Raw genomic sequence first — 114,055 nt, 5'->3', positions numbered from 1 at the left:
GCGGACGGCTCGTCGGATGTCGGCCAGGTGAGGACGATGCCAGAGGCGCCGGAATCGACCACGTCGATCTCCCGCTGCGTCAGTCTCGCAGACAAGCCGACTTCTCCACGCTCGTGGACGCGCCCGAGCGCGCGTGATAAGGGGCCCTCGCAGGAGCGTCAAGGGGCTTCCTCGATTTGATCCGGGTAGGGCATCTCGTTACCGTCGAGTGCGGGCTTCGGCCCTCGACGACCAGTCCGCGGCCATTCGGCCCGACTCTCTGAGCATCGGCGACGAGTGGACGTATGGTCGACGGTCTGGGCTGGTGCACCCGATGTGCGCCGCTGGAGCGCCGCGCTCGATGTGTTCCCGAACGCTCGCGCAGCGCCTGTGACCGTCACCCGGGCGTAACCGATGCGGACGCGTGCGCCCGCCGAGGTGAGCACGTGACCACACCCGCTGTTGAAGCGAAGAATCTGTTCAAAGTATTCGGACGGAACCCGGCCGGGGCCGTCAAGCGACTCAGATCCGGTGAATCCCGCACCGATGTCGCGGATGCCGGAACCGCCGCCGTGATCGACGCGAGCTTCTCGGTCGAGCGGGGCGAGATCTTCGTGATCATGGGCCTTTCGGGCTCCGGCAAATCGACGATCATCCGCATGCTGAACGGCCTCCACGACGCCACCGGCGGATCGATCCTCGTGCAGGGCGATCCCATCACCGGCATCCCGGCCGCCAAGCTCCGCGGCATCCGCCGGGAACGCCTGGCCATGGTGTTCCAGCACTTCGCCCTCCTGCCGCACCGGACGGTCGCCGCGAACGTGGCCTACCCGCTCGAACTGCGCGGCGTCGGCAAGGCCGAGCGTCTCGCCAAGGCCGAGGAGATCCTCGCGCTCGTCGGGCTCGAGGGCTGGGGCGAGAAGCTCCCCTCGGCGCTGTCGGGCGGAATGCAGCAGCGCGTCGGCATCGCCCGCGCGCTCGCCGCCGACACCGACATTCTCCTGATGGACGAGGCGTTCAGCGCCCTCGACCCGCTCATCCGGCGCGAGATGCAGGAGCAGCTGCTCGAGCTGCAGCAGAAGCTGCAGAAGACGATCGTCTTCATCACGCACGATCTCAACGAGGCGATGTTCCTCGGAGACCGCATCGCGGTGATGCGCGACGGGCGCATCGTGCAGATCGGCACACCCGAGGACATCCTCACCGACCCGGCCAACGACTACGTCGAGCAGTTCGTGCAGGACGTCGACCGCGCCCGCGTGCTCACCGCCTCGAACGTGATGGAGCGCCCGAGCCCGGTCGTTCCCGACACGGCCGGCCCGCGCACCGCGCTCCGCACGATGCGCGACGCCCGGATGGCGGCGGTCTACGTGACCGATCGCGGTCGGCGGCTGCTCGGCATCGTGTCCGACCGCGACGCCCTCAAGCTGGTCCGCCGCGGCGAGACCTCGCTCGCGTCCGCGATCCGCCCCGTGCCGCAGGCCGTCAGCAAGGACGACGTGCTCATGGACCTCTTCGTGCCCGCTGCGGAGTCGCCGCTCGCCCTCGCCGTGACCGACGCGGAGAACCGGCTCGTCGGCGTCATCCCGCGCATCACGCTGCTGACCGCCCTCGGACCGCAGACCACCGAGACGACGGAGATCCCCGTGATCCTCGATCCCGTGCCCGAAGCGGTCATCGACGAAGCACTGGCGGTCGCCGCCACCGAAGACCTCGCCGGCGAGAAAGAGGGGGTCCGCTGATGGATGGGTTCCGCATCCCGGTCGGCGAATGGGCCGACGTCGCGGTCGACTGGATCCGCGACAATCTCGGCTGGCTCCTCGGCGGCATCGCCGCCGTGGTCGGCTGGCTCGTCGACTCGCTCGCCGATCTGCTCCTGAACGCGCCGATCGCCGTCGTCATCGTCCTGCTCGCCGCGGTCGGCTGGGCGCTCCGCTCCTGGCAGTTCGCGCTGGGCACGGTCATCACCTTCACGCTGATCCTCGGCATGGGGCAGTGGGTCACCTCGATGCAGACCCTCGCGCTCGTCCTCGTCGCCGCGGTCATCGCGGTCGCCATCGCGGTTCCCGTGGGCATCGCCGCGGCGCGCAACGATCGGCTGAGCGCCGCCGTCCGCCCGATCCTCGACCTCATGCAGAGCATGCCGGGCTTCGTCTATCTGATCCCCGCGATCGTGTTCTTCAGCATCGGCGTGGTGCCGGGTGTCGTCGCCACCGTCATCTTCGCGCTGCCCCCGGGCGTGCGTCTGACCGAGCTCGGCATCCGCGGTGTCGATTCCGAGACGGTCGAAGCGGGCCACGCGTTCGGCGCGACGCCCGCTCAGATCCTCCGAGGCGTCCAGCTCCCGCTGGCCATGCCGAGCATCATGGCGGGCATCAACCAGCTCATCATGCTGGCACTGTCGATGGCCGTCATCGCCGGCATCGCGGGCGCCGACGGTCTCGGCAAGGAGATCGTCCAGGCGATGTCCACCGTCAACATCGCGAAGGGTGTCGAGGCCGGCCTCAGCGTCGTCATCCTCGCCGTCTACCTCGACCGGCTCACCGCCGCGCTCGGAAACCTCCGCGGGCAGCGTTCGTCGCTGCTCGGGGAGATCGCACGTCGTCGCGCAGGCGCCGGCGCGGCCGCCCCGCGCGGCCTCGCACAGGTGTCCTGAGCACGATCCCCGCGGCGCGGCGACAGCTCGGTGCGCCGCGGGTCAGCACGATGCACCACCCCTTCATACGGAACCGACCAAGAGATACGGAAGTCACATGAACAAGCGCCACCTGACCACGATGATCGCCCTCGGGGCAGCAGCATCCCTCACCCTCGCCGGCTGCGCGAGCGGCAACCAGGCCGCCGGCGGATCGGGAGAGGGCGACGGCGACCTCGGCACCATCACGCTCGGCTACCTCCCCTCCTGGACCGACGGTCTGAGCACCGCGTACCTGCTCGAGGACCAGCTCGAGAAGATCGGCTACACGGTCGAGCTCGAGGAGCTCACCGAGGCCGGCCCGCTGTACACCGGACTCGCCCAGGGCGACGTCGACGTGTACCCGTCCGCCTGGCCCGAGCTCACCCACAAGTCCTACATGGACGAGTACGGCGACAAGATCGAGGACCTCGGCGCCTATTACGACAACGCCAAGCTGACGATCGCCGTCCCCGACTACGTCGACATCGACTCCATCGAGGACCTCGCCGCGAACGCCGACCGTTTCGGCGGCAAGATCTACGGCATCGAGCCGGGCGCCGGACTCACCAAGCAGACGCAGGAGTCGATGATCCCCGAGTACGAGCTCGGCGACTCGTACGAGCTCGTCACCTCGTCGACCGCCGCGATGCTCACCGAGCTCGACAGCGCGATCAGCGCGAAGAAGGACATGGTCGTCACCTCGTGGCGTCCGTTCTGGGCGAACGAGGCCTACGGCCTGAAGGACCTCGAAGACCCCCGTGGCGCCATGGGCGAGGCGGAGGCCCTGCACTTCCTGGGCACCGACGGCTTCGCGGCGGAGTTCCCCGAGGCGGCTGAGTTCATCAAGGGCATCAAGCTCGACGACGAGCAGTACGCGACCCTCGAGGACATGGTCGTGAACGAGTACGGCGAGGGCAAGGAAGCCGAGGCGGTCGACGCGTGGATCGAGGCCAACCCCGAGGCGTTCGACACCCTGATCACCGAGTAAGAACGGCGAACGGACGACGGGGGCTCGGCATCATGCCGGGCCCCCGTTCTCGTGCGCAGCGTCAGGTCCCGCGCGGGCTCACGCGTCAGGCGGAGTGAGCGGGTCGCGACGCGGGGCCGATGCGGGAAGCTCGCGCGCGACCTGCTTCTCGAGCAGCTCGACGGCGTCGTCGGAGAGCGCGATGAGACCGTCGATCTCCTCGCGCACCCGCTCGTAGGCGAGGTGGCGTTCGGCGGGGGTGGCGGCGGTGTCGGTGGCGACGGCGAGCAGACGGGATGCCGTCGCGAGACGTTTGCGCTCGGCGGTGCTGAAGCCGCTGTCCCGCACCCGGCGCGCGTCGCGCTCGGCGAGGTCGAATGCGACCTCGAAGTCGGTGACGGCGGCGCGGTAGTCGGCGATCTGCTCGGCGGTGGGTGCCTCGCCGTCGGCGGGACGGGCGCGGTCGGCGACCTTCTTCGCGCGGAGGAACGCCGCCGTCAGCGGTTCGCGGCCGTCGCTCATGGACGGGAAGGCGATGAGCTTGGCGACGTCGAGTTCATAGTCGAGCCAGCGCTTGGTGACGTCGTCGTGAACCGTCCGGAGGTCGTCGGCCTGCGTGCTGAACGAGCGCGCCGGCGCCCCGGCGGCCTCGACGGCAGCCGACGCGCCGATCCCGTGTTTCGCGGCCGAACGGGCGGCGGCGAGCTCGGCTTTCGCCTTCATCACCTCGAGGCGCTGCTTGTGCCGCCGCTTCGATGCGCTCGCCCACGAGCCGCTCCCGGCGGAGAGCAGACCGAACGCGGGGAAGATCAGCCACCAGTAGTTGCCCGCGAAGGCCCAGAATCCGTCCACGCGTCCACACTAGGGCCGGGCGTCGTCGTCGCGATGCTCGGTGCGCGAGGGCACAGGCCAGATCGGCCGGCGCGGCGCGGCATCCTGGCCCGCATCGCCCGTGCGCCGGCGTCCGCCGCGATGGGAATCGAGAGCGGATGCCGCCGACTCGGCCGCACGCGCGAGACCGTCGGCCGAGCGGGTGATCGCCTCGGTCGCGGCGATCGTCCACCGCTGGCCGATCGACGGCGGGGGCGGCGGCGCGTCGTCGGGTCGGTGTCCGGCCAGCCGCCAGGCCTCCTGCTCGGCGGCCTCGAACGCCCGTCGGGCGTCGTCGACGGCCGCGCGGTACGCCGCGAACTCCGCGGGCGTGACGCGAGCGGTCGCCGTCGCCGGACGACGCTCGCGCGCGACGGCTTCGAGGCGGAGGAACTCGGCGGTCGCGGGCACGCGCACATCGCTCATCGCGGGAAAGGCGAGGTGGCGGGCGGCATCCGTCTCGTACGCCATCCAGCGGGCGGCGTTCGCGTCGTGCGCGGCCATGAGCCTGGCGAGCGGGAGGTGGGCGGTGTCGGTGCCGCGCGCGGGCACCGTGGCCCGCTCGGCGCCGATGCGCGCACGCGCGACCCGGATGGTCGCGGTGCTCGCGGCACGCGTGCGCTGGGCGGCGTCGAGCGCGCGCCGCGCGGTGCGGACGTCTTCGGCGCTCGCCCTGCCGGCGGCGCGCTCCGCTTCGGCGCGGCTCACCTCGGCCTGTGCGACCCGGGCGGCGGCACGCGCTCCCTGGCTCTCGGCGCGGGCCTGTTGCAGTTCGAGGCGGGCCGAGGCGACGCCGAGCCGCCGGGCGCGCGTCGACCGGCTGCGGCGGACGCCGAGGAGACCCGCCGCGCCGGCCCCCGCTGCGGCGGGTGCGACCCACCAGAACTCCGCCACCGCGGCTCCGATCGCGACGACCCAGAGCTGCATGCCGCCCATGCTAGCCGCCGTGACCGTGGACGCTCACGGGAACGGTGCGATCAGGCATCCGTCTCAGCCGATCGCGCGCGACGCCGAGAACCGCGTCACGAACCCCGGATGCCGCGGCGGCATCGCCAAGACAGAGTCGGGCGCCCGCTCGGCGAGGCCGGGGAACCCCGCCTCCGCCACGAGGTCGTCATCGAGCGCATCGAGCTGCGCGTCGTGCAGCGGCCACGGCTCGTGCTCGTTCGCCGCCCAGATCGTGCGCCCCAGATGACGCTCGTGGAATCCCCACCGGGCCGTGAGGAAGCGGCTGAGCGGCGTATCGACCGGCTCGGTGCCCACCGTGACCCGCAGGGCCGTCGAGCGCCTCGATCGGCCGTGCCGCCGAGAGGCGAACGAGACCGCGTCGCCGTCGACCTCTCGGGTGGCCCGCGCCCAGCGGTAGGGCAGGCCGAACAGCGCGCGGGCGCCGAGCACCGGGAGGAGGTGCTCGGCCTCGAGCGTGCGGAAGACGACGCCGCGCCGGCCGTCGGCGTCGACGGCGTAGGTGCGCACGTTGATCTCGACGAAGGAGCCGACGAGCGGAACAGGCCGGAGCGGGAGGAACCGGAACTCGCTCAGCACGAACGGCACGAGCCCGATCCACGCCGATCCGTCGAACTCGTCGGGACGGGTTCCTGCGGGGAGGAGCGGGGCCACGAGCGCGGGGTCGACGCGCCAGTGCACGAAGCAGGCGCTGCTCCAGCGCTGCGAGATCACCGCGCGCCCGGGCAGGGACGGCGCGGTGGGCTCCATGCGGCTCCTCGTCCTCAGCCGAAGAGGAGGGTGAGCACAGTGGCCCCGCCGCCGACGAGGACCATCGAGATGATGACGACCCACGCGATCACGCGGGTACGGGCACGCCGCCGTCCGGCGAAGTCGGCGTATTCCGGATCGTCGGTCACGCGCGCACCTCGTCGATGACGGGCCCGAACGCGGCGGGGAGCGTCGCCTTCGAGATGCCGCGCATCTCGGGGACCGTGAGGGTGAACACGTCCTGCACCTCGAGCGCAGCGGCCTCGCCCTCGGCAGCCGGATCCGTGACGCCGATGCGGAGCACCGGGTAGCCGCGGCCTTCGCAGAGACCGCGGAACTTCACGTCCTCCTCGCGGGGGACCGAGACGATGATGCGGCCGGTCGACTCGCTGAACAGTGCCGTGGCGGCATCCACTCCGTCGCGTTCCATGATCTCGCGCAGCCACACCCGCGCGCCGATGCCGAAGCGGGTGACCGATTCGGCGAGGGCCTGGCCCAGGCCGCCCGCGGAGAGGTCGTGCGCGCTCGAGACGAGGCCCTGCTGCGCCGCCGACTGGATCAGCTCGGCGAGCGTGCGCTCGGCGGCCAGGTCCACTTTGGGGGGACGACCACCCAGGTGGTCGTGGATCGTGCCCGCCCACGCCGACCCGTCGAGCTCGAGGGCGGTCGTGCCGAGCAGGTAGATGTTCTCGCCCGCGTCCTGCCAGCCGCTCGGGATGCGGCGGGCGACGTCATCGATGATGCCGAGCACACCGACGACAGGGGTCGGGAAGATGGGCTGGTCACCGGTCTGGTTGTAGAAGCTGACGTTGCCGCCCGTGACGGGAACGCCGAGCGCGAGGCATCCGTCGGCGAGACCGTCGACAGCCTGACCGAACTGCCACATGACCTCGGGGTTCTCGGGGCTGCCGAAGTTGAGGCAGTCCGTGACGGCCGTGGGCACGGCGCCCGTGACGGCGACGTTGCGGTAGGCCTCGGCGAGGGCGAGCTGTGCACCCGCGTAGGGGTCGAGCTGGCAGTAGCGGCCGTTGCAGTCGGTGGCGATCGCGAAGCCGAGGCCCGACTCCTCGTCGACGCGGATCATGCCGGCGTCGTCGGGGAAGCTCAGGGCGGTGTTGCCCATGACGTAGTAGTCGTACTGGTTCGTGATCCACGACGGGTCGGCGAGGTTCGCGCTGCCGAGGAGCTGCACGAACTGGTCGCGGAGCACGGCCGGGTCGTCGCTGCGCTCGAGGCGCGCGGCGGAGTCGGCGTTGAGGGCGTCGATCCAGGTCGGGTAGGCGACGGGGCGCTCGTACACCGGGCCGTCGACCGCGACGGTCGAGGGGTCGACGTCGACGATCTGCTCGCCGTGCCAGAAGATCTGCAGGCGGCCGTCGCCGGTCACCTCGCCGAGCACGCTGGTCTCGACGTCCCACTTGCCGACGACCTCGAGGAAGGCGTCGAGCTTCTCGGGAGCGACGATGGCCATCATCCGCTCCTGGCTCTCGCTCATGAGGATCTCTTCGGGCGTGAGCGACGGGTCGCGGAGGAGGACGTTCTCCAGGTCGACGCGCATGCCCGAGCCGCCGTTGGCGGCCAGCTCGCTCGTCGCGCACGAGATGCCGGCGGCGCCGAGGTCCTGGATCGCCTCGACCAGCTCGCCCTTATAGAGCTCGAGGCAGCACTCGATGAGCACCTTCTCGGCGAAGGGGTCGCCGACCTGGACGGCCGGGCGCTTCGTCGGGCCGCCGTCGGCGAAGGTGTCGGAGGCGAGGATCGACGCGCCGCCGATGCCGTCACCACCGGTGCGCGCCCCGAACAGGACGACCTTGTTGCCGGCGCCGGTCGCGTTCGCGAGCTTGATGTCCTCGTGGCGCATGACGCCGACAGCGAGCGCGTTGACGAGCGGGTTGCCCTGGTAGACCGAGTCGAAGACGGTCTCACCGCCGATGTTCGGCAGGCCGAGGCAGTTGCCGTAGAAGCTGATGCCGCTCACGACGCCGTGCACGACGCGCGCCGTGTCGGGGTGGTCGATGGCGCCGAAGCGGAGCTGGTCCATGACGGCGACGGGGCGGGCGCCCATCGAGATGATGTCGCGGACGATGCCGCCGACGCCGGTCGCGGCGCCCTGGAAGGGCTCGATGTAGCTCGGGTGGTTGTGCGACTCGACCTTGAAGGTCACCGCCCAGCCCTCGCCGACGTCGACGACACCGGCGTTCTGGCCCATGCCGACCATGAGGCGCTCGCGCATCTCGTCGCTGACCTTGTCGCCGAAGCGGCGCAGGTAGATCTTCGACGACTTGTACGAGCAGTGCTCGCTCCACATGACGGAGTACATGGCCAGTTCGCCCGACGTGGGGCGGCGGCCGAGGATCTCGCGGATCCGGTCGTACTCGTCTGCCTTGAGACCGAGCGCCGCGTACGGCTGCTCCCTCTCCGGCGTGGCGACGGCGTTCTCGACGGAATCTGCGACAGAAGAGGGGGTGCTCACGCGGCTGGGCTCCAAGACTCGGGATGCCGGGGGTCGCCCCCATCCTACCGACGGGCCCGATGCGCGACGGTCAGCCGCGAGCCCGGTGCGCTACGCCTCCTGAGGTTCGTCGTCCGTAGAGACCGTCTCGGACTCGACGATGCCGATGCCGACGGCGTGGTGGCTGGGCTCCTCGTCCTTCTTCTCAGGTGCCTTGGGCTCCTCGCCCGGCTCCTTCGCGACGCTGGGCTCTTCGAGCTCCTCGGTGTCGGGCATCTCTTCGGGGTCGTGCTGCTGCTCGTTCTCAGCCATGGTGGCTCCTTCCGTTGGACTCCACCCTCGCTCGCCGAAGGCGGGGCGGCCACGGTCTTGACGCCGGCCCGCGGCGCCGGTACCGCGCCTACGATGGGGCCGTGGCGGAGGTGGACCCGGTCGAGCAGCTCGAGCGTCGACAGCGCGAACTCGCCGGAATGCTCGGCCGTCTCGACGCCGACGACGCGTCACTGCGCGCCGATCGGGCCGATGCGACCGCCGACGACGAGCACGACCCGGAGGGGTCGACCCTGTCGGGGGAGTGGCAGCGGGTGTCGGCGGTCCAGGCATCCACCCGCCGTGAGCTCCGCGAGGTGCAGGACGCGCTCGCTCGCGTGGCGGCCGGAACCTACGGTGTCTGCGCGGGCTGCGGCCGCGCGATCCCCGCAGGCCGGCTCGAGGCGCGGCCGCAGTCGACCCTCTGTGTGGAGTGCGCCTCGCGGCTCTGATCAGGGCCCTAGGCTGAGGCCCATCCTCCGGCAGAAAGAAGCCCTCATGTCGAGCTCCGCACAGATCGCCGCCACTCTGACCACCCCCGAAGGCTTCCTCGCGGCCACGGACCAGCCGCGCGTCTTCGGGGCGAAGAAGCAAGCCCGAGTCGCCTTCGACCTCTGGGAACGAGCCGACGAACGCTACGTCGGCGCGTATCGAGGGTTCCCGGCGCCAGGAGGAAAGGGCACCGGGTTCGTCATCCGCGTCTTCTGGGACCCGGCGAAGACGACGCCGGACCTCGATGCCATCCAACTCGCGATCGACACCGCGCTCCCGGTCGATCTCATACAGGCCGATGAGAAAGCCACCTACCGGGATCGGGACAAGAAGCAGACCGTGTTCTTCTGCTGGCAGGGCATGAGCTCGCGCCCTCTCTCGCAGTGGTTCCTGGAGCGCTTCGGGGTGAGCGCCTGCGCGACGCAGCTCTTCGACCGCTCCGACCTCACACAGAACGTGGCGGTCGTGGCGATCGAGAACGGCACCGATCACCTCTGGACGCTCACCGGCGGTGAGTGACTCGCCCGCCGGGGGAGGGGATTCCCCACCGGCCGGCCACCGCGCGAGACGCGCGCTTCTCGGCATGCTCTCGTGGCTGGCCACCGGCGTGGCGGTCCTCGCCATCGTCGTCGTGCTCGCCGAGCCGGCGGGTGCGCTGTCGGATGCGGCGCGACTGGCCCTCGGCCTGTGTCTCGGCGTCGGAACGCTCGTCCTGGTGGTGACGCCGGTGGTCTACGTGATCGCGCGTGCCCGGAATCGCCGGTCGACGACCGCCGGCGGTCCGCTCCCCGACGCGCCCCGCAGCCGTGCCGTGCAACGTGCCGCCGGGTCTCTGCTCGCCCGAGGGGGTGCCTTCGCGCCGCCGGATGACACGGTGCGCCGCATCGTGCTGACGGACCGGGTTCAGCTCACCGCCGCGGCGCTCGCCGACATCGACGACCGGCGCGATGCGCTCTCCTTCATCTGGGCCGTTCGCCCCTCGCAGCCGAGCGGATTCGGCGACTCGGCACAGTTCCGCACTCTGCCGCCCTGGGCTCAGGATGCCGTGATCCTCCTCGACCTCCGGAGGGACATCCAGGTGCGCGGAGCGGATGCGGCGTTCCGTTCCGCGCCCGGTTTCTACGCTCAGCCCTTCGACCGCATCGTGGACGCCGCCCGCCGCACCGCGAACACCGAGCTCGAGGGCGCGCTCGAGCGAGCCCGGCAGGCGGTGGTCGCGCCGGCAGGCACCACGACGACCGGCCCGCACGACGCGACCATCGCCGTTCAGCGCGTCCGTGATCTTCTCGACGACGAGGACGTCTGGGCACGGGTGCTCGCGGGCGCGAACTGAACGCCCGAAGGTCTTGACGCGGCGACCCCCCGGGTCTAACGTGCAACCAAATGGTTGTACAAAGATCCTCCCCGCAGAACGGCCTCACCGATGAGCAGATCGACCGCGTCTTCCACGCTCTCGCCGCCGCCACCCGACGAGACATCCTCCGCCGCACGCTCGACCGCGAGCAGTCCGTCTCCGCGCTCGCCGCGGACTACGACATGTCGTTCGCAGCCGTGCAGAAGCACGTCGCCGTGCTCGAGGCGGCCGAGCTCATCGTCAAGCGTGCCGAGGGCCGTGAGCGGCTCGTGCGGGCGGACCCGGCGATGATCGCTAGGGCCCGGGCCCTGCTCGCCCGGTACGAAGACCTCTGGCGGGCGCGCGTCGACCGCCTCGACGACCTGCTCGCCTCGCCCGAAGGCTGACTCCCACCCCGCACATCGACGACGCACACCACCTGGACCCACGAAGGAGAACGACATGCCTGTGACCGACATCACCACCGACGCCGAGACGCTCACCATGACCCTCACCGCGGAGGTCGACGCGCCCGTCGACCGGCTGTGGCGCGCGTTCACGACACCGAGCCAGCTCGAGCGCTTCTGGGGCCCTCCCGGCTGGCCGGCCGTCTTCACCGCCTTCGATTTCACCGTCGGCGGCGAGGCGCACTATGCGATGACCAGCCCGCAGGGCGAGACGTCGCGCGGACGCTGGGAGTTCCTCGCGATCGACGACGGCGTGAGCTTCGAAGTCCTCGACGCCTTCGCCGATGAGAACGGCGAGCCGATGGCCGAGTTTCCGGCCATGCGCATGGTGTTCACATTCGCGGCGACCGAGACCGGCTCGCGCATGTCGAACATCACCTTCTTCACCTCGGCCGAAGCCCTCGAGCAGGTCGTCGCGATGGGGGCCGTCGAAGGCTCGCGCATGGCGATGGCGCAGCTCGACGCCGTGCTCCGCGACCTCCGCGACTACTCGCGGGGAGCGGGCACCCAGGTCGAACTCCTCGACGACACGCACGTGCGCATCACGCGCCTCATCGACGGCCCCCGCGACCTGGTGTGGCAGGCGCACCACGACGCGGAGCTGATGAAGAAGTGGATGCTGGGCCCCGACGGCTGGTCGATGACGACGGTCGAACCCGCGACCGAAGCGGGTCAGTCGTACCGGTACGCGTGGGAGCAGGACGGCAACCCCGACACGGCGTTCGGGTTCGAGGGCGAGTCCCTCCAGGTCGATGCGCCTCGACGGTCGGTGAGCACCGAGAAGATGTCGGGCACCGACGGTCCGTCGACGATCAACGACCTGCAGCTCTACGAGGAGGACGGCATGACGCTGTTGACCCTGCTCATCGAGTACCCCGACAAGGAGACGCGCGACATGATCCTCGCCACCGGGATGACCGACGGCATGGAGACGTCCTACGCACGGCTCGAACAGGAAGTGCTCGCCGCCGCGTGAGCCTGCGGCGGGCGGCTCGGCGCCGCTCGCCACACCTCGCGGTCGCCGCTCAGGCGCGGGCGAGCGCGTCTTCGAGCGCGACCCAGGCGAGCATGGCGCACTTCACGCGCGCCGAGAACTTCGAGACGCCCGAGAGCGCTGCAGCGTCGGCGTAGGTCTCCTCGTCGAGCGGAATCGTCCCGCGTGAGCGCAGCGCCTCGCGGAAGCCGTCGATGAGGTGCGTCGCGTCGGCACGGGCGAGGCCGGTGTCGCCGCCGTCCTCCTCGATGAGCGCCGCGAGCATCGACGCGGACGCCTGCGAGATCGAGCATCCCGAGCCCTCCCAGGAGAGGTCGACGATCCGTTCGCCGGCGTCGTCGACACGCACCCGCAGGGTGATGTCGTCGCCGCACATCGGGTTGTGCTGGTGCGAGCTCGCGCTCCGCCCCTCCTCGGGCGACAGGCCCTGACCGTGGGGGTGCTTGGAGTGGTCGAGGATCAGGTCTTGGTACAGCGAATCGAGGCCGCTCATGCGTTCACTCCGAAGTAGGACCGGATGCCGCTGACGGCATCGAGGAAGGTGTCGATGTCGGCATCCGTCGTGTAGAGCGCAGCCGATGCCCGGACGGATGCCGTCATGCCGAAGCGCGTGTGGAGAGGCGCCGCGCAGTGGTGACCGACGCGGACCGCCACGCCCTGCGCGTCGAGGAACTGTCCGGCGTCGTGCGCGTGCACGCCGTCGACGTCGAACGCCCAGACCCCGACCCGCTCGGCGCCGGGCGCGTCGCCCAGGAGGCGGATGCCGGGGATCTCGACGAGCCCTTCGCGCATGCGCGCGGCGAGCCGGGCCTCGTGGGCGTGGATCGCCTCGAGCCCGACTCCCTCGAGGTACTGCACGGCGGCGGCGAGACCGACGGCCGGGCCGACGGGCTGCGTGCCCGCCTCGAACCGCTGCGGCGGCGGCAGGTAGCCCGCCTCGTGGAGGGTGACCGTCGTGATCATCGATCCGCCCGTCAAGAACGGGGGCAGCGCCTCGAGCACCTCGCGGCGGCCGTAGAGGCCGCCGACGCCGTAGGGGCCGAGCATCTTGTGTCCGCTGAAGACGGCGAGGTCGACCCCGAGCGCCGGCAGGTCGAGTCGCATGTGCGGCGCGGACTGGCACGCGTCGAGCACGGTCAGGGCGCCGACCGCCTGGGCGAGGGCGACGATCTCCCGCACCGGGTTCACGATGCCGAGGACGTTCGACACGTGCGAGAACGCGACGATGCGGGTGCGCTCGCCGATGAGTGCCGCCGCGGCATCCATGTCGAACGTGCCGTCGTCGTGCACGGGGATGTGGCGCAGCACGGCGCCGGTGCGCGCCGCGAGCTCCTGCCACGGGATCAGGTTGGCGTGGTGCTCGATCTCAGTCGTGACGATCTCATCACCCGGTGTCAGCGCGAACCGAGCGGATGCCGGTGCCCCCCGGCCTATCGACGCGTTGCCGATCGCGTAGGCGACCAGGTTGAGGCCCTGGGTCGCTCCGCTCGTCCAGACGAGGTCGTCGGGCCGGGCGCCCACGAAGCGCGCGACGGCGGCCCGAGCGTCCTCGAACGCGTCGGTCGCCTCAGCCGCGAGGGTGTGCGCGCCACGATGCACGGCCGCGTTGCTGCGGGTGAGGAAGTCGTACTCGGCCTGCAGCACCTGGCGCGGCTTCTGGCTCGTGGCGGCGGAGTCGAGGTAGACGAGCGGGTGCCCGTTCACCTCCTGCTGAAGGATGGGGAAATCCGCTCGGATCGCGGCCGCGTCGAGAGTCGCAGGGAGAGCAGGAGAAGTCATCCTCCTAGGCTACGCCGGTGCGGGAACCCGAGGTCGGTCAGAGCTCCGAGTAAGGCCGGTAGGTGATCGTGGTGACCTCCTCGGTCCCGGGGTCGGTGTCTACCCAGGCCGAGTACTCGTAGGCCAGATCGTCGGCGGGGCGCTGCCGTTCGGTGGCGAAGAAGAAGCGCGGACCGTTGCTCGCGGTGGGCTCGTTCTCTTCATCGGGGCCGAGCGCGCGCACCTCGTCGGCGCTCAGCCCGATCGCCAGATCGAACTCAGGGGTCACCGTGACCGCGCCCGTCGAGTTGCTCGTCAGGATGACGTACGAGGGCACGAAGTACTCCGCCCGCGCCTTGCCCCCCTCGCTCGGGATCATGTCGAGGAACTGGAACCCGCCCCAGCTGTAAGACGAGTAGTCGGGGAAGTGCGTCCCGTCGCCCTCCACCACGCCCTCCTCCGGCGCGTCGCCGAACGCGGCCGTCAGCGCCTCGACCGCGGGCGCCGCGTCGTCGGGCCACTCGTACGCGAAGATCGTCGACCCGTCATCGGCCACGATGTCGAAGCCGAGGGCGTCCACCGTGACGTTGCTCGCCGCGGCGGCTCCCGTTGAAGACGGGGTGGGCGTCGGTGTGGGTGTGGAACTCGGAGTGGCGGCCGGTGACGAGGGCGCGGCTGACGGGGTCGGAGACGTCGGAGCGGCGGCCGGACCGCCCGGCCGCCCGAGGAGCATGATGCCCGCGACGATGGCCGCGATCACCAGAACCGCGGCCACGATCAGCAGGGGGATCAGGGCTTTCGGGCGTTCGGAGGCAGGCATGGCGCCATTGTGCCAGAGCGACGGACCCCGCTCGACCGTCAGTTCTCGGAGTGTTCGACGAGACCGAAACTCGGCTGCGGACGCCCGGCGCGGTCGTCGCCCGGGAGGGGGCGGGAGCGTCGGCCATAGATGACCTCCGACGAATCCAGCAGCCACGGAACGAGCGTCACGGTGACGCCGTGCACGAGCATCAGCTGGTGCGCGATGCGACGCGCGCGCCGGTTGTGCAGCGGCGCCTCCCACCAGTGCCCCACGATGTACTGCGGCAGGTAGACCGTGACCACGGCGGGGCCGTGCTTCTCGCGGTATTTCTCGATGAAGCCGGTCAGCGGGGCGGCGTAGTGCCGGTACGGCGAGTCGACGACGATCAGGGGCACCGGCATCCGATGCACGTCCCAGTCGGCCTGCAGCTCGGCGATGTCATCGGTGGTCACCGCGATGTGCACGGCGAGGGTCTTGTCGTGCTTGGCGGCGAGGGCGTAGTCGATCGCCTTCGCGACGGGCTTCTGGAGCTTCCCGACGAGGATGATCGCCAGGTCGCCCGTCGAGCCGTAGCGCACGGTGTCGTCCATCGAGATCTCGTGCTCGACGTCGCGGTAGTAGCGGTTCACGCCGATCATCAGAAAGGACAGGACGGGGATCGCGAGGAACACCAGCCACGCACCGTGGGTGAACTTGGTCACGGTCACCACGAGCAGCACCGCGATCGTGAAGGCCGCCCCGATGCCGTTGATCACCAGTCCGACACGCGCCTCCCGACGCGCCGCGGCGTCGTTCTTGCAGTACCGGAGCTCGCGGCGCCAGTGGCGCACCATTCCGAGCTGCCCGAGCGAGAACGACACGAAGACGCCGATGATGTAGAGCTGGATCAGGGTGGTGAGGTTCGCCTGGAAGACGATCAGCACCCCGATGGCCGCGGCGCCGAGGATCAGCATCCCGTTCGAGAAGACGAGGCGGTCGCCGCGCGAGTTCAGTCCCTTGGGGGCGTAGCCGTCGCGGGCGAGGACGGCGCCCAGCAGCGGGAACCCGTTGAACGCGGTGTTCGCGGCGAGGAGCAGCACGCAGGCCGTCGCCGCCTGCACGAGGAAGAACAGCGGCGACGTCGCCCCGAACGTCGCGGCGGCGACCTGCGCCATGAGGCTCGGCTGCGGCCCGGCAGCGCAGTCGAAGCCGATCAGCGCGCACGGATCTTCGGCGTAGTGCACCCCTGCGACGAGAGCGAGCGCGGTGAGCCCGGCGAAGAGCATGATCGCGATCGTGCCCATCAGCACGAGGGTGGTCTGCGCGTTCTTGACCTTCGGGGCGCGGAAGGCGGGCACGCCGTTGCTGACCGCCTCGACGCCGGTGAGGGCGGAGCAGCCGCTCGAGAACGCCCGCAGGAGCAGCAGGATGACCGCGACCTGCGACAGGTTCTCGGCGTCGACCGCGTAGCCGGCGCTTGCCGCCACGGGTGCGTCGCCGATGGCCCAGCGGAAGAGGCCGGTGCCGATCATGAGCGCGACCGAGCCGATGAACACGTAGGTCGGGATCGCGAAGGCGTGGGATGCCTCGCGGACACCGCGCAGGTTCACGATGACGATGAGGATGACGAAGCCGATCGCGAGCTCGACCCGCCACGGGTCGAGTCCGGGAACGGCGGAGATGATGTTGTCGACGCCCGAGGACACCGAGACGGCCACCGTCAGCACGTAGTCGACGAGGAGCGCCGAGCCCACCACGACGCCCGAGTTCTCGCCGAGGTTCGTGCGGGCGACCTCGTAGTCGCCACCGCCCGACGGATAGGCCTTGATGAGCTGCCGGTAGCTGAGGACGACGACCACGAGCAGGACGATGACGGCGGCCGCGACGGGCGGGGTGAAGGCGAGGAAGGCGGTGCCGCCCACGAGCAGGATCATGAGGAGTTCCTGCGGCGCGTAGGCCACCGATGACAGTGCGTCCGACGCGAAGATCGGGAGGGCCCGCTTCTTGGGGAGGAGCTGCTCGTCGAGCTTCTCGGAGGTGAGGGGATCGCCGATCAGGATGCGTTTGGCGATGGGGGATGCGGCCGGTTCCGGCTCGCGACTGTCAGGAGCCACGGCGGGCGACACTACGCCTGCCGGGCCCCCCGCGCAATGCGGCGCCTCTAGGGTGGCCATCATGTCGTCACAGGTGTTTCCCGCAGTCGCCGCCGTCGTGCTCGGGCTGCTCGTCGGATTCGTCCTGTTCGTGCCGCTCGTGGCGGTCAGCTATCGCCGCCGCGGCACCCTCACCCCGGCGCGATTCGCGCTGTGGGCGGCCGCGCTCGTCTACTTCCTGGCGCTGTGGACGTACACGCTCCTGCCCCTTCCGGCATCGGATTCCTACGCGTGCGCGCCGGCCGTGCTCTCGCTGGCCCCGACGATCGACGACGTGGCCGCCGCATTCGCCCACGGCCGCCCCTGGACGGACGTGCGCCTGCTCCAGGTCGTCTTCAATGTGGCGCTGTTCGTTCCGGCGGGGATCTTCGTGCGTCTGCTGGCCCGGCGTGGCGTGGTCACTGCGCTGCTCGTGGGCGGCGCCGTCTCGCTCCTCATCGAGCTCACCCAGGTGACCGGGGTGTGGGGCGTCTTCCCCTGCGCCTATCGGATGTTCGACGTCGGCGACCTGGTCACCAACACCTCCGGCGCGGTGATCGGGGCCGCGGTCGCCCTGCTGATCCCGGGCCGAGCCGGTGGGGTCGAGCGGCTTCCGGGCGCCGATGAGCCCCGCCCCGTCACGCGCGGTCGTCGCCTTCTCGCGATGCTCTGCGACGTGCTCGCCGCGAGCGTGGTCGCCGCGCTCGCGGGCACGGCGGTGCAGGTGTGGCTGCAGTACGTCGCCCGCGACCGCGACGCGGTGCTCGACGGCGTAATCGCCGGTCTCGCGAACACCGCGACGCCCATCGCGGTGACGCTGGTGCTGACGCTCGCGACGGGACGGAGCATCGGCGACCTGGCGGTGCAGCTCCGCTATCGCGGCGACGTGCTCCCGGCACCGCTCGCGCGGCTCCTCCGATGGGCGGGCGGTATCGGCGGCATCCTCGTCGCGAACACCCTTCCGAGCCCGTTCTCGCTCGTCGGTGGACTGCTCGTGCTGCTCGGGGTCGTGCTCGTCTTCACGACGGATCGAGGCCGAGGGCTTCCGGGTGTCGTCAGCGCACAGCGCCTCGAGGACGCCCGCTCGCGCTACTGACCCCGCGCGCGGAACGTGTAGGTGATGGAGGCCACGCTCGAGCCGCCGGCATCGGACACCACGAAGGCGCTGAAGGTGCGGTCGCCGTTCGAGTAGAACGTGCCGCGGCCTTCGCCGAGGACGAGCCGGACGCCGCCGCTCGAAAGCTGCACCTCGTCGACGGGATCCTTCGACCGGACCTCGTCGATCGAATCACCGATCTCGACGCCGAACTCGTCGACGATGCTCACCGATTCGGGTGCGCCGCCCGTGATCATCGCGAACGTGGGCGCCGGCACCTCCGACCGGGAGCGGCCGCCGTCGCCGAGGAACACGTCGTAGAGGCGGAAGCCCGACCAGTTGTAGATGTCGTAGGCCCAGTTCTCGGCGTCGCCGTTCTGGAAGTCCTCGGTCGGGGCTTCGCCGAACACCTCGGTGAGCGCCTCGATGGCGGGCGCGGCGTCGTCGGCCCAGGCGTGGGTGAAGGTCGAACCGTCGGCATCCGTCACCGTGAAGCCGGTTCCCGTCACGGACACGGATGCCGCAGCCTCCGGCTCGGCCGGCGCCGGCTCGCCGCCGGTCTCGCCGCCCGTCGTGCCGTCGCTGCCCGGAGCGGTCGTCGACCCGGCCGGTGCGGCCGGAGCCGGACCACCCTGCCCGCGCTGGAAGAGTGCGCCGAGGGCGACCACCACCGCGATCAGGAGGACGACCGCGACGACGCCGAGGAGGATCGGCGTGCGGCGGTTCGGGGCGTCGTGCACACCGCTCACGCGAGGAACTCCCGGGCTGCAACGGTCAGAGCGTCGACGCCGCGCGCGATGGTCGGGTGGAGGACGGGTGCGAAGAACGGCGAGTGGTTCGTCGGGATGTCGCGCGCGACGGAGCCTGCGGCCACGGCATCCGCGTACTGCGCCGGCTCGACGCCGCCCCAGAACCAGTAGACGAGCGGCACGCCGGCCTCGCGGGCGAACCACGAGACGTCCTCGCTCCCGGTGAACATGCCGGGATCGACGACCGCCCCCTCGCCGAACGCCCGCTCGAACGCACCCGTGAGGCGCGCCGTGGCGGCGTGGTCGTTGATCGTCGGGGGCAGGCTGTGCTGCGTCGAGATGATGGGCTCCTGCTCGGCACCGGAGGCCGCCGCCTCGGCGCGGACGATGCGCTCGACGCGGGCCATCACATCGGCGCGGGAGGCTTCGTCGGGGTAGCGGAGACTGAGCTCGAGCCGGGCTTCGGCGGGGATGATGTTGTTCTTGAGTCCCGCGTGGATCGATCCGACGGTCACGACCGCCATCTCGCGGGGATCGATCTCGCGCGACACGATCGTCTGCAGGCGCATCACGGTCGCCGCGGCCATCACGACCGGGTCGATGGTCGAGTGCGGCCGGGAGCCGTGCCCGCCGCGTCCCAGCAGCGTCACCGTCAGACCGTCAGAGGCGGCCATCTGGGTGCCGGGGCGTACGCCGATGACGCCTGCCGGAAGCGGGGTGAGGTGCTGGCCGAGCACGATGTCGGGCTTCGGGTAGCGGTCGAGCACGCCGTCGGCGATCATCGCCTGCGCGCCGGCGCCGTATTCCTCGGCGGGCTGGAAGACGGCGACGACGGTGCCCGACCAGGCGTCCTTCGAGGAGGAGAGCTTCTCGAGGGCGCCGAGGAGCGCGGTGACGTGCATGTCGTGACCGCACGCGTGCATCACCGGCACGTCGGTGCCCGCCGGGTCGACGCCGCGGGCCGTGCTCGCGTAGGCGAGGCCGGTCTGCTCCTCGACGGGGAGGCCGTCCATGTCGGCGCGGAGCCACACCACGGGGCCGTCCCCGTTGCGGATGCTCGTCACGACGCCGGTGCGGCCGACACCCTCTTCGGCGTCGAGGCCGAGAGCGGCCAGTTCGCGAACGATGACCCCGGCGGTGCGGGTCTCCTGGAACGAGAGCTCGGGGTGGCGATGCAGGTCGGTGTAGATCGCTTCGAGGTCGAGGGTCATGCCGTCGAGCCTACGGGGGACACCTCTGCATCCGCTGCGGGAGCCGCTGTGGAGCTGCGGACGACGAGCTCGAACGGGAGCTCCCGGTCGGCCGGCTCCGCGCCCTCCTCGATCGAGCGGAGCACGGCGTCGCCCGCCCGCTCGCCCTGCCCGTGCGGGAACTGCGCGACGGTCGTGAGGCCGAAGAAGCCGCTCATCTCGTGACCGTCGACCCCGACGACCGACAGGTCGCGCGGGACCTCCAGCCCGCGCTCGCGAGCGGCGAACAGCGCCCCGAACGCCATCTCGTCGGATGCCGCGAAGATCGCCGTCGGCGGGGTGCCGCCGTCGAGCAGCCGAGCCGCCGCCCGGTGGCCCTCCTCGATCGTGAACAGGGCCGGTGCGTATGCGGGCTCGGGGACACCGGCATCCGCCATCGTCGCCGCGAACCCGTGGCGCCGGAGCGAGGGGATGTCGAACCCCGGGTCGCCGTCCTTGCTGTAGCCGATGTGCGCGATCCGGCGGTGCCCGAGATCGAGCAGATGCTGGGTCGCCAGGCGCGCGACCGCGGCGTCGTCGACCCGGAGGACGGGCAGGCGGGCGCTCATCGCACCGAGCCCGACGACCGGCAGATCGAGCGCCAGCAGGCGGTCGATCTCGTCTTCGGCGAGGTCGACGGAGAGCACGACGAGCCCGTCGACACGACCCCGGCGCAGCGAGACGTCGAGCACATTGGCGCGCTGCGCGGGGTCGTCGCTCATGTTGTAGAGCGTCATGTCGTAGCCGCGCGGCGCGAGCCGGCTGGCGATGCCGTCGAGGACGTTCGCGAAGAACCACCGGTCGAGGAGCGGCACCACGACCCCGACGTTCGAGGTGCGGCCGGTCGCCAGCGTGGAGGCCGCGGCCGACACGACGTACCCGAGGTCATCGGCTGCCGTGCGGACGCGGGCACGGGTCGCATCGGAGATGCGCCCGCGCCCGCTGAGCGCGCGTGAGACGGTCGCCGCCGACACGCCCGCGGCGCGGGCGACGTCGTCGATGCCGGGCATGGTCAGTCCGCGGCGATCCAGACCGTCGTGTCCGCGGGCAGCTCGCCACCCTCGAACGCGGAGCTCGCCACCAGCAGGGTGCCCTTCGGCAGCGCGACCGGCGACGTGCCGATGTTCGCGATGACCGTCACGTCTCCGTTGCGCACCGCGATGACGTCGTCGCCGTAGCCGTCCAGCCACTCGAGCGATCCAGCGCCGAGCCCGTGCGCACGACGCGTCGCGAGCAGGCTGCGGTAGAGCCACAGGGTCGACTCGGGATCGTTCTCCTCGACGTCGCGGGAGTATGCGGTCCAGTCGGTGGGCTGGGGCAGCCAGCTCTCTCCCGAGGGGCTGAAGCCGAACGCCGGGGCGGTCGAGTCCCAGGGCAGCGGCACGCGGCATCCGTCACGGCCGTAGCGCTCGCCGTTCGTGCGGAACCAGGTCGGGTCCTCGCGGACGTCGTCGGGCAGCTCCATCGCCTCGGGAAGGCCGAGCTCCTCGCCCTGGTAGACGTACGACGAGCCGGGAAGCGACAGCATGAGGGCCGTGGCGGCGCGGGCGCGGCGGAGTCCCATCGCGGGGTCGGGCTTGCCGGGGGTCTCGGGTCCGACGCCGTGGCCCTGCGGGTGTCCGGGCATCGCGAGGCGGGTCGCGTGGCGGATCACGTCGTGGTTCGAGAGGACCCACGTCGCCGGGGCGCCGACGGCGGGGAAGGCGCGCAGCGACTCGCTGATGACCTCGCGCAGCTGCGCGGCGTCCCAGTCGCTCATCGCGTACGGGAAGTTGAACGCCTGGTGCATCTCGTCGGAGCGCACCCACTTCGCGGTCTCGTCGACGGTCGGGAGCCACGCCTCGGCGCAGAGCGCGCGGTCGCCCTCGTACTCGTCCATGACGCGGTGCCAGTCGCGCCACACCTCGTGGACGCCCTCCTGACCCCAGTACGGGACGGGCTCTTCGCCGCCCATGGAGTCGGCCTCGGCGGGCGGGGTGTAGTCGGGAAGGCCGTCGGCCTTGATCAGGCCGTGCGCGACGTCGACGCGGAAGCCGTCGACGCCCCGGTCGAGCCAGAACCGGAGGGTGCCGCGGAACTCCTCGCGGACCTCCTCGTTGGTCCAGTCGAAGTCGGGCTGCGAGGTGTCGAAGAGGTGCAGGTACCACTGACCGTCGTCGACGCGCGTCCATGCCGGACCGCCGAAGACGGACTCCCAGTTGTTGGGGGGCAGCTCGCCGTTCTCGCCCGTGCCGTCGCGGAACATGTAGCGCGCGCGCTCGGGGCTGCCGGGCGCGGCGGCGAGAGCGGCCTGGAACCAGACGTGCTGATCGGACGAGTGATTCGGGACGAGATCGATGATGACGCGGATGCCTCGGGCGTGCGCGGCCTCGAGCATGTCGTCGAAGTCGCCGAGCGTGCCGAACAGCGGGTCGACGTCGCGGTAGTCGGCGACGTCGTAGCCCGCGTCCTTCTGCGGCGAGGTGAAGAACGGGCTCAGCCAGACGGCGTCGACGCCGAGCGAGGCCAGGTCGTCGAGACGCGACGTGATGCCGGGCAGGTCGCCGATGCCGTCGCCCGAGGCGTCGGCGAAGGAGCGGGGGTAGATCTGGTAGATCACAGCGGTGCGCCACCACTCGGCGCCGGGGCGGCTCTCGCCGATGGGGGCCAGCGTCGACGGGTGCGTCGCGGGGGAGATCGAAGTCATGCGCGTCAGCCTAGCGCAAGCGCTTGCGCACGGGAGGGTGCGGGACGCGTGAGGACGAGCGGCCCGAGTAGCCTGGGTCGGTGCCCTCCGAAGCCCTCACCCGCGCCGAGTCGCTGATCGCGACGATCCCCGACTTCCCCGAGCCGGGCATCCTGTTCCGCGACATCTCCCCGCTCCTGGCGGATGCCGCGGGGCTCCGCGCCGTCGTCGACGCGATGGTGCAGCCCTTCGAGGGCCGTTTCGACGTGGTCGCCGGCGTCGAGGCGCGCGGCTTCCTCCTCGCCGGCGCGGTCGCGACGGCCGCGGGAGTGGGGCTCGCCCCGATCCGCAAGGCCGGCAAGCTGCCGCGGCCGGCCGGAGCGGTGAGCTACGCCCTCGAGTACGGCACTGCGACGATCGAGATGGCCGACGACCTGCCGCGCGGCACCCGCGTGCTCCTGGTCGACGACGTGCTGGCCACCGGCGGCACGCTGCGCGCCGGCCAGGAGCTCCTCGCCGAGCTCGGCTACGAGCTGGCGGGCACGGCGGTGCTCATGGAGCTCGCCGCGCTGGACGGGAAGAAGGTCTGCGGCCCGGTGCACAGCGTCTTCACCGTCTGAGCTGCGGGTTCGCCCGCCCGGCTCAGGTGCGGATCACGACGTTCTCCGGCTCTTCGCCCGCGAGCAGGTGACCGATCTGCCGGCGGATGAGCCGCTCGATCCGCGGGTGCATCGCGGCGGTCGCGCCGCCGATGTGCGGCGAGATGACCACGCCGTCGAGCGTCCACAGCGCGTGGTCGGCCGGGAGCGGCTCGGGGTCGGTCACGTCGAGACCCGCGCGGATGCCGCGTCGCCGGACGTGGTCGATGAGAGCGTCGGTGTCGATGAGCGAGCCGCGTCCGACGTTCACGACGAGGGCGCCCTCCGGCAGCGCCGCGAGGAACGCATCGTCGACGATGTGCCGGGTCTGGTCGCCGCCGGGCAGCGTCACGACGACGATGTCGACCTCGGGAAGGAGCGCCGGCAGCTCATCGACGCCGTGCACGTGGACGCCGCCTTCGTCGCGCGCGCGGGAGGCGACAGCCACGAGGTCGATCTCGAACGGCTCGAGCCGCGCGGCGACGGCCTTGCCGACGCCGCCGTAGCCGAGCACCATGACGCGGCGATCGGCGAGGCCTGTCGCCGAGAACGGCGACCATTCCCGCGCGTCCTGCGACCGCACGAAGCGGTCGACCTGGCGTTGCGCGGTGAGGGTGAGGGCGAGGGCGAGCTCGGCGGTCGACGCCTCGTGGACGGTCGCGGCGTTCGCGAAGACGGATCCGGCGGGGAGGAGGTCTTCGACACCCTCGTACCCGATCGACTGGCCCTGCACGAGCCCGACCTCCACGCCCTCCAGCCAGGGGAGCGGGCTCCCCGTGCCCATGTAGGGCGGGACGACGATGTCGATCCGCGGTCGCGGTGACGCGGCATCCATCTCCCAGACGAACACGTCGGCGCCGTCGATGTCGGCGAGCTCCTCGGCGAGGCGGGCGGACGGGACGCTGACGCTGATCTGAGCCATGCGTTCGAGGCTAGCCCCCGTCGCGGCCGGCGCGCCCGAACGGTGATCGCCCTGCGCGCGAACCCGGCCCGCGCGCACCGGGCCCCGCATAGGCTGGCCCGATGCCCGAAAACCCCCGCGGAGCCCCCGACGCCTTCGTCCGCGTGCGCGGAGCGAACGAGAACAACCTCCGGAACATCGATGTCGACGTGCCGCGCGACGCGATCGTCGCCTTCACCGGGGTGTCGGGATCGGGCAAGTCGTCCCTCGCCTTCGGAACGATCTTCACCGAGGCGCAGCGCCGCTATCTCGAGTCCGTCGCGCCGTACGCGCGCCGCCTGATCCAGCAGGGGCACGACCCGCACGTCGACTCGATCACCGGGCTTCCCCCGGCGGTCGCCCTCCAGCAGCGGAGGGGCGCGCCGAGCTCGCGCTCGAGTGTCGGAACCGTGACGACCCTCTCCAACTCGCTGCGGATGCTGTTCTCCCGCGCCGGGACCTTCCCCGACGGCTTCACGACCCGCCTCGACTCCGATGCGTTCTCGCCCAACACGGCGGCGGGCGCCTGCCCCGAATGCCACGGCGTCGGCGTCGCGCACACCGTCACCGAGGACACACTCGTGCCCGACCCGTCGCTCAGCATCCGGGGCGGCGCGATCGCGGCGTGGCCGGGAGCCTGGCAGGCCAAGAACCTGCGGGACATCACCATCGAGCTCGGCTACGACGTCGACCGCCCGTGGCGCGAGCTCGACCGCGCCGACCGCGACTGGCTCCTCTTCACCGACGAGCAGCCGGTCGTGCAGATCACTCCCCAGCGCGACCGGGTCGCCAAGCCCTACAACGGCATGTTCTGGAGCGCCAAGAAGTACGTCTTCCACACGCTCTCCGACTCGAAGAGCGCGTCGATGCGCGCGCGCGTCCTCGCGTTCGTCCGCACCGGTGTGTGCCCGCTCTGCTCCGGCACGGGCCTTCGGCGAGAGGCCCTCGCCGTGACGTTCGCGGGGCGCACGATCGCCGAACTGAACGCCCTGCCGCTGCGCGAGCTCGCCGAGATCATCCGCCCCACGACGCTGATCGAGGATGCCGCGCCGGCGCTGCCGACCACGGAGTCGGGGGAGCGCACCGATGTCGCCGTGGCCATCACGACCGATCTGCTGGCCCGCATCCAGGTGCTCCTCGAGCTCGGGCTCGGCTACCTCGGGCTCGGCCGCGTCACCACGACGCTGTCGCCCGGGGAGATGCAGCGACTGCGCCTGGCCACGCAGCTGCGTTCGGGCCTGTTCGGCGTCGTCTACGTCCTCGACGAGCCGTCGGCCGGTCTGCATCCGGCCGATGCGGCGCCGCTGCTCGACGTCCTCGAGCAGCTCCGGTCGTCGGGCAACTCGGTCTACGTGGTCGAGCACAACATGGACGTCGTCCGTCGCGCCGACTGGATCGTCGACGTGGGCCCCGGCGCGGGCGAGGCGGGCGGCGACGTCCTCTACTCCGGCACCGTCGACGGACTCGAGAAGGTCGAGGCGTCGGCGACGCGCCCGTTCCTGTTCCCGGGGCGCGGCGGCGCCCCCGAGCCGGCGCGTCCGCGCCGGACCCCCACCGGCTGGCTCCGCCTGGGCGGCATCTCGCTGCACAACCTCTCGGGCCTCGACGCCGAGATTCCGCTGGGCGCGCTCGTCGCCGTGACCGGCGTCTCGGGCTCGGGCAAGTCCACCCTGGTGAGCCGGGTGCTGCGGGAGGTCGTCGACCGTCACCTCCGGGGCGGATCGACGGGCGATGCGGATGCCGACGGCGCGACCGACGAGCCAGGCGAGGCCGAGGGGCTCGCCGACGCCGCGCTGCCGGCGACCTCCGCCGACACGCTCCGGGTCGATGAGGTGTCGGGTCTGGAGTTCGTCGACCGGCTCGTGAGGGTCGACCAGAAGCCGATCGGGCGCACGCCGCGGTCGAACCTCGCGACCTACACCGGCCTGTTCGACGCCGTCCGCTCGGTGTTCGCCGGCACCGACATCGCCCGGGCCCGCGGGTACACCGCCGGACGCTTCTCGTTCAACGTCGCCGGCGGACGCTGCGAGACCTGCCTCGGCGAGGGGTACGTGTCGGTCGAGCTGCTCTTCCTCCCCGGCAGCTACGGGCGCTGTCCCACGTGCCACGGCGCCCGCTACAACGCGGAGACCCTCGAGGTCACGTACGAGGGCAGGACCGTCGCCGACGTCCTCGCGATGACCGTCGACGAGGCGGCGACGTTCCTGGCCGCTGTCCCCGTGGCATCCCGGAGCCTCCGCACCCTCCAGGACGTGGGTCTCGGCTATCTCCGTCTCGGCCAGCCCGCGACGGAGCTGTCGGGAGGCGAGGCGCAGCGCATCAAGCTCGCGACGGAGTTGCAGCGCGCCCGTCGCGGCCACACGCTCTACCTGCTCGACGAGCCCACGACCGGACTCCACCCGGCCGACGTGCGCCTGCTCCTCGAGCAGCTGCACGCGCTCGTCGACTCGGGCGACACGGTCGTCGTCGTCGAGCACGACATGGACGTCGTCGCCGCGGCCGACTGGGTCATCGATCTCGGACCCTCGGGCGGCGACGCGGGCGGCCGGATCGTCGCGGCGGGAACTCCGGATGCCGTGGCCGCCGCGCCCGACAGCCGCACCGCCCCGTACCTCGCCCGGCGCCTCGCTCCACGCGAAGCCTGAGCTCCGGTCAGTCGAGGGTCGCGGTGCGTCGTTTCGCCTGTGCGGCGATACCTCGTCAGGCCACGGAGTGGACGACGGCGGCGATCGCCGAGGTGAAGAACTTGAGTCCGTCGACGCCCGATCGCATCGCGACGGTCGTGTCGGGGCCGAAGCCCGGCTCGATCGCGTGCTCGGGGTGCGGCATGAGGCCGACGACGTTGCCGCTCTCGTTGGTGAGCCCCGCGATGTCCTCGATCGACCCGTTGGGGTTGACGCCGGCGTAGCGGAACGCGACGAGGTTCTCGCCGTTGACCCGGGCGAGCGTCTCGGCATCGGCCGTGTAGCCGCCGTCCGCGTTCTTCAGCGGGATGACGATCTCCTCACCGGTGCGGAAGTCGCTCGTCCATGCGGTGTCGTTGTTCTCGACGATCAGGCGCTGGTCACGGCGGATGAACTGCTGGTGCGCGTTGCGGATGAGGCCACCCGGCAGCAGGTGGGCTTCGACGAGCATCTGGAACCCGTTGCAGATGCCGAGGATCGGCATCCCCTTCGCCGCGGCGTCCTTCACCTCGGACATGATGGGCGCGAGCGCCGCGATCGCGCCGGCGCGCAGGTAGTCGCCGTAGCTGAAGCCACCGGGCAGGACGAGCGCGTCGACGCCGTCGAGGTCGTGCGAGCCGTGCCACAGCGCGACGGGCTCGCCGCCGGCGAGGCGGATCGCGCGCTGCGCGTCACGGTCGTCGAGCGACCCGGGGAACGTGATGACGCCGACGCGGGCGGTCACTCGACGACCTCGATGCCGACCACGTCTTCGATCACGGAGTTGGAGAAGATCTCGTCGGCGAGCTCGCGCACGGCGGCGAGGGTCTCGTCGTCGGCGCGCTCGACGGTGAGCTCGAATCGCTTGCCGATGCGGACATCGGAGAAGCCGCTGTGGCCCAGGCGCTGGAGTGCGCCGGCGACGGCCTTTCCCTGCGGGTCCAGCAGCTCGGCCTTGGGCATGACGTCAACGACGATGGTGGGCATTCGAGGCTCCGGGATGTCGCGGGCAGGGGGTGTGCCCAGTCTATGGCCCCGGACGCGTGACCAAACCGTGACCGAGGTGGCATCCCGAGCTGCTTGACACTCGTGGGAGCGATCCCATAGCGTCGAGCCAGATCGATGAGAGCGCTCCCACCACGGGGGACCCGCACCTCGCTCTCGCCCACACCACAAAGGAGTGTCCTGTGAATTCACGCGCCCTGCGACGCGTCGGCCTCATCGCCGGTGTCGCCACCACCTCGGCCCTGATGCTGGCCGCCTGCTCGAACGGCGGCACCACGCCCGCCGCCGAGGGGACGACCGGTGAAGAGGACGTCACGCTGACCATCGCGACGTTCAACAACTTCGGCTACACCGACGAGTTCCTGCAGAAGTACGAGGACGAGAACCCGAACGTCACGATCGTCCACAACAAGGCGGCCGAGTCGGGCGACGCCCGCAAGAACTTCTTCCAGAAGCTCGGCAAGGAAGGCCTCGCCGACATCGAGGCCGTCGAGGTCGACTGGCTGTCCGAGGCCATGCAGTACTCCGACCTGCTGGCTCCCGTGCCCGCAGACCTGAAGGGCCGCTGGCTCGACTGGAAGGAAGCCGCCGCGACCGACCCCGAGGGCAACCTCATCGGATACGGCACCGACATCGGCCCGCAGGCGATCTGCTACCGCTCCGACCTCTTCGAGGCAGCCGGTCTGCCCACCGAGCCCGCCGAGGTCGAAGCCCTCTTCGACGGCGACTGGAACACCTACTTCGACGTCGCCGACCAGTACAAGGAAGCCTCCGGCAAGGCGATGATCGACTCCGCCAACTCCGTGCTCCAGGGCATCGTGAACCAGATGGAGCTCACCTACGACGAGCCCGACGGCAACGTCATCGCGACCTCGAACCCCGAGATCGCCGAGGCCTACAAGAGCGTCACCGAGCGCGCCGTCCCGAACTCGGCCTACTCGGCTCAGTGGGGCGACGACTGGATCGCCGCGTTCAAGACCGACGAGTTCGCCACGGTGCTGTGCCCCGGCTGGATGCAGGGCATCATCGCCGGCTACGCACCCGACCAGGCCAACTGGAAGATCGCGAACACCTTCCCGAACGGCGGCGGCAACTGGGGTGGCTCGTACCTGACCATCCCCGCCAACGGCAAGAACATCGCCGAGGCGCAGAAGCTCGCCGACTGGCTGTCCGCTCCCGAGCAGCAGGTCGAGGCGTTCGTCAACGTCGGCGCCTTCCCGAGCCAGAGCGAGGCGTACGAGAACCCCGACCTGACCGGCTACGTCAACGAGTACTTCAACGACGCCAAGACCGGTGAGATCGGCGCCTCGCGCGCCGAGGCCGTGACCGTCCAGCCGTACAAGAGCGCCGACTACTTCAAGTACCACGACGCTCTCCAGAACGCCGTGAACCGCGTGTTCGACGGCACCGAGAACGAGCAGGCCGCCTGGGACACCTGGGTCGCCGAGGTCGAGAAGTTCTGACCCATCTCTGACGGGATGCCGGCCGCGCTCCGCCCGCGGACGCGGCCGGCATCCCCTCTCCTCCTGCCATCCTTCGACCGACGCTGACGACGGAGAACCTCGTGACCGTGACCGAAACCCGCACCACGAGCCCGCTGGACGACCCGCCGTCCGCGGAGCGCGCCCCCCGGGTGCTCTCGTTCAGCCAGCGGTTGAGCCGGTGGGACCTCAAGCTCTCGCCGTACCTCTACATCTCGCCCTTCTTCATCCTCTTCGCGATCGTCGGGCTCTTCCCGATCGGCTTCACCGCCGTGATCTCGTTCCAGGAGTGGGACCTGATCCGCAACGAGGGAACCTTCGTCGGATTCGAGCAGTACGCCTGGATCCTCAACGACCCGAAGTTCTGGTCGGCCCTCCGCAACACCTTCAGCATCTTCCTGTTGTCGACGGTGCCGCAGCTGATCCTCGCGATCTTCATCGCTGCCATGCTCGACCGCAACATCCGCGCCAAGACCTTCTGGCGCATGAGCGTGCTCCTGCCCTTCGTGATGGCGCCGGTCGCCGTGGCCCTGATCTTCAGCAACATGTTCGGCGACGTCCACGGACTCGTGAACAACACGCTCACCGACCTCGGCCTCGACCCGATCGGCTGGCACAAGGACCCGTTCTGGAGCCACGTCGCCATCTCCACGATGGTCAACTTCCGCTGGACCGGCTACAACGCGCTCATCCTGCTCGCCGCGATGCAGGCCGTCCCCCGCGAGTACTACGAGGCAGCGACCGTCGACGGTGCGGGCATCTTCCGCCAGTTCGTGAGCATCACGCTCCCCTCGCTCCGCCCGACGCTGATCTTCGTGATCATCACGTCGACCATCGGCGGCCTGCAGATCTTCGACGAGCCGCGCATGTTCGACAACACGGGTGAGGGTGGCGCCGCGCAGCAGTGGCTCACGATCACGCTGTACCTCTACAACATCGGCTGGGGCGACTTCAACTTCGGTCGCGCCGCCGCGCTCGCCTGGATCCTCTTCATCATCATCGTGGTGATCGGCCTCATCAACCTGCTCATCACCCGTCGCCTCGTCCGCGACGAAGGCGGTCGCGGCGTCACCGCACCGCGCCGTGCCCGCCGTGCCGCGAAGGAGTCCCTGCGATGACTGCGATCAACGAACCGCCCCTCGCGATCGTCGAGAAGAACATCCCGGATGCCGGGCGTCGCCGCCGCGGTGAGCGCACCACGAAGATCCGCGGCATCCGTGCCGGCTTCTGGGTCTACATCGGGCTCGGCGTGGTCGCCGTGTCGGCGATCTTCCCCTACTACTGGTCGTTCCTGATCGGCTCGGGCGACTCGGCCACGATCAACGACCCCAACATGTCGTGGATCCCGGGAGCGAACTTCGTCGCCAACGCGATGTCGGTGATGAACGACCCGGCCGTGAACTTCTGGCTCGCGCTGTGGAACTCGATCTTCAGCTCGACCGTGATCGCGGCATCCGTCGTCGTGTTCTCGACGCTCGCAGGATGGGCCTTCGCCAAGCTGCGGTTCCGCGGCAGCAAGGGACTCCTCGCCTTCGTCGTCGCGACGATGGCGGTGCCGACGCAGCTCGGTGTCGTCCCGCTCTACATCCTGTTCGCCGACCTCGGCTGGACGGGTCAGATCGGCGCGATCATCATCCCGGCGCTCACGAGCGCCTTCGGGGTGTTCTGGATGACGCAGTACATCGGCCAGGCGGTTCCCGACGAGCTCATCGAGGCCGCCCGCGTCGACGGTGCGACGCAGATCCGCACCTTCTGGACCGTCGGTGTCGTCGCTGCCCGCCCTGCCGCAGCCATGCTCTTCCTCTTCACCTTCGTCGGCGCGTGGAACCAGTTCTTCTGGCCCTTCATCGTGCTCGACCGGCAGAGCCCGACGCTGCCCGTCGCGCTCTCGCTGCTGCAGGCGAACTACTTCGTCGACTACTCGATCGTGCTCGCCGGCGTGCTGATCGCGACCATCCCGCTCATCCTGCTCTTCGTCGTCGCCGGCAAGCAGCTCGTCAGCGGCATCATGGCCGGCGCGGTCAAGGGCTGACGGTTCATCGCATGAGCATCGTCTCGGCGGGATACCCTGCGACCGTGACCACCGCATCCGCCCGTCCGTTCCCCACCGACTTCCGCTTCGGCGCCGCGACCGCCGCGTACCAGATCGAGGGGGCCGCGTTCGAGGACGGACGCACGGCATCCATCTGGGACGCGTTCGCCCGCGTGCCCGGCGCCGTGATCCGCGGGGAGAACGGCGACGTCGCCTGCGACCACTACCACCGGTACCGCGGCGACGTGGCGCTGATGCGCGAGCTGGGCCTCGACTCGTACCGCTTCTCGACGTCGTGGTCGCGCGTGCGTCCCGACGGCGGTCCCGTCAACCAGAAGGGGCTCGACTTCTACAAGCGCCTCGTCGACGAGCTCAGCGACGCGGGCATCGCCCCGCTGCTCACCCTGTACCACTGGGACATGCCGCAGGCGCTCGAGGACCGCGGCGGCTGGACCGTGCGCGAGACGAGCGACCGGTTCACCGAGTACGCCCTGTCGGTGCACGACGCCCTCGGCGACCGGGTCACCGCATGGACCACGCTGAACGAGCCGTGGTGCGCGTCGTTCCTCAGCTACACGGCGGGCATCCACGCCCCGGGGCGGTACAGCATCCGCGACGGCCTGCTCGCCTCGCACCACCTTCTGCTGGCCCACGGTCAGACCATCCGCGAGCTGCGCTCGCGCGACGCGTCTCTCGACCTCGGCATCACGCTCAACCTCACGGTGGCTGAGCCCGCCGATCCGTCGAAGCCCGAGGACGTGACGGCCGCGCGACTGATCGACGGTCACTTCAACCGGTGGTTCCTCGATCCGGTGTTCGGTCGCGGCTACCCGGCCGACATCGTCGAGGACGTCCGGGCCGTCGACGCCGACGCGGTCGCCGCTTTCGAGGACTCGGTGCGCCCGGGCGACCTCGAGACGATCGCGCAGCCGATCTCGGCCCTGGGCGTCAACTACTACCACGGCGAGTTCGTCGGAGGCACGCCGCCCGTCGACCCGCCGGCCGCCGGAGACGCCCCGACCGAGCGCCTCGCCGGGTCGCCGTGGCCCGCCGGAGAGCACGTCTACTGGTACGACCGGGGCCTGCCGCGCACGTCGATGAACTGGGAGGTGCAGCCCGAGGGGCTCACGACCCTGCTCACGCGGGTGTGGGAGGAGTACGCACAGGCCGCCTGCACGTCGCTCTACGTCACCGAGAACGGAGCCGCGTTCGACGACGTCGCCGTCGACGAAGACGGTGAGACGCGGGTGCACGACGCGGATCGCGTGTCGTTCCTGCGCGGTCACCTCGGCGCGATCCTGGATGCCGCTGACGCGGGCGTCGACGTGCGCGGCTACTTCTACTGGTCGCTGATGGACAACTTCGAGTGGGCGTGGGGCTACGAGAAGCGGTTCGGCATCGTCCGGGTCGACTACGAGACCCAGGAGCGTTCCTTCAAAGACAGCGCGCTGGAGTATCGTCGCATCATCGCTGCCCGAGCGATCGACATCCCGCCTTCTCAGAGGTAGCCCCGCCGTGACCGACATCCTCCGCACCCCGGTGACCATCGAAGAGGTGGCGGCGGCTGCCGGCGTCTCCCGCTCGACCGTCTCCCGCGTGGTGAACGGCTCGACCGCTGTCAGTCCGACGGCGCTCGAATCCGTCCGCCGCGCGATCGACGCGCTCAACTACGTGCCCAACCGGGCCGCGCGCTCGCTCGCGAGTCGGGCGACGATGGCCATCGCCCTCGTGGTGCCGGAGGACACGACGCGGTTCTTCGGCGACCCGTTCTTCGCGGCGATCGTGAGCGGGATCAACTCCCGGATGAGCCGGTCGGACTACGTCCTGAACCTCATCATCGCCAACGACGACCCCGACGACAAAGCGACCGCGTACCTCCGCAGCGGCGCCGTCGACGGGGCGATCATCGTCTCGCACCACACGAGCGACACCTTCATCGACCGCATCGCGGCGGCCGTTCCGGTTGTCTACGGCGGGCGACCCGTCCGCGACCGCGAGAGCGACTACTACGTCGACGTCGACAACGTCGCGGGCGGCCGGCTCGCCACCGACCACCTCGTGTCGAGGGGTCACACGCGCATCGCGACGATCACCGGTCCGCCGACCATGCCCGGGGGCATCGACCGGCTCGCCGGGTTCCGGGCATCGCTCGCCGAGGCGGGGCTCGAGCCCGTCGCGATCGAGGACGGCAACTTCACCGCCGACGGCGGCGCGGCAGCGATGCGCCGCATCCTCGACTCCGGCGCCCCGTTCGACGCCCTCTTCATCGCGAGCGATCTGATGGCGCGGGGCGCGTTCGCGGTGCTCGCCCGCGCCGGCATCCGGGTTCCCGAAGACGTCGCCGTCGTCGGCTACGACGACTCGCCCGTGGCGACCACCGTGTCGCCGGCGCTCACGACCGTGCGGCAGCCGTCGTTCCAGCAGGGCGAGATCATGGCCGACACCCTCCTGAGCCGCCTCGCCGGCGGCTCGTCGCCTTACGTGACCCTGCTCGACACCGCGCTCGTGGTGCGGGAGTCGGCCTAGGCGACGACCGCCGTCAGGGCGTTCTCCCACGGGTCGGCGAAGCTGACCGTGCGGCCGTCGTCGGCGAGGGGGATGCCGCGGCGGCGGAGCCGTTCGCCGAGTTCGCCGAGGGAGTCGGCGTGCGGCAGGACCAGGTCGACCCGCCCGAGCCCGAGCGACGGCATCCGGGGTCCGGCGCCGCGGGAGTTCCACACGTTCATCGCCATGTGGTGGTGGTATGCGCCGGCGCTCACGAACAGCGCCGAGCCGGCGATCGACGCGGTCGCCTGGAATCCGAGCGTGTCGACGTAGAAGGTGCGCGCGGTGGCCACGTCGCCGACGGAGAGGTGCACGTGGCCGATCGTGGCGGGCTCGGATGCCGCGCCGCCGTCGGCGGCCTCGGGGGTGAGATGCTCGGCCAGGAACGCGTTCGGGTCGAGGAAGAGGGTCGCCATCTCGACCTGGCCGTGCGTCCACGACCACTCCGAGCGCGCCCGGTCCCAGTAGAGCTCGATCCCGTTTCCCTCGGGGTCGGTGGCGTAGAACGCCTGGCTCACGAGGTGGTCGGCGCTGCCCGTGAACGTGTGCGGGGCGTGCAGAGCCAGCGACGCGAGGGCGCCGGCGAGGGCCGCCTGCGTCTCGAACAGGATCGCCGTGTGGAACAGGCCCGCAGACCCGTGAGTGGCGTGCCGGAGCGCCGGCTCGGAGCGGAGGACGATGAGGCCCGTGCCCGCGCGGCCGAGCGTCACGGAGTCGCGGTCGGACGAGATCACCTCGAGCGTGACGACGTCGCGGTAGAACCGCGTCATCGCGTCGAGGTCGCCGACGAGCAGGGTGACCGCACCCATCGTGGTGTCGGCCGCGAGAAGACCGGATGCCGCGGAGGATTCATTCATGCGAATGAGAACCCCCGCGGCATCCGGGCTATTCCGGTCAGTTCTCGGGGTCGCCGCCGAGCGGGCCGACAGCCGGGATCGGTCCGCCGTCGTCTGCGCCGGTCTGGCGCGCCCGGGCGATCGCGTTGCCCACGTGGTAGATCACCAGGGCGGCGAAGGTGCCGAGGACGATGCCGCCGAACTGGAAGCTGCCGGCGGTCATGGTGAAGTTCGCCATCGCGATGACGAAGGCGACGGCCGCGGTGAGCTGGTTGACCGGACGCGAGAAGTCGACGCGGTTGTCCACCCAGATCTTGATGCCGATGATGCCGATGAGGCCGTAGAGCGCGGTCGTCACGCCGCCGATGACGCCGGCGGGGACCGTGTCGATGACGGCGGCGACGAGCGGCGAGAACGCGAACAGGATCGCGACTCCGCCGGCCACCCAGTAAGCGGCGGTGGAGTAGACGCGGGTCGCGGCCATCACACCGATGTTCTCGCCGTAGGTCGTGGTCGCCGAGCCGCCGAACGCTCCGGCGAGCGTGGTCGCCAGGCCGTCGGCGAACAGCGCGTTGCCGGTCTGCCGGTTCAGGGACGGATCGTTCGCCATCGATGCGACGCCGCGCACATGGCCGATGTTCTCGGCGATCAGCACGAGGACGACCGGCAGGAACATCGGCAGGAAGCCCCACGATGCGGGGTCGCCGAAGGCGGGGAGGTGGAACTGCGGCAGTCCGATCCACTTGCCGAAGATGTCGCCGAACGAATCGACCTGGGCGAGCTCGGCGACGCGCGCGAACTTGGCGGACTGCACCTCTCCCTCGCGTCCGACCCATTCCTGAAGGAAGAGGGATGCCACGTAGCCGACGACCACGCCGAGGAAGATCGAGATGCGCCCGAGGAATCCTCGGAACAGCACCGCGAACAGCACGAGGGCCGACAGCGTGATGGTCGCGGTGATGGGCTCGAGGGTGAAGTTGTTCCACGCGGCCGGAGCCAGGTTGAAGCCGATGAGGGCCACGATGGCCCCGGCGACGACGGGCGGCAGGAGGCGTTCGATCCAGGCCGACCCGACGCGCTGCACGATGAAGCCGATGAGGGCGAGCAGGACGCCCGCGAAGAAGACGCCGACGAGGGCCTGACCGTACTGCGCGGGGGTCTCGAGGCGGTTGCCGCCGTTCACCGCGGTGATCGGCGCGAGGAAGGCGAACGACGAGCCGAGGTAGCTCGGGAGCTTGTTGCGGGTCAGGAGGAGGAACAGCAGCGTGCCGAGACCGGAGAACAGCAGCGTCGTGGCGACGGGGAAGCCGGTGATGATCGGCACCAGGAACGTCGCGCCGAACATCGCCACCACGTGCTGCGCGCCGATGGCGATCGTGCCGCCCCACGCGAGGCGCTCCGACGGGGTGACGACGGCGCCGGGGGCGATGCGCCGGCCGTCGCCGTGCAGGGTCCAGATGGGCATGGGTGCTCCTCGAGATGCGGGTGAAGCGACAGGGGGTCAGGCGGTGAGGCGGTCGAGCAGTTCGCGATACTTCGCGGCGGTGCGCGAGACGATGTCGGCGGGAAGCTCCGGCGGCGTGCCCGTCTTGTCCCAGTGCGCCGCGAGCCAGTCGCGGACGATCTGCTTGTCGAAGCTGGCCATGCGCGCGGCGGGCGTCTCGCCCTCGTGCCACGCCGCGGCGTCCCAGTACCGGGAGGAATCGCTGGTCAGGACCTCGTCCGCGAGGGTGAGCACGCCATCGGCGTCGGTGCCGAACTCGAACTTCGTGTCGGCGAGGATCAGCCCTCTGCGCTCGGCGATCGCGGCGGCACGGCGGTAGATCTCGATCGAGGTGTCGCGCAGATCGGCGGCACGCTCCGCGCCGACCAGCTCGACCGTCTGCGCGAACGAGATGTTCTCGTCGTGCTCGCCGAGGGGCGCCTTGTATGCGGGTGTGAAGATCGGCTCGGGAAGACGGTCGCCGTTGCCGAGGCCCCCCGGGAGCGCGATGCCGCACACGGTTCCCGCGGCCTCGTACTCGGCCCAGCCCGTGCCGGTGAGGTAGCCGCGGACGACGCATTCCACCGGCAGCATGGTCAGGGAGGCGACGACCATGCCGCGGCCGGCGGTCGCGGCAGGCGGCTCGATCCCGTCGACGAGGTGGTTCGGGATCGCCCGGCCGCCGTCGCCGCCGCTGAGCTGTGCGAACCACCAGAGGCTGAGCTCAGTGAGCAGCGCGCCCTTGTCGGGGATCGCCGGCTCGAGCACCGCGTCGAACGCGCTCACCCGGTCGCTCGCCACCACCAGCAGGACGTCGCGGGCGTCGTCGGGGCCGCCGGATGCGGGCCGGTACAGATCACGGACCTTGCCCGAATAGGTGTGGGTCCATCCGGGCAGGGAGGTCGCGGCATCCGTCACGCCTTCATTATGGCGGTCCGGGCCGCTTCCTCACGGCTCTGTGGCGTGCGCCCGCTCCGCGCCATCGCGCGGGAGATCGAGCGTGAAGGTGGTCTGCGCCCCGGGGGTGCTCTCCACGCGGGTGTGACCGCCGTGGGCCACCGCGATCGCCCGCACGTTCGTGAGGCCGAGACCGAAGCCCTGGATCGCCTCCGCCCGTGCGTACGGTGCGCGGTAGAACCGGTCGAAGATCCGCCGCTCCTCCGCGTGCGTGAGGCCGTGACCGACGTTCGTGACGGCGATCCGGACGCGGTCCCCCACGGCGCCGTACTCGAGGGCGACCGTCGCCGACGGTGCTCCGAACTTCACCGCGTTCGTCAGCAGCTCGATGATCGCCGCCGTGAGGTGTGCGCCGTCACCGTGGAGGGCGAGAGCGTCGGGTCCGCGCACCTCGATGCGCACGCCGCGGGATGCGGCCAGCTCGCCGACCTGCGCGGCCGCGTGGCGGGAGAGCGCCGCGACATCGAGGTCCGCGGTGTCGAGGGTCTTCACCGCGTCGTTCGCTGCCAGCAGGTCGCTCACGCGGTCGAGTAGATCGTTCGTCTTGCGGGTGACGATCTCGATGTAGCGCCGGATCTCGGTGTCCGCCGGATCGACGGCGTCCTCGATGAGCTCGAGGAACCCGGTGATGCTCGTGATGGGGGTGCGCAGCTCGTGGGAGACGGTGCGGAGGAATTGCTCCCGCACATCGATGGCATCGGCCAGCTCGGTGACGTCGTAGGCGACGATCACCGTTCCGAGCAGCTCGCCGTCCTCCCGGAGCACGCGACGCGTCGAGGCGATGATCGCCATCTGAGCGTCGGGCGGGCCGAGCCACTCGACGTGATCTTCGAACATGTCGCCGCGCAGTGCGCGGGGGATGATCTGGTCCTCGTAGGGGATGGTGCTCTTGCGATCGGCGGCGAGCACGTTGTCGCCGGCGTACGGCGGCCGGTCGAGGTGGAAGCCGACCAGCTCGGTCATCTGCCGGGCGTGATCGTTCGCGACGTCGAGCCGACCGTCTTTGTCGTAGAAGGCGACGGCCGCGTTGACGGTGTTGAGGATGCTGAGGGCGAGGATCTCGGTGTCCTGCGCGACGCGCAGTGCGGCGGCCTGGGTGAGGTGGGCGTCGGCGAGCCGCCGGCCGTTGCTGCGCAGATGCCGCGCGGCGATGAAGACGATCACCGCGACGCCGACCATGAAGGTCGGGAGGGTGATGACGTTCGCCCACTCGAGTGCGGTGTCTGGCCAGGCGCTCACATAGGCGAACCGGAACGAGGTGATGAAACCGGCCCCGAAGACCGCGAGCACCATGCCGTACCAGGAGAAGCCGTAGGCGAGCCAGAGGATGGGGAAGACCGCGAGCACGGTGATCGAGGGGAGCACCGGCAGCAGCTCGGCGCGCAGCAGCGCCACCGCGAGGATGTCGAGACCCGCGATGGAGGTGAGCCACCACGAGGGGAATTTCTCCCAGGGGATTACGACGGCTGCGACGGTCGCGACGGCCGTGACGGCGAACCCGCCGAGCATCGCCCAGCTCGAGAGGACGACCGGATGGGCGATGAGCACCATGATCGCGATGTAGACGACCGCGAGCGTGAAGGGCAGCTGCGCCCGAAGGAAGACCCGTATCCGACCGCGCGGGCTTCGCTCCACCTCGAACAGCGGCATCGGCGTCCCCCTTCGAGAACGCTCTCATACGCGCCCCTCAGGGAGAAAGTACTGTACGGAAGGCCTCGACATAGGCTGAGATGATGACATTCCGCGCATCGCTTCTGTCCATGCCGCGTCGTCTCACCGTCGTGGCGGCCGTCGCCGGCCTCTCCGCCGTCACTCTCACCGGGTGCATCTCGACGACGGAGGTCCAGCCGGAAGGCTCGCCGTCCGCGGCGCCCTCCGCCTCGGCGGCGCCCACGCCGTCTCCCACCTGGGAGGGTGTGGCCGCTCCGTTCGAGGTTCCCGCGGAGTCCGAGGGCGAGATCTCCCGCGTCGTCTTCACGGCCGACGGGCCGGACGGCGTTCCGACATCGGAGGTGCAGATCTTCGAGGCGGTGCAGCCCGGAGTCACCTACACCCTCGAATACGACTGTCGCCCGACCGGGATGCCGGTTCCGTTCATGATCTCGTGGTCCACGGTGACGCCCGAAGGATCGACGCCGAACGCCGAACCCGCCGGTCGGCACGCGGCGGAGTGCGCCGGACCGGCCGAGGTGACCGGGCTCACGCTCGAGCCCGGTGCGCCACTGCAGCTCTCGGCATTCGAACTCGACGCGGTCGAGACCGCCTGGGCCCGCCTGACCCCCGACGGCAGCTGACCTCGGACGGCAGCTGACCCCCGACGGCAGCTGACCTCCGCGCCTGCGGTCAGTCCGCGACGCGGGCGGCGATGTCGCTGCGGAAGTGGGAGCCTTCGAGGCCGATCTCCGCGAGCGCGGCGTAGGCCCGCTCGCGCGCCGCGCCGAAATCGGATGCCGTCGCGACGACGCTGAGCACGCGTCCGCCGGTGGCGACCATGTCGGCGCCGCCCGCGCGCGTCGCGGCGTGGGCGAGATGCACTCCCTCGACGGATGCCGCGGCATCCAGCCCCGTCACGATGCGACCCGTCAGGGGCGCATCGGGATAGCCCTCGCTCGCGAGCACGACCGTCACGGCGACGTCGTCGGCGAACGTCGGCTCCGGCTCGGACTCGAGAGTGCCGGCCGCAGCGGCGAGGAGCAGGCGCGAGAGCGGGCTCCGCAGCCGCGCCAGGACGACCTGGGTCTCGGGGTCGCCGAAGCGGGCGTTGAACTCGATGACCTTGATGCCGTCGTCGGTCAGGATCAGGCCGGCGTAGAGCAGACCGATGAAGGGGGTCCCCTCGGCATCCAGCTCTCGGATGACCGGCTCGGCGACGTCCCGCGTCACCTCGGCGACGAACGCGGCCTCGCTGCCGAAGCGCTCGGCGAGCCAGGGAAGGGGGGAGTAGGCGCCCATGCCGCCCGTGTTCGGGCCCGCGTCGCCGTCGAAGGCCCGTTTGAAGTCCTGCGCCGGCGACAGCGCGCGCACGGTGTCGCCGTCGGACACGAAGAACAGAGACACCTCAGGGCCGGCGAGGAACTCCTCGATGAGGACGTCGCCGGTGGGGAGGAAGCCGTCGGCGTGGGCGAGGGCCGCAGCGCGGTCGTCGGTCACGATGACGCCCTTGCCGGCAGCCAACCCGTCGGCCTTGACGACGTACGGTGCGCCGAACTCGTCGAGGGCGGCGACGACCTCGTCGGCCGTGCGTGCTCGTGCGGCGCGGCCGGTGGGCACCTTGGCGGCATCCATGATCCGCTTGGCGAACGCCTTCGACCCCTCGAGCTGCGCGGCGGCGCGGCCCGGGCCGAAGACGGGGATCCCCCGCTCGCGAAGGGCGTCGGCGACACCCGCGACGAGGGGCGCTTCGGGGCCGATCACGACGAGGTCGACCGCCTGCTCCTTGGCGTAGTTGGTGACCGCGGTCGGGTCGACGGGATCGATGCCCACGAGCGTCGCGTCGGCCGCGATGCCCGCGTTGCCGGGGGCGGCGAGCAGCTCGTGGCCGGCGTTCTCGGAGCGCAGGGCGAGGATGATGGCGTGCTCGCGGGCACCGGAACCGAGGACGAGGATCTTCACGCGGTCAGCCTAGCGGCGGCGCACTCGGGCCACCGGGTCGAGGACTACCGTGGGCTCATGCCCCGCAAGATCCTGACGGCCGAGGGCCGTGACGCCCTTGACGCCGTCCGCGCGGGCAGCACCGCACGCGGCGACCTGGGGACGGCGGTTCGCTACCTCCTTCAGCTTCTCGCCGAGAAGGCCCCCGGCAACTCGGTGGAGGTGCGCGTGCCGCCGTACGGCGCCGTGCAGGTCGTCGAAGGACCGCGGCACACTCGCGGCACACCGCCGAACGTGATCGAGACGGATGCCGCGACCTGGATCGCTCTCGCCACGGGCCAGACCGCGTGGGCCGATGCCGTCACCGCCGGCCGGGTGCAGGCGTCCGGCACCCGCGCCGACCTCATCGCGCTCCTCCCGCTCCGCCCCTGATTCCTGCGACCCGGCGGAATTCCTGCGACCCGGCGCGTCCCGGCGCGGCAGCGAGACGGCGGACGCACGCCCCTCCGCTGACGGATACGATCTCCTCCGGAGAGGAGCGTCATGCCGAATCGGCAGCGCACGACCACCGCGATCGCGGCGGTGGTCCTGGTGGTCGGAGGACTCGCCGCAGTCGGCGCGGCGTCGCCCGCCCTCGCGGCCGACACCACGGCGTGCACCGTCTCCGTCGCAGAGCTCGCCTGGCACGCCGACGCGGCCGACGTGGAGGTCTCCGGCGGCGCGGAGGCGGACGCGGACGGCATCCGTCTCACGGGCGGCGTGGGCATCCTCGATCCCGTCGCCCCCGTCGGAAGCGCCTCGTTCGAGGCGACCCTCACCTTCGCCGATGAGGAGGGGGTCGACACGGTGCTCAGCAACCCCACCCTCGTGATCGAGGAGGGCGACGGCGAGCTGCTCTTCGACGTCCAGGTGGGCGACGAAGCGCTTCGCGCACAGACCGCCCTCGGGGCCATCGACCTGCGCGCCGCGACCGTCTCGGAGGACCGCGAGGTCGTGACGTTCCGCGCGCTCGAGGCCGCCACCGAATGGACGGCCGGAGCGCCGGCGTCGTGGGCGGCGGCCACCGACACGCTCGACCTCGACCTCACCGCCGACTGCCCGGCATCCGAGACGACGCCGTCGCCGGGCGCGACCGGTGACGCCGCGTCGGACGGAGGCGACGGGATCGGCATCCCGATCGCCGTCGTGTCGGTCGCGGTGGTCGTCGTCGCCCTGCTGGCCTTCGGATCGATCGCCCGCCGCCGCCGCAACACCGCGTCGGTGGACGACCACCCCTCCCTCTGAGGGCACACGGGCGAGCCTTCTCGGAGAGGCCCCACTTCTGTCATCGCGGGTGGACAATGGACACATGGCCGAGCACACCGAATCGCACGTCGAATCCGCGGAACTGCGCCGCAGCCCCCGCTTCGGCGTCTTCTTCGCGCTCGGCGCGGCGCTGGGCGTGCTGCTCGCGCTGATCCTCACCTTCTCCTTCGACTCATCGGGAGCGGTGTCGAGCTCGGGCGCGACCTACTCGACCACCCAGGTGTTCGGATTCCTGCTGCTGTTCTGCATCCCGATCTGCGTCGCCATCTCGGCGGGCGTCGCGCTCCTGTTCGACCGTGCGTCGAGCCGTCACACCCGCACGGTGCGCATCGAGCGGGAGACCGTCGACACCGACGACTGACCCCCAGCATCCGCTCCGGTTCAGGCCAGCTCGGCGATGATCGGCTGGATCGCAGGGTCGAACGACGCCACATCGCCGCGCAGGCCATCGGTCACCGCGACCGTCAGAGAGCCGATCCACCACACCCCGCGCTGGGTGAGCGGCAGAACCTGGACGTTGAGCTCGAACGAGTGCGCCCGGCGACCGACGCGGCGCTCGTGCTCGGCGATCGCGCTGGCGTAGGCGCGGTAGCTGCTCGACGATCCGGTGCGCGCCTGCAGGGCGTATCGCTCGCTCGCGCGGCGCGCGTAGGTCACCGCCTCGGCGGCGAACGGGGTGATGGCCGACCGCAGCTCGTCGAAGCCGTCGACCGGCAGCACGGCGAGGGTCTCGAAGCCGTCGACGAGCTCGAGCGGCACCGGAGACGGGTGCGCCTGCGGTTCGACCGACAGCGCCCAGTAGGCGAGCCACTGCCGCTGGAGCAGCTGGGCGGCGTCGTCATCGGCCGAGGCGGCCGCCGGAGCGCCGCGGAGGTGCGGGAGCTCCTCGGGAGCGCGGATGCCGAGCGCCTGGCGCAGGTAGAGCGCGACGAGCACGCCCGCGCTCGCATCCTCTCGGACGACCCATTCGGGCCGTTCAGCCCCACTCATGGCGCCATCCTAGGACCCCGCCGCGCGTCGGTGTCGGATCAGCCGGGCTGCGCAGCCGGTACGCTGATCCCGTGGCATCCTCTCCCCACAACAATCCCTACTCCGCTGCCGGCGTCGACACCGCTGCGGGCGACCTCGCCGTCGAGCTGATGAAGTCGGCCGTTCGCCGCACCCAGGGCCCTGAGGTCCTCGGCGGTGTGGGCGGATTCGCCGGCCTCTTCGACGCCTCCGCCCTGCTCGGCTACTCGAAGCCCCTGCTCGCGACCTCGACCGACGGCGTCGGCACGAAGGTCGCGATCGCCCAGGCGATCGACAAGCACGACACGATCGGCCAGGACCTCGTGGGCATGGTCGTCGACGACATCGTCGTCGTGGGCGCCAAGCCCCTGTTCATGACCGACTACATCGCCACCGGCAAGGTCATCCCGGAGCGCGTCGCCGACATCGTGCGCGGCATCGCCGACGGCTGCACCGCGACGGGCACCGCCCTCGTGGGCGGCGAGACGGCGGAGCACCCCGGCCTGCTGGGCCCCAACGACTACGACGTCGCCGGCGCGGCGACGGGTGTCGTCGAGGCCGACGGCGTGCTCGGCGCCGAGCGCGTGCAGTCGGGCGACGTCGTGCTGGCGCTCGCCTCGAGCGGCCCCCACTCCAACGGCTACTCGCTGATCCGGCACATCGTCGCGAACGCCGGCATCGGGTACGGCGACCACGCCGCCGACTTCGGGCGCACCTGGGGCGAGGAGCTCCTCGAGCCCACCCGGCTCTACACGTCGCCCCTGCTCCGCGCGATCGACGCCCACTCCGGCGGCATCCACTCGCTGAGCCATGTCACGGGCGGCGGCATCGCGGCCAACCTCGCCCGCGTCCTCCCGCGCGGCACCTGGGTCGACGTCGACCGCTCCACTTGGTCGCCGTCGGCGGTCTTCCGCGTCCTCGCCGAGCTGGGCGAGCTGTCACTCGAGCAGACCGAGGGCACCTGGAACCTGGGCATCGGCTTCCTCGCCGTCGTCTCCGCCGATCAGGCGGATGCCGCGACGGCCACCCTCACTTCCGAAGGCATCCGCACCTGGCAGGTCGGAACCGTCTCGGACTCGGCACTTCCCACCGGTGACTACGAGCAGGGCGCGAAGGGGGTCGATGGCGGCGCGGTGCGCCTGGTCGGCTCCTACGCAGAAACGGACTGAGCTACCTCAATGTGCGGAATCGTCGGCGTGGTCGCTCAGGGGCCCGCCAACCAAGAGGTCTACGACGCCCTCCTGCTGCTGCAGCACCGCGGCCAGGACTCGACCGGCATCGCCACCGCCGAAGCGAGCGGCATCTTCCACATCGCGAAGAACCGCGGCATGGTGCGCGAGGCGTTCCGCACGCGTGACATGCGCTCGCTCCTCGGCACGATCGGCCTCGGCCACGTCCGGTACGCGACCAAGGGCACGGCGTCGAACGAAGAAGAGGCGCAGCCGTTCTACGTCAACGCGCCCTACGGCATCGTCCTCGTCCACAACGGCAATCTCACCAACACGCGTGAGCTCACCGAGGAGCTGTTCCGCACCGACCGTCGCCACCTCAACACGAGCTCCGACACCGAGCTGCTCGTCAACGTGCTGGCGAACGAGCTGCAGACCGTGATCTCGGGCCTCGAGCTCGACCACGAGCAGGTCTTCGAGGCCGTCACCCGGGTGCACGAGCGGGTCGAGGGATCGTACGCGTCGATCGCCCTCATCGCGGGCTACGGCCTCCTCGCCTTCCGTGATCCCTTCGGCATCCGCCCTCTGATCCTCGGCACCCGCCGCGCCGAGAACGGGCGGTACGAATGGACCGTCGCGTCGGAATCGCTCGTGCTCGAGAACGGCGGCTTCGAGGTCGTCCGCGACGTCGAGCCCGGTGAGGCCGTCTTCATCGACCTCGACGGCAACCTGTTCACGAAGCAGTGCGCCCCGAAGGCGCAGCTCGTGCCGTGCTCGTTCGAGTACGTGTACCTCGCGCGTCCTGACTCGGTCATGAACGGCATCTCGGTCTACGAGGCGCGGCTGCGGATGGGCGAACGCCTCGCCGACACGATCGCGAAGTACACGCCCACGGGGTCGATCGACGTCGTGATGCCGATCCCCGACTCGTCGCGTCCCGCGGCGATGCAGGTGGCCCGCAAGCTCGGCATCGAATACCGCGAGGGCTTCTACAAGAACCGCTACATCGGCCGGACCTTCATCATGCCCGGCCAGGCGATCCGAAAGAAGAGTGTCCGGCAGAAGCTCAACGCGATGTCGACCGAGTTCGCCGGCAAGAACGTGCTCCTCATCGACGACTCGATCGTGCGCGGCACGACGTCGAAGGAGATCATCCAGATGGCGCGGGATGCCGGTGCGAAATCGGTCACGTTCGCCTCGGCGGCGCCGCCCATCCGGTTCCCGCACGTCTACGGCATCAACATGCCCTCGCGCCACGAGCTCGTCGCCTACAACCGCACGATCCCCGAGATCGCGGAGGAGCTGGGCTGCGACTACCTGGTCTACCAGGAGGTCGACGACCTGAAGGCGGCGATCCTCGAGGGCTCGGCCGACGTCGAGGACCTCGACATGAGCTGCTTCGACGGCCGGTACGTCACCGGGACCGTGAGCGACGAGTACCTCGCCTGGGTAGAAGGCACGCAGGAATCCTGACGTGACCTCCTCCGTATGACCGTCGCCACGTCGCGCCCGCTGTGGCAGGGCCGGGCGCTCGCGCTCGTCGGGATCGTGCTGATGGCGTTCTCGCTCCGCTCTGCGGTGGCGTCGCTGTCGCCGCTCTACGACCACATCGCCCGCGACTTCGCGCTGCCCGCGGCCGTCATCGGCCTGATCGGCACGGTGCCACCGCTCTGCTTTGCGGTCTTCGGGCTCACGGCGGCGTCGCTCGAGCGACGTTTCGGTCTCGAGCGCACGACGATCACGTCGCTCGGCGTGATCACCGCGGGCCTGGTGATCCGGGCGTTCGCCGCCGACGCGTGGGGTCTGCTCGCGGCATCCGCTGTCATTTTCGCGGGTGTGGGCCTCGGCAACGTGCTGCTGCCGGCGCTGGTCAAGAAGTACATGCCCGACCGCATCGGGCTCATGACGACGCTGTACACGACCATGATGGCGATGTCGACGTTCACGCCGCCCCTGGTCGCCGTGCCGCTGGCGGACGCCGCGGGGTGGCGGGTCTCCCTCGGCGTGTGGGCGGTGTTCGCCTTCGCGGCGCTCATCCCCTGGCTGGTGCTGACGATCCGCTCGCGCGGGGGAGAAGCGGAGGTTGACCTCGCCGGGGTGAGCCCTCGCGTCTTCGGACGGATGTGGCGCCTCCCCACCCCGTGGGCGATGGTGGCGGCCTTCTTCGCGTCGAGCACGATCGCCTACACGTCGTTCGCCTGGCTGCCGAAGATCCTCGTCGACATCTCCGGCGTCACGCCGCAGGCCGCCGGCGTACTGCTCTCGCTGTTCGCCCTGATGGGGCTGCCGGCGTCGCTCGTCGTCCCGGTTCTCGTGGCACGCAAGGGTGTCGTGATGCCGCTGTTCCTCGTGGCATCCGGCGCCGGCCTCGCCGGTGTGATCGGGCTGCTGCTCGTTCCGACCTGGGCGCCGTGGCTGTGGGTCGCTCTGCTCGGAACCGCGCCGATGCTCTTCCCGATCGTGCTCGTGCTCATCGGCCTGCGCACGCGCAGCCACGAGGCGACCGTCGCGCTGAGCTCGTTCACGCAGAGCCTCGGCTACGGAGCGACGATGATCATGCCGCTCAGCGTGGGCCTGCTCCACGACGCGACCGATTCGTGGACGGGCGCGCTGATCCTGCTCGGCGCGATGGCCGTGCTCGCGATTCCGGCCGGCATCGTCGTCTCGCGACGTCGCACGGTGGAGGAGGAGTGGGAGGCGCGCTACGGCACCTGGTGACGGGAGCGGGCGTCAGGCCTTCTCGAGTGAGGGAGACGCGGATTCCGCGGAATCGTCGTCGTCGTCCTCGCCCTCTTCCTCGTCGGCGTACTGGTCGGCCCACTTGTCTTCGTATTGCTCATCGTGAGGCGCGCCGAGTTCACGCTCCAGCGCAGACAGATTCACATTGAATGTGTCGTACTTGAGTTCACGGGCGATTTTCGTGTGTTTCGCCTTCTGACGGCCACGCCCCATGCGTAACCCCCTCATCTCACGATTTTCGGGCATGTCCGGCTGCCCGACGCAGTCATAGTCCGGCAGAGGCCGGGAAGAGTAGCATTCAGGATATCACGGAGCCTTCATGCCGCCCTTGTGGCGAAGGCCCGCCGGGATGAACGAAAGGCTTGATCGACATGACCGATGCCGCGCCCTTCGAACAGAGCGTACGCCGCCCGCACCGTCCCGTCATCGTCGGGGTCGTTCCCGGGCAGTCCGCGCGTGTCGTCAGAGAAGCGGCGACCTACGCCCGTCTGCACCGCTGCGCGCTGCTGGTCGTGCACGTCGACATCACCCGCTTCGTCTCGTATGAGGACCCCGACGGCTTCGTCCACACGGCTCCCATCAATCTCGATGCGGCGCCGAGCGACGCCCTCGAGGCGCAGCTGCGCCACGAGATCGGCCGCGCTCTCGAGGGCATCGAGGTCTCGTGGACGCTCGATCTGCTCATCGGCGACCCGGCGATCGCCCTCAAGGACGTCGCGGACAAGACCGAGGCACGCCTCATCGTGGTGGGCACCCGCAAGCGCGGCATCGGCGAATCGATCCGTGAGTTCTTCACCGGGTCGGTGGCCGCGCGCCTCGCGCACCGGCAGCCGCGCCCGATCCTCGTCGTCCCGCTGGGAGAACCCGCGACGGACGACGAGGACCTGTGGCCCGACGCCGGGAGCTGATCCTCAGCCGCGCGTCGCCCGGCGGACCGCTGCGGCGGCCTCGTCGAGGGCAGCGGCCAGATCGTCGATGACGGATGCCGCCAGCGCGCCGCCCTTGGCCACGTGGGTGCGCAGGTCGGTGCGGAGATCGTTCCGGAACTCGGTCAGCAGCTCGTCGGCGCGGCGGACCTGATCGCGCGCGTCCGTCCGGGCGTCGTTCGGGGGCCCGGACGGCGCCGCCGCCGGCGGCGGCGGTGAGGAGGAGGCTGCGGCCAGATCGGCGCGGAGGCTCTTCATCGCCTCGCGGACTCCGGCGCGGACGCCGTCGGCGATGAGCCGCACGCTGTCGGTGAGGCCTGCTTCGATGCCCGCGAGATCGCCCGAGCGGGCCGCCACCTCGGCGCGACCGGCATCCGTGATCTCGTAGACCGTCTTGCGGCCGTCGACGGTCTTCGTGACGAGTCCGTCGTCCTCGAGTTTGGACAGCCGCGGGTACACGGTGCCGGCGCTGGGCGTATAGGTTCCGCCGGTGCGATCCGACAGCGCCTGCATGAGGTCGTACCCGTGCCGCGGACCCTCGTCGAGGAGGTTCAGGATGTAGAGGCGCAGGTCGCCGTGGGAGAAGACGGGGGTCATGTCACCACTCCTCGGGGGTCGGGGCGTCGCCGTCGGCGGCGGTCAGCGCGGCGCGGCGGACGACGGTCACGTCGCCCGACACGGTGTTCGCCCGGATGTCGGCGAACGAGCCGCTGAGCTCGCCGACCGATCCGCTGTAGGTCGACCCGATGCTGCGCTCGGCGCGGTCGACGCCGTCGACGCGCAGAGCGCCGCTGACCGTGCGGAGGGCGAACTTGGTGGGCAGGTGGTCGTCGAGCCGAACGGTGACGCCGCCGCCGACCGTGTTGAACGAGACGCTCTGGACGGGACCGGTGGAGTCGATGAGCGCTGCTCCGCCGACGGTGTCGATCGACGCGGTGCGGATCGTGCCGGTGGCGGTGATGTCGCCCGAGACGGAGTTCGCGCCGACGGTGCCGGTCAGGGCGCGGATCTGCACATCGCCCGACACGGTGTGGGCGGTGACGTCACCCGTGAGGCCGTCGACAATGACGTCGCCGGAGACGGTGTTGAGCTTCGCGTCGGCTTCGAGCCCGGCCACGAGGGCGCTCGCGCTCACGACACCGAGGGTGAGGGCGACCGATCGGGGCACCGCGATGCTGATCTCGGCCTGCGGGCCGCCGGAGCCGAAGTTGCGGAAGACGTCGAGGAAGTTGTCCCAGCGCAGCTGCGCATGGTTGATCTCGATGGCGCCGTCGTTTGCTTCGATCCGGAGTTCTTTCGCGGTCACGGCGTGCACTTCGATGCGGACGCCGGGCTCGTCGTGCCCGACGACGTCGATCTGTCCGCCGACGAGGCCCACCTTCAGCTTGTGGATGCCGTCGAGGTCGATGACCCGGGTCTCACCGGGCTGAACGAGCCATTTCTCGAGAGTCATGTCGTCTCCTTGGGGTCGTCGCGAGTCGAGATATATCGCGTTGGTGGACGATAACACGATATATCTCGATGCGGAAGACGCACCGGGAGCCCGGGACGAGAAAGAGCCCCCTCGCGCCGACGTTGTCGGGAGGGGGCTCTGTCCGTGCTCCGCGCGACCCGTGGTCGCAGCGCGAGCGCTCAGCCTGAGATCAGGTCAGCTCTTGTTGCTGCGGAGGACCCGGAGCAAGAAGGCGATCAGGGCGATGATGCCGACGACGATCGCGACCCAGAGAAGGAACTCGAGTCCCGTTCCGAGGCCGCTGACGATCGCCAGGACGATGGCCACGACGATGATGATGATGAGTGCGATGTTCACGGGAACTCCTTGATGTGTGTTCCGCTTCCGCCGCCAAGCGGAGGTGCGGCGCGGGTATGCGTCCCGTCATTACTATCAGCGTTCTCCCAGCCAACGGGGGGCCTTGACAGGCCCGGCGGTGGGTGCCATACCGTTACCCGACGCGGGCCGAACGGGGCCCGAACAGAACGGAAGCGGGTGACACCATGCCGGCAGGACGTGGGTCGAACAGTCTGAAAAATCCGGAGCTCTACGAGGAGCTGCGAGACGACGGCGCATCGAAGGAGAAGGCCGCGCGCATCTCCAACGCCGCCGCCCGAGACGGCCGCGGGGCCGTGGGCGCGCGCGGGGGCAAGGCGGGCGATTACGACGACTGGACCGTCGCCGACCTTCGCGGCCGCGCGAAGGAGCTCGGGCTCACCGGGTACTCCAAGGCCCGCAAGGCCGACCTCATCGACATGCTCCGATCGCACTGACGTGCCGCGATTGAGACGCGTCCGTCCCGGGACGGACGTCGGCTATCGGCGCCTGCGCGCAGGCACCGGATTTCGGTACGTGGATGCCGAGGGCGACCCGCTGCCCCGGGACGAGGCCGAGCGGGCGCGCGCGCTGGTCCTCCCGCCCGCGTGGCAGGACGTCTGGATCTCATCCGATCCGCTCGGGCACATCCAGGCCACGGGCGTCGACGATGCCGGCCGGCTGCAGTACCGGTACCACCCGCAGTGGACCGCCGGCCGCGACAAGGGCAAGTTCGCGCGTGCGCTCGACCTCGCAGAGGCGCTGCCGCGTGCCCGCGGGAGGGTGACGACGTCGCTGCGCCGGGAGGACATCGACCAGGAACGCGTGCTCGCCGCGGCCTTCCGCCTGCTCGACCAGGCCGCGCCCCGCGTGGGAGCCGAGCGCTACCTCGTGAAGCACGGGAGTCGCGGCCTCACCACCCTGCTCAGGCGCGACGCCGAAGTCGACGGCAGCATGGTCGCCCTGCGCTTCCCCGGGAAGAGCGGGCAGCGTCAGGAGATGGAGATCGACGACGCCGACCTCGCCGCGGCGGTGCAGCTGCTCGTCGCCGGTCGTCCCAGTTCTCCCCTCCTCGCCTATCGCCGGGGTCGCCGGCGCGTGTCGCTCTCGGGGCGCGACGTCAACGTGTACGTCCGGGCCATGACCGGAGGAGCCTTCACGGCCAAGGACTTCCGCACCCTGCGCGGGACGATCCTCGCCGCCGACGCCCTCGCCCGCATCGGGACGGTCGCCACCAAGACCGACCTGAAACGCGCCGAGGTGCTGGCGGTGAAGACGACCGCCGGTGCGCTCGGCAACACCCCGTCGGTCGCGCGGAGCTCGTACATCGATCCCCGCGTCTTCGACCGCTACCGTCGCGGGATCCTGCTCGACACGAGCCTGTCGCCCGAGTCGGCGATCCGTCAGCTCATCTTGAACTGAGACCGGCTCCCGCCACCGGCGATCCGTGCGGGCCTCCGGACCTCCCGCGGCAATAGCGTGGGGTCGTGGCATCCGCTCGAACGCCCTTCTGGGCCGCGCTGCTGATCGTGATGATCGGGGGCGCGGTGGGTGTCGCCGCGCGCGCGGCGATCGTGCTCCCGGTGCCGGCAGACGCCCATCCGCTCGCGCTGCCGGGGCTCACGCTGGCCGTCAACGTGATCGGTTCGTTCGCGCTCGGCCTCCTGAGCGGCGCGCTCGACGATCGCCGCCCGGGGCTCCGCCTCTTCGCCGGCACGGGGGTGCTCGGCGGCTTCACGACGTACAGCGCCTTCGCGGTGCAGACGCTGCAGGTGTTCACGGACGTGCCCGTCGTCGGAGTCGCTCTCGTGGCCCTCACTCTGGCCGGCGGCGTCGTGGCCGCGGCTCTCGGCCTGACGCTCGGCGGACGACGAGCGGATGCCGCGTGAGCGGCCTCGAGTTCGCGGTGCTCGTGATCGCGGGCGGGGTCGGATCGGGGCTCCGTTACGCGCTCGACCGCAGGGTCGGGGCGAAGGCCCCGGCGGACGCGGTGCCGCCCGGCATCCTGGTGGTCAACATCACGGGGTCGTTCCTGCTCGGCGCGCTCACGGGGCTCGGCGACGTGATCGATTCCGCGTGGGTGACGATCGTCGGGGTCGGGCTGCTCGGCGGATTCACCACCTTCAGCACGATGGCGGTCGACACGGCGCGTCTCGCGCAGCGGGGCCGTCGTGACCGGGCCTGGCTGAATCTCCTCGGGACGTTCGCAGCCTGCGTCGTCGCCGCGGCGCTCGGCCTCGCGCTGGCCGGCCTCATGCCCTCGTAGGCCGTCGCCCTCGCGCGGCCGATCGGCAGTCGCCCCATGGGATACTCGATCCCAATACACTTCTGCATCGGAAAAGGGCCTACGTGTCGAACCTTGCCGTCCTGAGCCTCAAGAACCGAGCGCTCATCGCCCTGATCACGATCGTCGCGGCGATCTTCGGCGGCCTCGCGCTGACGAACCTGAAGCAGGAGCTCATCCCCCCGATCCAGCTGCCCCAGCTGTCGATCCTCACGACCTACCCGGGTGCGTCGCCCGACGTGGTCAGCAACGACGTCTCCTCGCCGATCGAACAGGCCATCCAGGCGGTGCCCGACCTCGAGTCCACGAGCGCGACGAGCACAACGAACGCCTCCATCATCCAGGCGTCGTTCGCCTACGGCACGAACCTCGCGACCGCCGAGCAGAAGATCCTCCAGGCGATCAACCGCATCGACGACTCGCTGCCCGACGGAATCGACACGAGCGTCCTCGCCTTCTCGACCGACGACCTTCCCGTCATCTCGCTCGCCGTCACCGGCTTCGACGACGCCGACCAGGTGCAGTCCCGGCTCGAGACGGCCGTCGTCCCCGACATCGAGGACATCGACGGGGTCGCGGCGGCGCAGATCGTCGGCGGGCAGACCGCGCGCGTGACGATCGTCCCCGATCAGTCGGCGCTCGCCGACGCCGGGTTCACCCAGGAGGCCATCACCGACGCCCTCGACCAGAACGGCGTCCTCTTCCCGGGCGGCACGGTCGACGAGGGCGATCAGACCCTGACGGTGCAGACCGGCTCGAAGCTCACCTCGACCGATCAGATCACCGCGCTCCCGCTCGTGCCCACCTCGGCCGAGCAGACCGCGGCGGGCGCCCTCACGGTCGGCGACGTCGCCGAGGTCTCGCTCGCCAAGGACCCCGTCTCGTCGATCTCGCGCGTCGACGGCGAGCAGGCGCTCACCGTCTCGATCACGAAGCTCCCCGCGGCCAACACGGTCGAGGTCTCGCACCTGGTCACCGAGGCGATCCCGGCCCTGCAGGACGCCCTCGGCGGCGGATCGCAGATCACCGTCGTCTTCGATCAGGCGCCGTTCATCGAGCAGTCGATCGAAGCGCTCGCGCAGGAGGGGCTCCTCGGTCTCGCCTTCGCCGTCATCGTCATCCTGGTCTTCCTGATGTCGGTGCGCTCGACGCTCGTCACGGCGATCTCGATCCCCACCAGCGTCCTCATCACGTTCGTCGGGATCCAGGCGTTCGGCTACTCGCTCAACATCCTGACCCTCGGCGCCCTGACGATCGCGATCGGCCGCGTGGTCGACGACTCGATCGTCGTGATCGAGAACATCAAGCGCCATTACGTGGGGGATGCCGATAAGCGCGCCTCGATTCTTCTCGCCGTCCGCGAGGTCGCCGCCGCCATCACCGCGTCGACGCTCACCACGGTGGCCGTCTTCCTGCCGATCGCCTTCGTCGGCGACCTGACCGGCGAGCTCTTCCGACCGTTCGCGCTGACGGTGACGATCGCGATGCTCGCGTCGCTGTTCGTGTCGCTGACGATCGTGCCGGTGCTCGCATACTGGTTCCTCCGCCCCGGCAAGCCGCTCCTCGACGCGAACGGCCGCGCCGTCGACCCGGAAGACCCCACCGCGCCGCCGTCGCGACTCCAGAAGAGCTACATCCCCGTGCTCGGGTGGACTCTCCGCCACTCGGCCGTCACGCTCGTGCTCGCGGTCGTCGTGCTCGGCGGAACGCTCGCGGCGGTGCCCCTGATGAAGGTCAACTTCCTCGGCGACTCGGGGCAGAACACGCTCACCGTCACCCAGAATGTCGGTGACACCGCGAGCCTCGACACTCAGGACGCCGCGGCCGCGAAGGTCGAGGCCGTCCTCCTCGACGTCGACGGCATCGAGACCGTGCAGACATCGATCGGCTCGAGCGGGTCGGAGCTGCGCGACGCCTTCTCGGGAGGCGGCTCGGGCATCACCTACTCGATCACCACCGACCCCGACGCCGACCAGGATCGCGTCCGCACCGATGTGCAGGACGCCGTGGCCGGTCTGGGCGGTGCCGGCGACATCGCCATCGCCGCCGCGCAGGGTGGGTTCGGCTCGAGCGACATCGAGGTCGACATCTCGGCCCCCGACGCGGGCGTGCTGCGCGAGGTCACCGATCAGGTCGTCACCGCCCTCGAGGGGGAGAGCGGCATCGATCAGGTGACCTCTAACCTGTCGGCATCCCTGCCCTTCGTCTCCGTAACCGTCGACCGTGAGGAGGCCGCCTCGCTCGGGCTCTCCGAGGTCGCCGTCGGCGGGCTCGTCTCGAACACCATGCAGCCGCGGAACGTCGGCACCGTCGAGATCGACGATGCCTCGCTGACCGTGTACCTGCAGGCGGAGGACGTCCCGGCGACGATCGACGACCTCCGGGCGCTCGAGATCGCCAGCGCGACCGGTCTCATCCGTCTCGATGAGGTCGCCACGGTCGAAGAGTCCGAGGGGCCGTCGTCGATCACCACCGAGCGCGGGCAGCGGACCGCCTCGGTCACCGTGACGCCGAGCTCCGACGACCTGAACGCGTCGTCGGCGATCGTCGCCACGGCCCTTGCCGATCTCGACCTGCCCGACGGTGCCGGCGCCGAGGTGGGCGGCGTGGTCACGCAGCAGCAGGACGCGTTCGCGCAGCTCGCCCTCGCGATCCTCGCGGCGATCCTGATCGTCTACATCGTGATGGTCGCGACGTTCAAGTCGCTCCGTCAGCCGGTGCTCCTGCTCGTCTCGGTGCCGTTCGCGGCGACGGGGGCGATCCTGCTGCAGATCGTGTCGGGCGTGCCGCTCGGCGTCGCTTCGCTGATCGGCGTGCTGATGCTCGTCGGCATCGTCGTGACGAACGCGATCGTGCTCGTCGACCTCATCAACCAGTACCGCGAGAAGGGCCTCACGACGCCCGAGGCCGTGATCGCCGGTGGCGCCCGACGCCTGCGGCCGATCCTGATGACCGCGCTGGCCACGATCTTCGCGCTCACCCCGATGGCGCTCGGCATCACCGGCCACGGCGGCTTCATCTCGCAGCCGCTCGCGATCGTCGTGATCGGCGGACTCGTCTCGTCGACGGTGCTCACCCTGCTCGTGCTGCCGGCGCTCTACAACCTCGTCGAGGGTGCGAAGGAGCGTCGGATCGCCAAGCGGGGCGGCGTGCCGGTGGCCGCGGCCGCCGCGACGCCCGCGCGGGCGTCGTCGCGTCGCGAGCTGCGGGCCCGGGAGGCATCCGCGCCCGTCACCGGCGCTGCCGCCGTCACCACCGATCTCGTGATCGAGGAGTCGCCCGACGTCGAGATCCCGGACGGCGCGGCGCCGCGAGACGGCGACCACGCGCGGGACGGCGAGGGCGCGAAGGACTGACGCGGGTCAGGAGGCGGGGGCGTCGAATTCGACGCCCCACTCCAGCTCCCACTGCGCGCCGGGGGCGAGGCGACGGAGGCTCTGCCCCGAGTTGAACGCGTCGGCGGGCGCGGTCATCGGCTCGATCGCGACCGCAACCTCGTGTCCGGGGTAACGGTCGGTCGTGAAGAGCTGGAGGTAGTCGAAGCCCTCGCCGGCCCAGACGCGAAGTCGCCGGCCGTCGGCGGCGAGGAGCGACGCCGTCACCCGGCCCGCGTCATCGCGGCTCAGGTCGCCGTACGCGGCGTCGAGGGCGAGATCGCCTACCCGCCGGGCCGTGCGCAGGTCGTGTTCGGCGTCGATCGGTTCTTGCGCCACCGGGATGTTCTGCGCGTCGAGCCGGAACCAGGACTCCGCGTCGAGGTGCAGGGCGAGGTCGGCGGTGGCGACATCGGAGATCTGGAAGTACGGGTGCGTCCCGAGCGCGACGGGAGCGTCGCCCTCGCCGACGTTCTCGATGACGTGGCCGACGTGCACACCGGCATCCGTCAGCCGATAGGTGACCTGCGTCTGAAGGTGGTACGGGTAGCCGGTTTGCGGAACGACGGCCGCGCCCAGGGTGAGCGACGACTCCGTGTGCGCGATCACGCGGTACGAGGTGAAGCGGAGCAACCCGTGGGACGCGTTGCCGAACTTCGGTTCGGTGATGGCGAGCTGACGGACCTCGCCCGCGTCGTTCCACGTTCCGCCGCGGATGCGGTTCGGCCAGGGGACGAGCACGATTCCGGATGCCGCCGGCGTCGGGCTGCCATCGGGGTAACCCGGCACGAGGTCGACGCCCCCGACGCGGAGCGCTCGCAGCGCGGCGCCCACTTCGGTGATCTCGGCCGACACGGACGAGGAGCGGATCGAGAAACGGGTTCCGGTGGGATCGGCGGCCATGCCGACAGCGTATCGGCGGCGGCCCGGCGACTTCTCAGGGGCGTCGGGTATCGTGGGTGGGTCGGCGGAGGACACCGTGCTGTGCACGGGCATTCTGTGTGAGTCCTCGGGGCCGATTCTCGAAGCCCGATCCGCGGCTTCGGACCAGTAACTGGAATGGCCCCCGGCCGATGGAAGCCCGGGTATGTCTGCGCGTGCGCGCAGCGCTGTTCTCGTGTGAGAACTCAGAAGGAATCTCCATGCCCAAGAACAAGAAGCCGGCCGGCGGCCGCGCTCAGAACTTCGAACCGCGTTACGGCAAGAAGACGTCGTATCAGGACGCCAAGCGTCGCCCCGGACAGGCGTCCGAGGGCACCAGCGGCAGCAAGAGCCCCAGCCACCGCGGGTACCGCCCCGCCGAAGAGGGCGCCACGGCCAAGGGTCGCTGGAACGCCCAGGAGCGCGCAGGTCGCGACGAGGCGCGCGGCATCCGCTCGCAGGCCCGCGGCGACCGTCGCTTCGAGGATCGTCCCCGTCAGGGCGATGACCGTCCTGCTCGGTCGTTCGATCGTCCGGCGCGTTCGTTCGATGACCGTCGTCCGCAGCGTGACGACCGTCCGGCTCGGTCGTTCGATGACCGTCGTCCGCAGCGTGATGGTGACCGTCCGGCGCGTTCGTTCGATCGTCCGGCGCGTTCGTTCGACGACCGTCGTCCGCAGCGTGATGGTGACCGTCCGGCTCGGTCCTTCGATGACCGTCGCCCGCAGCGTGATGGTGACCGTCCGGCTCGGTCGTTCGATGACCGTCGCCCGCAGCGTGACGGTGACCGTCCCGCGCGTTCGTTCGATGACCGTCGCCCGCAGCGTGATGGTGACCGCCCGGCCCGTTCGTTCGACCGTCCCGCGCGTTCGTTCGATGACCGTCGCCCGCAGCGTGATGGTGACCGCCCGGCCCGTTCGTTCGACCGTCCCGCGCGTTCGTTCGATGACCGTCGCCCGCAGCGTGATGGTGATCGTCCCGCGCGTTCGTTCGATGACCGTCGCCCCCAGCGTGATGGTGACCGTCCGGCCCGTTCGTTCGATGACCGTCGTCCGCAGCGTGATGGTGACCGTCCGGCGCGTTCGTTCGATCGCCCCGCCCGTTCGTTCGATGACCGTCGTCCGCAGCGTGACGGCGATCGTCCCGCGCGTTCGTTCGATGACCGTCGTCCGCAGCGTGATGGTGATCGTCCGGCGCGTTCGTTCGACCGTCCCGCCCGTTCGTTCGATGACCGTCGTCCGCAGCGTGATGGTGACCGCCCCGCGCGCTCGTTCGACCGGCCGGCCCGTTCGTTCGACGACCGTCGTCCGCAGCGCGACGACCGCCCCGCGCGGTCGTTCGACGACCGTCGTCCGACGCGTGACGACCGGCCCCAGCGCGATGAGCGGCCCCGCCGCGAGGAACGCCCGAACCGCGCCGACTGGGCTGCGGAGAAGAAGCAGACCGCTCACGATCAGCACGTCGACGTCGTGCACGAGCGCCTCCAGGCGCAGGCCGTCGACGCCGGAACGGTCGAGCAGTCGTCCTTCGCAGACCTCGGTCTCGGTCAGAACCTCGTGAACGTGCTCGCCGAGCTGGGTGCGGCCTCGCCGTTCCCGATCCAGGCCGCCACGGTCGGTCCGATCCTCGCTGGCCGCGACGTGCTGGCCCGTGGCCGCACCGGCTCGGGCAAGACCATCGCCTTCGGTGCGCCGCTCGTCGAGTCCGTCCTCCGGAGCCAGGCCGGTCAGCGCCGCGCCTTCGGCCGATCGCCCAAGGCGCTCATCCTCGCCCCCACTCGCGAGCTCGCACTGCAGATCGACCGCACCGTGCAGTCGCTGGCGCGGAGCGTCGGCCTGTTCACGACGCAGATCTACGGCGGCGTGCCCCAGGCGCGCCAGGTCGGTGCGCTCAAGAAGGGCGTCGACATCATCATCGGCACCCCGGGTCGCATCGAAGACCTCCAGAACCAGGGCAAGCTCGACCTCTCCGAGATCGACATCGTCGTCCTCGACGAGGCCGACCACATGAGCGAGCTCGGCTTCCTCGAGCCGATGCAGCGCATCCTCCGCCTCGTCAAGGACGGCGCTCAGAAGCTCCTCTTCTCGGCGACGCTCGACCGTGAGGTCGCGGCGCTGGTCGACGAGTTCCTGGTCGACCCGGCCGTCTACGAGGTGGCCGGCGAGACGCAGGACACCGGCACCATCGACCACCGCGTGCTCGTCATCGACCACCGTGACAAGGCCGAGATCCTCACCTCGCTCGTCGACCGCGACGGCAAGACGCTCGTGTTCGCCCGTACCCGGGCCTACACCGAGATGCTCGCCGAGCAGTTCGCCGACGCCGGCATCGCCGCCGTCGCCCTGCACGGCGACCTGAACCAGGCCAAGCGCACGCGCAACCTGCAGCGTCTCACCGACGGCAAGGTCAACGTGCTGGTCGCGACCGATGTGGCTGCCCGTGGCATCCATGTCGACGACATCGACCTCGTCATCCAGGCCGATGCGCCCGACGAGTACAAGACGTACACGCACCGCTCCGGCCGCACCGGTCGCGCGGGACGCTCGGGCACCGTCGTCACGCTGATCCCGCGTCAGCGCCGTCGTCGGATGACCGAGATGCTCGAGCGCGCCGAGATCGACGCCCCGTTCGACGAGGCGCGCGTCGGCGACGACGTGCTCGAGGAGATCAGCGGTCGCCAGGCCGCGAACGTCGACGCCTGATCCCGCATCGCCGAGGCCCTCGCCCCTTTCGGTGCGGGGGCCTCGTGCGTGTCAGCGGGATGCCGCGGCAAGCTCGTCCGCGATCGATCGCCCGATCTCGAACGCGGCGGTCGCCGCGGGTGACGGGGCGTTGAGGACGTGCACCTGCCGCGCCGTGCGCTCGATGTGGAAGTCCTCGACCATCGTGCCGTCACGGCGGACCGCCTGCGCCCTGACGCCCGCATGCGCCGGCGTCAGATGCTCGGCTCCGATCTCGGGGATGAGCTCCTGCAGGCTCGCGGTGAACCCTCGTTTCGACAGTGAGCGCCGCGTCTCGTCGATGCCGGTGCGCCAGAACCGGCGTCCGAGCCGCCAGAGTCCGGGCCACATCGCGCTGTCGATCACGTCGCGCGGACTGATCCGGCCCCAGGAGTAGCCCTCCCGGGCCAGAGCGAACACCGCGTTCGGGCCCGCGTGCACCGATCCGTCGAACATGCGGGTGAAGTGCACCCCCAAGAACGGGAAGCCCGGGTCCGGCACGGGGTACACCAGCCCGCGGACGAGATGCTCGGCATCCGGGGTCAGTGTGAAGTACTCACCGCGGAACGGCACGATCCGCACCTCCGGCCTCATCCCGGCGAGTCGGGCGATCCGGTCGCTGTGGAGCCCGGCGCAGTTCACGAGTCGGTCGCCCACCACTTCACCGGTCGAGGTCGACACGACCACGCCCGACCCGGAGTCGCTGATCGCGGTGACCTCCTGCCCGAACCGCACCTCGCCGCCGCCCTCCTCGATGAGGCGGCGGAGCACGTCGCACACGCCGCGGTAGTCGACGATCCCGGTCGATTCGACGCGGAGTGCGGCCACGGCGCGGACGTGCGGCTCGTACTCGTGCGCCTCTTCGGGGCTGATGACCCGGCACGGCACCCCGTTCGCGAGCCCGCGCTCGTGCAGCGCGTTCAGGCGGCCGAGCTGAGCGGCATCCGTCGCGACGACGAGCTTGCCGCAGATGTCGACGGTGACGCCGTGCTCGGCGGCGAACGCTCGCATCGACGTCGCACCCGCGGCGGCGTAGCGCGCCTTGAGGCTGCCCGGCGGGTAGTAGAGCCCGGAGTGGATGACCCCGGAGTTGTTGCCGGTCTGGTGCTCGGCGACCCGAGCTTCCTTCTCGAGCACGGTCACCCGGTGGCCGCGCGACACGAGTTCGTGCGCGGTGGCCAATCCGACGATGCCTGCTCCGACCACGACGATGTGATCGATCATCCGCTCTCCCCAAGCTCGGTGATCTTCCCCTGCTCGAACTATAGGCTCTTCGCGGTCTCGTTAGGGTGGTCGGGTGACCGTCGCCCTCCGCCCCCTCCACGACGGCGACGTCGATCAGGTCATCGCGCTGTGGGATGCCGCTGGGCTGACGCGGCCGTGGAACGATCCCCGTCGCGACATCGACCGTGCGCGGGCCGTCTGGCCGGAGCTCCTTCTCGTCGCAGACGACGAGGGCGCCGTCGTCGGCTCGGTCATGGCCGGTTACGACGGACACCGCGGGTGGCTCTACTACCTCGCGACCGATCCGCGCCGCCGGGGCGAGGGCATCGGCCGGATGCTGGTGGCCGAGGCCGAGGCGCGCCTGATCGCGCTCGGCTGCCCGAAGGTCATGCTGATGGTCCGGACGGGCAACGACGCCGTCTTCGACTTCTACGCCTCACAGGGCTACTCCCGCGAGAGCACCGCCGTCACCGGCAAGCGGCTCATCCCCGACGACTGATCGCTCAGAAGAGCATCGCCGCGGCCTGCTCCCGGCTCGCCGTCTTCATCACCGGCCCGGGGCCGGCGCTCCGGGCGGGCGCCGCCTCTTCTTCGAGTCGGCCGTGCACGTCGTGTGCGCGAAGCAGGGGGCGCACGCGCGCCGACAGCCACTTCCTGTATCCGGCGGGCGCCGTGACGGAGACGCCCGGATACATGCCGCGGTACGCCGGGATGAGGTCGGGTTGCTCCCGCTGCAGCCAGGCGAAGAACCACTCCTTCGCCCCGGGGCGCAGATGCAGCGCCCCGAACACGACGCGTCGTGCGCCGGATGCCGCGATGCGGGCGATCGCATCGTCCAGGACGGCCACCGAATCGGTGAGGTGGGGGACGATGGGCATGAGGAAGACCGTCACCGAGAAACCCGCATCCACGGCGGCGCGAACCGTGTCCAGTCGCGCCTGGAACGACGGCGCTCCCGGCTCGAGCAGCTGACGAAGCGGTTCGTCCGGAACCGCGATCGACATGGCGATGTGGATCGGCACGGCCCGCGCGGCATCCGTCAGCTGGGGGAGGTCGCGCCGCAGCAGCGTGCCTTTCGTGAGGATCGAGAACGGCGTGCCGCTCGAGGCGAGGGCGTCGATGATGCCGGGCATCAGCCGGTACCGACCCTCAGCGCGCTGGTAGGGGTCGGTGTTCGTGCCCAGCGCGACCGGTTCGCGGTTCCAGCCGGGCCGCGCGAGTTCTCTCGCGAGCACCTCGGCGACGTTCACCTTCACGACGATCTGCGAGTCGAAATCGCGACCGGCATCGAGGTCGAGGTAGGTGTGCGTGTTGCGGGCGAAGCAGTAGGTGCAGGCGTGGGAGCAGCCCCGGTAGGGGTTGACCGTCCACGAGAACGGCATGGCCGAGGAGCTCGGCACGTGGTTCAGAGCCGACTTCGCGGCGACCTCGTGGAAGGTCATGTCGGCGAACTCGGGCGTGGAGACCGATCGGAGGAGTCCGCTCGTCGACTCCAGTCCCGGCAGGGCGGCGTCGTCGACCGACGAGATCCCTTGCCCTTGCCACCGCATGACCACAGTCGAACATAACAACGATGCACAGTCAAGCCGTGTCGGCCATACCTCGAACAGAGTTCTCAGGGGAGCGCATCTCCGGCGTCAGGGCGGCGAGCAGCGCGGCGAGCGTCTTCTGCTGCTCGACACTGAGTCGATCCAGGAGCGCAGCCTCGGTCGCGAGGTGGTCGGGCAGCACGCGGTCGACGACCTCGCGCCCTTCCCGAGTGAGGCGGACGAGCTTGGCTCGACCGTCGGCGGGATCGGGGTGCCGCGTGAGGTAGCCCTGAGCCTCGAGTCGGTTGAGGCGTTGGGCGACGGCGCTGGTCGTGATCATCGCGTCGGCGGCGAGGCGAGCGGGGCTCAGTTCGTGCGGGGCTCCCTGGCGCACGAGTGTCGCGAGCACGTCGAAGGTGGCGGCGTCGATGCCGTGTCGTGCGTAGTTCGCCGCGAGCTGGGCCTCGACGTGGGCCGTCGCACGGGCGAGGCGCCCGATGACGGCCATGGGTGAGGTGTCGAGCCCGGGGCGTTCACGCTGCCATTGCTCGAGGATGCCGTCGACGTGGTCCATGCACCGAGCATACTGCTAAGGACTTAGGTATATTGGCTAAGTGCTTAGCAAAAGATCCGGTCTCATCGCACTCACGGCCCTGGCCCCCGCGCTGTGGGGCACGACCTACCTCACGGCGACCGCCCTGCTGCCGCCCGGTCACCCGCTCCTGACGGCGACGCTCCGGGCTCTTCCGGCCGGGCTGGTCCTGCTGGTTCTCGCGCGCCGGTTGCCGACCGGTGCGTGGTGGGGCAAGGCCGTCGTGCTCGGAACCCTGAACATCACGGTGTTCTTCTTCTGTCTCTTCGTCGCAGCGGAGCGGCTGCCGGGTGGGATCGCCGCGGTGGTCGGGGGAGTGCAGCCGCTGCTCGTCGCAGTGATCGCTGCCGCCGTCCTGGCCGACCGCCTGAGCCCCGTCGTGGTGGGTGCCGGGCTGGCGGGTGCGCTCGGTGTCGCTCTCATCGTGCTCCGGGCAGACGCTGCCCTCGATCCGGTCGGCGTCGTCGCCGCCGTCGTCGGCGCGGCCTCGATGGCGACGGGAACGGTCCTGACCAAGAAATGGGGCGGCGGGCTTCCGCCGCTCGCGACGACCGCCTGGCAGCTCGTGGCCGGGGGTCTTTCGCTGGCGGTGCTGACGGCCCTCCTGGAGCCCCTGCCGACGACGCCGATCACCGCGCCCACCGTCGTGGGCTATGCCTACCTCTCGCTCGTCGGCACCGCGCTCGCCTACCTCGTCTGGTTTCGCGGTGTGGCCTCGTTGCCGGTGCGCGTTCCGGCCTTCCTCGGTCTCCTCAGCCCGATCGTCGCGCTGGCGCTCGGTGCCGCGGTCGCCGGCGAGACGCTTTCGGCACTCCAGGTCGGGGGGATCGCGCTCATCCTGGGTTCGGTCGCCGTCGTCATCCTGGCCGCACGCGGGTCGCGTCCCTGGCCGAGGCCGCCGCGCCTCGCGTCGTAGACGGCGTACGGTTCGGGTGCCGGGGGCGGCGGACGGACCGGGCCTTGTAGGCGTTGCGCTCGCGGATGTGCGCCGCACAGCCGACAGGATGGAGACATGAGTGAGCCGCTGCCGTCCGCCTCCCGGCGGCGGGCCCGGCTCCGCGCTCGCCGCCGCCGCCGCGCCCTCGTGCTGCTCGCCCTGACGATCGGCGTCGTCTACGCCGTGTCGTCGTTCGTCTCGCATCTCGTGGCCGGGGACGATCCGGCCGCCGTGGCGGAGCAGGCCCCCGCCGCCGCGAGCGCGCCTGCCGCCGCCGATTCCGCCGCATCGGGCGTCGAGGCAGGCACGTGTGCGGCGCCCGCGGTCGTCGACGCACTGAGTGCGGGCAGCGACGACGATGTCATCACCGCCTTCGGCGGCGGTGCGGCGTTCCGCGACGCGGTCGCATCGGACGGTGCGCCGTGCATCGATCTGCATGACGCCAGCCGACTGTGGGTCGTCGTCAACAAGCGCAACGCGCTCGAGCCTCTCGAATACTGGCCGACGCCGCAGGGGCGCCCCGAATCCACCCGCATCGTCGCCGGCGGGTATCTGCTGCAGCGCACGGCATCCGCTCTCGACGAGCTCTCGGCGGCAGTGACGGATGCCGGCGCGGGCACCGTCGCGGTCAGCAGCGGGTTCCGTCCGTACGCGTTCCAGGTGGAGACCTACCAGCGGCACGTCGCCAACCGCGGGCAGGCTGCCGCCGACCTCCGAAGCGCGCGCCCCGGCCACAGCGAGCACCAGACCGGGCTCGCCGTCGACGTCGTCGCGTGCGACGGCGGCGGATGCGGCGACCACGACGGGTTCGGTGGAACGCCGCAATCGGACTGGATCGTCGACAACGCCTGGCGCTTCGGATTCATCGTGCGATACGAATCGGGGCGCACGCCGACCACGGGCTACTCTCCCGAACCGTGGCATCTCCGCTACCTCGGCGAGGAGCTCGCGGCCGCCTACCACCAGGGCGGCTACGAGACGCTCGAGGAGTTCTTCGGTCTCGACGACGCCCCCGACTACACCTGACGGCCGCGGGACTCAGTCGCGCACGTAGTGGCATCCGATCCCACCCCCTGCGTACAGTGGACAGCGGCGATGCTGCCCACGAGCGCAGCGTCGCGCCGACACGAAGGGGGTCCGCGCATGGAGCGGAACATCTACGACGAGGACCACGAGGCGTTCCGCGACGTCGTCAAGGAGTTCATCAAGCGCTACGTCACGAACGAGAAGCGCGAGCAGTGGGATGCCGACGGCGAAGTCGACCGAGCGACGATGCGTGCCGCCGGCGACGCGGGCGTCATCGGGCTGTCGGTGCCGGAGGAGTTCGGCGGCGCGGGCATGCTGCAGGACTACCGGTTCCGCACGATCGTCAACGAAGAGGTGATCCGCGCCGGCGCAGGTTCGCTCGCGGGCGCGTTCGGGATCCAGGACGACCTCGCCGTGCCGTACCTCGTGCACATGGGCACGCAGGAGCAGAAGCAGACCTGGCTGCCGCGTATGGCGACGGGGGAGATCCTCGGCGCGCTCGCGATGACCGAGCCCGGCGCGGGCAGCGACCTGCGCGGCATCAAGACGACCGCGAAGAAGACCGAGGGCGGCTACGTCGTCAACGGCGCGAAGACCTTCATCTCGTCGGGGGCGACCGCCGACATCTTCGTGGTCTTCGTGAAGACGGGCGAGGGCAACCGCCCCGACGCGTTCTCGCTGCTGCTCCTCGAAGCCGGTATGGCCGGGTTCGATCACGGCAAGAAGCTGCACAAGATGGGCTTTCAGGGTCACGACACCGCTGAGCTCAGCTTCACCGATGTCTTCGTCCCCGACGCGAACCTCATCGGCGGTCAGGAGGGCAAGGGCTTCATCCAGCTCATGATGAACCTGCCGCTCGAGCGCCTGTCGATCGGTGTCGCGGGTGCCGCAGCCGCACAGGCCGGCGTCGAGTGGACGATCGCCTACACGAAGGACCGCGAGGCCTTCGGTCAGCGGATCATCGATTTCCAGAACACGCGCTTCACGATGGCCGACCTCGTCACGACGGTCGACGTCATGTGGGCCTACATCGACCGTGCGATCGCGCTCTACGGCGAGAGCAAACTCTCGGCGGAGGATGCCGCGCAGGTCAAGTTCTGGGCCACGGAGCGCGAATGGGAGGTGCTCGACGCCTGCGTCCAGCTCCACGGCGGGTACGGCTACATCATGGAGTATCCGATCGCCCGCGCCTTCCTCGATGCCCGCGTGCACCGCATCTACGGCGGCACGAACGAGATCATGCGCGACATCGTGTCGCGCCAGATCGCCGGCAAGCGCTGATCTCCGGCGGCGGGCCTCGGTCCGCCGCCGGCCGTCACCGGGCGGCTCGCGCTCGGGCCTTGATCGAGGTGATGACGTCCGTCTTCGCCTCCGCGTAGTCGTTCATGTCGTCCCACCGTCGGCCGAGCAGTTCGCGCTTGACATCCTCGTACCGCCTGCGATCGCCGTCGTCGGCGCGGAGGTGGTCGCGCAGCAGCAGGTACTCGGCGATGGCGGCGGCCCCATGCCCGTAGACGTGCACGTGGACGTCGCGCGACGGCATCCGCACGAGCCGATGTCCCGGCTCCCTCACGCGCAGCTCGTAGCCGGCGGCGAGGAGGGGCGGCAGGTAGTCCTCCTCGGCGGTGATGTCGGGCACCGCGACGACGATGTCGACGATCGGCTTCGCAGCGAGGCCCGGCACCGATGTGGACCCGATGTGGTGCACCTCGACCGCTGCCGTGCCGAGCGCCCGACGAATGCGCGCCTCGTGGGCGCGGTAGAGCTCGGGCCACCTCTCGTCGTACGCGTGCAGCGAGACGGTCAGGGCTTCGGGACCGCCGACGAGCTCGAGCGAGTCGACGTCGGTGCGGCGGGCGTTCTCGGCGGGGTGCACTCCGCCATTATGCAGTGACCGCCATCGTCGCGCCTGCCCCGTACGATCGAGCTTCGTGAGGGATGCCGTCGCCGACCGTCGATCGTGGGTGTTCCCGTCGATGGCGTTCGCGGTGGGGCTTCTGCTTCTCGCCCTCGCCGCGGTGATGATGCTGGCCACGTCCGACCTGGACATCTGGTCGATCCTCGCGGCCGTCCTCGGAGGCTGGGCGATCAGCGCGGCCTTCGTCGACGCGGTCGGGCGTCTCGGCGTGGCGGGCCTCGTGGTTCATGTCCTCGTCGCGATCTCGGCGGCGATCGTGCTCGCCGGCGTCGGCTCATGGGGAGAACCGCCGGGTGACCCGCTCCTGCGAGCGGCCGTCGTCGCGGGCGGTATCGCGGCGGCCCCGGCAGCCGCCTGGATCTGGATCGCCCTTCTGGGTCGCTCCCTCGGTCGCGCCCCCACCGGCCGGCGGCGCCTCCCGCAGGAGCAGCCGACTCTCGAATGGCGCGCTCGACCGACCGGCGGTGCCGGACTGGACGTCCGGGCGGTGCCGATGTCGATTCGGAGCCTGGCCGGCCTGATCGTCCTCGCGATCGTGGCCACTGCCGTTCCCGTCGTCGCCGTCGTGATCGGCTTCTCCGACGTCGTGGCGCGGTTCGGGCCGCGCGCCCTCGTCGTCGTGGTCGCCCTCCCTTTCGCCGGTCTGGCGTACCTGTGCCTGCGGGCGGCCTTCCGTCGCAGGTCGGGGGAGTACACGATCACGTTCGGCGCCGGCGAGGTCCGCCTCGCATCGGAAGCCCACGAGGAGCGGTTCGCTTACCGCGACATCGAGATGCTCCGCTGGCGCGAGCGCGGCGAGTACGCGCGCCTCGAGGTCCGCACCGCCGCGGCGCATCGCACGCTGCTGACGGGACTCACTCGCAACCCCGCCCTGCCCCCGCTGTCCCGACGGACGGTCGGCCTGCTCGAGGCGGCAGGCCTCACCGCAGAGGTCTCCCGCGACCGCGCTCTCACGACGTACCGGCGCTGAGTCGCCCTCCGGATCAGCCTTCGGACGGAACGGGATGCGGCTGCTCCCGCATGCCCCACGGCGAGCCGTAACCCTCGGGCTGCGGCGCCGCGAGCAGGTCGAGGAAGGGCTTCGCGTCGAACGCCTCCGGCCCCTTCACCCCCGTGCCCGACCACGTGCCCCGGGCGAGCAGCTCGAGGGCGATGACGGGGTTGATGGCCGTCTGCCAGACGACGGCCTGGGAGTTGTCCTCCCGCATCGTCTGCTCGTTGTCGGCCACGTGGTAGAGGTACGTCGACCGCGGCCGGCCGTCCTTACCGGTGCCGGTCACCCAGACGCCGGCGCACGTCTTGCCGCTCATCTTGTCGCCGAGCGTCGCGGGGTCGGGGAGCGCCGCGGCGACGACGTCGCGGGGCGAGACCTCGACGCCCTTCACCGTCAGTTTCTCGGTCTTGTCGAGCCCGAGCTTGTGGAGGACCTTCAGCACCTCAATGAACTCGTCGCCGAGGCCGTACTTGAAGGTGACCCGCTTGGCCTTCGTCCACCGCGGCATGAGCAGCACTTCCTCGTGCTCGACGTTCACGCACTCGACCGGGCCGATGCCCTCCGGGAAGTCGAACACCTCGGGCTCGCTGAACGGCTCGGTCGTGTACCAGCCCCGGCCCTCCTCGTAGACGACGGGAGGGTTCAGGCACTCCTCGATCGTCGTCCAGATCGAGAACGACGGGGCGAAGTCGTAGCCGTCGACGACCAGGTTCGCCCCGTCGCGGACGCCGAGCTCGTCGATCTCACTGAACAGCTCGTCCTCCGCGTACCGGGCGAAGACGTCCGACAGGCCAGGTTCGACGCCGATGCCGACGAGCGCGAGCCGGCCGGCATCCGTCCACTCCTGCTCCTTCGCGAACTGCTCATCGCCGAGCTTGACCCCCGTCTTCTCGTACGGGTGCTCCGGATGCCGCATCGACAGGCTCATCGCCATGTCGAGGTACATCGCCTCGGCGGCGAACGCGCCGTCGAAGATCGGCATGACGAAGCGCGGGTCGACCGCGTTGAGGACGTGCGTCGACGCGTGCTCGCGGATGAGGGATGCCACGGAATCGGCGCTCGAGGCGTCGACCTGCGCGGCCGCGAACCTGTCGTCGCCGAGCTCGGCGACGAGAGCCGCCGGGCGGGCGGGGTCGTAGTCGGCGATCGTGACGGCCTCGAAGAAGTCACGGCGGCGGAGGATGCGCGCGGCGGCACTGCCGACACCGCCGGCGCCGATGATGAGGATGCGCATGGAGGGGTTCCTTTCGGGCGGTCAGATGCCGCCGTCGATCGAGCGGGGAAGGCGGCTCGTGTCGTCGGGGACGAGGACCGGGGTCTCGCGGTTGAGGCTCTCGCCGCGGAAGAAGCGCTTGGCCCGGGGGAAGGTGAACCAGATCACCATCAGCACCACGCCGACGGCCAGGGCGCCGATGCCGACGACGAAGGTCGACCCGACGCCGAGCAGGGTTCCGGAGTAGCCGTATTCGGGGTCGAGCATGTCGATGGCCGACTGCACGAACGCGTACGTCAGCATCAGGGCGCCGAGAAGCGGCAGCAGGCCCTTGTAGACGAAGTCGCGAGCCGAGCGGAACAGGTCGGCGCGGAAGAACCAGACGCACGCATACCCGGTGATCGCGTAGTAGAACGCGATGGCGAGCCCGAGCGAGAGGATCGTGTCCTGCAGGATCGCATCGCTGATCGACGTCATCACCACGTAGTAGACGGTCGCGACGACGCCCATGACGAGCGTCGAGAACGACGGCGTCTTGTACCGGGGGTGCACGTCCTTGAACTTCGCGGGAAGAGCCCGGTAGACGCCCATGGCGAGCGTGCCGCGCGCGGTCGGGAGGATCGTCGTCTGCGTCGAGGACACCGCCGAGATGAGTACGGCGACCACGAGCAGCCATCCCCACGGGCCGAGCAGGCCGTCGCGGATGCCGAGGAAGAAGTCGTCGGCGTTCTCCTCGTTGCCGAGTCCGACGCCGCTCTCGCCGATGCCGGCGTACATCATCGCCGCGATCGTGACGGTGACGTAGGTGACCAGAAGCAGCACGCAGGTGAGCAGGGCGGCGAGCCCGGGGATGCGCTTCGGGTCGCGGGTCTCCTCGTTCAGCGCGAGGCAGGTGTCCCATCCCCAGTAGATGAAGAGGGCCAGCAGGATGGCCTCGACGAACCCGCCCCAGTCGCCAAACGCGAACGGGTTGAGCCACTCCCAGTCGAAGGGCGTCGGGTTCGGGGCCGTGCCCGAGAAGAACTGCGTGAGCGCGGCGATCACGAAGATGACGAGAGCCAGATACTGGATGCCGAGCAGCACGTTCTGGATGCGCTCGCCGATCTCGACGCCTCGCCACGACACCCAGGTCATCGCGGCGATGAACACGACGGCCACGACGACGATCCGCCAGTCGTTCGGCTCGGCGAACTCCTGGCCGAGCAGAGCCCAGAAGTAGACGGAGGCGATCTGGGCGAGGTTGGCCAGCACGATCATGCCGGCGACCGCCACGCCCCAGCCGCCCATCCAGCCGACCCAGGGGCCGAACGCCTTCGTCGCCCAGGTGAAGGTCGTGCCGCAGTCGGGCACGGCGTTGTTGAGCTCCCGGTACGCGAAGGCGATCAGCAGCATCGGCACGAAGGCGATGATGAACGCGATCGGCGCCTGCGCACCGACGGCGAGCACGACGTAGCCGAGCGTGGCCACGAGGGAGTAGACCGGCGCCGTGGAAGCCAGACCGATGACGGTCGATCCCCAAAGGCCGAGGGTGCCCGTCGCCAGGCCCTTTCCATCCTGACGGGTGAGATGAACGGGCGTCGTCGTCACGCGGGCCTCCTGCGAAAGCAGCATCCGATCCCCGCATCTCGGGTGTGCCGGGGCTGTTCAGCGCCCGGCGGCGCGGGAAAGTTGCCTCACCCTAGCACCGGGTCTCGCACGCGCACGAGGGTCATTCTCGGGCGTTCGGACGCCTCGTCATGGCCCCCGATGAGGGACGACCACGGGCGTTCGTGCGCTAATAGGGGGATGAGGTGGACGACGAGATTCGGGCCGCTCCACGTCGTGTCCGGCCGCGTGGTGGTCGGCGATCCCTCGCGGCTCCATCTGCAGCTGAACCCGGACGAGATCGTGTACCGCCGCGAGACGCAGGTGCAGGGACGCATCGCCTGGCGGGATGTCGTCGATCTCGAGCTCGTCTTTCCGACGACGCGATTCAGGTTCCCCGGTCTCGTCTCCTTCGTCGCCTGGACCGCGATGTCGCTCGTCGTCCAGGACGACCCGGGGATCAGGGCGGCCACAGGATCGGTGCGCATCGTGACGAGGGACGGCGAGCCGGCCTCGTTCGACCTCGACATGCATCACCTCTGGCGGTACTGGGAGCGCTCGGTCGAGGCCGCGCAGATCGTGTTGACCCGCCTCCGAGCCGACGAGGCGTCGCGCTCGCTGCTCGCGCATCCGCATGCGCTCCTGCGGGCGGTGGCTGCCGGAGCAACGCGCTGAGAAGGCCGCTCGCTCAGGCGGCCTCGGGCGTGCGCCGCCGGGCCAGGCGTGCCACGCCCGCCGCGCGGAGACGGTCGGCGATGAGGATGCCGGCCCACGTTCCGACGACGCAGCTCACCGCGCAGAGGAGCACGAACAGCACGAGCACGATCGGCGTCATCGACCACAGATCGAACGACTGCGCCGCGAGGAAGGGGTAGGCGACACCGGCGATCACGGCGCCGACGTAATGGAGCCACGTCGACCACCGTCGGTAGAGGCTCACCAGGAACGGCAGCTCGGGGAAGATCGACCAGAAGACTGTCGTCCCGACGGCGTAAATGGTCCAGAAGGGGGCGAGGACCAGTCCGGAGATCACCCCGACCAGGAGTCCCGCGAAGGGTCGGTTCAGGAGCCGCAGCGCGATGACGGCCGGCATGAGCCAGAGCCCCGAGACAGCGACGCTCGCGAAGGGGACCGTCGCGAACAGGCCGAGCGAGATCCACCACCCGAAGGCCAGCACGATGCCCGACGCGACGCCGATCGCCGCGCACGTCAGAAGGAACGCGGTCGTGACCCTGCCCATGCTCAGCGTCCCGCCTTCTCCGCGGACACGCGGCCGCCGGTCGCGGTGCGGTCGGTGCGCCAGTACCCGATGAAGCTGATCGACGCCTTGTCGACGCCCTGCGCGACCAGGTGGCGACGCGCGGAGGTCGGGAGGCCCTGCTCGCCGACGATGAAGTGGTGCGCGCCCGGCGACGGCGGGAGCTGCTCGAGAGCGGCGAGAGCGAGCGAACCCGGCGCGGCATCCGCACTCCGGACGAGCCACCGCACCTCGACGCCGGCCGGCGCGGTGACGGGCAGCACGTCGTCTTCGCTCGGCACCTCGATCAGCGCGACGCCGGTCGCCGAGGACGGGAGCGAGGCGCAGATGCCCGCGACGGCGGGCGCTCCCGTCTCGTCGGCGACGAGCACCACCCGGTCGACGCCGCGCTCGGGGTTGAAGCCCAGGCCCTCGTCGATGATCACGACGCTCTCGCCGGGCGTCGCGCGTTCGGCCCACCCCGAGGCGGGACCGGCGTGCTCGCCCGAACCGTGCAGCACGAAGTCGACGTCGATCTCGGCTCCCCGGCCGGCGGATGCCGCGCGGTACGCCCGCACGGTGTAGTTGCGCATGACCGGGCGCACGCCCTCGGGGATGCGCAGGAACCGCAGGTAGCCGAGCATCCTGTTGGCCTTCGCCGGAAGCCGGTCGAGCCCCTCTTCGCCGCCGACGGGCAGGAAGAGCCGGAACCACTGGTCGTAGCCGCGGAACACGAAGCGGTCGATCTCGCCGCCGCCGAACGTGATCCGCATCCAGTGCGGGGCGAGGCGTTCGGTGCGGAGGACGGTCAGGTGCAGGAGCTCCTGCACCTCGGGCTTCACGAGTGCGCTGGCGCGGGCCATGACGGGTCCTTTCTGAGAGCCGGGTCTACCCCGGCGATCACGGGAGGGTCCAGGGGAAGGAGGCGACGAGGATGCCGGCGGAGATCGCCCAGAACGTCAGGGTGAAGACGGTGTCGCGCCGCCGCCACGGCACGAGGTGGCGTTCGGTGCGGTCGGGGTGCGCGCCGAACGCGCGGGCGTCCATCGCCAGGGCGACCCGCTCGGCGTGACGGATCGCGCCCGCGAGGAGGGGAACGATGTAGCCCCACCAGCGGGCGATCGCCGCGAACGGACCGCGACCCACGTGCGCGCCGCGCACCCGATGCGCCTGACGGATGACCTCGAGCTCGTACCCGAAGCGCGGAACGAAGCGGAAGGCGGCGAGGGCGGTGTAGCCGATGCGGTACGGCACCCTGAGCTGCTGCACCATCGCGCGCACCAGATCGGCGCCGGTCGAGGTGAGACCGGCGATGAGGCCGAGAGCGAGGATCGCGGCGAGGCGGACACCGGTGGCCAGACCGATCAGCAGGGCCCCGCCGTAGAGCGTCCAGTCGCCGATCGTCAGCAGTGAGACCGACTGGTCGACCCGGGCGGGGTCGGCCCAGAGCGAGAGTGCGACGCCGATCACCGCGGCGCCGACGGGTATGGCCGCGAACAGGAGGAGCACGACGAGGCGGGTCAGCGGGGCGCCGGCGAGGACGAGGAGGTAGGCGAGCGCCACGAACGCGAGCGGGGTGGCGAGATCGCGGGTGAAGATGAGCAGGAGCATCGCGGGCAGGGGGCCGGCGAGCTTGGCGAGCGGACTCAGCGCGGGCAGGAATCTCCGCGTGGGAACGGCGGCCGCGTACGGATCGGCGGCCACGCTCATGCCCCGGCTCCGTCGAGATCGGCCAGTCTCGTCGCCCCGGCGAGCGACGGATGCCGCGTCATGCCCTTCAGCGCGGTGACGAGAGGCGGGGTGCGGAGGCCCGCCCGGCGCAGGAGGTCGGCGTCGGCGAAGACATCGGCGGTGGCGGCGTCGGCGACGATGCGCCCGGCGTCCACGACGATCGTGCGCGTCGCGTACTCGGTGACGAGCTGCATGTCGTGGGTGACCACGAGGATCGTCGTGCCGCTCGCGTTGAGCTCCGCGAGCAGGCGCAGCAGCTCATCGGCGCGGGCGCGGTCCTGCCCGAACGTCGGCTCGTCGAGCGCGAGGATCGGCGCCCCGGCGACGAGCGCCGTGCCCACCGACAGCCGCCGCTTCTGGCCACCCGACAGCAGGAACGGGTGCACCGCCGCCTTCGACTCCAGCCCGAACCGCCCGAGCACCGCCATCGTCCGGTCGTGGATCTCGTCGTCCGACAGCCCCCGGCCGCGGAGCCCGTGGGCGAGCTCGTCGAAGACCGTGTGGGCGATGAACTGGTGCTCGGGGTTCTGGAAGACGAACCCGATGCGGCGCGACAGGTCGCGGAGGGGCGTGCGCGCGGCATCCGTGCCGGCGACGGTCACCGTGCCGCGCGGCGGCGCGATGACCCCCGCCATCGCCTGCAGCAGGCTCGTCTTGCCGGCGCCGTTCGCCCCCACCACCGCGACGAACTCGCCCGCCGTGATGCGCAGGTCGACGTCGTGGAGCACCTCGCGGCGACCGCGGCGGAGCGTGAGGCCGGTGACCTCGATGACGGGTGCGCGCTCGTCGCCGCGCCGCTGCGCGGCGACCCGAAACGGGCGGGCGCCCTCGTCGGCGGGAGCCTCGATCGCCTCGAGGGTCGCCCGGAGCTCGGCGGGGGTGAGCGGCATCCGCTCGATCTGCCACCCGCGGCGCCGGAGGGCCAGCGCCGCCATCGTCGACACCGGCAGCCAGACCCCCAGTTCGTGCAGTTCGTGGGCACGCTCACGGAGGATGCTGTCGACGTCACCGATGGCGACGGTGCGGCCCTCCGCGTCGAGCACCACAACGCGATCGGTGATGCCCACGGCCGCGTCGAGGTTGTGCTCCACGAGCAGGATCGAGCGGCCGTCGGCCACGACCTCGCGGAGCGCGTCGTACACATCGTCGATGCCGGCGGGGTCGAGATTGGCGGTCGGCTCGTCGAGGACGAGCAGATCGGAGCCCATCGCCAGGGCGCTCGCGATCGCCAGCCGCTGCTTGCCGCCGCCCGAGAGCCGGTCGGGATTCTCGCCGCGTCGGTCCCACAGGCCCATCTGCCGGAGCGCGCGCTCGGTGCGGGAGAGCACCTCGTCGAGCGGCAGCCGCAGGTTCTCCGGCCCGAACGCGACGTCGTCGTGCAGGGTGCCGGTGATCAGCTGGGCGTCGGGATCCTGGAAGACCATCCCGACGTGCGCGGCGAGGGTGGCCACCGGGGTCGACGCGGCATCGAGCCCCGCGACCGTCACCGAGCCGGTGAGGGTCGCGGGTACGGCCTGGGGGATGAGCCCGTTCGTCGCGAGCGCGAGCGTGGACTTGCCCGACCCGCTCGGCCCGAGCAGGAGGACGACCTCGCCGCGCGCGACCTCGAACGAGACGGATGCCGGTGCGGCGGCATCCGAGCCGTCGTGCGTGATCGCGACATCACGGACGCTCAGAAGCGGCGGAGGCGTCCCTGCGGAGAGGGGAGCCTCGGCCGCGGCGGCATCGGAGGCGGCAGAGGTCACGGGAATCCAGACGAGGAGGGCTGACTCCTTAACTTAGCCTGCCCTTACCTGATCGACAATCGATCCCCGTCAGCCGCCCGTGACCGGAGCGGGGGTCTGCTCCACGATCGGGTCGACCTCCTCCTCCACGATGGGCGCGGGCGTCTCCTCGACGATCGGCTCGTCCTCTTCCTCAGCGCGCTGCTCTTCCTCGGCCTGCTTCTCGGCCTCCCGTTGCGCCTCCTCCTCAGCCTTCGCGCGCTCCTTCTCGAGCTTCTCGGCTTCTTTCGCCGCCTTCTCGGCGGCCTTGCGCTCCGCATCGGTCTGGTCGGTGCCGGGGTCGCCGCCGTCTCCGGTTTCGTCGACGGCGGTGTCATCGGCACCCTCGTCGGTGTCGACGACCGGAGCAGGCGGCACCGACGTGCTCGGCGCGGGCGTCTGCTCGGTGTCGATGGGGCTCGTCGGGGCAGGGCTCGGGTCGCTGTTGCCCGCGAGCCAGATTCCCGTGACGGCCGCTGCGGCGACGGCGACCCCCGCGAGTCCGCCCACGACGGCAAGGCGACGGGTGCCGCGTCGCCGCTCGGGCGCCGCCTCGGTGGCCGTCTCCGCGGCGTTCCGGGGCGAAGCCTGCGAGGCGGTCACCGCGGCGCCGGCGGGGAGCATCTGCGTCGGAGCCGTCATCGGGGCGGTGCCGGTTGCCGCGGCATCCGCTGCCGCGAGGCCCGCCGCGGCAGCCGCCGCGCCCGCCGCGGGGAGCAGCGCGGTCGCTGCGGAGGAGCCGTCGACGGAAGCGGTCCCGCCCGTCGCAGGGCGACCGGCGAGCGCGGATGCCGCCTCGAAGACCTCGAGCGCGGTGGGGCGCACGGCAGGGTCGAGCGCGGTCATCCGGGTCAGGAGGCTGCCCCACTCCGGGCCGAGGGAATCGGGGATCTCGGGGACGGTGTTGAGCCGCACCATCGCTTCTCCGATGCCTTCGGCGTGCGGAAAGGCTCGGGTGCCGGTGAGGGCTTCGCGCAGCACGAGCCCGAACGAGTAGATGTCTGCTGCCGGGGCCGGCGGCGCCCCCTTCAGCTGCTCGGGAGCGAGGTAGGCGGCGCTCCCGACGACGATCCCGGGCGACGTCAGACGAGCTCCGTCGACGAGGACCGAGATGCCGAAGTCGGCGAGTTTCGCCCCCGACCGGCTCCCGGGCGACGATGCCTGCGACAGGAGGACGTTCGACGGTTTGATGTCACGGTGGACGATCCCGGCGCCATGGACGACGTGGAGCGCCCCGGCGAGGTCTTCGGCGAGCACGGCCGCCTCTCGCGAGCTCAACGGATTCTCCCGGATTCGAGCGGCCAGGGTCGGGCCGTCGACGAACTCCATGACGAGGTACTCGGCACCCCCGGAGGACAGCTGAGCGTCGTAGAGCGTCACCAGACCGGGATGGTTCAGCGACGCGAGCACGGTCATCTCGCCGCGCGCCCTGTCCGAGGTCGACGCCCCCTCGACCTCGGGGCGGAGCAGCTTGATCGCCACCGTGCGGCCCAGCGAGACGTCTTCGGCGCGGTAGACCGTCGCCATGCCGCCCTGTCCCACGCGCTCGCCGAGTCGGTAGCGGTCGCCGAGCAGTGCGTCCGCGGGAGGCGGATCGTTCGTGTCCATGGGATTCCTCCTGAGCGCCCGGTCGGGAACGAGCGCCGGCATCCACGTTAGGACGTCACGGAGCCCGGGACGAGGGGTCTTGACATGCGCGCGGGGGTCTCCCGGTCGCGGGCACGGCCTGGGAGACTGCGGGCATGGATCAGCGGCTGCACTTCCTCACCCTCGCCACGGCCGACCTCGAGGCGGCGCGCCGGTTCTACCGTGACGGCCTCGGCTGGACGCCCCTGTTCGACCTCCCGGGCGAGATCCTGTTCTTCCAGGTGGCGCCGGGCCTCGCCCTCGGGCTGTTCGACGCCGCGAAGTTCGACCAGGACCTCCTCCGTGACCGTTCGACCACCGGTGTCAGCGGGCTCACGCTGTCGCACAACGTCGGCACCCGGAACGAGGTCGAGGCCGTGCTCGACGCGATGGCCGCGGCGGGCGGCACCATCGTCAAGCCCGCTCAGGAGGGGGCGTTCGGCGGAATCTTCCACGGGCATGTCGCCGACCCGAACGGGGTCGTCTGGGAGATCGCGCACAACCCCGGCTGGGGCATCGACGACGACGGCACCGTCTCGTTCGGATGACCGGTGCCGGACGGTTCTACCCGTGACGGCGGGTCAGGCGGTCTGGCGGGCGACGCCGGCTCGGCGGAGGCCCGATCCCATTCCGAGACCGATCGCCGTCCACAGGACCGGTCCGAGCAGCGAGATCACGAGATAGGCGACCTGCGCCCACAGGGGAAGCGCGGCGAGGTCGGCGGCGGCGGCGACGGCGACGGCGACGATGATGCCGATCAGCACGGCAGAGACGTAGAAGCGCCAGGCGCCCCAGGAGCGATACCGGGTGAGCGCGGCGACGCCCTCCTGGATCGCACCGAACAGCAGTGCGGTGAGCAGGAAGCGTCCGATCCAGGCCGGGTTGACGGCGGTCGACACGAGGGCGGCGAGCACGTGCGTCGTGAGGGCGACCAGCGGCATCCGGAACACCTCTTGCGCGATGATGCCGGGGAGCACGTGCGAGCCGAGGATCAGGCCGTAGGCGAAGGGTGCGGCGACGAGGACGACGGGGGTCAGCAGGCCCGCGATGCCTCCGATGATGCCGGTGGCGACACCGAGCGCGGCGCAGACGAGCAGCACGCGCGTCGAGAGGAGGGTGTGTCGGGGCACGTCACCAGCGTATCGGCGCGGGAAACCGCGGCGGCCGGGAGCAGCCGTGCAAAACGCGAGGGGCCCGATCGGCGGTGAACGCTCAGGTCAGCGCGGAACGCCCAGGCCAGCGGTGAACGCCCAGGCCAGCGCGGAACGCCCAGGTCAGCGCGGAACGCCCAGGCCAGCGGTGAACGCCCAGGCCGGCGGTGAACCCTCAGGGTCGGCGGCGCCGCTTCGTGAGCCGGACCGTCGGCATCGGCGGGGCGGGGATGCGTTCGTCGCCGTGATCCACCACGTGCCCGAATCGTTCGCTGCCGGCTTCCCACTCCTCGCGCGCGGCGACGATCTCCTCGTGGTCGCGTCCGACGAAGTTCCACCACATCACGATGTCGCTCTCGAACGGCTCGCCGCCGAGCAGGAACACCGTGGCATCCGTCTCGGCCGTGACATCGACGCCCGTGCGGGCGATGCCGAGGTAGAGCAGGTCCTCCTCGGCGAGCGCGACCTGCTCCGCGCCGGCCTCGCCGCCGTCGACCGGGCCGGTCTCGACGACGGGGCGGCCGTCGACGCCGACGATGGCGTACTCCCAGTCGGGCCGGAGCGGGAGGGTCACTGTCACGCCCGCGGGGAGGAACACCTCTGCGCCGACGATGGGCGTGTACATCGTGGCGGGCGAGCGGATGCCGTCGAACTCGCCGACCACGACGACGGCCGCCGCACCGCCGGAGAGGTCGACGACCGGCAGGTCGACGTGACGCTCGAAGTCGGGCGCGCCGTGCCGGCGGCTCTCGGGCAGCGCGACCCAGAGCTGGAGGGCGTCGGTCTCGGTCGGCTCGTCGCCGACCGAGTACTCCGAATGCGAGATGCCGGCGCCGCTCGTCATGATGTTGAGCTGGCCGCGTGTGATGACGACGTCGGAGCCGATCGCGTCGCGGTGGCGCGTCTCACCGACGAACGGCCAGGTCACCGTCTGCAGACCGATGTGGGGGTGGGGTTCGACGCGCATCGTCGTCACCTGCGGGCCGAAGCGATCGAGGAAGCACCATGCGCCGATCATGGGCAGCTCGCGCTGCGGCAGAGCGCGCTTGACGGTCATGCCGCGCACGCCGCCCAGCGGCACCTCGCGGGCTTCGAGGCGGAGGGCCCGCGGTCCGTCGCACGAGGTGGGTGCTTCGACGGTCTCGGTCGGGTCGGCGTCCAGACGGGTCATGGCTCAGTCGGCGACGTCGATGCCGGCGTCGTCGGCGGTGGGCCGCCACGAGACGTCGAGACCCGGGACGTCGTTCTCCCGGAGGTACTTCACCACGAACGGGCAGACCGGAACGGCGGTCTCGCCGCGCTCCGCCAGATCGGCGAGAGCCTCGCCGATGAGCAGTCTGCCGAGACCGCGGCCGCCGTAGGCGGGGTCGATCTTCGTGTGGGGGAGCACGGTCCTGCCGTTCTCGTCGCCCCGGATGAGCGTGTAGCCCGCGACGGTGTCATCGACGAAGATCTCGTATCGGCTCTTCGCCTCGTTCCGTTCGACTCGTGTCGTGCTCTCGGTCACGGTGGCCCCCAATGCGCGTGACTTCCAACCTAGGCGGGTACGGGCGCGCCACGCCAGCGCCGACCACCGGTGATCGACGCCGTTCGTCGCAGAGCCTGCGCCGCTCACCGCACTCCGGACGCGGCGGCGATGCCCACCGGCATCCGACTTCGTAGCCTGAACCGCACGCAAAGACGCGCCCCGAAGGAGTTCCCATGTCTGCATCGTCGCGCCGTGGCAAGAACGTCACGCTCGACCCGGATGCCGGTCTCAGGCCGGATCCCTCGCTTCCCCCCGTCGCCCTCTCCGAAGAGCAGAAGAGCAAAGACACCCGCTGGACGCCGCTGAAGATCGTCGCCTGGGCGCTCATCGCTCTGGCCGGCGGCCTCGGCTGGACCATGCTCGCCATCGTCCGCGGTGAGACCGTGAACGCGATCTGGTTCGTGTTCGCCGCCGTCGCGACGTACCTGATCGGCTACCGCTTCTACTCGAAGGTCATCGAGAAGCACCTGCTGCGTCCCGACGACCGGCGCGCGACCCCCGCCGAGGTCAAGCAGGACGGCAAGGACTACGTCCCCACCGACCGCCGCGTGCTCTACGGTCACCACTTCGCCGCCATCGCCGGCGCCGGCCCTCTCGTCGGACCCGTGCTCGCGGCGCAGATGGGGTACCTACCCGGCACCATCTGGATCATCGTCGGCGTCGTGCTCGCCGGCGCCGTCCAGGACTACACGGTGCTGTTCTTCTCGATGCGCCGGGGTGGCCGCACGATCGGTCAGATGGCCCGGCAGGAGCTCGGCAAGATCGGCGGCACCGCCGCGATCGTCGCCTCGCTGCTGATCATGCTGATCATCGTCGCGATCCTCGCCCTCGTCGTGGTGAACGCGCTCGGCGAGAGCCCGTGGGGTGTCTTCTCGGTGTCGATGACGATCCCGATCGCCCTCTTCATGGGCCTCTACCTGCGCTACCTCCGACCCGGCAAGGTCACCGAGATCTCGATCATCGGCTTCGTGCTCCTGATCGGTGCGATCATCGCCGGCGGCTGGGTCGCCGAGACCGCGTGGGGTCAGGAGTACCTCCACCTCGACCGCACCGTCATCGCCTGGGGCATCATCATCTACGGCTTCATCGCCGCGGTCCTGCCCGTCTGGCTGCTGCTCGCGCCGCGCGACTACCTGTCGACCTTCATGAAGATCGGCGTGATCGTCATGCTCGCCGGGGCGATCGTGCTCGTCCGGCCCGAGATCACGGTGCCGCCGATCACCGAGTTCGGCCTCGAGGGCACGGGGCCGGTGTTCGCCGGTCCCCTCTTCCCGTTCCTCTTCGTGACGATCGCCTGCGGCGCCCTGTCGGGTTTCCACGCGCTGATCGCATCGGGCACGACGCCGAAGCTCGTCGAGAAGGAGCGGCAGACCCGCTTCATCGGCTACGGCGGCATGATCATGGAGTCCTTCGTCGCGATCATGGCGCTCGTCGCCGCGATCTCCATCGACCAGGGCATCTACTACGCGATGAACGCGTCGGCCGCTGTCACGCAGGGCACCGTCGAGGGCGCCGTCGCCTTCGTCAACAACCTCGGCATCACCGGCGTCAACATCACCGCGAACGACCTCACCAGCACCGCCGCGAACGTGGGTGAGGAGTCGATCGTCTCGCGTACCGGTGGCGCACCGACGCTCGCGCTCGGCCTCGCGCACATCATGCAGCAGGCCCTCGGCGGCCAGGCGATGATGGCGTTCTGGTACCACTTCGCGATCATGTTCGAGGCGCTGTTCATCCTCACCGCCGTCGACGCCGGCACGCGCGTGGCCCGCTTCATGCTGCAGGACTCCATCGGCGCCTGGGTGCCGAAGTTCCGTGACGTGTCGTGGCGACCCGGCGTGTGGATCACGACCGCGATCATGGTGGCGGGCTGGGGTGCGATCCTCATCCTCGGAGTGACCGACCCGCTCGGCGGCATCAACACCTTCTTCCCGCTGTTCGGTATCGCCAACCAGCTGCTCGCCGCGATCGCGCTGGCCGTCGTCATGGCGATCGTCGCCAAACGCGGGCCGAGCTTCGTCAAGTGGATCTGGATCGTCGCGGTGCCGCTCGCGTTCGCCGCGGTGGTCACGATCACGGCATCGGCGTACAAGATCTTCTCGCCCAACACGGCGATCGGATACTGGTCGAACCATTTCCGCTACCGCGACGCGCTCGCCGCGGGCGACACGACCCTCGGCACTCCCGAGGTGATGGACGCCGTCATCCGCAACACCTTCGTGCAGGGCACCCTGTCGATCGTGTTCGTCGTGCTGGCGATCGTCGTGATCGTCTCGTCCGTCGTCGTGACGATCGGCGCCATCCGCCGGGGCGACGCCGAGAACCACGAGGACCAGCCCACGGCATCGCGGCGGTTCGCTCCCGCCGGGTTCCTCGCGACGCCGTCCGAGCGCGCGCTCGAGAAGGAGTGGGAGCCTCTCCTCTCCGACGACCGCGCCGCGAACCGGCACTGAGGGCGGCGCGCTCATGACGATCCGGACGGATGCCGCGCCGGCGACGCTCGCGCAGCGGGCGGGGGCCCTCGTGGTCCGCGCGCTGCGCGGCATCCGCTGGTACATGACGAACCTGATGGGCGACAGCGCCTACGCGACCTACGTCGCGCACCAGCGCCGCGTCCACCCCGATGAGGAGCCCATCACGGAGCGGCAGTTCTGGCGGCAGAAGATGGCCGACCAGGACCGCAACCCCGGCGCCCGATGCTGCTGACCTCGTCGCGGCCGACGGGCCGACCTAGGCTCGACGCATGACCGATGCCGTCGTCCTCGCCGCTGTTCTGGGCGTGGCCGGCGGCATCGTGCTGTCTGCGCTGCTCATGCTCGTGCGCCGGTACGCGCGCGGGCCGGGCGGGCTCGGCAGCGAAGCCGAGGAGGCGACCTACCGGGCGCTGCATCAGGCGAGCCTCGCTGCGCCCTATCTCCGCGGCGGGCTCGCGGGCGCGGAGACCCCGCGGGCGGCGCGCCACCTGCGGAGCGTGCTGGGCAGCGCCGCCGTGATGATCGTGGTCGACGGGGTGATCGTGGCGCGCGACGGGCAGACCGAGGGCCTCGACGCCGCTGCCCTCCGCGTCGCCGCGACGGTGACCGAGAGCGGCAAGCGCCGCATCTTCCCCCGGGCAGAGGGCGGCGACGGCCTCGAAGCGGTCGGCGCGCCCATCGAGGTCGACGGCCGGACCGCGGGAGTGCTCGTCGCGTTCGCCGAGCCCGTGCGGGCCGCGCTCGTCCGGGCGGCGGCCGAGGTCGCGGACTGGTGCGCGGCGCAGGCGAGTCTCGGCGAGCTGGATGCCTCCCGCGCGGCGCTCGCCGAGGCGGAGCTCCGCGCGCTCCGGGCTCAGATCTCGCCCCACTTCATCTACAACGCCCTCACCGCGATCGCGTCGTTCATCTCGACGGATCCGCCGCGGGCACGGGAGCTCGTGCTGGAGTTCGCCGACTTCACCCGGTACTCGTTCCGCCGCCAGGGCGAGTTCACGACGCTGGCGGAGGAGCTCCGCAGCATCCATTCCTATCTCGAGCTGGAGCGTGCGCGGTTCGGGGAACGCCTGACGGTGACCCTCCGCATCTCTCCCGAGACGCTCGCGACCGTCATCCCCTTCCTCTCCGTGCAGCCGCTCGTCGAGAACGCGGTGCGGCACGGCCTCGAGCCGGGGGAGGGCGGCGGCACGATCCTCATCTCCTCCACGGATGCCGCGACGCACACCGAGATCACGGTCGAGGACGACGGGGTCGGCATGGACCCGGGTGAGCTCCACGCCCTTCTCACCCGCGCCGACACGGGCGCCCATGTCGGTCTCCGCAACGTCGACACGAGGCTGCGTCAGCTCTACGGCCTCGACGGCGGACTCGTCGTGGAGACGAACCGCGATGCCGGTACCCTCGTGCGGATGCGGATCCCGAAATCGCAGCCGCTGCACGACGTGGCGGCGTCATGATCGACGTCCTCGTGGCCGACGACGAGCGTCCGGCCCTCGACGAGCTCGCCTTCCTCCTGCGATCCGATGACCGCATCGGCACCGTCCTCACGGCGTCGTCCGGCGCGGAGGCGCTGCGGCTGCTCAGCGAGCGGTCGGTGGCCGTCGCCTTCCTCGACATCCACATGCCGGGGCTCACCGGGCTCGATCTCGCCGCGGCGATCCGCGGCCTGGCGACGCCCCCGGCCGTCGTGTTCGTGACCGCCGACGACGCCCACGCCGTCGACGCGTTCGAGCTGCGCGCCCTCGACTACCTGCTCAAGCCCGTGCGGGTCGAGCGGCTCCGCCGCGCGGTCGACCGGGTGATCGAACTCGAGCGCCCCGGTGACGCCGATGAGGTGCTGCCCGTCACGGTCGGATCCACCGTGAGATTCGTCCATCGGCGAGACGTGCAGTGGGTCAGCGCCGAGGGCGATTACACCCGGCTCCACACCGCCGCCGACGCCGGCCATCTCGTCCGCATCCCGATCTCGGAGCTCGAACAGCGATGGACGGAGGCGGGGTTCGTGAGGGTGCACCGGTCGTACCTGGTGCGTGCGGCATCCGTCACCGAGGTGAGGCTCGGCGGCGCCGAACCCGCCGTCTGGGTGGGTGACACCGCCCTCCCCGTGAGCAGGCGACTGCTGCCCTCCGTCCGCGATGCGCTGACGCGGCGCGCGCCATGACCCGCGATCGGGTGCGCGTCACCGCCGGCGTCACGCGTCCCGGCGCGGTCACCCGCGGCATCGCGCTGCCCGGGTCGCCGGTCGACGACGACGAGGCGGTGTTCGCGCGCGCCCTTCGGCGGTCGCAGCTGCGCCTCGCGATCGGCACGCTCCTCGGCTTCGTCATCGTCACGGTCTCCCTGCTCGCCGGAATCACCCTCATTCCCGAGCTCGACGAGATCGTCGTGGTCGGGGTGCCGCTGTCCTGGCTCCTGCAGGCGTTCGCGTTCTATCCGGTGATCGCCGCATTCGCGCTGCTCTACGTGCGGGGCGCGAACCGCAACGAGCGGCGCTACCGCGCTCTCCGGGAGAGGGAGTGAACGCCGTCCTCGACCTCGTCGCGGTCGCCCTCGTCGTGGGGGCGACCGCGCTGATCGGGGTCTACGGGCTCCGGATCTCCCGCACCACGAGCGACTTCTTCGTGGCATCCCGCACGGTGCGACCGGTGTGGAACGCGTCGGCGATCAGCGGGGAGTACCTCTCGGCCGGCACGTTCCTCGGCCTCTCGGGGCTCGTCCTGCTGAGCGGGTCGGAGGGATTCTGGTTTCCGATCGGCTACGCCGCCGGATACCTGCTGGTGCTGCTGTTCGTTGCGGCGCCGCTGCGGCGAAGCGGCGCGTACACGATCCCCGACTTCATGGAGGCCCGACTCGAGTCGCGCACCGCACGGCGGATCACAAGTGCGGGATGCCTGCTGATCGGCTGGCTGTACATCGTCCCGCAGCTGCACGGCGCCGGAATCACGCTGCAGGTCGTCGCGGACATCCCGCCGTGGGTGGGCGCCGTGCTCGTCGCCGTGCTGGTCGCGGCGGCGGCCGCGGCCGGTGGCATGCGCGCGATCACCTACGTGCAGGCCTTCCAGTACTGGCTCAAGCTGACCGCACTGCTCGTCCCGGCGATCCTCATCGCGTTCGCCGTGAACGGCGGGTCGTACGACGTCGATCCGCTTGTGATCTTTCCCGCCGAGGCGGGCCCGTCGGCGCTCGACGCCTACGAGGCCGGCTCGCTCCTGCTGGCGCTGCTCCTCGGCACAATGGGGCTGCCGCACGTCCTGGTGCGGTTCTACACGAGCCCGACCGGTGAGTCGGCGCGGCGGACGACCGTGCTCGTCATCGTGATGGTCAGCGTCTTCTACGGGGTCTCGAGCGTCATGGGCCTGCTCGCCCGGATCGTCGCGCCCGACCTCGCCGTTCCCGGCGTCGCCGACACGGTCGTGCTCGTGCTCCCGGCGCGCGTCTTCCCGGGGCTCGGCGGCGAGCTGCTGACCGCGCTCGTGGTCGCGGGCGCCTTCGCCGCCTTCCTCGCCACCTCCGCGGGCCTGACGGTCTCGCTCGCGGGCGTGATCAGCCAGGACGTCTTCAGCGGCTCGGTGCGCTCGTTCCGTCTGGCCGCCCTCGTCTGCGCCGCCGTGCCGCTCGCGATCGCGCTCCTGACCGCCCCGGCGGGCCTCGTCGCCTCGGTCGGCGTCGTCTTCGTGTTCGCGGCGTCGAGCCTGTCGCCGGTCCTCTTGCTCGCCGTGTGGTGGCGGCGCCTCACCGCCCGCGGCGCGATCGCGGGCATGGTGACCGGTGCGGTCGCGTGCGGGGTCTCGCTGCTCATCTACGCCGCGGTCGACGGGGTCGGCGTCGCCGCCCCGCTGCTCGCGCAGCCCGCCGCGTGGACGATCCCCCTCGCCACGGCGGTCACCGTCACCGCGTCACTCGGCGATCGGTCGGGACCGCCCCTGCGCGCAGGCAGCTACCTCGCCCGGCTCCACACGCCCGAGCGGAGCGTCTGAGGGCTCGCCCGTCCGCCGCTACCGCGCCCTGTGAGGCAGACTCGGAGGATGACGTCGACGCTGCGGGACCTCATTCCGGCGGGGTCGAACCCGGATGACGTCTATGCGGCGTTCGCGGAGTGGGCGACGGGCCGCGGCCTCGAGCTCTACCCCGCGCAGGACGAGGCCATCATCGAGCTCGTCTCGGGCTCGCACGTGATCCTCGCGACGCCGACCGGAACCGGCAAGTCGCTCGTCGCGGTCGCCGCCCACGCGGCATCCCTCGCCCGTGGTGGGCGCACGTATTACACCGCCCCGATCAAGGCGCTCGTGAGCGAGAAGTTCTTCGCCCTCGTCGACATTTTCGGCCCCGACGCCGTGGGCATGATCACGGGTGACTCGTCGGTGAACCCCGGCGCCCCGATCATCTGCTGCACGGCGGAGATCCTCGCGAACACGGCGCTCCGGCTCGGATCCGATGCCGATGTCGATCAGGTCGTGATGGACGAGTTCCACTACTACGGCGATCCCGATCGCGGCTGGGCGTGGCAGGTTCCCCTCCTCGCCCTCCCCAGGGCGCAGTTCCTGCTGATGTCGGCGACGCTCGGCGACGTGTCGGCCATCGTGACCGATCTCGAGCGGCGCACGGGCCGGCCCGTCGCGCATGTGGCGGGCGCCGAACGGCCGGTGCCGCTCGACTACCGCTACGCGCGCAGGCCCGTCCACGAGGTGCTCGAGGGGCTGATGGAGAACGGCGAGTCGCCGGTCTACATCGTGCACTTCTCGCAGGCCGCCGCCCTCGAGCGTGCGCAGGCGCTCTCGAGCGTCAAGGTGACCACTCGGGAGCAGCGCGACGCCATCGCCGAGGCGATCGGCGGGTTCCGGTTCACGACCGGCTTCGGCAAGACGCTGTCCCGGCTCGTCCGGTCGGGCATCGGGGTCCACCACGCCGGGATGCTGCCCCGATACCGCCGGCTCGTCGAGACGCTCGCGCAGCGCGGTCTGCTCCGGGTCATCTGCGGCACCGACACGCTCGGCGTCGGCATCAACGTGCCGATCCGGACGGTGCTGATCACGGCGCTGTCGAAGTACGACGGCGTGAAGATGCGGCAGATCTCGGCGCGGGAGTTCCATCAGATCTCGGGCCGTGCCGGGCGCGCCGGGTTCGACACCCACGGCAGCGTCGTCGTGATGGCTCCGGAGTGGGAGATCGAGAACGCGGTCGCTCTCGCGAAGGCCGGCGACGACGCGGCCAAGCGCAAGAAGATCGTTCGCAAGAAGGCGCCGACCGGTGTCGTGAACTGGGGCGAGGGGTCGTTCGACCGGCTCGTCGTCGCCGAGCCCGAGCCGCTCACACCGCAGCTCAAGCTCACGGCCGCCATGCTCATCAACGTCATCGGCCGCGGCGGCGACGTCTTCGGGCATGTCCGTTCGCTCGTGTTCGACAACCACGAGCCCCGGTTCCGGAAGTACGAGCTCGCCCGTCGCGCGATCGCGCTGTTCCGCACGCTCGTGACCGCCGAGATCGTGGTCGCCGACAGCGACGGCATCCGTCTCACCGTCGATCTTCAGCCGAACTTCGCCCTCAACCAGCCGCTGTCGCCGTTCGCGCTCGCCGCGATCGGCCTGCTCGATCCGGATGCCGATCTCCCCGCGGGCTCGCTGGGCGCCGCGGCCGCCGCCTCCGCTCGAGACTCCGCCGACCCTGAGCCCGGCGAGACGCCGACGGATGCCGCCGGTCGCCGGTCGGTCGGCACCGGCCACTACGCGCTCGATGTCGTGAGCGTGATCGAGTCGACGCTCGACGATCCGCGCGCGATCTTGTCGCAACAGGAGTACAAGGCGCGGGGCGAGGCGGTCGCGGCGATGAAGCGCGACGGCATCGAGTACGACGAGCGGATGGCGCTCCTCGAGGAGATCACCTGGCCCAAGCCGCTCGCGGGGCTGCTGCTGCAGTCGTTCGAGGTGTTCGCGTCCACCCAGCCGTGGGTGCGCGATTTCGAGCTGCGGCCGAAGTCGGTCGTCCGCGACATGTTCGAGCGGGCGATGTCGTTCGGCGAGTTCGTGTCGTTCTACCAATTAGGGCGCAGCGAGGGACTCGTGCTGCGGTACCTGTCCGACGCGTACCGCGCGATCCGCCAGACCGTTCCTGCCGAGGCGCGCACCGACGATCTGCTCGACCTGATCGAGTGGCTCGGTGAGCTGGTGCGGCAGGTCGATTCGAGCCTCGTCGACGAGTGGCAGGCGCTCATCAACCCCGCGGACGACCCCACGGCGCCCGTGGTTCCGCCGGCTCCGCCGTCGATCATCGCGAACCGGCGGGCGTTCGTCGTGCTGGTGCGCAATGAGATGTTCCGCCGGATCCAACTCGCCGCACTGCAGGATGACGACGCTCTCGAGGCGCTGGATCCGGATGCTGGCTGGCCCGACATCCTCGACCGGTTCTATGACGACCACGATCAGCTGCTGACGGGCGGCGCCGCTCGGGCGCCGGCGCTGTGCCTCATCGACGAGAGCGATGCCGCCAGCGGCATCTGGCGTGTCGAGCAGGTCATGGACGACCCGGCGGGCGACCACGATTGGCGCATTCGGGCCGAGGTCGACCTCGCGGCATCCGTCGACGAGGGTGCGGCGATCGTGCGGGTGACCGAGGTCGTGCGGCTCTAAGCCGCCGCTTCGCGCTCCCAGCCGCGCGCGCCGCGCACGTACACGACGCGGACGTGTCGACGGTCGGGGGAGCCCTGCCAGAACTCGACGCGGTCGGGGATGAGGCGCCACAGCACCCATCCGCTCGGGTCGTGCAGAGCTCCGGCGGGGCTGCCGCCCGCATCGGCCGCACTCTCCTCGGGCGTCGCCTCCCGCACGCTGCCGCGCACGCGGACGGCGCGCATGACGCGCTGCCACCAGAAGTCGAGCGCCGCCGCGGGGTTCTCGGCGAGCTGGGCGCCCTTCGCCGAGGATCGGGGGCCGGCGAACGCCCAGCCGTCGGCGTCGACGCCCTTGAGGATGAGGGTCCGCGCATCGGGGCGGCCACCGGCATCCGCTGTGGCAAGGGTGGTGGCGCGCGGCTCGGCGACGCCGGCCTGAGCGGCGTGCCGGATCCACGCGTCGAACAGTTCGTGGGGGTCTGAGGGGAGGGCGGCGAGGTCGAGCGGCGGTGGGGTTCCGGTGAGGGACGGCTGTACGCGGAGCCAGCGCGTGAGCTCGTTCATGTCCCCATCCTGCTCCGACCGGCAGACTGGTCGCGTGACCACCTACCTGGCGTTTCTCCGCGCGATCAATCTCGGCGCGAAGCGCGTGTTCCCCAAAGACGACATCCGCCGCGTCGTCGAGGGTGCCGGTTTCGAGGGCGTTGAGACGCACATCAACACCGGCAATGTGCGGTTCGAGACGCGGATGCGGTCGCGGGCGAGAATCGAGCGGATGCTCGAGGATGCGTTCGTCGCTGATCGCGGGTTCGAGGTGCCGACCATCGCGTTCACTGCGGTGGAGTTCGCGCGGATCGCCGACGAGACGCGTCGGCTCGACGAGGGCGATCCCGGCCTCGCCCGGCACTATGTGTACCTGCTGAAGGACGAGCTGACTCCGGAGCGGGTGGCAGAGGTCGAGGCGCGGGCCGACGACCGGGGGCGGATGCTGGTGCGCGGCCGCGCGGTGCATGCGCTCCTGCAGCCGGGTTACCAGGACGGCACGGTCGATCCGCTCGGCGCGGCCGCGTTGCTGGGCGTGGCGACGAACCGCAATGCGACCGTGGTGCGCGCGCTCGCGGCGAAGTGGTGCGGCGGGTGAGCCGGGCTCGATCGGAGCCGAACCGATGACCGCTCTCGTGGGACGGCTGGACGGACTCTCGACCGCGATCTAGAACGGCGGCGGGTCGGTGGTGAACTGCGGGATGCGTCGTTCCGGCTTCACGAGGGAGACGCGACCCGCGGGCGAGGTCCATTCGAGTGCTCCGCCGGGTTTCGCTCTGACCCGCCAGTCGGTGTGGTGTTTGAGGGTGTGGTGCCCTCGACACAGCGGGGCGAGGTTGCTGGCGTCGGTCGCGCCGCCGTGGTCCCAGGCGACGGTGTGGTCGATGTCGCACCGTTCGGCGGGGATGCCGCATCCCGGTGCCATGCATCTGGCGGCGCGCCAGGTGACCAGGCGTCGGAGGTCTGCGGGTGGCCGGTAGTGCTCGCGTCCGACGGAGAGGACGACCCCGGTTTCGGGGTGGGTGAGGACCCGCATCCAGCCCGATGCAGAACTGTACAGTTCCCGGGCCCGGTCGATCGGGATCGGCCCGACGCCGTCGACCTGCGGTGCGGGGCCGTCGCCGGTGAGCAGGGTGAGGACGGGGACGGTGATCGCAACGGTGGGCCGGATCCCGCGGGCGGCGTCGGGAAGCGATGTGGTCTCCCCATCGATGAGCAGGTCACCGAACACGTCGGCCCGCTTCTGGTCGAGGGTGCGTCCGTCGTCGTCGGGGAGCGTCTTCGCGATCGCCGTCAGCCGGCCGAGAATCGCCTGCGCTTCCACCGCGGGGAGGTGCGCGGTGAGCCACGCCATCCCGTCCACACCCTGGTCGACCCGCACGTGCCGGTGCTGCGTCGCGGCAGTGTGCTGCTCCGCGAGGCTCGCCTCCCGTTCGCGATCGACGATCCGGCGCACATGGCGGCGGAAGGGCCCGGTCGCCATCTCCTCCGCCACCGCAAGAACGTCCGCAACGAGTTCGTCGCGCACGACGTCGAGCTGGTCGAGTCCGTCGACGATGATCGTCGCGTGGGTTTCAGTGATGTCCGCGTGGCTCATCGAGTCGAGCACCGTCGGATACCGGTACACGAGCGCCCGACCGAGGCCCATCATCCGCCCCGCGGCGTGTTCGGTGATCCGCAACGCGGTCGCGACCTCGAGGCGCACCGATCGCTCCACCAGCAGCGCGTCACGGTCGTGCCGGTGCTCCTCGGCGATCGCGTCATCCCACAGGTCGACGATGCACCGGTACCGCTGCGCCGCGTGAACGGTCGCCATGTTCGCGCACATCACGACCCAGTCCAGGGTCGACGGGACGTCGATCGGCACCTCGGTGGGCCACCGCTCGAACTCCTCATCACCGGACATAGTCCCAGACTAGGAGGGGGTTCCGACATTGAATCCGGATGCCGAAACTGTCGCGTCCACCTTTGCCCGCGATGGCCCAGTCGCGATTCCCCGGTCGCGAAACGCGCCACCCCGCGGTGTGTTGCGACGGCCGAACGCGGCTGCGCATCCCCCACGTCCTAGCCGGAGTCCAGTCCCCGCACCCAGGCGACTTCACGCGCCAGCTGCCCTGTCCGCGTGAAGAGTCGGACCTGGTGCGTGTCCGCGAGCGCGCTGACCAGGTCGCTGCGGTCGGCCGGCGTGAACCCGAGGCTCTCCCAGAACGGCCCGGAGCGTCGGCTGAAGAGCCATGCTGTGCGTGCGCCCTCCGCGCGGGCCTGCGCCATCGCGAACCGCGCGAGGTCGGCGCCGCGACCGCGTGACCTCCGGGCTGGACTCACCGCCACGCTCCGCAGGAGCGCGTGGCGTCCGTCGCCGCTCACCTCGTATCCGGTGCTTCCGACGATCGCGCCCCGGTCGTCGAGCTCGATCCACAGTCGCACTGTCGGGGCGTCCACGCCGCCCGTCGTCAGATCGACGTCGCGCAGGAACGCGGTCACGGCGTCCGTCTCGGCCGCCCTGCACCGGATCATCTCCACACCGCCAGTCTCGCACCCGACCCTTCTCCCCACCCCGGGGCGCTGCGCGACGGCATCCCCACCGGCAGACCGTGTCGGCGCCCGCGGCTATCGTTGAGCGGGTGACAGACGGCGGATGGCAGAACGACCCCTACGCCGATCTCGCGTGGGATCCCGACGACCTCGTCCCGCCTGACGACTTCGAAGCTCCGCCCGAGCCCCGTTTCGACGGCTACGGCGCCGCTGTCGCGCGGGCATCGCGCTCGGAGCCGGAGGCCCGACCCGATCTCGCGCCTCGCTCGGGCTCGCCCGTCCGGCAGGCTCCGCGGACGACCGCTCCGCCCGCTGCGGTCCTCACGCTCGAACGACGCGAGCACACCGGCGACGATCCGGTCGCCGTGCTCTCGGACGTCTTCGGTTACGACGCGTTCCGCGGCGATCAGGCCGACATCGTCTCGCACGTCATCGCCGGCGGCGACGCCGTCGTGCTCATGCCCACCGGCGGCGGCAAGTCGATCACCTACCAGGTGCCCGCCCTTGTGCGCCCGGGTACCGGGCTCGTCATCAGCCCGCTCATCGCCCTGATGCACGACCAGGTCGAGGCGCTGATCGCCAACGGCGTGCGGGCCGCATTCCTGAACTCCACGCAGTCGCCGGCGGAGCGGGCCGGCGTCGAGCAGGCCCTCGTCGACGGCGAGCTCGATCTCATCTACGTGGCTCCCGAGCGGCTCTCGGTGCCGGCGACCACGTCCCTTCTGCAGCGTGCGACGCTCAGCGTGATCGCGATCGACGAGGCCCACTGCGTGTCGCAGTGGGGCCACGACTTCCGGCCCGACTACCTCACGCTCGGAGACCTCGCGGAGCGGTTCCCCGGTGTTCCCCGCATGGCGCTCACCGCCACGGCGACGCGCGCGACGCACACCGAGCTCACCGAGCGCCTGCACCTCGAAGATGCGCGTCACTTCGTCGCGAGCTTCGACCGGCCCAACATCCAGTACCGCATCGAGCCCAAGGTCGACGTCCGCCGGCAGCTCGTGCAGTTCGTCCGCAGCCAGCCCGAGGGGTCGGCGGGGATCATCTACGCGCTCAGCCGCAAATCGGTCGAGCAGACGGCGGAGTACCTCCGCACCCAGGGCCTCGATGCGCTGCCGTATCACGCGGGTCTCGACGCCGGCATCCGCTCACGCAACCAGTCCCGGTTCCTTCGCGAGGACGGCGTCGTCATGGTCGCCACGATCGCGTTCGGCATGGGCATCGACAAGCCCGACGTCCGTTTCGTCGCGCACATCGACCTGCCGAAGTCCGTCGAGGGCTACTACCAGGAGACCGGTCGCGCCGGCCGTGACGGCGAGCCCGCGGTGGCGTGGATGGCCTACGGCCTCGGCGACGTCGTGCAGCAGCGCCGCCTCATCGAGCAGTCGCCCGGCGACCGCACCTACAAGATGCGCATGGGGCAGCACCTCGATGCCATGCTGGGGCTCTGCGAAACGGTGTCCTGCCGCCGCCAGAACCTCCTGAACTACTTCGGCCAGGCATCCGATGCCTGCGGCAACTGCGACACGTGCCTCACCCAGCCCGACACGTGGGACGGGCTCGTCGCGGCGCAGAAACTGCTGTCGACGATCATCCGCCTCCAGCGCGAGCGCGGCCAGGCATTCGGCGCAGGCCATCTGATCGACATCCTCCGCGGCGGCTCGACGGAGCGCATCCGGCAGCAGGGCCACGACAAGCTCGCCACCTACGGGATCGGCAACGACCTCACCGAGCAGGACTGGCGGTCGGTCATCCGGCAGCTGCTCGCCCGCGGCGTGCTGGCCGCGCAGGGCGAATACGGCGTGCTCGCCGTCGGCGAGAGCGGCGCTGCGGTTCTTCGCGGCGAGGAGCCCGTGCCCCTCCGCCGCGACGTGCTGGGCCGCAGCGGTGGCGGCGGCTCGTCGCGCGCGAAGCGGCAGTCGAGCTCGGATGCCGTCCCCGAGGGCGACCGTGACCTGTTCGAGGCCCTCCGGGCATGGCGTGCCGAGCAGTCCCGCGAGCAGGGTGTGCCGGCCTACATCGTCTTCGGTGACGCGACCCTCCGGGCACTCGCAGAGCACCGCCCCCGATCGGTCGCCGACCTCGACGGGATCACAGGCATCGGTGCGAAGAAGCGAGAAGCTTACGGCGAGGCCGTGGTCGCGGTGATCGCGGGCGCCTGAACGATCAGGCCCACGCCTCACGGCCGACCCGCACGTCCGCCCCGGTTCGGGCGGACTCCTCGATGGCGAGCCCGAGCAGGTGGTCCTGGCAGGCATCCGCCAGCGGATAGGGCTCCGGGCCATCACCGCGGGCCCACCGGCCGGTGAGCTCGAGCAGCGACGCGACGGCGATGTCGTCCTCCGACAGGCGCGTGCCCACCCAGGGGTTCCGGTAGACGATGCGCCCCTCGAACGCGGCCGACACGACGTCGTTGCCCTCGAGGTTCAGGTCGATGCCGGTGCGGCGGTAGGTGATCGCCGAGGTGATCACCTCGGTGCCCTCGAACCGGCGCACCGTGTCGTCGACGAGCTCACCGTGCGAGCCGCGGAGGACGATCCGTCGCGACAGGATCGGGTTCCACCACTGGTTGTCGACGAAGTCGTAGAGGCCCATCCGTCCATCACCGAAGTCGAGCGTCGCGATCGTCGTCGTCCGCTCTTTCGGAGTGGCATCGTCCGACCAGCCGGCAGGTGTCAGCGGATCGACGACGGGCGCGGTGAAAGTCCTCGCCGACACGGTCGCCTCGGCCGTACCGGCATCCAGGAACGTCCGGATCATCGAGGTCGCGTGGTACAGGTGGGTCGACGAGACCTGCACCCCGCCGACGGTTCCGAGTGCGCCCGAGCGCGCCACCTCCAGGCGGGCGGCGTGACCCGGCATCAGCATGTACTGCTCCGCCACCTGCACGAGACGGGTCGCGCCGACGTCGCGCCACAGCTTCCGCAACCCGTCGGCATCCGGAGCCGGCGGCGTCTCGGCGAGCACACGCACCCCACGCTCCACGAGCTCGGTGATGACCCCCGGCATCGCCGGCCAGCTCACCGACGCGATCACGAAGTCGGGCCGTGCGGCGAGCAGGTCGTCGAGCGACCGATGCACCGGCACGTCCCAGCCGGCGATTCGGGCAGCAGACGCATCGGACCGGGCGAGCACGCCCACCGCCTGCAGCCGAGCGGGCGCCGCAGCGGCCACCCGCAAAAAGAACTCCGAGCGCCAGCCCGTGCCGATGATCGCGAATCGTGCCGGTTCCGTCATGAGACTCCCTCGTCGTGACGCACCGGGACCGGTCGTCCTCGGCATCCTTCAGGTCTGCGGGAGCCGGGTCAACCCCGGTGCGCTCCCTTCGCCCGTCAGATCGCCGTGACCTCCACCACGACCGCCTGCTGCGGGTTCTGCACGGGCGGCCGGAGTCCGGCCGTTCCGAGCTGGCGCCCCGTCATCACGGTGTCGTGGTGAGCCCACGCGAGCGGCGACTGCGCCGGGGTCTCGACGATCCCGCCCGGGGTCACGAGCTGAACGCGGTAGACGCGGTCGGCGTCGAGGCCGGGCAGCCGCACGCGGCCGGCGGGGGAGGAGATCAGCGTCTGCGTCTGCGCGATGGTGAAGAACGCGGATGCCGCATCTGCCGCGACCACGCCGCGAACGTCGAGTCCGGGGTCGGCGACGTCGGCGTTCACGACTCGGCCCGTCGCGACGAGCGGGCGCACGCGCTTGGCGAGCGCCACCCAGTCGCCGACCGTGGCGGCATCCTCCGGCGACAGCGTCGTGACGTCCCACTCGATGCCGAAGTGGCCGAACAGGGCGACGGCGCCGCTCATCGACAGCGAGACGGTGCGTCCCGTGGAGTGCACGTGCGGCGTGGTCAGGTGCATGCCCATCATCTCGGGCGGCACGACGAGTGCGGTGTAGCGCTGGTTCTCCAGGCGCTCGACGGGGTCGAGGCAGTCGCTCGTCCAGATGCGGTCGGTGCGGTCGAGGATGCCCAGGTCGACGCGGGCACCGCCCGACGCGCAGCTCTCGATCTCGAGGCCCGGGTGGGAGGCCTTGAGCTCGTCGATCAGGCGGTAGACGGCAAGGGTCTGCGCGTGCACCTGCGCCGAGCCGCCGGCGCCCGATCCCGCATCGACGAGGTCGCGGTTGTGGTCCCACTTGATGTACGCGATCGGGTACTCGTCGAGGAGCGCGCCGATCCGGTCGGCGAGGTAGGCGTAGGCGTCGGGATGCGCGAGGTTCAGCACCTGCTGCTGGCGGCCCGACGGGGGCAGCTCGGCGCGGCCGCGGAGGATCCAGTCTGGATGCCGGCGCGCGAGGTCGCTGTCGGGGTTGACCATCTCGGGTTCGAACCACAGGCCGAACTCCATGCCGAGCCCGACGACGTGATCGACGATCGGGTGGAGCCCGCCCGGCCAGACGGTCGCGTCGACGGTCCAGTCGCCGAGGCCGGCGGTGTCGTCGCGGCGGCCGTGGAACCATCCGTCGTCGAGGACGTAGCGCTCGACGCCGATCGCGGCGGCCGCGTCGGCCAGCGCGACGAGCTTCGGCAGCCGGTGGTCGAAGTACACCGCCTCCCACGTGTTCAGCGTCACGGGCCGGGGCCGGGTGGGGTGCTGCGGGCGGGCGCGCCACTCGTCGTGGAAGCGCGCCGCGAGGGCGTCGAGCCCCTCCCCCCACGACCCGAACAGCTCGGGCGAGGTGACCTCTTCGCCCGGTGCGAGGCGGATCTCGCCCGGCAGGTACAGCTCGCCGCCCCCGAGGAACGCCTCGCCGGTGACGCCTCGCTCGGCGAGGACGCGCGCATTGCCGCTCCATCCCAGGTGGATGCCGTGCACCCGCCCCTGTGCGAAGCCGAAGCCGGGCGCGCCCGCCGCGAGCAGCAGGGTGGCGTCGGCGCCGGGCCGACCACGGCGGCTCTCGCGCACGTGCGTGCCGAAGGTCAGCTCATGGCGCTGGGCCGAGCGCTCGCGCAAATGCCGCCCGGTCGTGTCGAGGATCTCGGTGGCGTCCCACGGGAGGGGCAACGCAGCCTGGAGCGTCTGGACCGTGTAGACGTCGTCGCCGTCGTTGCGGAGTGCGATGTGCGTGCGGACGAGTCCGGATGCCGTGACGGAGAGCGAGAGCCGCGCCGACAGGTGCATCTCGGCGTCCTCGAGCCGGACCTCCAGGTGGTGGTCGCCGGCGTCGACGCCCACGGTGGTGAACTTCGCGCCGACCTCGCGCCCGTCGCGATGTCCCTCGAGCGACGGGGTGCCGGCCCAGCCATCGGCGGCGGTGGTCAGCATCCGGAGTCGGGCCGTGTCATCGAGGCCCCCCGACACGCGCTGGAGCCGTGCGGCGACGGCGAGCGACTCGAGTGTCTCGGCGGGTGCGTCGCCCAGGTCTTCGCCCCAGTGGACGATCGCGGGCACGGCGCCATCGGCATCGATGACGACGCTCGTGCCGCCGTTGCGGAGGTGGACGACAGCGGCGTTCGCAACAGGTGCAGGCATCCCGACAGTTTCGCAGAGGAAGCGGCCGCAGCACGGGGCGGCATGCCCGCGAACGCGCTGGTGTAGGCCCCGCACAAGGGCGATCGCCGCCGTCGTCCGGCCCGGTTGTGCGGGACCTCCAACGCAGTTGGCTCTGCGTTGGAGGACTCCTACCGTGAGGGGGAACCTCCCTGTCCACCCGATTCCGGAAAGGCCAGTGATGACCGACACCGTCGTCCGCTCCGAAACCCCCTCCAAAGACCGCCGCACGCCCGCCGGCGGCGCCCCCACCAGCGCGCACTCCGCCGCCGAGGCCGGTGAGCCCCGCGTCGACGTCGATGCCGTGGCCCGCATGCTGCTCGGCACCTGGGCCGACACCCGGCTCGAGGCGCGCGAGATGATCAAGGACTCCGCCTTCTGGCGCATCGACGGGCAGTCCGTCGCCGAGCACCGTGAGCGCGTGATGGAGCAGGTGCGTCTGCTGGCCCAGCGCGGCGCGTCGGTCCGGGCGCTCCCCGAGGAGTACGGCGGCCTGAACGACAACGGCGCCAACCTCGCCGGGTTCCAGGAGCTCGTGCTCGCCGACCCGAGCATGCAGATCAAGTCGGGCGTGCAGTGGGGGCTGTTCGGCTCCGCCGTCCAGCAGCTCGGCACGAAGCCGCACCACGACGCCTGGCTGCGCGACATCGCTTCGGCCGAGCTGCCCGGCGCGTTCGCGATGACCGAGATCGGTCACGGCTCCGACGTCGCCGCGATCGGCACGACCGCGACCTACGATCCCGCCACCGAGGAGTTCGTGATCCACACGCCCTTCCGTGCGGCCTGGAAGGACTACCTCGGCAACGCCGCCGTGCACGGCCAGGCGGCGACCGTCTTCGCGCAGCTGATCACGAAGGGCGTGAACCACGGCGTGCACTGCTTCTTCGTTCCGATCCGCACCACCGAGGGCGTGCTGCTCCCCGGCGTGCAGAGCGAGGACGACGAGGTCAAGGGTGGTTTGAACGGCATCGACAACGGCCGTCTCGCGTTCGACCATGTCCGCGTGCCCCGCACGAACCTGCTCAACCGGTACGGCGACGTCGCCGCCGACGGCACCTACTCCAGCCCCATCGAGAGCACCGGGCGGCGTTTCTTCACGATGCTGGGCGCCCTCGTGCAGGGTCGCGTGTCGCTCGACGGCGCCGCGACCATCGCGTCGTCGCTCGCGCTATACATCGCGATCACCTACGGCAACCAGCGTCGTCAGTTCGACTCGGGCGCCGGCACCGACGAGGTCGTCCTGCTCGACTACGGCAAGCACCAGCGGCGACTGCTGCCGCGCCTGGCGCAGACCTACGCGCAGTTCTTCGCGCACGACGAGCTGCTCCGCGCGTTCGACGGCGTCTTCGGCGGGCGGGCCGACACCTCCGAGGAGCGCGAGAACCTCGAGACCCTCGCCGCCGCGCTCAAGCCGCTCAGCACGTGGAACGCGCTCGACACGATCCAGGAGGCGCGCGAGGCCTGCGGCGGCTCGGGATTCATGGCCGAGAACCGTCTCGTCGGGATGCGCTCCGACCTCGACGTCTACGCGACGTTCGAAGGCGACAACAACGTTCTCCTGCAGCTCGTCGGCAAGCGTCTGCTCGCCGACTTCGGCAAGCAGTTTGAGGGCGCGGATGCCGCCACTCTCGCCAAGTTCGCGGTCGGCCACACCGCGGGCAAGGTCTTCCACGGCGCGGGCCTGCGCAGCCTCGGCCAGACGGTCGCCGATTTCGGCAGCACGGCCCGCTCGGTCGAGCTGGGGCTTCGGGCCGAGCAGCAGCACGAGCTGCTCGCGGGGCGTGTCGAGCAGATGGTCGCCGATCTCGCAGGGGCACTCCGTCCGGCATCCAAGATGCCCAAGGGAGAGGCCGCGGCGCTGTTCAACAAGCATCAGGCCGAGCTGATCGAGGCGGCCCGCGCCCACGGTGAGCTGCTCCAGTGGGAGGCATTCTCCGACGCCGTGAAGGCGACGGCGAACGACGAAACCCGTCAGGTGCTCACCTGGCTGCGCGACCTCTTCGGCCTCCACCTCATCGAGAAGCACCTCGCCTGGCACCTGATCCACGGTCGCCTCTCGACCCAGCGTGCGGCCGCGGTCTCGAAGTACATCGACCGGCTCTGCGCACGGCTGCGTCCTCACGCGCAGGATCTCGTCGACGCCTTCGGGCTGGAGCCCGAGCACGTGCGAGCGCCGATCGCGTCGGGCATCGAGCGTCAGCGGCAGGACGAGGCGCGGGACTACTACGCCGACCTCGCCGCCCGGGGCGAGGCCCCCATCCCGGAGAAGTCGCTCAAGAAGAAGTGAACGTCGGGGGCCGTCGGTAGCCTGACCGCATGGATGTGCGTGTCGGCCCCGACGGCCTCCCTCGTTGCGCGTGGGTCGGTGACGACGCCGAGTACCAGCGCTACCACGACGAGGAGTGGGGCCGGCCGCTTCACGGCGACCGCGCGCTGTTCGAGAAGATGAGCCTCGAGGGGTTCCAGGCGGGGCTGTCGTGGATCACCATCCTCCGAAAGCGCCCGCACTTCCGCGAGGTGTTCGCCGGTTTCGAGCCGGCTGTCGTCGCCGCCTTCGACGAGTCCGACGTCGACCGGCTGATGGCGGATGCCGGGATCATCCGCAACCGCGCCAAGATCCTCGCGACCGTCGGCAACGCCCGGCTCGTGACGGCCATGGCGCCCGGCGAGCTCGACGCGCTGATGTGGTCGTTCGCACCGGCATCCCATCGCCGTCCCGCGACGTTCGCCGAGGTGCCCGCGACGACCCCCGAGTCCGAGGCGATGTCGAAGACGCTGCGCACGGCGGGCTTCCGGTTCGTCGGCCCGACGACGATGTACGCCCTCATGCAGTCGTCGGGCATGGTCGACGATCACGTCGGGGGATGCCACCGCGCAGCCGGTGCGCCAGACTGAGCCCATCACGGGAGAGGACCGTCATGACCGGTTACGAGATCGTCCAGATCGGCGCGCCCGACCAGTGGCGGGACCACTTCGGCGGCTTCGTCCCCGCCCGCTCCCGCGACGGGCGGCGCGTCGTCGACCACGACCTCGCGATGCAGTTCATCGGGATGACGGCGAACGCGCTCGAACCGGGTGAGGAGGCGGGGTACTGGCACACCCATTCCCGCGTCGAGGAGCTGTACGTGTTCCTCGAGGGGCGCGGGCAGCTCGCGCTCGACGACGACCTGCTCGAGGTCGGGCCGGGGTCTGTGGTGCGGGTCGGACAGGGCGTGTGGCGCACCTGGCGGGCGCTGCCCGAGAGCCCGGGGCAGCTCCGATGGCTCTGCATCCGCGCCGGCGGGGAAGAGCTCCCGCACATCCCCGACGACGCCGAGCGTGCGCTCGCCGACGATCGGCCGATGCCATGGCCCGCCCCGCGCGCGGCCGACGACGAGAACCGGGGCTGAGCCGTGGCATCCGCTCGTCATATCGCCGACGCGCACGACGTCATCCGCGTCGTCGGAGCTCGGGAGAACAACCTCAAGGGCATCGACGTCGAGATCCCGAAGCGCCGCCTGACGGTGTTCACCGGGGTGAGCGGATCGGGCAAGTCGTCGCTCGTCTTCGGGACGATCGCGACCGAGTCGCAGCGGCTCATCAACGAGACCTATCCGACGTTCGTGCAGCAGTTCATGGGTCAGCTGAGTCGCCCCGAGGTCGACGCGCTCGAGAACGTCAGCCCGGCGATCATCGTCGATCAGGAGCGGATGGGGGCCAACGCGCGCTCCACCGTGGGCACGGTGACCGATGCGTACGCCATGCTCCGCCTGCTGTTCAGCCGGATGGGCGTTCCCCACGTGGGCTCGCCGCAGGCCTTCTCCTTCAACGTGCCCTCCGTCTCGGGGTCGGGCGCGGTCACCGTGAAGGTCGGGGACAAGCAGGGCACGCGCGAGCACCGCACCTTCGAGATCACCGGCGGCATGTGCCCGAGGTGCGAGGGGCTGGGGGAGGTGAGCGACGTCGATCTCGACGAGCTCTTCGACCGCACGAAGTCGCTCGCCGAGGGGGCCATCACGGTTCCGGGCTACACCGTCGACGGCTGGATGGTGCGCATCTTCACCGAGTCGGGCTTCCTCGACGCACGCAAGCCCATCGCCGACTACAGCGATCAGGAACGCGCCGACTTCCTCTACAAGGAGCCGACGAAGGTCAAGCTCCAGAACATGAACATGACCTACGAGGGTCTCGTTCCGAAGATCACGAAGTCGTTCCTGCAGAAAGATCGCGACGGCCTCCAGCCGCACATCCGCGCCTTCGTCGACCGGGCGGTGAGATTCCTCCCCTGCCCCGAGTGCGACGGCACCCGGCTGAACGAGGGCGCGCGGTCGTCGAAGATCGACGGTGTGAGCATCGCCGACGTCGCGGCGATGCAGATCACCGACCTCGCCGCATGGCTCGAGACGATCGATCCCACGTCGGTGGGGCCGCTCCTGGGGGGCCTCAGGAAGACGATCGGGTCGTTCATCGACATCGGTCTCGGCTACCTCTCGCTCGACCGGTCGTCCGGAACCCTCTCGGGCGGCGAGGCCCAGCGCACGAAGATGATCCGCCACCTCGGCTCGGCGCTCACCGACGTCACCTACGTCTTCGACGAACCGACCGCCGGGCTCCACCCCCACGACATCACCCGCATGAACGATCTGCTCCTGCTGTTGCGCGACAAGGGCAACACCGTGCTCGTCGTCGAGCACAAACCCGAGGTGATCGCGATCGCCGACCACGTCATCGACCTCGGCCCCCGCGCCGGTGCACACGGCGGCGAGATCATGTTCGAGGGCGACGTCGCGGGGCTCCGCGCCTCCGACACCCTCACCGGCCGCCACCTCGACCACCGGGCAGAGCTGAAGGTCTCGCCGCGTCAGGCGACCGGAGCGCTCGAGATCCGCGGCGCCACACGGCACAACCTCGACGGCGTCGACGTCGAGGTGCCGCTCGGCGTGCTGACGGTCGTCACCGGCGTCGCCGGGTCGGGGAAGTCGTCGCTCATCCACGGCTACGTGCCCGCCTTCGACGACGTGATCGTCGTCGACCAGACGCCGATCAAGGGATCGCGGCGCTCCAGCCCGGCGACCTACACCGGCATCCTCGACGCGATCCGCACCGCGTTCGCCAAGGCGAACGGGGTGAAGGCGTCGCTGTTCAGCGCCAACTCCGAGGGCGCCTGCCCGGCCTGCAAGGGGCTCGGCGTGATCATCACGAACCTCGGCTTCACGCAGAGCGTCGAGACGCGCTGCGAGGTCTGCGAGGGGTCGGGATTCAGTGACGCGGTGCTCGAGTACACGCTCGAGGGCAAGAACATCGCCGAGGTGCTCGCGATGTCGGCAGACGAGGCGCACGGCTTCACGACCGGCACGGCGAAGACGACCCTGGCGCGGATGATCGACGTCGGCCTCGGCTACATCACCCTCGGTCAGGCGCTCAACACGCTGTCGGGCGGCGAACGTCAGCGACTGAAGCTCGCGATCGCGATGGCGAAGAAGGGCGCGATCTACGTCCTCGACGAACCCACCACGGGGCTCCACCTCGCCGACGTCGACAATCTGCTGTCGCTCCTCGACAGACTCGTGGATGCCGGCAACTCGGTCATCGTGATCGAGCACCACCAGGCGGTCATGGCGCATGCCGACTGGATTATCGATCTCGGGCCCGGCGCAGGCCGGGACGGCGGTCGCATCGTGTTCGAGGGCCCGCCCGCTGCGCTCGTGGATCAGCGCGCCACCCTCACGGCGGAGCACCTGGCCCGATACGTCGGACGCGCGTAGCTCGGGATCGCTCGACTCGAACCGCGAAGCATAGATGGGGAGAACTCCCCACGTCACGCGCTCTGATCAGATTCCTAACTCGCTTAGGATGAACGCGTCCGTCACACCGTGTGCGCCTGATTCAGCAATCAGGTCCCGACGCCACGCAATTTGTTCGCCCGGGGGAGGCCGAGCTCTGATGAAGTCCTTCGCGTGGCTTCGCGCGCGTCCGCGCACGCTCGCAACCATCGGCGCCCTCACCGCGGCAGCCGTCACGATCGGCGTTCTCGCCATCACCTACGAGGGCGAGCCGACCACGGAGGTCGAGCTCAACGACGGCGGTGTCTGGCTGACCAAGCAGACCAGCCTGCTCGTCGGACACTTCAACAACGAATCCCGCCTCCTCGACGGCGGCCTCCGCACGCTCACGGCCGACTACGACATCCAGCAGGCGGGCAACCGCATCCTGGTGACCGACGAGACGGAGGCCACGGCGACCGCCATCGACCCGGCCCGCGTCACCCTGGCGGACAACGCCGATCTCGCCCCCGGTTCCACCGTCGTCCTCGGCGGCCCCACGGTCGCATCCATCGAGCGCAACGGCGCGCTTCGCGTTGCCGCATTCTCTGCGATCGGAGCGGTCGGCAAAGAGGCAGGCGACCCCCTCGCCGACCTCGGCGAAGGCGCGGTCGTCACGGTCAACACCGCGGGCATCGCCTACGCCGTGTCGCCGGAGGAGGCGAAGCTCTACGCCTACGCGCCGGGCGGAGACGGGGTCTTCGCACAGACCGGCGAGCTCGATCTCGAGGGCGTGAAGAAAGACCACGTCCTGTCGATCTCGGCCGTCGGAGACGTGAGCGTCGTCGTCGACCACGACACCAACACGCTGTACACGAGCAAGGGCCTGACCACCGATGTCCCCGCGGACGTCACGCTGCAGCAGCCCTCCAACGCGACGGATGCCATCACCCTGGCCACCACGACCGATCTCGTCCGCATCCCCATCGAAGGCGGCGACCCGGTCGTCGTGAACTCCGGAGCCGAGGGTGCTCCCGCGCAGCCCGTCTACGTGGCCGGCTGCGCCTACAGCGCCTGGTCGGGATCGGGCGCGTTCGTGCGCGACTGCCGCGGCGACGACAACGACCTCGTCGAGACGATCGAGGGCGTCAACCCCGAGAGCGTGCTGCGGTTCCGCGTGAACCGTGACGTCGTCGTGCTCAACGACGTGTTCGGCGGGGCCGCCTGGATGGCCAGCGACGCCCTGCAGCAGGTCGACAACTGGGAGGACATCACTCCTCCCGAGGGTGAAGGCGAGGAGGAGGAGGAGACGACCGAGGAGACCATCCAGTCGACCCTCCCCGAGCGCACCGAGAACAACACGCCTCCCGTCGCGAAGCCCGACCGCTACGGCGTGCGTCCGGGCCGCACGACCGTGCTGCCCGTGCTCGAGAACGACCTCGATGCCGACGGCGACGTCCTCGTCGCGAAGGTGACCGCCGACCCCTCGTTCGGTGAGATCACGCCGATCTACAACGGCACCGCTCTGCAGATCAAGCTCGCCGACGATGCGGCCGGCACGACCTCGTTCGCCTACGAGGTATCCGACGGTCGCCGGGGCACGGACACGGCTCGCGTCGACCTCACGGTGAGCCCGCTCGACCAGAACTCGCCCCCGACGCAGAAGCGCACCACGACCCTCACCGTCGAGACGAACGGCGTCGTCTCGTACAACGTCATGTCGGACTGGATCGACCCCGACGGCGACGACATCTTCCTGCAGAACGTCAGCCCCGACGGCGGCGACGAGGCGGAGTTCACCTCGGACGGCCAGATCACTTACCGTGCGATCGGCGGACTCCAGGGCCGCAAGGACGTGCCGATCTCGGTGTCCGACGGCACGGAGAGCACCACGGGTGTCGCCCGGGTCGACATCCGACCGCTGGGCACGACCCTCCCGGTGACGAACGCCGACCACGTGGTGACGACGGTCGACCGGCCCGTACTGGTGCGTCCCCTCACCAACGACACGAGCACCGGCAGTGAGCAGCTCCGCCTCACCCGCGTCGATGACGTCGAGGGTGGCTCGATCACCCGCGACTACCCCGACAAGTCCTTCACCTTCGAGTCGGGCACCGTCGGCACCTACTACGTCAACTACCTGGTGTCGGCCGGTGCCAACTCCGCGCCCGGCCTCGTGCGCGTCGATGTGCAGGAGGAGCAGGACTCGAACGTCGCGCCGATCGCGGTGCGCGACGTCGCGCTCTTGCCCGCGGGCGGCGACGTGCTCGTCAACGTCCTCGGCAACGACAGCGATCCCGGTGGCGGGATCCTCGTCGTGCAGTCCGTCACGACCGAATCGGGTAGTGGCATCGCCGCTGCCGTCCTCGGACACGAGACGATCCGCGTGAGCGACCAGGCCTCGCTCGACCAGCAGGTGCGGCTCACCTACACGATCTCGAACGGCTCGCAATCGGCGGAGGGCGAGATCATCGTCATCCCGGTTCCCGCACCCGAGAAGCTCCGAGCGCCGATCGCAACCAACGACGAGGTCGTCGTCCGTGTCGGCGACATCGTGACGATCCCCGTCATGGCGAACGACTATCACCCGAACGGTGACGAGATCCACATCTCTCCCGAACTCGTGCCGCCGCTGATCGACGAGGCCGACGGCGACCTCTTCGTGTCGGAGGACTCCCTCCGCTTCCGCGCCGGCCCCGAAGACAAGACGGTCAACGCGACCTACGAGGTCGTCGACTCGACCGGACAGCGCGACGCCGGTTATGTGACCATCCGCATCCTTCCCCGCAACGATGAGGCCAACGCCGCTCCCCGTCCGCGCGACGTCACCGTCCGCACCCTCGCCGGGTCGCGGTCCACCGTCACCATCCCGCTCGACGGCATCGACGCCGACGGCGACTCGGTCGAACTGGTCGGACTCGCCTCCGCTCCCGCGAAGGGTCGGGTCACCGACATCGGCGCGGGCTCGTTCATCTACGAGGCGTTCGACGACTCCACCGGAGTGGATCGTTTCGAGTACCGCGTGCGCGACAATCTCGGCAAGGAGGCGACCGCCACCGTCGAGGTCGGTATCGCCCCCGCCGAGTCGACCAACCAGGCGCCCTACGCGGTGCGCGACACCGTGGTCATCCGCCCCGGCCGCCAGGTCGCGGTCGACGTGCTCATGAACGACTCCGACCCCGACGGCGACCGCTTCAACTTCGCCGAGAACGGCATCGAGGTTCCCGACGTCGCCGGACTCGCCGCCGAGGTCTCGGGAGGGCTGCTGCTCATCACCGCGCCCGACGAGCCGATGCAGACGAGCGTCACCTACACGATCGCCGACGATCGCGGGCTCGAGGCGAAGACGGCGGTGCAGATCACCGTCGACCCCGATGTGCCTCTCGCGCGCCCCATCGCCCGCGACGATCGTGTCCGCGCCGAGGACATCGCGGAGGACGGGACCGTCACCGTCGACGTGCTCGAGAACGACGACGACCCCGACGGCACCCGGTCCGCTCTGCAGGTGAGCCTCGGTGAAGGCGGCGACAGCGCCTCCGTCCGCCCTGACGGCAGCGTGCGTATCGCCGTGGGCGAAGAGCGTCAGCTCATCACCTACGCGATCCGAGACGAGGACGATCAGGTCGCGGGCGCCTTCATCCACGTGCCGGCACTGGCCGATCTGCCCCCGACGCTCCTCGAGACCGAGCCCGTCGAGGTCGGCAGCGGTGAGACGATCGAGCTCCCCCTCGCGGAGTACGTCCGCGGAGCGGGCGGCGAGCAGGTCCGCATCACGGAAGCGGACAGCGTCTCGGCGGCCCACAGCAACGGCGCGGGGCTCGTGAAGGATGCCACCACGCTCACCTACACGTCTGCCGATCGCTACTTCGGCGCCGACGCCCTCACCTTCGAGGTGACGGACGGCGACGGCCCCGACGACCCGAACGGTCGCAAGGCGACGCTGACGATCCCGATCACGGTGCTGCCGCCCGAGAACCAGCCCCCGACCTTCACGGGTGCGTCGATGCAGATCGCCGCGGGCGAAGACGCGTCGGCGCTCGGGCTCCGCGAGCTGGTGTCCGACCCCGACCCGGGCGACATGGACAACCTGACGTTCTCGCTCATCAGCGATGCCCCCGCGGGTATCTCGGCGAACATCGCTGACGGATCGCTGCAGGTCGGCGCGCAGGCCGATGTGGCGAAGGGCACCCGCTTCACCCTGAACGTGCAGGTGACCGACGGCCAGACCGAGCCGGTCCAAGCCGCCATCGGGGTGACCGTCACCGCCTCCACGCGCGAGCTGCCGTCGGTCAACGACGACGTGGTGGAGCAGGCCGATCAGGGTGAGACGGTCTCCGTCAACGTGCTCCGCAACGACGTGAACCCGTTCCCCGACACGCCTCTGCGCATCGTGAGCACGCAGATCGAGACCGGCGCGGTGACGAATGTCGCGGCGTCGGGTGACAACGTGAACGTGACGACGGCGGGCGACTTCGTCGGCACGGTCGTCGTGCGCTACACGGTGCAGGACAAGACCGACGACGCCGATCGCCGCGTCGACGGCCGAGTGCGGATCACCGTGCAGGGGCGCCCCGATGCGCCGGGAAAGCCCACCGTCACGGCGGTCGCGAGCCGCACGGTCGTGCTGAGCTGGACGCCGCCGGTCGACAACGGTCGGCCCATCAGCAGCTACACCGTCACGGCTCCGGCGCACGGGTACACCCGCGAGTGCCCGTCGACGACCTGCACCCTCGACGGCCTGACCAACAACGTCGAGTACAACTTCGTCGTGACGGCGACCAACAGCGTCGGCACGTCCGACCCGTCGGTGCCGTCGGAGACGGCGCGCCCGGACGTGCGCCCCGACCAGCCGGCCCCGCCGACGCTCCAGTTCGGTGACAGCAAGCTCGATGTGGCCTGGACGACGCCGCGCACCGAGGGTTCGCCTGTCGAGAGCTTCACTCTCGAGATCTCCCCCGCCCCACCCTCCGGCGTCGTGCAGAAGACCGGCGTCACCGGCAACTCGACGACGTGGGACGGCCTGCAGAACGGCACGTCGTACCAGATCCGTGTTCGCGCACACAACCGCGCACCGGAGCCGTCGGACTTCTCGCAGTGGTCCGCCGCGATGGTTCCCGCCGCTCCGCCCGCCGCTCCCGGCGCCCCCACCGTGGCGCGCCTCGAGCCGGTCGGCAATCAGGCGCAGATGCGTGTGTCGTGGAACCCGCCGGCAGAGAACGGCGACCCCATCGCGGGGTACGAGCTCAACGTCATCCGCGGCGGGTCCGTGGTCAACGTCATCGGCGTTCCGGCCGGGCAGACGAGCCAGGCCGTGACCGTCGACACGTCGGAGTCGAATTACACCTACTCCGTGCGGGCGCGCAACAAGGCGGGCTGGGGCGAGGTCAGCGCGCAGTCCGCGCCCCGACGCGCATTCACGCCCCCCGGGGCGCCCACGGGGGTCTCGGCTCGTGAGGGCGACAACCAGGTCGCGGTGAGCTGGACTCCGGGCGCATCGAACGGCGCGACAGCGGGCGAGATCCGGTACCAGTACAGCGTCAACGGTGGCGGCTGGCGTGCCGACTGGGTCGCCGGCGGCGGCTCGGGCACATCCGGCACGATCGGCAACGGCGTCGTTCCGAACAACGGGTCGTACTCGGTGCGTATTCGTGCCGTCGCGACGGCCGACGGGACGACGTACGAGGGCGCGGCGTCGGGCGCATCGAACCAGGTCGCTCCGTACGGCCAGATCGGCAAGCCGTCGGCATCCGCTTCGGCTAACGACCGCACGATCACGATGAGCTGGTCCTCCCCGGCGAGGAACGGCCGCGATGTCACGACCGAGATCCGCACGGGCGATGGCCGCGGCTGGCGGACTGTCGCGGCATCGGGGACCGAGCGCTACGACCTGCCGTACAGCACCACGCGCACAATCGAGGTGCGGACGAGCGCGGCCGGGAGCCAGACCACGACCGCACAGGCGAGTGCACGCACGGTGGATGCGCCGCCGCCGCCGCAGCCGAAGGCCTGGGTGACCAGGGGCGTGAAGGTACCGGAAAGCTGCGCCAACGGCTGCTACCGGTTCGTTCTCAACACCGAGAACTTCCCGGCCGGCAACTACAACGTCATGTGCAAGTACAGCGGCGGCAACGTGAGCGGGACCGCATGGTCGTACAGCCTTCCGGCCAACGGTCAGGTCACGCTGCAGTGCTACCTCGGTGCCGATGGGTACGACGTCTGGGTCGACATCCAGGGCTGGGGCGGCGACGTCGACACAGAGAAACGCTCCTGGCCGCGCGGCTGACGCGCGTCGCCGAATGATCCTCCTCACCAAAAAGGACTGAACGAATGAGCATGACCCCTGAGCAGGCGGCCTGGTTCCGCGAGACGTTCACCCGTCTGGTCGACAACGTCGATCAGGCCCTGATGGGCAAGCGCGAGGTCGTCGGCCTCGTGCTGGCGGCGATGCTGGCCGAAGGCCACGTGCTTCTCGAAGACGCTCCCGGAACAGGCAAGACGAGCCTCGCGAAGGCCCTCGCCGCCAGCGTTCAGGGCACGTCGAACCGCATCCAGTTCACGCCCGACCTGCTGCCGTCCGACGTGACCGGCGTCACGATCTACGACCAGTCGAACCACACGTTCGAGTTCCACCGCGGGCCGGTGTTCGCGTCGATCGTGCTCGCCGACGAGATCAACCGCGCCTCGCCGAAGACGCAGTCCGCGCTCCTCGAGGTCATGGAGGAGTCGCGGGTCACCGTCGACGGCCACCCGCACGAGGTCGGCCGTCCGTTCCTCGTCATCGCGACGCAGAACCCCATCGAGCAGGCGGGCACGTACAAGCTGCCCGAGGCCCAGCTCGACCGCTTCATGATCAAGACGTCGATCGGCTACCCGTCGCTCGCCATCGCCGAGCGCATCCTCGCCGGCGCGGTCGATCGCAACCCGTCCGCCGCGCTCCAGCCCGTCATCACGACGCGCGCCGTCGCCGACATGGCCGACCTCGCGGCATCCGTGCACGTCGACCCCGCCGTCGCGCGGTACGCGGCGCAGCTCGTCGAGGCCACGCGCGAGTCCGACTCGACAAAGCTCGGTGTGTCGGTCCGTGGCGCGATCTCGATGATGCGCATCGCGCGCGTCGTCGCCGCCTCGCAGGGGCGTCACTACGTGATCCCCGACGACGTGAAGGCGCTGGCCGCCCCGGTCTGGACCCACCGCATCGTCCTCGACCCCGAGGCGGAGTTCGCGGGCACCACGTCGGAGTCCGTCATCGAGCGCGCGCTCGCCGCCGTCGAAGCACCCCTCGCGCGGGCTTCCGCCTGATGACCATGCCGCCGGAGACCGTCCCCGACGTGCAGGATGCACCTCGGGACTCCGGCGCGCCCGAGGTCGCGAAGACCGACGAGAGCGCGCCGCAGCTCGCTCCTCGAGAGGCCACCGCGCGCGAGCGTTTCATCGAGACGGCGACCGTGTGGGGGCGCAAGGCGTGGCACCGCACCGGGGTCGTCGTCGCGGCGATCCAGGCCGTCGGATGGGTCGTGATCGCCCTGGCGGTCGTGCTCTGGGTGACGGCGCTCATGATGGGCTGGCAGGAGGCGTTCGTGGCGGCCGTCATCGCCACGGTCGTCATCGCGCTGTGCATCGCGTTCCTCTTCGGTCGCACCGCGTACGACGTCGACCTCGACCTGACGCGCACCCGCGTCGTGGTGGGGGAGCGTGCGGTCGGGGCGCTGACTCTTGCCAACGGCACCAGCCGCACGCTGCTTCCGGCCGAGGTCGTCCTCCCCGTCGGGTCTGGTCGGGGGCTCTTCCAGGTTCCCCGACTGCAGTCCGGTGAGCAGCACGAAGAGCTCTTCGCGATCCCGACCACCGCACGCGGCGTCCTCTCGATCGGGCCGGTCAGCGTGCTCCGCGGCGACCCCCTCGGCCTCTTCGAGCGGACGAACGATCGCCGCCAGGCCGTCGACCTGTTCGTGCACCCGCGGACGAGCAACCTCGAGGGACTCTCCCTCGGTCTCATGCGCGACCTCGAGGGCCTGCCCGACCAGCACCTCGCCCGCGACGACGTCTCGTTCCACGCTCTCCGCGAGTACCAGCCGGGCGACGACCTGCGTCACGTGCACTGGAAGTCGACCGCGCGCACCGGCACGCTGATGGTCCGCGAGTACGAGCAGACCCGGCGCTCGCACTTCGTCGTGGCGCTTTCGACGCTCCCGAGCGAGTACCGCGACGCCGACGAGTTCGAGACCGCCATCTCCGTCGCGGGATCGGTCGGTCTGCGGGCACTCCGCGACTCGCGCACGCTCGACGTGCGGACGCCGGCCGGTCGCATCCGCGCCGAAAGCGGTCGCCGCTACCTCGACTCCCTGTCGGCGCTCGAGCCGACCAAGCCCCGAGAGGGCGGCCTCGTCGCTCTGTCGGGTGTGCTCGCCTCCCACGCTCCGGATGCCGCGGTGGCGGTCCTCATCAGCGGATCGAAGGTGGATGCGGGCGAACTGCGACTGGCCTGCTCTCGCATCCCGTTCGGCGTGCGGATCCTCGCGATCATCGCCGACTCCACAATGGATTCGCCGACCCTCCGCCGTGTGGGTGAGGCCGACGTCGTCCACCTCGGCGACCTCGACCAGCTGCCCAGCGCCGTCCGGAAGGTCCTCTCGTGAGCCTGCTCGAACGCGTCCGTCTGACGCGCACGGAGATCCGTCGGCTCATCCTCGACCTCGTCGCGGTCGTCCTGCTGCTCGGTGTCGGCATCGTCGGATTCGCGGCGACCTTCGAGGGGCCCTCCTACCTAGTGGCGTCGATCGGCGCCCTCATCATCGGGCTCGCGCTGGCCTGGGTCGGCGAGCGGTGGCGGTGGAGCGTGCTGTCGCTCAGCGGCGCGACGATCGCGGCCTACTTCCTCTTCGGCGGGGCCCTGGCCCTGTCGCACACGACGCTGTTCGGCGTGATCCCGACCCTCGAGACCTGGCAGCAGCTCGCCGTCGGCACCGTCACCGCGTGGAAGAACCTGCTCACGACGGTTCCGCCGGTCGCGCCGGGCGACGGGCATCTGATCGTGCCCTTCCTCATGGTCCTGGTGGCATCGGTCCTGGCGGGCTCGCTCGCCCTCCGCGCGAAGCACGCCGTCTGGGCGCTGATGCCGATGGTCGCCTACCTCGCCCTCGAGATCCTCCTCGGCACGGCGCAGCCGGTGGCGCCGGCGCTCCAGGGCATCATCTTCATCGTCGTGGCGGTCGTCTGGCTCGCGCTCCGCGCGTTCTGGGGTCCGGGTCGCGACGCCGTCGAAGTGAGCACTCCCGACGGTCAGACCTCGGGCGCCGCGCACGTGCGGCGGCTGATCAGCGGCGGCGTGGTGCTGGCGATCGCGACCGCGATCGGCCTGACTGCCGGTGCGACGGCGTCACCGCCCACACAGCGCTACATCCTGCGCGACTTCGTCGTGCCGCCGTTCGACATCCACGACTATGCGAGCCCGCTGCAGTCGTGGCGCATGTTCGTGCGCGACTATCCCGAAGACGCCCTCTTCTCGGTGTCGGGTCTGCCGGACTCCGGGCGCGTGCGACTCGCGACGATGGATGCCTATGACGGCGTCGTGTTCAACGTCGCCGACGACGGTGCCGGTTCGTCGAGCGCGTTCACATCGATCCGTTCCAACATGTCGCCCACTGCCGAAGGCGACGAGACGACCGTCTCCGTCGAGATCGCCGATCTCGACGGCGTGTGGCTCCCGACGGTCGGCTCGGCGAAGGAGTTCACCTTCGAGGGCGAGCGCTCGGTCGACGTCCGTCGCGGCGCGCACTTCAACGACGCCACCGGCACGGCCGTCACCACGGCCGAGGTCCGCGCGGGCGACTCGTACACGATCGACACGGTCATCCCGCGGATCCCCGAAGACGAGGCGCTGGCGGATGTTCCGTTCGCGCCCCTCAAGATGCCCAAGCAGGAAGGCATCCCGCAGTCTCTCAGCGAGCTCGCGTCCAACGCGACGCAGGATGCCGAAACGCCCATCGACCGCGCCCGCGCCCTCGAGGCGTACCTGCACACCGACGGCTACTTCAGCCACGGGCTGGCCGACGACCCCTACTCGCCGTCAGGACACGGCGCCGCGCGCATCTCCCAGCTGGTCAGCAACGAGCAGATGATCGGCGACGACGAGCAGTACGCCGTCGCGATGGCCCTCATGGCCACGCAGCTCGGGATGCCGGCGCGCGTGGTCATGGGCTGGTACCCGGCCGAGGATGAGCGTTCCGCCGACGGCACGTTCACCGCGACCGGCGACAACCTGCATGCCTGGGTCGAGATCGCCTTCACCGGCTACGGCTGGATTCCGTTCGACCCGACGCCCGACGACGACAACGAGCCGAGCGAGCAGAACACCAAGCCCCGCGCGAACCCGAAGCCGCAGGTGCTGCAGCCGCCGCCGCCCGCCCAGGAGCCCGCCGAGCTGCCGCCGGCACTCTCCGAGGAGAGGGACCAGGACGACGAGGAGGAAGAGGGCCCGAACTGGCTCGGCCCCATCCTGCTCTACGGCGCGATCGGGCTCGGCACGATCGCCCTGCTGCTCTCGCCGTTCCTCATCATCGGCGCGATCAAGGGCGCCCGCCGTACCCGGCGCCGCAACGCGGAGCGCACCGCCGACCGCATCTCGGGCGGCTGGGACGAGCTCGTCGACCGTGCGTCGGACTTCCGCGTCCCGGTGGCCCCGGGAGCGACCCGCGCCGAGAGCGCCGAGGTCGTCGGCGAGGCGTTCGACGGCCCCCGCGTGACGACGCTTGCACAGCGTGCCGACGCCGATGTGTACGGTCCTGGAGACCCCACGCCCGAAGACGTCGAGGCGTTCTGGCTCGAGGTCGACGAGATCGTCGGCGGCATCGCCGGCACGACCACGTTCTGGCAGCGGCTCCGGGCGAGGCTGAGCCTCCGGTCGCTTCGCCGATCACGCGGAAAGCGCACGTGAGGCGGCCATGACCGGCCGCTCGCCCGCCGCACTCCGGCATCGCGTCTTCGCGGTGCTGATCGATGCGGCCGTCACCACCGGCGTCCTCGCGGTCGCCGGCAGCGTCGTCGTGACGCTCTCGGCCCTCACCGACGGGGCGGTGCCGCTGACCGCGCTGCTGCCGACGGCGGCGGGCGCATCGGCCGTCTGGTTCGTCGTGCAGACGGCCCTCCAGGGTGGCGCCGGCTCGGTCGGGATGCGGGCGATGGGCCTTCGCCTGGCGTACGCCGATGACGATCAGGATCTCGGCTTCGGGCGGGCCCTCGGTCGCAACCTCATCTGGGTCGCCGCAGGATCGATCGTCGTGGGCTTCTTCTCGCCGCTGTTCGACGGGTCGTCGTGGCGGCGCGGCTGGCACGACCTCGCGACCGCAGCGGTCATGACGGATGCCGTCCCGCGCCGTGCGACGACGTCACCCGGCAGTCGCCTCGCAGACCTGGTCTCAGACGTCGCCCCGGCCTCCTCGCCCGCGCTCGCGCCGGTCGCCCCCACGCCCGCGCCGGTCACGTCGGCGCCCCCGCAGGTCGTTCCGGAGCCCGTCGTGATCGCGCTCGGATCGGT

General features: G+C 70.6%; 102 protein-coding genes. 55 read left to right on the top strand and 47 right to left on the bottom strand.

The window, feature by feature from the left end:
- The first annotated feature begins 425 nt into the window (after positions 1-425).
- From ACJJV7_RS11150 to ACJJV7_RS11140, 3 genes are all read left to right on the top strand, one after another.
- A complete protein-coding gene (locus ACJJV7_RS11150) occupies positions 426-1,721 on the top strand; it encodes a glycine betaine/L-proline ABC transporter ATP-binding protein (protein WP_405374715.1) in 1,296 nt (431 codons plus the stop codon).
- Entirely contained in the window at positions 1,721-2,635 is a 915-nt protein-coding gene (locus tag ACJJV7_RS11145; protein ID WP_405374717.1) for an ABC transporter permease, read from the top strand. The genes ACJJV7_RS11150 and ACJJV7_RS11145 overlap by 1 nt, the downstream gene beginning before the upstream one ends.
- Positions 2,636-2,732: 97 nt before the next feature.
- The gene (locus ACJJV7_RS11140; protein WP_405374719.1) at positions 2,733-3,644 is read left to right on the top strand and encodes a glycine betaine ABC transporter substrate-binding protein; all 912 of its coding nucleotides are present in this window, start codon (positions 2,733-2,735) and stop codon (positions 3,642-3,644) included.
- Between the two features lie 78 nt (positions 3,645-3,722).
- Here ACJJV7_RS11140 and ACJJV7_RS11135 read toward each other — a convergent pair whose 3' ends face one another.
- From ACJJV7_RS11135 to ACJJV7_RS11110, 6 genes are all read right to left on the bottom strand, one after another.
- Positions 3,723-4,475 (bottom strand): hypothetical protein, encoded by a 753-nt coding sequence (locus ACJJV7_RS11135; RefSeq protein WP_405374720.1) that lies wholly within the window; start codon positions 4,473-4,475, stop codon positions 3,723-3,725.
- A gap of 9 nt (positions 4,476-4,484) precedes the next feature.
- Entirely contained in the window at positions 4,485-5,420 is a 936-nt protein-coding gene (locus tag ACJJV7_RS11130) for a hypothetical protein (RefSeq protein ID WP_405374722.1), read from the bottom strand.
- A gap of 63 nt (positions 5,421-5,483) precedes the next feature.
- Entirely contained in the window at positions 5,484-6,209 is a 726-nt protein-coding gene (locus tag ACJJV7_RS11125) for a YqjF family protein (RefSeq protein WP_405374724.1), read from the bottom strand.
- A 14-nt stretch (positions 6,210-6,223) separates the two neighbouring features.
- Positions 6,224-6,358 (bottom strand): hypothetical protein, encoded by a 135-nt coding sequence (locus tag ACJJV7_RS11120; protein ID WP_405374726.1) that lies wholly within the window; start codon positions 6,356-6,358, stop codon positions 6,224-6,226.
- On the bottom strand, positions 6,355-8,682 hold the full coding sequence (gene purL, locus ACJJV7_RS11115) for a phosphoribosylformylglycinamidine synthase subunit PurL (RefSeq protein WP_405374727.1): 2,328 nt from the start codon (positions 8,680-8,682) through the stop codon (positions 6,355-6,357). Before purL ends, ACJJV7_RS11120 begins: the two co-directional genes overlap by 4 nt.
- 90 nt (positions 8,683-8,772) lie before the next feature.
- Complete coding sequence (locus ACJJV7_RS11110; RefSeq protein WP_405374729.1) at positions 8,773-8,973, bottom strand: hypothetical protein; 201 nt, start codon at positions 8,971-8,973, stop codon at positions 8,773-8,775.
- A gap of 110 nt (positions 8,974-9,083) precedes the next feature.
- Here ACJJV7_RS11110 and ACJJV7_RS11105 point away from each other — a divergent pair, with 110 nt between their 5' ends.
- From ACJJV7_RS11105 to ACJJV7_RS11085, 5 genes are all read left to right on the top strand, one after another.
- Positions 9,084-9,422 carry a TraR/DksA family transcriptional regulator gene (locus ACJJV7_RS11105; RefSeq protein ID WP_405374955.1) on the top strand — a complete coding sequence of 113 codons (339 nt, stop codon included), beginning with the start codon at positions 9,084-9,086 and terminating at the stop codon, positions 9,420-9,422.
- Positions 9,423-9,468: 46 nt separating this feature from the next.
- Positions 9,469-9,981: a hypothetical protein gene (locus tag ACJJV7_RS11100; protein ID WP_405374731.1), complete on the top strand. Its 513-nt coding sequence runs from the start codon at positions 9,469-9,471 to the stop codon at positions 9,979-9,981.
- Positions 9,982-10,045: 64 nt separating this feature from the next.
- The gene (locus ACJJV7_RS11095) at positions 10,046-10,795 is read left to right on the top strand and encodes a hypothetical protein (RefSeq protein WP_405374733.1); all 750 of its coding nucleotides are present in this window, start codon (positions 10,046-10,048) and stop codon (positions 10,793-10,795) included.
- 50 nt (positions 10,796-10,845) lie between these two features.
- Positions 10,846-11,202: an ArsR/SmtB family transcription factor gene (locus ACJJV7_RS11090; RefSeq protein ID WP_405374735.1), complete on the top strand. Its 357-nt coding sequence runs from the start codon at positions 10,846-10,848 to the stop codon at positions 11,200-11,202.
- A gap of 55 nt (positions 11,203-11,257) precedes the next feature.
- Positions 11,258-12,238 (top strand): SRPBCC domain-containing protein, encoded by a 981-nt coding sequence (locus ACJJV7_RS11085; protein WP_405374736.1) that lies wholly within the window; start codon positions 11,258-11,260, stop codon positions 12,236-12,238.
- 49 nt (positions 12,239-12,287) lie between these two features.
- Here the strand turns inward: ACJJV7_RS11085 and sufU are convergent, their stop codons facing one another.
- The 4 genes from sufU to ACJJV7_RS11065 are packed head-to-tail and all read right to left on the bottom strand — an operon-like array spanning position 12,288 to position 16,969.
- Positions 12,288-12,749 (bottom strand): Fe-S cluster assembly sulfur transfer protein SufU, encoded by a 462-nt coding sequence (gene sufU, locus ACJJV7_RS11080; protein WP_405374739.1) that lies wholly within the window; start codon positions 12,747-12,749, stop codon positions 12,288-12,290.
- Complete coding sequence (locus ACJJV7_RS11075) at positions 12,746-14,035, bottom strand: SufS family cysteine desulfurase (RefSeq protein ID WP_405374741.1); 1,290 nt, start codon at positions 14,033-14,035, stop codon at positions 12,746-12,748. The genes sufU and ACJJV7_RS11075 overlap by 4 nt, the downstream gene beginning before the upstream one ends.
- Before the next feature lie 37 nt (positions 14,036-14,072).
- Positions 14,073-14,834, bottom strand: a complete 762-nt coding sequence (locus tag ACJJV7_RS11070) for a hypothetical protein (protein WP_405374742.1) — start codon at positions 14,832-14,834, stop codon at positions 14,073-14,075.
- 38 nt (positions 14,835-14,872) lie between these two features.
- On the bottom strand, positions 14,873-16,969 hold the full coding sequence (locus tag ACJJV7_RS11065) for an APC family permease (protein ID WP_405374957.1): 2,097 nt from the start codon (positions 16,967-16,969) through the stop codon (positions 14,873-14,875).
- 1 nt (position 16,970) lies between these two features.
- Here ACJJV7_RS11065 and ACJJV7_RS11060 point away from each other — a divergent pair, with 1 nt between their 5' ends.
- On the top strand, positions 16,971-18,023 hold the full coding sequence (locus ACJJV7_RS11060; RefSeq protein WP_405374743.1) for a VanZ family protein: 1,053 nt from the start codon (positions 16,971-16,973) through the stop codon (positions 18,021-18,023).
- On the opposite strand, the gene ACJJV7_RS11055 is transcribed toward ACJJV7_RS11060, so the two are convergent.
- Genes ACJJV7_RS11055 through ACJJV7_RS11040 form a run of 4 tightly spaced genes read right to left on the bottom strand, consistent with a single transcriptional unit; the run spans position 18,017 to position 22,687 of the window.
- Complete coding sequence (locus ACJJV7_RS11055; RefSeq protein WP_405374745.1) at positions 18,017-18,772, bottom strand: hypothetical protein; 756 nt, start codon at positions 18,770-18,772, stop codon at positions 18,017-18,019. The two genes, ACJJV7_RS11060 and ACJJV7_RS11055, sit on opposite strands and share 7 nt — an antisense overlap.
- The gene (locus ACJJV7_RS11050; RefSeq protein WP_405374747.1) at positions 18,769-19,983 is read right to left on the bottom strand and encodes an amidohydrolase; all 1,215 of its coding nucleotides are present in this window, start codon (positions 19,981-19,983) and stop codon (positions 18,769-18,771) included. The genes ACJJV7_RS11055 and ACJJV7_RS11050 overlap by 4 nt, the downstream gene beginning before the upstream one ends.
- Positions 19,980-21,011, bottom strand: a complete 1,032-nt coding sequence (locus tag ACJJV7_RS11045; protein ID WP_405374748.1) for a LacI family DNA-binding transcriptional regulator — start codon at positions 21,009-21,011, stop codon at positions 19,980-19,982. Before ACJJV7_RS11045 ends, ACJJV7_RS11050 begins: the two co-directional genes overlap by 4 nt.
- 2 nt (positions 21,012-21,013) lie before the next feature.
- Positions 21,014-22,687, bottom strand: a complete 1,674-nt coding sequence (locus tag ACJJV7_RS11040) for a glycoside hydrolase family 13 protein (protein ID WP_405374750.1) — start codon at positions 22,685-22,687, stop codon at positions 21,014-21,016.
- Positions 22,688-22,767: 80 nt separating this feature from the next.
- Between ACJJV7_RS11040 and ACJJV7_RS11035 the strand changes: the two genes are divergently transcribed.
- Positions 22,768-23,286, top strand: a complete 519-nt coding sequence (locus tag ACJJV7_RS11035; RefSeq protein ID WP_405374752.1) for an adenine phosphoribosyltransferase — start codon at positions 22,768-22,770, stop codon at positions 23,284-23,286.
- Positions 23,287-23,308: 22 nt separating this feature from the next.
- Here the strand turns inward: ACJJV7_RS11035 and ACJJV7_RS11030 are convergent, their stop codons facing one another.
- On the bottom strand, positions 23,309-24,226 hold the full coding sequence (locus ACJJV7_RS11030) for a 2-hydroxyacid dehydrogenase (RefSeq protein ID WP_405374754.1): 918 nt from the start codon (positions 24,224-24,226) through the stop codon (positions 23,309-23,311).
- 101 nt (positions 24,227-24,327) lie between these two features.
- On the opposite strand from ACJJV7_RS11030, the gene ACJJV7_RS11025 reads away from it, so the two are divergent.
- Positions 24,328-26,889 carry an ABC transporter gene (locus ACJJV7_RS11025; RefSeq protein WP_405374756.1) on the top strand — a complete coding sequence of 854 codons (2,562 nt, stop codon included), beginning with the start codon at positions 24,328-24,330 and terminating at the stop codon, positions 26,887-26,889.
- Positions 26,890-26,944: 55 nt separating this feature from the next.
- Here the strand turns inward: ACJJV7_RS11025 and purQ are convergent, their stop codons facing one another.
- Positions 26,945-27,652, bottom strand: a complete 708-nt coding sequence (gene purQ, locus ACJJV7_RS11020) for a phosphoribosylformylglycinamidine synthase subunit PurQ (RefSeq protein ID WP_405374758.1) — start codon at positions 27,650-27,652, stop codon at positions 26,945-26,947.
- Complete coding sequence (gene purS, locus ACJJV7_RS11015) at positions 27,649-27,894, bottom strand: phosphoribosylformylglycinamidine synthase subunit PurS (RefSeq protein WP_405374760.1); 246 nt, start codon at positions 27,892-27,894, stop codon at positions 27,649-27,651. Before purS ends, purQ begins: the two co-directional genes overlap by 4 nt.
- A gap of 200 nt (positions 27,895-28,094) precedes the next feature.
- On the opposite strand from purS, the gene ACJJV7_RS11010 reads away from it, so the two are divergent.
- The 5 genes from ACJJV7_RS11010 (at position 28,095) to ACJJV7_RS10990 (ending at position 33,951) form a co-directional block, all read left to right on the top strand.
- Complete coding sequence (locus tag ACJJV7_RS11010) at positions 28,095-29,375, top strand: extracellular solute-binding protein (protein ID WP_405374762.1); 1,281 nt, start codon at positions 28,095-28,097, stop codon at positions 29,373-29,375.
- 101 nt (positions 29,376-29,476) lie between these two features.
- On the top strand, positions 29,477-30,511 hold the full coding sequence (locus ACJJV7_RS11005) for a carbohydrate ABC transporter permease (RefSeq protein WP_405374764.1): 1,035 nt from the start codon (positions 29,477-29,479) through the stop codon (positions 30,509-30,511).
- Entirely contained in the window at positions 30,508-31,425 is a 918-nt protein-coding gene (locus ACJJV7_RS11000; RefSeq protein ID WP_405374766.1) for a carbohydrate ABC transporter permease, read from the top strand. Before ACJJV7_RS11005 ends, ACJJV7_RS11000 begins: the two co-directional genes overlap by 4 nt.
- Positions 31,426-31,436: 11 nt before the next feature.
- Complete coding sequence (locus tag ACJJV7_RS10995; protein ID WP_405374769.1) at positions 31,437-32,933, top strand: GH1 family beta-glucosidase; 1,497 nt, start codon at positions 31,437-31,439, stop codon at positions 32,931-32,933.
- Positions 32,934-32,940: 7 nt separating this feature from the next.
- Positions 32,941-33,951: a LacI family DNA-binding transcriptional regulator gene (locus tag ACJJV7_RS10990; protein ID WP_405374771.1), complete on the top strand. Its 1,011-nt coding sequence runs from the start codon at positions 32,941-32,943 to the stop codon at positions 33,949-33,951.
- Here ACJJV7_RS10990 and ACJJV7_RS10985 read toward each other — a convergent pair.
- From ACJJV7_RS10985 to ACJJV7_RS10970, 4 genes are read right to left on the bottom strand one after another with little or no spacing between them, the layout of a single operon-like run.
- The gene (locus ACJJV7_RS10985) at positions 33,948-34,826 is read right to left on the bottom strand and encodes a VOC family protein (RefSeq protein WP_405374773.1); all 879 of its coding nucleotides are present in this window, start codon (positions 34,824-34,826) and stop codon (positions 33,948-33,950) included. The genes ACJJV7_RS10990 and ACJJV7_RS10985 overlap by 4 nt on opposite strands.
- A 37-nt stretch (positions 34,827-34,863) precedes the next feature.
- Positions 34,864-36,270, bottom strand: coding sequence for a uracil-xanthine permease family protein (locus ACJJV7_RS10980; protein WP_405374775.1), 1,407 nt, complete (start codon positions 36,268-36,270; stop codon positions 34,864-34,866).
- Between the two features lie 36 nt (positions 36,271-36,306).
- On the bottom strand, positions 36,307-37,206 hold the full coding sequence (locus ACJJV7_RS10975; protein WP_405374777.1) for a phosphoribosylaminoimidazolesuccinocarboxamide synthase: 900 nt from the start codon (positions 37,204-37,206) through the stop codon (positions 36,307-36,309).
- Positions 37,207-37,236: 30 nt separating this feature from the next.
- Complete coding sequence (locus ACJJV7_RS10970; RefSeq protein WP_405374779.1) at positions 37,237-38,895, bottom strand: sensor histidine kinase; 1,659 nt, start codon at positions 38,893-38,895, stop codon at positions 37,237-37,239.
- Positions 38,896-38,978: 83 nt separating this feature from the next.
- Between ACJJV7_RS10970 and ACJJV7_RS10965 the strand changes: the two genes are divergently transcribed.
- The gene (locus ACJJV7_RS10965) at positions 38,979-39,539 is read left to right on the top strand and encodes a hypothetical protein (protein WP_405374781.1); all 561 of its coding nucleotides are present in this window, start codon (positions 38,979-38,981) and stop codon (positions 39,537-39,539) included.
- 49 nt (positions 39,540-39,588) lie between these two features.
- Here the strand turns inward: ACJJV7_RS10965 and purD are convergent, their stop codons facing one another.
- Positions 39,589-40,857, bottom strand: a complete 1,269-nt coding sequence (purD, locus tag ACJJV7_RS10960) for a phosphoribosylamine--glycine ligase (RefSeq protein ID WP_405374782.1) — start codon at positions 40,855-40,857, stop codon at positions 39,589-39,591.
- A gap of 57 nt (positions 40,858-40,914) precedes the next feature.
- On the opposite strand from purD, the gene ACJJV7_RS10955 reads away from it, so the two are divergent.
- The 3 genes from ACJJV7_RS10955 (at position 40,915) to ACJJV7_RS10945 (ending at position 42,502) form a co-directional block, all read left to right on the top strand.
- Complete coding sequence (locus tag ACJJV7_RS10955; RefSeq protein WP_405374784.1) at positions 40,915-41,268, top strand: sterol carrier family protein; 354 nt, start codon at positions 40,915-40,917, stop codon at positions 41,266-41,268.
- 111 nt (positions 41,269-41,379) lie between these two features.
- Positions 41,380-42,120 carry an HtaA domain-containing protein gene (locus ACJJV7_RS10950; RefSeq protein ID WP_405374785.1) on the top strand — a complete coding sequence of 247 codons (741 nt, stop codon included), beginning with the start codon at positions 41,380-41,382 and terminating at the stop codon, positions 42,118-42,120.
- A 64-nt stretch (positions 42,121-42,184) separates the two neighbouring features.
- Positions 42,185-42,502, top strand: a complete 318-nt coding sequence (locus tag ACJJV7_RS10945) for a potassium transporter Trk (RefSeq protein ID WP_405374787.1) — start codon at positions 42,185-42,187, stop codon at positions 42,500-42,502.
- 20 nt (positions 42,503-42,522) lie between these two features.
- On the opposite strand, the gene ACJJV7_RS10940 is transcribed toward ACJJV7_RS10945, so the two are convergent.
- Complete coding sequence (locus tag ACJJV7_RS10940) at positions 42,523-43,131, bottom strand: zinc-binding alcohol dehydrogenase (protein ID WP_405374788.1); 609 nt, start codon at positions 43,129-43,131, stop codon at positions 42,523-42,525.
- 71 nt (positions 43,132-43,202) lie between these two features.
- Here ACJJV7_RS10940 and purM point away from each other — a divergent pair, with 71 nt between their 5' ends.
- From purM to ACJJV7_RS10925, 3 genes are read left to right on the top strand one after another with little or no spacing between them, the layout of a single operon-like run.
- A complete protein-coding gene (gene purM, locus ACJJV7_RS10935; RefSeq protein ID WP_405374790.1) occupies positions 43,203-44,318 on the top strand; it encodes a phosphoribosylformylglycinamidine cyclo-ligase in 1,116 nt (371 codons plus the stop codon).
- Positions 44,319-44,327: 9 nt separating this feature from the next.
- A complete protein-coding gene (purF, locus tag ACJJV7_RS10930; RefSeq protein WP_405374792.1) occupies positions 44,328-45,791 on the top strand; it encodes an amidophosphoribosyltransferase in 1,464 nt (487 codons plus the stop codon).
- A 15-nt stretch (positions 45,792-45,806) separates the two neighbouring features.
- Positions 45,807-47,036: a CynX/NimT family MFS transporter gene (locus ACJJV7_RS10925; RefSeq protein WP_405374794.1), complete on the top strand. Its 1,230-nt coding sequence runs from the start codon at positions 45,807-45,809 to the stop codon at positions 47,034-47,036.
- A 12-nt stretch (positions 47,037-47,048) separates the two neighbouring features.
- Here the strand turns inward: ACJJV7_RS10925 and ACJJV7_RS10920 are convergent, their stop codons facing one another.
- A complete protein-coding gene (locus ACJJV7_RS10920) occupies positions 47,049-47,270 on the bottom strand; it encodes a DUF3073 domain-containing protein (protein WP_405374959.1) in 222 nt (73 codons plus the stop codon).
- Positions 47,271-47,428: 158 nt separating this feature from the next.
- Here ACJJV7_RS10920 and ACJJV7_RS10915 point away from each other — a divergent pair, with 158 nt between their 5' ends.
- Positions 47,429-47,965: a universal stress protein gene (locus ACJJV7_RS10915; protein ID WP_405374796.1), complete on the top strand. Its 537-nt coding sequence runs from the start codon at positions 47,429-47,431 to the stop codon at positions 47,963-47,965.
- 3 nt (positions 47,966-47,968) lie between these two features.
- On the opposite strand, the gene ACJJV7_RS10910 is transcribed toward ACJJV7_RS10915, so the two are convergent.
- From ACJJV7_RS10910 to ACJJV7_RS10900, 3 genes are all read right to left on the bottom strand, one after another.
- On the bottom strand, positions 47,969-48,580 hold the full coding sequence (locus tag ACJJV7_RS10910; protein ID WP_405374798.1) for a PadR family transcriptional regulator: 612 nt from the start codon (positions 48,578-48,580) through the stop codon (positions 47,969-47,971).
- Position 48,581: 1 nt separating this feature from the next.
- Positions 48,582-49,436, bottom strand: coding sequence for a DUF4097 family beta strand repeat-containing protein (locus tag ACJJV7_RS10905; RefSeq protein ID WP_405374800.1), 855 nt, complete (start codon positions 49,434-49,436; stop codon positions 48,582-48,584).
- A gap of 195 nt (positions 49,437-49,631) precedes the next feature.
- Positions 49,632-49,793, bottom strand: coding sequence for a hypothetical protein (locus ACJJV7_RS10900; protein WP_405374802.1), 162 nt, complete (start codon positions 49,791-49,793; stop codon positions 49,632-49,634).
- Between the two features lie 185 nt (positions 49,794-49,978).
- Here ACJJV7_RS10900 and ACJJV7_RS10895 point away from each other — a divergent pair, with 185 nt between their 5' ends.
- From ACJJV7_RS10895 to ACJJV7_RS10875, 5 genes are all read left to right on the top strand, one after another.
- On the top strand, positions 49,979-50,248 hold the full coding sequence (locus tag ACJJV7_RS10895) for a Rho termination factor N-terminal domain-containing protein (RefSeq protein ID WP_405374804.1): 270 nt from the start codon (positions 49,979-49,981) through the stop codon (positions 50,246-50,248).
- Between the two features lies 1 nt (position 50,249).
- Positions 50,250-51,212, top strand: coding sequence for a DNA topoisomerase IB (locus ACJJV7_RS10890; RefSeq protein ID WP_405374805.1), 963 nt, complete (start codon positions 50,250-50,252; stop codon positions 51,210-51,212).
- Between the two features lie 65 nt (positions 51,213-51,277).
- Positions 51,278-51,679 (top strand): fluoride efflux transporter FluC, encoded by a 402-nt coding sequence (locus ACJJV7_RS10885; protein ID WP_405374806.1) that lies wholly within the window; start codon positions 51,278-51,280, stop codon positions 51,677-51,679.
- Positions 51,676-52,056 (top strand): fluoride efflux transporter CrcB, encoded by a 381-nt coding sequence (crcB, locus tag ACJJV7_RS10880; RefSeq protein ID WP_405374808.1) that lies wholly within the window; start codon positions 51,676-51,678, stop codon positions 52,054-52,056. Before ACJJV7_RS10885 ends, crcB begins: the two co-directional genes overlap by 4 nt.
- 83 nt (positions 52,057-52,139) lie before the next feature.
- Positions 52,140-55,430 carry an efflux RND transporter permease subunit gene (locus tag ACJJV7_RS10875; protein ID WP_405374809.1) on the top strand — a complete coding sequence of 1,097 codons (3,291 nt, stop codon included), beginning with the start codon at positions 52,140-52,142 and terminating at the stop codon, positions 55,428-55,430.
- 6 nt (positions 55,431-55,436) lie between these two features.
- On the opposite strand, the gene ACJJV7_RS10870 is transcribed toward ACJJV7_RS10875, so the two are convergent.
- Entirely contained in the window at positions 55,437-56,351 is a 915-nt protein-coding gene (locus ACJJV7_RS10870) for an aldose 1-epimerase family protein (protein ID WP_405374810.1), read from the bottom strand.
- Between the two features lie 239 nt (positions 56,352-56,590).
- Between ACJJV7_RS10870 and ACJJV7_RS10865 the strand changes: the two genes are divergently transcribed.
- Positions 56,591-59,071 (top strand): DEAD/DEAH box helicase, encoded by a 2,481-nt coding sequence (locus ACJJV7_RS10865; protein ID WP_405374812.1) that lies wholly within the window; start codon positions 56,591-56,593, stop codon positions 59,069-59,071.
- A 51-nt stretch (positions 59,072-59,122) separates the two neighbouring features.
- Here ACJJV7_RS10865 and lhgO read toward each other — a convergent pair whose 3' ends face one another.
- Positions 59,123-60,313, bottom strand: a complete 1,191-nt coding sequence (gene lhgO, locus ACJJV7_RS10860) for an L-2-hydroxyglutarate oxidase (RefSeq protein ID WP_405374814.1) — start codon at positions 60,311-60,313, stop codon at positions 59,123-59,125.
- Positions 60,314-60,386: 73 nt separating this feature from the next.
- Here lhgO and ACJJV7_RS10855 point away from each other — a divergent pair, with 73 nt between their 5' ends.
- The gene (locus ACJJV7_RS10855) at positions 60,387-60,812 is read left to right on the top strand and encodes a GNAT family acetyltransferase (protein ID WP_405374816.1); all 426 of its coding nucleotides are present in this window, start codon (positions 60,387-60,389) and stop codon (positions 60,810-60,812) included.
- 4 nt (positions 60,813-60,816) lie between these two features.
- Here the strand turns inward: ACJJV7_RS10855 and ACJJV7_RS10850 are convergent, their stop codons facing one another.
- Positions 60,817-61,863, bottom strand: coding sequence for an Rv2578c family radical SAM protein (locus ACJJV7_RS10850; protein WP_405374818.1), 1,047 nt, complete (start codon positions 61,861-61,863; stop codon positions 60,817-60,819).
- A gap of 31 nt (positions 61,864-61,894) precedes the next feature.
- Positions 61,895-62,416, bottom strand: a complete 522-nt coding sequence (locus ACJJV7_RS10845) for a MarR family winged helix-turn-helix transcriptional regulator (protein ID WP_405374820.1) — start codon at positions 62,414-62,416, stop codon at positions 61,895-61,897.
- A 40-nt stretch (positions 62,417-62,456) separates the two neighbouring features.
- Here ACJJV7_RS10845 and ACJJV7_RS10840 point away from each other — a divergent pair, with 40 nt between their 5' ends.
- The 3 genes from ACJJV7_RS10840 (at position 62,457) to ACJJV7_RS10830 (ending at position 65,678) form a co-directional block, all read left to right on the top strand.
- On the top strand, positions 62,457-63,350 hold the full coding sequence (locus ACJJV7_RS10840; protein WP_405374822.1) for an EamA family transporter: 894 nt from the start codon (positions 62,457-62,459) through the stop codon (positions 63,348-63,350).
- Between the two features lie 96 nt (positions 63,351-63,446).
- Positions 63,447-64,397: a M15 family metallopeptidase gene (locus ACJJV7_RS10835; RefSeq protein ID WP_405374824.1), complete on the top strand. Its 951-nt coding sequence runs from the start codon at positions 63,447-63,449 to the stop codon at positions 64,395-64,397.
- A 117-nt stretch (positions 64,398-64,514) separates the two neighbouring features.
- Positions 64,515-65,678, top strand: a complete 1,164-nt coding sequence (locus tag ACJJV7_RS10830) for an acyl-CoA dehydrogenase family protein (RefSeq protein WP_405374826.1) — start codon at positions 64,515-64,517, stop codon at positions 65,676-65,678.
- A gap of 34 nt (positions 65,679-65,712) precedes the next feature.
- On the opposite strand, the gene ACJJV7_RS10825 is transcribed toward ACJJV7_RS10830, so the two are convergent.
- Positions 65,713-66,273, bottom strand: coding sequence for a GrpB family protein (locus ACJJV7_RS10825; RefSeq protein WP_405374828.1), 561 nt, complete (start codon positions 66,271-66,273; stop codon positions 65,713-65,715).
- Between the two features lie 55 nt (positions 66,274-66,328).
- Between ACJJV7_RS10825 and ACJJV7_RS10820 the strand changes: the two genes are divergently transcribed.
- Positions 66,329-67,285, top strand: coding sequence for a hypothetical protein (locus ACJJV7_RS10820; protein ID WP_405374830.1), 957 nt, complete (start codon positions 66,329-66,331; stop codon positions 67,283-67,285).
- A gap of 13 nt (positions 67,286-67,298) precedes the next feature.
- On the opposite strand, the gene ACJJV7_RS10815 is transcribed toward ACJJV7_RS10820, so the two are convergent.
- Positions 67,299-68,543, bottom strand: coding sequence for a saccharopine dehydrogenase family protein (locus ACJJV7_RS10815; RefSeq protein WP_405374831.1), 1,245 nt, complete (start codon positions 68,541-68,543; stop codon positions 67,299-67,301).
- Between the two features lie 21 nt (positions 68,544-68,564).
- Positions 68,565-70,109: an APC family permease gene (locus ACJJV7_RS10810; protein ID WP_405374833.1), complete on the bottom strand. Its 1,545-nt coding sequence runs from the start codon at positions 70,107-70,109 to the stop codon at positions 68,565-68,567.
- Between the two features lie 198 nt (positions 70,110-70,307).
- Between ACJJV7_RS10810 and ACJJV7_RS10805 the strand changes: the two genes are divergently transcribed.
- Positions 70,308-70,781 carry a hypothetical protein gene (locus tag ACJJV7_RS10805; RefSeq protein ID WP_405374835.1) on the top strand — a complete coding sequence of 158 codons (474 nt, stop codon included), beginning with the start codon at positions 70,308-70,310 and terminating at the stop codon, positions 70,779-70,781.
- A gap of 13 nt (positions 70,782-70,794) precedes the next feature.
- Here the strand turns inward: ACJJV7_RS10805 and ACJJV7_RS10800 are convergent, their stop codons facing one another.
- The 5 genes from ACJJV7_RS10800 to ACJJV7_RS10780 all read right to left on the bottom strand — a co-directional run bounded on the left by ACJJV7_RS10800 (position 70,795) and on the right by ACJJV7_RS10780 (position 76,445).
- Entirely contained in the window at positions 70,795-71,346 is a 552-nt protein-coding gene (locus ACJJV7_RS10800) for an ECF transporter S component (RefSeq protein ID WP_405374837.1), read from the bottom strand.
- A 2-nt stretch (positions 71,347-71,348) separates the two neighbouring features.
- Complete coding sequence (locus ACJJV7_RS10795; RefSeq protein ID WP_405374839.1) at positions 71,349-72,206, bottom strand: siderophore-interacting protein; 858 nt, start codon at positions 72,204-72,206, stop codon at positions 71,349-71,351.
- A gap of 37 nt (positions 72,207-72,243) precedes the next feature.
- Positions 72,244-73,053 carry an energy-coupling factor transporter transmembrane component T gene (locus tag ACJJV7_RS10790; protein ID WP_405374840.1) on the bottom strand — a complete coding sequence of 270 codons (810 nt, stop codon included), beginning with the start codon at positions 73,051-73,053 and terminating at the stop codon, positions 72,244-72,246.
- Positions 73,050-74,819, bottom strand: a complete 1,770-nt coding sequence (locus ACJJV7_RS10785; protein ID WP_405374842.1) for an ABC transporter ATP-binding protein — start codon at positions 74,817-74,819, stop codon at positions 73,050-73,052. Before ACJJV7_RS10785 ends, ACJJV7_RS10790 begins: the two co-directional genes overlap by 4 nt.
- A gap of 69 nt (positions 74,820-74,888) precedes the next feature.
- Positions 74,889-76,445, bottom strand: a complete 1,557-nt coding sequence (locus tag ACJJV7_RS10780) for a serine/threonine-protein kinase (RefSeq protein WP_405374844.1) — start codon at positions 76,443-76,445, stop codon at positions 74,889-74,891.
- Between the two features lie 134 nt (positions 76,446-76,579).
- Between ACJJV7_RS10780 and ACJJV7_RS10775 the strand changes: the two genes are divergently transcribed.
- The gene (locus tag ACJJV7_RS10775) at positions 76,580-77,011 is read left to right on the top strand and encodes a VOC family protein (RefSeq protein ID WP_405374845.1); all 432 of its coding nucleotides are present in this window, start codon (positions 76,580-76,582) and stop codon (positions 77,009-77,011) included.
- A gap of 33 nt (positions 77,012-77,044) precedes the next feature.
- On the opposite strand, the gene ACJJV7_RS10770 is transcribed toward ACJJV7_RS10775, so the two are convergent.
- From ACJJV7_RS10770 to ACJJV7_RS10760, 3 genes are all read right to left on the bottom strand, one after another.
- A complete protein-coding gene (locus ACJJV7_RS10770) occupies positions 77,045-77,593 on the bottom strand; it encodes an ECF transporter S component (RefSeq protein WP_405374847.1) in 549 nt (182 codons plus the stop codon).
- Between the two features lie 196 nt (positions 77,594-77,789).
- The gene (locus ACJJV7_RS10765) at positions 77,790-78,785 is read right to left on the bottom strand and encodes a pirin family protein (protein ID WP_405374849.1); all 996 of its coding nucleotides are present in this window, start codon (positions 78,783-78,785) and stop codon (positions 77,790-77,792) included.
- 3 nt (positions 78,786-78,788) lie between these two features.
- Positions 78,789-79,121: a GNAT family N-acetyltransferase gene (locus tag ACJJV7_RS10760; protein WP_405374851.1), complete on the bottom strand. Its 333-nt coding sequence runs from the start codon at positions 79,119-79,121 to the stop codon at positions 78,789-78,791.
- A gap of 194 nt (positions 79,122-79,315) precedes the next feature.
- Between ACJJV7_RS10760 and ACJJV7_RS10755 the strand changes: the two genes are divergently transcribed.
- The 7 genes from ACJJV7_RS10755 to ACJJV7_RS10725 are packed head-to-tail and all read left to right on the top strand — an operon-like array spanning position 79,316 to position 88,236.
- A complete protein-coding gene (locus ACJJV7_RS10755; protein ID WP_405374853.1) occupies positions 79,316-81,595 on the top strand; it encodes a carbon starvation CstA family protein in 2,280 nt (759 codons plus the stop codon).
- Positions 81,596-81,608: 13 nt separating this feature from the next.
- Positions 81,609-81,848, top strand: a complete 240-nt coding sequence (locus tag ACJJV7_RS10750) for a YbdD/YjiX family protein (protein ID WP_405374855.1) — start codon at positions 81,609-81,611, stop codon at positions 81,846-81,848.
- Between the two features lie 37 nt (positions 81,849-81,885).
- A complete protein-coding gene (locus ACJJV7_RS10745; protein WP_405374857.1) occupies positions 81,886-83,070 on the top strand; it encodes a sensor histidine kinase in 1,185 nt (394 codons plus the stop codon).
- A complete protein-coding gene (locus tag ACJJV7_RS10740; protein WP_405374859.1) occupies positions 83,067-83,774 on the top strand; it encodes a LytR/AlgR family response regulator transcription factor in 708 nt (235 codons plus the stop codon). The genes ACJJV7_RS10745 and ACJJV7_RS10740 overlap by 4 nt, the downstream gene beginning before the upstream one ends.
- Positions 83,771-84,133 carry a heavy metal transporter gene (locus ACJJV7_RS10735; RefSeq protein WP_405374861.1) on the top strand — a complete coding sequence of 121 codons (363 nt, stop codon included), beginning with the start codon at positions 83,771-83,773 and terminating at the stop codon, positions 84,131-84,133. Before ACJJV7_RS10740 ends, ACJJV7_RS10735 begins: the two co-directional genes overlap by 4 nt.
- Complete coding sequence (locus ACJJV7_RS10730; RefSeq protein WP_405374862.1) at positions 84,130-85,590, top strand: cation acetate symporter; 1,461 nt, start codon at positions 84,130-84,132, stop codon at positions 85,588-85,590. Before ACJJV7_RS10735 ends, ACJJV7_RS10730 begins: the two co-directional genes overlap by 4 nt.
- A 48-nt stretch (positions 85,591-85,638) precedes the next feature.
- Positions 85,639-88,236 (top strand): DEAD/DEAH box helicase, encoded by a 2,598-nt coding sequence (locus ACJJV7_RS10725; protein ID WP_405374864.1) that lies wholly within the window; start codon positions 85,639-85,641, stop codon positions 88,234-88,236.
- Here the strand turns inward: ACJJV7_RS10725 and ACJJV7_RS10720 are convergent.
- Positions 88,233-88,781 (bottom strand): pyridoxal 5'-phosphate synthase, encoded by a 549-nt coding sequence (locus ACJJV7_RS10720; RefSeq protein ID WP_405374866.1) that lies wholly within the window; start codon positions 88,779-88,781, stop codon positions 88,233-88,235. The two genes, ACJJV7_RS10725 and ACJJV7_RS10720, sit on opposite strands and share 4 nt — an antisense overlap.
- A 34-nt stretch (positions 88,782-88,815) precedes the next feature.
- Here ACJJV7_RS10720 and ACJJV7_RS10715 point away from each other — a divergent pair, with 34 nt between their 5' ends.
- Entirely contained in the window at positions 88,816-89,358 is a 543-nt protein-coding gene (locus tag ACJJV7_RS10715; RefSeq protein WP_405374868.1) for a DUF1697 domain-containing protein, read from the top strand.
- Between the two features lie 69 nt (positions 89,359-89,427).
- On the opposite strand, the gene ACJJV7_RS10710 is transcribed toward ACJJV7_RS10715, so the two are convergent.
- Positions 89,428-90,666, bottom strand: coding sequence for a DUF222 domain-containing protein (locus tag ACJJV7_RS10710; RefSeq protein ID WP_405374870.1), 1,239 nt, complete (start codon positions 90,664-90,666; stop codon positions 89,428-89,430).
- A gap of 158 nt (positions 90,667-90,824) precedes the next feature.
- Positions 90,825-91,244 carry a GNAT family N-acetyltransferase gene (locus ACJJV7_RS10705; protein ID WP_405374872.1) on the bottom strand — a complete coding sequence of 140 codons (420 nt, stop codon included), beginning with the start codon at positions 91,242-91,244 and terminating at the stop codon, positions 90,825-90,827.
- 140 nt (positions 91,245-91,384) lie between these two features.
- Between ACJJV7_RS10705 and recQ the strand changes: the two genes are divergently transcribed.
- On the top strand, positions 91,385-93,457 hold the full coding sequence (recQ, locus tag ACJJV7_RS10700) for a DNA helicase RecQ (protein WP_405374874.1): 2,073 nt from the start codon (positions 91,385-91,387) through the stop codon (positions 93,455-93,457).
- Between the two features lie 4 nt (positions 93,458-93,461).
- On the opposite strand, the gene ACJJV7_RS10695 is transcribed toward recQ, so the two are convergent.
- Together ACJJV7_RS10695 and ACJJV7_RS10690 are read right to left on the bottom strand one after the other, a co-directional pair.
- Positions 93,462-94,532 carry a Gfo/Idh/MocA family oxidoreductase gene (locus ACJJV7_RS10695; RefSeq protein ID WP_405374876.1) on the bottom strand — a complete coding sequence of 357 codons (1,071 nt, stop codon included), beginning with the start codon at positions 94,530-94,532 and terminating at the stop codon, positions 93,462-93,464.
- A 95-nt stretch (positions 94,533-94,627) separates the two neighbouring features.
- A complete protein-coding gene (locus tag ACJJV7_RS10690) occupies positions 94,628-96,763 on the bottom strand; it encodes an alpha-galactosidase (protein WP_405374878.1) in 2,136 nt (711 codons plus the stop codon).
- Between the two features lie 199 nt (positions 96,764-96,962).
- Between ACJJV7_RS10690 and ACJJV7_RS10685 the strand changes: the two genes are divergently transcribed.
- The 9 genes from ACJJV7_RS10685 to ACJJV7_RS10645 form a co-directional block, all read left to right on the top strand.
- Positions 96,963-99,068 (top strand): acyl-CoA dehydrogenase, encoded by a 2,106-nt coding sequence (locus ACJJV7_RS10685; RefSeq protein ID WP_405374880.1) that lies wholly within the window; start codon positions 96,963-96,965, stop codon positions 99,066-99,068.
- Positions 99,069-99,097: 29 nt separating this feature from the next.
- Positions 99,098-99,676, top strand: coding sequence for a DNA-3-methyladenine glycosylase I (locus ACJJV7_RS10680; protein WP_405374882.1), 579 nt, complete (start codon positions 99,098-99,100; stop codon positions 99,674-99,676).
- A 23-nt stretch (positions 99,677-99,699) separates the two neighbouring features.
- Entirely contained in the window at positions 99,700-100,170 is a 471-nt protein-coding gene (locus ACJJV7_RS10675) for a cupin domain-containing protein (RefSeq protein WP_405374884.1), read from the top strand.
- Positions 100,171-100,173: 3 nt separating this feature from the next.
- Positions 100,174-102,525 (top strand): ATP-binding cassette domain-containing protein, encoded by a 2,352-nt coding sequence (locus ACJJV7_RS10670; RefSeq protein WP_405374886.1) that lies wholly within the window; start codon positions 100,174-100,176, stop codon positions 102,523-102,525.
- A 178-nt stretch (positions 102,526-102,703) separates the two neighbouring features.
- Positions 102,704-108,805, top strand: coding sequence for an Ig-like domain-containing protein (locus tag ACJJV7_RS10665; RefSeq protein WP_405374888.1), 6,102 nt, complete (start codon positions 102,704-102,706; stop codon positions 108,803-108,805).
- Positions 108,806-108,849: 44 nt separating this feature from the next.
- The gene (locus ACJJV7_RS10660; protein WP_405374890.1) at positions 108,850-109,821 is read left to right on the top strand and encodes an AAA family ATPase; all 972 of its coding nucleotides are present in this window, start codon (positions 108,850-108,852) and stop codon (positions 109,819-109,821) included.
- A complete protein-coding gene (locus ACJJV7_RS10655) occupies positions 109,821-111,158 on the top strand; it encodes a DUF58 domain-containing protein (RefSeq protein WP_405374891.1) in 1,338 nt (445 codons plus the stop codon). Before ACJJV7_RS10660 ends, ACJJV7_RS10655 begins: the two co-directional genes overlap by 1 nt.
- Positions 111,155-113,455: a transglutaminase domain-containing protein gene (locus ACJJV7_RS10650; RefSeq protein ID WP_405374893.1), complete on the top strand. Its 2,301-nt coding sequence runs from the start codon at positions 111,155-111,157 to the stop codon at positions 113,453-113,455. The genes ACJJV7_RS10655 and ACJJV7_RS10650 overlap by 4 nt, the downstream gene beginning before the upstream one ends.
- 7 nt (positions 113,456-113,462) lie before the next feature.
- A partial coding sequence (locus ACJJV7_RS10645; protein ID WP_405467858.1) for an RDD family protein occupies positions 113,463-114,055 on the top strand: 593 nt, incomplete at its 3' end.

Source organism: Microbacterium sp. Ld4, from assembly GCF_045066555.1.
GTDB lineage: Bacteria > Actinomycetota > Actinomycetes > Actinomycetales > Microbacteriaceae > Microbacterium.
Note: the sequence above shows the minus strand (reverse complement) of the source record. Positions and strands in the feature narration are given on the sequence as shown.

What these genes read in the sequence shown, in the direction of transcription:
- ACJJV7_RS10965 (WP_405374781.1), top strand. Translation starts at nt 38,979, where the DNA reads ATGACATTCCGCGCATCGCTTCTGTCCATGCCGCGTCGTCTCACCGTC.
- ACJJV7_RS11030 (WP_405374754.1), bottom strand. Translation starts at nt 24,226, where the DNA reads ATGGCTCAGATCAGCGTCAGCGTCCCGTCCGCCCGCCTCGCCGAGGAG.
- ACJJV7_RS10920 (WP_405374959.1), bottom strand. Translation starts at nt 47,270, where the DNA reads ATGGGGCGTGGCCGTCAGAAGGCGAAACACACGAAAATCGCCCGTGAA.
- ACJJV7_RS10775 (WP_405374845.1), top strand. Translation starts at nt 76,580, where the DNA reads ATGGATCAGCGGCTGCACTTCCTCACCCTCGCCACGGCCGACCTCGAG.
- ACJJV7_RS10685 (WP_405374880.1), top strand. Translation starts at nt 96,963, where the DNA reads ATGACCGACACCGTCGTCCGCTCCGAAACCCCCTCCAAAGACCGCCGC.
- ACJJV7_RS10910 (WP_405374798.1), bottom strand. Translation starts at nt 48,580, where the DNA reads ATGACCCCCGTCTTCTCCCACGGCGACCTGCGCCTCTACATCCTGAAC.
- ACJJV7_RS10985 (WP_405374773.1), bottom strand. Translation starts at nt 34,826, where the DNA reads ATGAATGAATCCTCCGCGGCATCCGGTCTTCTCGCGGCCGACACCACG.
- ACJJV7_RS10710 (WP_405374870.1), bottom strand. Translation starts at nt 90,666, where the DNA reads ATGTCCGGTGATGAGGAGTTCGAGCGGTGGCCCACCGAGGTGCCGATC.
- ACJJV7_RS11125 (WP_405374724.1), bottom strand. Translation starts at nt 6,209, where the DNA reads ATGGAGCCCACCGCGCCGTCCCTGCCCGGGCGCGCGGTGATCTCGCAG.
- ACJJV7_RS11140 (WP_405374719.1), top strand. Translation starts at nt 2,733, where the DNA reads ATGAACAAGCGCCACCTGACCACGATGATCGCCCTCGGGGCAGCAGCA.
- ACJJV7_RS11065 (WP_405374957.1), bottom strand. Translation starts at nt 16,969, where the DNA reads ATGGCCACCCTAGAGGCGCCGCATTGCGCGGGGGGCCCGGCAGGCGTA.
- ACJJV7_RS10800 (WP_405374837.1), bottom strand. Translation starts at nt 71,346, where the DNA reads ATGGGCAGGGTCACGACCGCGTTCCTTCTGACGTGCGCGGCGATCGGC.
- ACJJV7_RS10970 (WP_405374779.1), bottom strand. Translation starts at nt 38,895, where the DNA reads ATGCCGCTGTTCGAGGTGGAGCGAAGCCCGCGCGGTCGGATACGGGTC.
- ACJJV7_RS11090 (WP_405374735.1), top strand. Translation starts at nt 10,846, where the DNA reads ATGGTTGTACAAAGATCCTCCCCGCAGAACGGCCTCACCGATGAGCAG.
- ACJJV7_RS11110 (WP_405374729.1), bottom strand. Translation starts at nt 8,973, where the DNA reads ATGGCTGAGAACGAGCAGCAGCACGACCCCGAAGAGATGCCCGACACC.
- ACJJV7_RS10690 (WP_405374878.1), bottom strand. Translation starts at nt 96,763, where the DNA reads ATGCCTGCACCTGTTGCGAACGCCGCTGTCGTCCACCTCCGCAACGGC.
- ACJJV7_RS10940 (WP_405374788.1), bottom strand. Translation starts at nt 43,131, where the DNA reads ATGAGTGGGGCTGAACGGCCCGAATGGGTCGTCCGAGAGGATGCGAGC.
- ACJJV7_RS11085 (WP_405374736.1), top strand. Translation starts at nt 11,258, where the DNA reads ATGCCTGTGACCGACATCACCACCGACGCCGAGACGCTCACCATGACC.
- ACJJV7_RS10845 (WP_405374820.1), bottom strand. Translation starts at nt 62,416, where the DNA reads ATGGACCACGTCGACGGCATCCTCGAGCAATGGCAGCGTGAACGCCCC.
- ACJJV7_RS11045 (WP_405374748.1), bottom strand. Translation starts at nt 21,011, where the DNA reads ATGCCCGGCATCGACGACGTCGCCCGCGCCGCGGGCGTGTCGGCGGCG.
- ACJJV7_RS10725 (WP_405374864.1), top strand. Translation starts at nt 85,639, where the DNA reads ATGACGTCGACGCTGCGGGACCTCATTCCGGCGGGGTCGAACCCGGAT.
- ACJJV7_RS11050 (WP_405374747.1), bottom strand. Translation starts at nt 19,983, where the DNA reads ATGACCCTCGACCTCGAAGCGATCTACACCGACCTGCATCGCCACCCC.
- ACJJV7_RS11130 (WP_405374722.1), bottom strand. Translation starts at nt 5,420, where the DNA reads ATGCAGCTCTGGGTCGTCGCGATCGGAGCCGCGGTGGCGGAGTTCTGG.
- ACJJV7_RS10905 (WP_405374800.1), bottom strand. Translation starts at nt 49,436, where the DNA reads ATGACTCTCGAGAAATGGCTCGTTCAGCCCGGTGAGACCCGGGTCATC.
- ACJJV7_RS10680 (WP_405374882.1), top strand. Translation starts at nt 99,098, where the DNA reads ATGGATGTGCGTGTCGGCCCCGACGGCCTCCCTCGTTGCGCGTGGGTC.
- ACJJV7_RS10945 (WP_405374787.1), top strand. Translation starts at nt 42,185, where the DNA reads ATGGCCGAGCACACCGAATCGCACGTCGAATCCGCGGAACTGCGCCGC.
- ACJJV7_RS10665 (WP_405374888.1), top strand. Translation starts at nt 102,704, where the DNA reads ATGAAGTCCTTCGCGTGGCTTCGCGCGCGTCCGCGCACGCTCGCAACC.
- ACJJV7_RS11075 (WP_405374741.1), bottom strand. Translation starts at nt 14,035, where the DNA reads ATGACTTCTCCTGCTCTCCCTGCGACTCTCGACGCGGCCGCGATCCGA.
- ACJJV7_RS10980 (WP_405374775.1), bottom strand. Translation starts at nt 36,270, where the DNA reads ATGCCCATCTGGACCCTGCACGGCGACGGCCGGCGCATCGCCCCCGGC.
- ACJJV7_RS11095 (WP_405374733.1), top strand. Translation starts at nt 10,046, where the DNA reads ATGCTCTCGTGGCTGGCCACCGGCGTGGCGGTCCTCGCCATCGTCGTC.
- sufU (WP_405374739.1), bottom strand. Translation starts at nt 12,749, where the DNA reads ATGAGCGGCCTCGATTCGCTGTACCAAGACCTGATCCTCGACCACTCC.
- purF (WP_405374792.1), top strand. Translation starts at nt 44,328, where the DNA reads ATGTGCGGAATCGTCGGCGTGGTCGCTCAGGGGCCCGCCAACCAAGAG.
- ACJJV7_RS11025 (WP_405374756.1), top strand. Translation starts at nt 24,328, where the DNA reads ATGCCCGAAAACCCCCGCGGAGCCCCCGACGCCTTCGTCCGCGTGCGC.
- ACJJV7_RS10805 (WP_405374835.1), top strand. Translation starts at nt 70,308, where the DNA reads ATGAGGTGGACGACGAGATTCGGGCCGCTCCACGTCGTGTCCGGCCGC.
- ACJJV7_RS10955 (WP_405374784.1), top strand. Translation starts at nt 40,915, where the DNA reads ATGCCCCGCAAGATCCTGACGGCCGAGGGCCGTGACGCCCTTGACGCC.
- ACJJV7_RS10815 (WP_405374831.1), bottom strand. Translation starts at nt 68,543, where the DNA reads ATGCGCATCCTCATCATCGGCGCCGGCGGTGTCGGCAGTGCCGCCGCG.
- ACJJV7_RS11000 (WP_405374766.1), top strand. Translation starts at nt 30,508, where the DNA reads ATGACTGCGATCAACGAACCGCCCCTCGCGATCGTCGAGAAGAACATC.
- ACJJV7_RS10750 (WP_405374855.1), top strand. Translation starts at nt 81,609, where the DNA reads ATGACGATCCGGACGGATGCCGCGCCGGCGACGCTCGCGCAGCGGGCG.
- ACJJV7_RS10795 (WP_405374839.1), bottom strand. Translation starts at nt 72,206, where the DNA reads ATGGCCCGCGCCAGCGCACTCGTGAAGCCCGAGGTGCAGGAGCTCCTG.
- ACJJV7_RS11145 (WP_405374717.1), top strand. Translation starts at nt 1,721, where the DNA reads ATGGATGGGTTCCGCATCCCGGTCGGCGAATGGGCCGACGTCGCGGTC.
- ACJJV7_RS11070 (WP_405374742.1), bottom strand. Translation starts at nt 14,834, where the DNA reads ATGCCTGCCTCCGAACGCCCGAAAGCCCTGATCCCCCTGCTGATCGTG.
- ACJJV7_RS10720 (WP_405374866.1), bottom strand. Translation starts at nt 88,781, where the DNA reads ATGAACGAGCTCACGCGCTGGCTCCGCGTACAGCCGTCCCTCACCGGA.
- ACJJV7_RS11100 (WP_405374731.1), top strand. Translation starts at nt 9,469, where the DNA reads ATGTCGAGCTCCGCACAGATCGCCGCCACTCTGACCACCCCCGAAGGC.
- ACJJV7_RS10830 (WP_405374826.1), top strand. Translation starts at nt 64,515, where the DNA reads ATGGAGCGGAACATCTACGACGAGGACCACGAGGCGTTCCGCGACGTC.
- ACJJV7_RS10695 (WP_405374876.1), bottom strand. Translation starts at nt 94,532, where the DNA reads ATGACGGAACCGGCACGATTCGCGATCATCGGCACGGGCTGGCGCTCG.
- ACJJV7_RS10835 (WP_405374824.1), top strand. Translation starts at nt 63,447, where the DNA reads ATGAGTGAGCCGCTGCCGTCCGCCTCCCGGCGGCGGGCCCGGCTCCGC.
- ACJJV7_RS10740 (WP_405374859.1), top strand. Translation starts at nt 83,067, where the DNA reads ATGATCGACGTCCTCGTGGCCGACGACGAGCGTCCGGCCCTCGACGAG.
- ACJJV7_RS10895 (WP_405374804.1), top strand. Translation starts at nt 49,979, where the DNA reads ATGCCGGCAGGACGTGGGTCGAACAGTCTGAAAAATCCGGAGCTCTAC.
- ACJJV7_RS10995 (WP_405374769.1), top strand. Translation starts at nt 31,437, where the DNA reads ATGAGCATCGTCTCGGCGGGATACCCTGCGACCGTGACCACCGCATCC.
- purS (WP_405374760.1), bottom strand. Translation starts at nt 27,894, where the DNA reads ATGCCCACCATCGTCGTTGACGTCATGCCCAAGGCCGAGCTGCTGGAC.
- ACJJV7_RS10850 (WP_405374818.1), bottom strand. Translation starts at nt 61,863, where the DNA reads ATGCGGTGGCAAGGGCAAGGGATCTCGTCGGTCGACGACGCCGCCCTG.
- ACJJV7_RS10950 (WP_405374785.1), top strand. Translation starts at nt 41,380, where the DNA reads ATGCCGAATCGGCAGCGCACGACCACCGCGATCGCGGCGGTGGTCCTG.
- ACJJV7_RS10755 (WP_405374853.1), top strand. Translation starts at nt 79,316, where the DNA reads ATGTCTGCATCGTCGCGCCGTGGCAAGAACGTCACGCTCGACCCGGAT.
- ACJJV7_RS10735 (WP_405374861.1), top strand. Translation starts at nt 83,771, where the DNA reads ATGACCCGCGATCGGGTGCGCGTCACCGCCGGCGTCACGCGTCCCGGC.
- ACJJV7_RS10870 (WP_405374810.1), bottom strand. Translation starts at nt 56,351, where the DNA reads ATGGCCGCCGATCCCACCGGAACCCGTTTCTCGATCCGCTCCTCGTCC.
- ACJJV7_RS10790 (WP_405374840.1), bottom strand. Translation starts at nt 73,053, where the DNA reads ATGAGCGTGGCCGCCGATCCGTACGCGGCCGCCGTTCCCACGCGGAGA.
- ACJJV7_RS10780 (WP_405374844.1), bottom strand. Translation starts at nt 76,445, where the DNA reads ATGGACACGAACGATCCGCCTCCCGCGGACGCACTGCTCGGCGACCGC.
- ACJJV7_RS11040 (WP_405374750.1), bottom strand. Translation starts at nt 22,687, where the DNA reads ATGACTTCGATCTCCCCCGCGACGCACCCGTCGACGCTGGCCCCCATC.
- ACJJV7_RS10660 (WP_405374890.1), top strand. Translation starts at nt 108,850, where the DNA reads ATGAGCATGACCCCTGAGCAGGCGGCCTGGTTCCGCGAGACGTTCACC.
- lhgO (WP_405374814.1), bottom strand. Translation starts at nt 60,313, where the DNA reads ATGATCGATCACATCGTCGTGGTCGGAGCAGGCATCGTCGGATTGGCC.
- ACJJV7_RS10675 (WP_405374884.1), top strand. Translation starts at nt 99,700, where the DNA reads ATGACCGGTTACGAGATCGTCCAGATCGGCGCGCCCGACCAGTGGCGG.
- ACJJV7_RS10915 (WP_405374796.1), top strand. Translation starts at nt 47,429, where the DNA reads ATGACCGATGCCGCGCCCTTCGAACAGAGCGTACGCCGCCCGCACCGT.
- ACJJV7_RS10865 (WP_405374812.1), top strand. Translation starts at nt 56,591, where the DNA reads ATGCCCAAGAACAAGAAGCCGGCCGGCGGCCGCGCTCAGAACTTCGAA.
- ACJJV7_RS10765 (WP_405374849.1), bottom strand. Translation starts at nt 78,785, where the DNA reads ATGACCCGTCTGGACGCCGACCCGACCGAGACCGTCGAAGCACCCACC.
- ACJJV7_RS10655 (WP_405374891.1), top strand. Translation starts at nt 109,821, where the DNA reads ATGACCATGCCGCCGGAGACCGTCCCCGACGTGCAGGATGCACCTCGG.
- ACJJV7_RS10745 (WP_405374857.1), top strand. Translation starts at nt 81,886, where the DNA reads ATGACCGATGCCGTCGTCCTCGCCGCTGTTCTGGGCGTGGCCGGCGGC.
- ACJJV7_RS10925 (WP_405374794.1), top strand. Translation starts at nt 45,807, where the DNA reads ATGACCGTCGCCACGTCGCGCCCGCTGTGGCAGGGCCGGGCGCTCGCG.
- ACJJV7_RS11060 (WP_405374743.1), top strand. Translation starts at nt 16,971, where the DNA reads ATGTCGTCACAGGTGTTTCCCGCAGTCGCCGCCGTCGTGCTCGGGCTG.